We start from the raw sequence: 109,781 nt of genomic DNA on the forward strand, positions 1-109,781 counted from the left end.
TTGGTCGATGTAAGAGCCGTCTGTAGAGGCAAAAAACTTTTGCTCATTGATCATAAACAGTTGCGAGTTCACGAAGCGAATCCCTGCGCGCATGGCTTCGGCATTGACTTCAAGCAGGAGTTTGACTTTATCGGCAATCGGCACTTCGAAAGCATTCTTTTCGATGGGTGTTTTCCAAGTCTGTTCGCCTTGTGCGGCTTGTGGCGCAAGCTTGACAGGCTCTTTTTGCAGCCGCGAGTTCGCTTTAGCGATTGCAACTGCGCGTTCCGTCGCCTTTTTTATACCGTCTGCATTAACTGTATTGGTTGAGGCAAAGCCCCATGTGCCATTTGCAATCACGCGCACCCCAACTCCGAAAGACTGTGAGTTGACGATACCTTGCACCCGGTCTTCGCGTGTGAAAATAGCTTGATTCAGATTGCGACTAATCCGCACGTCGCAGTATGTTGCGCCTAGCGTTTTAGCGGTGTTCAATCCGATATCTGCAAGTCGTTTTTTGTCAGCAAAGTCCATTATGGGCGTGCGTGCTTCTTCTTCGCTGATGGGCATTGAGAAAGCAGGGAGTGGTATCAGCGCTGCGCCAATACCAAGACCTGTAAGTTTGAGAAAGTCGCGTCGTTGCATTGTGTTGTGGATAATTGTGAATTATTGCTTCATTTGCGCGGCAACTTGTGGGGCGTTGCACGGCACAAGAATTTATGAAGGTTGCGAAGTGAAATGCAAAAGTTTCTGGTGCAGGTAATTTATCAATTTAGCAAGGCGTGTAGTGCACGCTGCGCAATGCCGTAGCGCAATCCCTGCACACTTACAGTAATAGCTTTTGTTGCAAAGAGCCGCATAAATTGACGCAAAATCAGTGAGCCTGCCAAGATAACATCAGCTCTGCCAGGCTCAACCCCAAGTTCAATTATCTCCTTTACAGTCGAGCGTGCAAAGACCTCACTCAAACGCTGCACCTCTTGATAGTGCAGCGTAAAGCCATGCAACTCTGCCGAAAATCGTGGCAATCCCTTGGCAAGTTGTCCAAGTGTAACAATTGTCCCTGCCACGCCAAACACACACTCGCGTCCTTCAATAAGGAGGGCAAGCTCATTTGCGATTTTTTCAGTAATCCATTGTGTTGCCGCATTGAGTTCATCTACTGTGGGCGGCGCTGCTGAAAAAAAGCGCTCACTGACACGCACGGCGCCAATATCTAAACTTACACGCGCCTCTATGCCACCTGCCGACCCTAAGACCAGTTCCGTGCTGCCGCCGCCAATGTCAATCACCATAAAGGGTGCAGGTAAATCATGCCAGCCTGCCACTGCACCGAGAAAGGTCAGTTCGGCTTCTTCTGCACCTGAAATGGTCTCAATGCAAATGCCTGTTTCTTTAGCTACACGCTCAATGACTTCATTTCGATTGTTCGCATCACGCAGCGCACTTGTGCCAACCGCCACAATCTGCTGCACGCCATATTGTTCAATCAGCTGCAGATATTTTTTTAGGCACTCGATAAGCCGCGCTACCGCATCAGCATTGATATTTCCAGCGGCATCGACACCTTTGCCCAAACGCACGATTTCTTGTGCATTGAGAATTGTCGTGAGGGTTTTTGTTGCCGTATCCAAATCGGCGATAAGTAGCAGGGTAGTGTTTGTACCAATATCAAGCGTGGCGATTCGTTTCATTTGTGTTTTTGGTTCGAGTTACAATAGCGATGCCTGTTTGTTTGACTGCGCCGCAAGGGCACACAGCCACTCGCCTTCACTACTCAGAGAGAGCATATTGTAATGCAGTTGGCAAAGCCGTTGGTCCAGCCAATCACGGTCGTATTTCAAAATCCCTGAGAGCATCACCTTAGCTTGAGGGACGTGTGATGCTAACTGCGGCAGAAGTCTTTCGAGTACATTGCGATTTAAGTTTGCCAAAATCAATGTCCACGGCTGCAGCGCAAGCACACGCTCAAGGTCGCTTAGCGCATCAAGTTGCTCGACCTCTATGTCTTCGCATTGGTTTGCTGCAATGTTTTCCAAAGCGTTTTTTTACCGACCATTCATCATTGTCGAGTGCAAGAATCGGATTGCGGTTGCCCAATTTGCGTGCAGCTATTGCCAGCACACCTGTACCCGTGCCGATATCAAGCACAAAGTCCGTCGGCTGCATTGTCATCTCAAGCGTGCGAATCATCAGGCGTGTGGTTTCATGGTAACCTGTTCCAAAAGACATCTTCGGGTTAATCTCAAGTGTGAGGCGACCCTCAAGGTTAGGTACAGTTTTTCCAGACTGCACAATCACAATGCGTGAGGAGACCTCTATTGGGACAAGTGTTTTTTCCCATTCGGCATTCCAATTGCGCTCCTCAAGAAAGGTAACATGCATAGCAACTGACCTTCCTAACGCTTCGGTTAAAGCCGCCTGCGTGGCACATTCTCGCGCAGCGTTCCACATGGCTGCTGACATATAGGCTCGGAGTGTATCGCCATCTTCCCAGAATGCCTCATAGCCAATCTGACTTAGCAGCGCAATAGCCACATCGAAGTATTCTGCGCCGATGGACAGGGAGATTTCTACATAGGCTTTTTTTTCCATAGCAAAAGCTAAAGTATATTTTTGTGTCAAAAAAGTTTGGTAACTCAACCCAGAGCATCCTTTGTCGAAAAAATCAGCGTCCGAAAAGTTACCTCGAACATCGTCTAAGATGACTCGCGCTTCATCTCAATCAAAGCGTACGTCATCAACTGCGAAAACATCGAGCAAAACACGTGCGCAAGGTAGTAAAACTGGCTCGCGTGCTAAGACGGCGCACCTTGAGTTGCAACCTTCGCCTGCCGTTGTTGAAATCAGTGAATCAGAACGCTTGGCGCGGCGCATCGCTGAATTTGCCCTCAGCAAAAAGGGCTACGACATTACGCTCCTCGATGTGCACACACTCTCCGATTCTATAGACTTTTTTGTGATTTGCTCAGCAGATTCAGATCGACAAGTGAAAGCGATTACCGATGCCATTTACGACGGCTTGCTTGAAGAGGGTCAAAAACCTGCACACCGTGAAATTCGCGAACAGACTTGGATGGTACTCGATTACATTACAGTCATTGTGCATGTCTTTCTCAAAGAGCGACGCGCCTTTTACGGTCTTGAAAAACTCTGGGGTGATGCACGCTTTATCTACATCAACAGCGAAAAAGACCTAATCCCCACAGCTTAGCTGAGGCAATTTTAGGAAAGTGCTGTCTTCGCTTTCCCACACTAACACACAACCTTGCTTACATTGATTGTTTGGACGCAGACACCTACCTTGCCTCTCCCGCCTCAGCGCTGTCAATTACTTCGCATGTGCTTCTTCAAAATGAAATAGTCTCTGCCTGCGTTTAGAGCACAAATTTCACAGTGCAAATTTTAATTTCAATTGCCATGTTGATTTTGCCGCTTGGCAACGCCCTCTCTGCAGTTTTACCTATTGGCAACAAAGCACGCCTTCTCGATCTTGCGCGCCATGCGGCACTGCCTGTCCCCAAAGGCATTATTCTTACGCACGAATTTTACACACTTGCTTTGCAAAAGCGTGCTATCACGCTTGAGACTGCACAAGTTATCTGTCCCAACCCCTACCGTTTGCTTGCACTTGCTCCTATCCCTGCATTTAGGAGGCGTGTTGCGGTGCGTTCCGCATTTTCAGCTGAAGATCGTACTAACGAGAGCTTAGCCGGCTTTTTTGAGTCGCGCTTGTTTGTCCATCGTGCTGACCCTGCAGCGTTCGTAGAGGCATTGTGCACAGTGTGGTCGTCTGCTTTGCGCCATTCTGGTGATTTTCGGCGCGATGTGCTCATTATGGAAATGATCGACGCCCAAGTCTCAGGTATCGCATTTACGGAGCGCGAGTACGAAGATGACCTTGTCAATTACACCAGCGGCACAGCCGAGCAATTAGTATCAGGTAAGGTCGAGGGCAATGTGCTGCTTCTGCCAAAACTCAATTGGTATGAAACACACCTTGCTTGCGAGCCCTTGCCACTGTGGGCAGAGCGCTTGCAGACCTTACTGCGTAAAGTACGGCGTATCTTCGGACAAAACGACTGGGATCTTGAGTGGGCAGATGATGGCAAGCAGTGCTGGCTTATTCAGCTTCGCTCAGTGACACGCCCGACACGCCGCAACGATGCATTCACCATTGCAAATCACAAAGAAATTTTGCCGCCTTTACCCTCACGCCTGATGACAAGCCTTATTGCCTCGTGCGCCCACAAGCTCTTTGCTTACTACCGACAATTTGATGCGTCGCTACCTGCACAGCGACGTTTTATCGAGGTCTTTATTGGTCGACCGTTTATCAACCTTTCGCTGATGAGTGAGATGATGCGCCACTGGGGTTTGCCCACACGACTTGTTACAGATAACATTGGCGGCGAAGCTGGTCGTACCTTTGGAATCAATTGGCGGCGACTCTTCTTTCATCTGCCTGTTTTGCTTCGTCAAGGGCTTGCACAACTGCGCTCACCACAGCAGGCTCAAGCCACCGCTGCACGTCTTCTTTCAGCATCTGAGAGCCGTGCGCACACCTTTGCCGAAGCCATCACTGCCATGCAACAGCATTACATTGCACTTGTTACTGAAATGTTTTCGCTGACGGCTGCAATGAGCTTGCCATTGATGATACTACGCAAACTCAATAGGCTTGCAGAGCACAGCGCACGCTTGCGCACAATTTCCACTGAACTTTATACCGATCTTGAGCCGCTGCGCCTGATGGTCTTGCAGCATCCACCCCTTGCTACAGCCTTGCAGCAAGGCAAATTGCCCGACGACCCTGCTTTTCAATCGCTCTGGCAGGCGTATTTGCAAAAGCATGGACATCGTGGGATTTATGAAAGCGATATTTCTCGCCCACGCTTTTCGGAAGAGCCACAACCGCTTCTTGCGGCACTTCTGCAGTCACCACCGCATCATGCTCTACCTCAGCGCACACTCTTGGGCATACTTACCTTTCCCATTTGGCAAGCTGCTGCTCGCCCAATCCGTGCTCGCGAACAGTTGAGATACACTGCGATGCGCGCCTTTCAACATCGCCGCGCAGACTTTTTACGACTTGCCGCACAGGCTGAAGCCAGAGGACAACTTCCCAAAGCTGAATGGCTATGGCACCTTACCCTTGAAGAAGCCCTCGCTCTCGATGAGGGCGCAACCTATTCATCAGAATTTTTTGAGCAACGCAGCGTCGAACTAAAGCGCCTAGAAACCTTCTCTGTCCCCGACTTCTTTCACCGTTTCGATGATTTGGAAACCTTCAGTGCCGCAGTCAATGAACGTCCTTCATGCTTGGCAGGCATCAGTCTCACCGATGGTGAAGTTACTGGTAGAGCGTGGGTCTTACAGGTACCAGAGACACGTTTGCCTGAGGGTTATGAGACTTCGCGCACGATTTTGGTTGCACGCTCGGTGGATGCTGGTTGGATTCCTACCTTTGCTTTGGTTGCAGGCGTCGTTGTAGAAACAGGTGGCGACCTTTCACACGGCTCCATTATTTTGCGTGAGATTGGCTTGCCTGCTATCACAAATGTCAGATACGCCACACAGCTGATTCAAACAGGTGATGCCTTGCGCCTTCGCGCCGCACAAGGTATCGTGGAGCTTGCACCACAACGCTCATGAATCATTGCGTTATTGCATGCCCAACAGCGATTTTGTTTGGTATTTGGCAAAATTTGATGTAGTTATTAGCTTATGCTTTCCTTACTGGTAGATGACGAACCTTTACCAATTCAATAAGCGTATGCTCTATCGCGCCTTCTTTTTTTGTGTTATTCTCCTCTTAACCTTTGCTATGAGCGATGTGTTTTCGCAAGGTGCAACGGGTTACAAGATGCCACCCAAGGCAATTGCAGACTTGATTGATGCACCTCCGACACCTGCTGTCAGTTTTTCCCCAAGCAGCGATGCGATGCTAATTATGGAGCGCCCGAGCCTACCGCCCATTTCGGAGCTTGCTGCACCTGAAGCTCGCCTTGCAGGCCTGCGCTTGAACCCACGCACAAACGGTCGCAGTCGAGCCGAATACTTCACAAAACTCATTGTCAAATCCCTTCGCGATGGCAAAGAGAGCACCATTGCAGGTCTGCCAAATGATGCGCGTATTGGTCGACCGCGCTGGTCACCTGACGGCAAGTACATTGCCTTCACACTCACGCGCGAAGATGGAATTGAACTCTGGCTTGCCGACCTCTCCAAAGCAAGCGCACGAAAACTGCTCGATGCCAAACTTAGCGATGCTTACGGCACAACCTTCGTCTGGCTGCCTGATAGCAAAGGACTGATTGCAAAACTCATCTCCGACAAGCGCGGCGCCAAACCTGCTGAACCCACCGTGCCTTCAGGTCCAGTTATTCAAGAGACTACAGGCAAAACCGCCGCAGCTCCGACCTTTCAAGACCTGCTAAAAAATGCGTACGATGAAGCTCTGTTTGAGTATTTCCTTTCAGCCCGATTGGTGCGTGTCTTGCTCTCAGGTGAGATAAAAGTGCTTGCCAAAGAAGGCTTGATTTCTACAATTCAGCCTTCGCCTAACGGCAAATATCTACTTGTAGAGTCCTTGCACAGACCATTTTCGTATCTCGTGCCTGCCATGCGTTTCCCCAAAAAATTGAAGTGCTTGATATGACAGGCAAGGTGATTAAAGAACTTGCCGACTTGCCCCTTGCTGAAGACATTCCCCTCGGTCGTGATGCAGTACGTAAAGGCATTCATAACTGCCAATGGCGAGCAGATGCCCCTGCTACACTTTATTGGTCAGAAGCACAAGACGAGGGAAACCCCAAAGCCAAAGCTGAAGTGCGTGATAAACTCTTCACACTCAGCGAGCCTTTTACTGACAAGCCACGAGAACTTCTTGCGCTGAACTATCGCTACCAAAATGTCATGTGGAGCGACAAAGGTTTTGCACTTGTCAATGAAGCATGGTGGGCGACACGAAAAATTCGGACTTGGAAAATTAACACCACCGCAGCACAAGCTAAACCCGAGTTGCTCTTCGAGCGCTCCTTCGAAGACCGCTATTCTGACCCCGGCACGCCAGCAATGAAACCCCTGCCAAATGGCATGATGGTCTTACATCTGACTGACAATGGCAATGCACTGTTTCTCATCGGCGACGGCGCTTCACCTGAGGGCGATAAGCCTTTTCTCGATAAGTTCGTGCTCTCGACAAAGCAGTCGCAGCGCCTTTGGCAATCGGCAGCACCTTATTACGAATACCCCGTAGAAATTCTCGATGAAAAAGACTTGCTTCTTGTTACAAGCCGCGAATCTCAAACTGAACAACCGAATTATTTCCTTCGCAATCTTGCTCAAAATACACTCTCACAACTGACAACCTTTCCACACCCTGCACCTGCGCTTGCTAAAGTTCAGAAAGAACTAATTAAGTACAAGCGTGAGGATGGCGTAGAGCTTTCTGCTACGCTTTACTTGCCCGAAGGCTATACCCCAGACAAAGGACCTCTGCCGATGCTGATGTGGGCGTATCCGCGTGAGTTCAAAAGTGCCCAGGCCGCAAGTCAAGTGGTTGGCTCACCCTATCGCTTCACGCGTATCAACTGGGGCTCGCCTCTGTTCTGGCTCACACAAGGCTACGCCATTCTCGATGGTCCAACGATGCCCATCGTCGGTGAAGCCGGCAAAGAACCTAATGATACTTACATACCGCAACTTGTCGCCAGTGCCAAAGCTGCAGTCGATGAAGTCGTACGGCGCGGTGTAGCCGATAAGAATCGCATTGCAATCGGTGGGCACTCCTATGGCGCATTCATGACGGCGAACCTTCTTGCGCACTCCGACCTTTTCCGTGCTGGCATTGCACGCAGCGGTGCTTACAACCGCACACTCACACCATTTGGTTTCCAAAACGAAGAACGCACCCTTTGGCAAGCCCCTGAGACCTATATCGCCATGTCTCCATTTATGAACGCAGAGAAAATCAATGAGCCCATCTTGCTCATTCATGGTGAAGCCGATAACAATCAAGGTACCTTTCCGCTGCAAAGCGAACGCTTGTTTAATGCTCTGAAAGGACTTGGTAAAACTGCACGGCTTGTTTTGCTTCCGCATGAATCACATGGCTATCAAGCTCGCGAATCGGTGATGCACATGCTCTATGAAATGCACGAATGGCTAGAAAAGTATGTCAAACACGCTGATGCAAAAACATCACAAGCGAACTAAGGCATGGGCTTTTCCTATAAGAAATGAACAGCACAAAGATTCATCAGAGCCTACTGCACACTCCGCTGAATCTTCGTAAGAAAAACGATATCGTCAGCAACTGCGTTGCCTCGTCAAGTTTTCTGTAACTCTATTCCGTTTCTCGTTACATTTATGACCAATACGCAACTTAGCCCCCGTTGGGCACGCCTGCAGAAGGTTGAGGAGATTGAGACCGACCGCTACTTTATTGACGTCTATGTCTGTCCAATCGCTACAGAAGAATTGCGCGAAAAATACCTTTATGAGCCCCCTGTGCTTTACGCGTTTGCTATCTTTGATAAAGACAATACATACCTTCTAAGCTATGGGCTCGAAATGCGTGAAGCCGTTCGTATTAGAGAAGATGACACGGAAGAAACTTACATCGGTTATTTTCTTGAAGCCTTTTGTGAGCATCAGCACTTTACCTGCAAAAACTTTAAGGAAATTGAACCTGACTTGGAAATGGTGCGGGCCACCGTGATTTCCTTTGTCGTAGAGTATAACGCTGTAGAAAAGATGTTGGAATACGACCGAGAATCCTCGCGGAGCGAAAGTGAAGTAAATAAGACAAGTGATGAATAAGTTACAGCTCGACTTGATTAGAGCCTAAAAAAAACCTGCGTACATGATTGTCAATGACTTCAATATCTACGGGCTTTGAGAGCAGGTAGGCATTGTATAATCGGATTTTTTTATACTCGTCCTCTGAGATGAGCTTGCCTGTCATCATTATCTTTGGCACTCGGATGTTTTTCTCGTGCAACCAATGCAAAAACTCCATACCATTCATCTCTGGCATGTCATAGTCGGTAATGATGACCTTAATCTTATCCTGAAGCTGCTCAAACTGCAGGCATCCTTCTTTGCCGTTTTTTGCAACAACTACCTCGTAGTTTTCACTAAGGTACTCTGCAAGTGTTTCTCTTATGATGTCATCGTCTTCAATCAAGAGAAGCATACGAAAACTTATGCAAGATTTTTATGCAGAAATGCAGAAAGGTTCTCTCTATAGAGAAAAATAAGTTTTTTTTTCGTTAAAGATGGGTAAGTTTTTCGCTAAAGAGAAAATTTAGTATTATGCAAAGTTTCGCAGAAGAGACAGAAAAAAAAGGACTCAAAACAGTATCTCTTGTTCAGGACATCGGTGTGCGCTTGAAAGAAGCACGCTTATCAATGCATTATAGCCAGCAGCATTTTGCGAATCGCCTCAACACTTCGACTGGATTTATCAGCGAAATTGAGAGCGGTAAGAAACTACCCGGTGTACAGTTGCTGCATTCGCTATGGCGAAACTTTAACATCAATACAAACTGGCTACTTACGGGAAAGGGCTCTATGTTCAACACCAACTCAGATGCACATCACATTCATCAACATCAAGGGGATCAAGTTGAAGACACTCTCTTTCAGCAGCAAATTGCTACACTGATTGAGGAAAACGAGAAACTGCGTGAAAAAATCTTGCAGTTGGAAGCACAAGTTGCGCTGCTTTCAGATTTAATTATCCGAATCAAAAAAGAGACCTAGCGTTCTTGCGCCAAGCAATAGGGTTTGTTGCGTACGATGCTGCATGGTCAGTTGCAGTTGTGTTACAAATCACACAATGTTTTACTTGCCCCGAAGTTTTTCAAGCAGTTCTGCGGCTTCTTTTTTGCGTTCCTCATCTCCGTACTCTTGTGCTTTAAGCGTGGGAATTTTTTCAAGTTGTGCGCGGGCTTCTGCAAACTTATCGTCTTTTTCTAAGGCGCGCGCATAATCCAAGCGAAACATCACGAAATCGTTGCGCAGCTCAACGGCTTTTGCAAGATGTTTGATAGCATCATCGAGGTTGCCCCATGCAAGGCCAAGCGGAATGCGCATCACTTCGGGTGTTTCAGAGAGTTTGAGGTGTGTTCTGCCTAAAATGTAGTGGGCAGTTGCCAAGACTTGGTCGCCTGAGCTATTGAGTTGAATGGCTTTTTCTGCGTCTGCTCGCGTTTGTTTAACCAAATCTTTCACGCTGAGCACGCCCCTGAAGAGCGCGACTTTTCCGTTTGCTACAGCACGACGCACATAAGCAACGGAGGATTGCGGGTTGAGTGAGACGGCTTTGTCGGCAAACTCTTTGGCTTTGACGTAAATTTTTTCCTGTTCGCTCTTGGGCTGTGTGTCGCCAAAGACCACATAGACACGCGAGGCGCGCCACATCACCTCAAAATCATTCGGGAACTTATCTAATGCTTCATCGACTTTAGCTTTCGCTTCAGCTATTTTGATTTGCTCCATTAGCCGATCAATCTCCTCACACACTGCTTTCGCGTCTTGCGCTTTTGCAGAGGCGCTTAAGAGTAGCCCCATGCAGAGCAGCAGAGTAGCAAGGCAAAATTTTGCAGGTTGTTGCATAGTAACTTAGTTATGTTTTTGAATGGCAGTGCGTGAAAATACAACCTGACCTCCTTCCAAGCAATTTTCATCATTTTTTGGATTTACCTGAATGCTTGTAATTTCAGCGGCTATTTCAAAAACTGTATCAACGAAACTCTACTGCGATGAGACTTTTCAGACGATTTTTTCCCCTTTTCATTTGCTTTATTTTTTTGCGACACTGCCACTTTACGCACAACGCGAACAAATTGGAATTCGCTATGAGCAATTTGGCGCGGCGAATTTAGACAAAGCCGAGCCTGCGTTTCTTTCTAGCAATACACTTAGCGCGTTTGCGCTTACAGCTAATGCGTCCTTCAAGGTGTTTTTGGATAAGCGCGGTGCGTCCAGTCTGACGCTTGGTGCACAGTATCGCTATGTGCGGCTTGGTCAGGATATTGCTGTCTCTTCCAGCCCGCCTGCTATCTTTGCACCACGCGAAGCGCACTTTGTCTTTCTTGACCTTGTCTGGCAACAACGGCTTTCTACTGACTTCACCTTGTTTGTAGCAGCACGTCCGGGCGTCTTTTCTGACTTTCGTGATGTGGTTTTCGATCACGCACGCTTGGAAGGCGCAGCGTTTGTAGATTGGCGCATCAGCGATGAACTTACACTGGGTTTGGGCGCCGCACGCACCAGCAATTTCGGTCGCGTCCTCATTGTGCCTATTGCACACATGATTTACTTCGGTGGCGAATCATTTATGATTGACGCCATTATTCCACGCAACCTTGACTTTATTTTCTATCCGTCCAAAGAATGGGAACTGGGCGTAAGTTTCTTGCTCAACGGCAGCGAGTATCGTGTGGGAGATGCGGCACTAAACAGTCTGAATATGAATCAATTCGGCTTTGCTAATCTCACAGCGGGACCGATTATTCGCTATCAATTCCTCGAGAAAACCTATCTCTCGCTCGAGGGCGGTTACACGTTGCTGCGCCGCACAGAACTTGCTGACAACCGTCTCTCTGGCGATGCACGCTTTCTGCGGCAGTTTAACCCTGCAAACACTTGGTTTTTCCGAACCGGTATTCAACTCATGTATTGAGAGACTGTCGAGCTTTGTAGGGTTTTCACAACACGCCTGCCTAAAACCAACGGAGTTGTTTTTGCTATGCGCGTCTTTTTATTCCGAGCGATACACGATTGACTTGCCCGATGGACACCGTTTTCCGATGGAAAAATATCGCTTGATTCGTTTGGCACTTTTGCGTGAGGGTGTGGTGCGCGATTCAGAACTCTTGGAACCTCCGCTTGCCACTCACGACCAACTGCTGCTGGCGCATTCGCCTGACTATGTAGATGCGATTTGCAGCGGCTCAGCCTCACCTGATGTTATTCGTCGCATTGGATTTCCTTGGAGTGAAGGGTTAGTTCTGCGTTCACTTGCCACAGTTGGTGGGGCACTTGCTGCAGCCGAGGCTGCGCTGCAAGATGGCGTCTCTGGCAACCTCGCAGGTGGGACGCATCATGCCTTGCGCAATTCTGGTGAAGGCTATTGCGTCTTTAATGATCTTGCTGTAGTTGCGCTGTGGCTCTTGGGGCGGAAACAGGTGCGTCGTGTTGCCATCATTGATTTGGATGTGCATCAAGGTAATGGCAATTCTGAGATTTTAGGCGGACATGAAGATGTCTTTATTTTCAGCATGCATGGAGCAAAGAATTATCCTTTCCGCAAAGTGCCCTCCACGCTTGATGTTGCGCTGCCTGACCACACCAGCGATGCCGAGTTTCTTGACGCACTGGCTTTGCACTTGCCTAAAGTCTTTGACTTTCAGCCCGATATCGTGCTCTATCAAGCAGGTGTTGACCCGCTCAAAGAGGACGCCTTGGGACGACTTGCCTTGACGCATCAGGGTTTGATGGAGCGCGACAGAATGGTGCTTACTGCGTGCAAACGTCTTGGTATTCCCGTCTCGCTTGCTTTAGGCGGCGGATATGCTAAGCCGATTGAACTGACCGTTGAGGCGCATGTCGGCACATACAAAGTTGTACGCGAGATATTCTAATGCACGCATGCACTTAATCTTTTGCTGCGATGCGAAATGCGGCTCTGCCTAAGAAGCGCGCTTCACTGCCGAGTTGCTCCTCGATACGCAGCAGTTCGTTGTACTTTGCAATGCGGTCAGTGCGCGACATACTGCCCGTTTTGATTTGTCCCGCGTTGGTTGCCACTGCAAGTTGTGCAATCGTGGCGTCTTCAGTCTCACCGCTGCGATGTGAAATTATGCAGGTGTAGCCATTGCGCGTTGCCATATCGACAGCTTCCAGTGTCTCGGTCAGCGTGCCAATTTGATTGACCTTAATAAGAATAGAATTTGCAACACCCATCTCGATGCCGCGCGCAAGTATTTTTGTGTTCGTCACGAAAAGATCATCACCTACGAGTTGGACCCTATCGCCAAGCTGCTTGCTAATCATCGACCAACCATCCCAATCATTTTCTGCCATACCATCTTCCAGCGAAATAATCGGATAGGTCTTGACCCAGTTTGCCCAGTACTCCACCATTTTCTCAGACGAGAGTTCTTGCTTGGTTGATTTTTTGAAGACATACTTTTTCTTGTTCGGGTCATAGAACTCGGAGCTGGCTGGATCGAGAGCAATCATGACATTGCCTGCAGCTGCAGGTGCGCTGCTTGCTTTCTTTGACTTTGTAGCTGTTGGGGCAGCTTCACCTGCTTTGTAGCCTGCTTTACCAATCGCTTCAATGACCAGCTCTATGGCTTCTTCATTGGATTTAAGATTTGGTGCAAAGCCACCTTCATCACCGACCGCTGTACTGTATCCTTTTGATTTGAGCAAGGCTTTCAGCGCGTGGAAAATTTCTGCGCCGCATTGCAGGGCTTCACTAAATGAAGTAAAGCCGAGCGGCACAATCATGAACTCTTGAAAATCGACGTTGTTATCGGCATGCGCGCCGCCGTTGAGCACATTCATCATCGGTACAGGGAGTGTTCTTGCAAGAGTGCCCCCGATGTAGCGATAGAGCGGCAAACCCGCAAAATCTGCACCTGCTTTCGCACAAGCCAGCGAGACGCCCAAAATCGCATTTGCGCCAAGTTTGGATTTATTTTCTGTGCCATCGAGCTCAATGAGTTTACGGTCGATCGCCGTTTGCTCTGTGATAATCATACCTGCAAGAGCATCGTTGATAACCGTATTGACATTCTTCACGGCTTTGAGCACGCCTTTGCCGAGATATTTTTTCTTATCACCATCGCGCAGTTCAACGGCTTCATGTTCGCCAGTGCTTGCACCACTTGGCACAGCGGCACGTCCAAACGCGGTTTCAGTATAGACATCGACTTCAATTGTTGGATTGCCGCGTGAATCCAGAATTTGTCGGGCAGTGATTTTTTGGATGAGTGGCATACTTCGATTGGATAAGTTTCAAGTTGACGATGTACATCAAAAGGGCAAGACAAATATACACTGAAAGGGAGATTTACAGCAGCACTAAGATGCACATGCAAGAGTTTTTTCTAGCTTGTTGCACACGCAGCACAGCGAGCAACTGGGGACATGATTTTTCTTTCAATGTGCGTTCAGAAACACAGTGCTGCCGCGCCCATCACACCTGCACGGTTGCCGAGTTTTGCTTGCAAGATCTCCAAACCTTCGTGCATTGATTTGAGCGTATAGCGATAAAGTGCTTCACGCGCAGGCTTGAGAATGAAGTCACCTGCACCAGAGACTCCTCCGCCAACGACAAACTTGCGAATGTCCAGCACGGAGACAATTGTGCCTAATCCGGCGCCGAGGGCCTCGCCTACAAAGCGCCATGTCTCGAGGGCAATGCTATCGCCACGCTGTGCAGCCTCGCTGAGCAATCTGGCATCTAAGCGAGATAAATCCCCATCGCATAGTTCATGGAGAATCTTGGATGGTGCATCTGCCATCAAAGATTTGGCATAGTCGACAATGCGCTGCTGACCAATGAGTCCTTCCAGTGAGCCACGAATTCCAGCATGTATGCGCTCACTACGGTAGTCAATCGTCATGTGTCCTAGCTCGCCAGCGGCTCCTGTAACACCGCGATAAATTTTGTTGTTGATAATAATGCCACCGCCCACGCCTGTACCTAACGTAATCATCACAAAGTCGCTAAACTGGCGTCCCGCACCGAACGTTGATTCGCCAAGCGCGGCGACATTTGCATCATTTTCAACAAAAATAGGTAGCATGAGTTTCTTGCGTCGTTCAAGTTCTGTGCGCAGAATGTCGCCGAGCCTGACCACGGTCCAACCAGGCAAGTTCGGCGGATAACTAATTGTGCCACCGTCTAAACTCACCACGCCCGGTACACCTATACCGACACCTGACAGCAAATCCCGTGCGTGCATTTTGAGTGTCTCATTAAGCACTGTGCAAATTCCCGCAAGTATATTCTCAATCACAGTCTCTGGACCTTTTGCGGCTTCAGTCGGGAGTTTGTGTTCAAGAAGAATGTTACCACTAACAGAGACGGAGGCCACTTTAATTGCCGTGCCTCCTAAATCCACGCCGATTGCGAAGTGCTCCATACTGCTTGGTTTTTTATATTGAGCGCGATGCTAACGTGATTCAAGAAAATCCAGCGCGACCTGCAACATTGCTTTAAGTCCAGACTGCAGCGCTGATTCATCGACAAAAAATCTTGGGGAGTGATTGGCATCAGCGGTTTTGAGTTCACTCTTAGGCGTAACGCCAACAAAGAAGAAAAATCCCGGTATTTTCTTTTGGTAAAACGAAAAGTCTTCTGCACCCGTGATTTTGCTCATGGTCATCACATTTTCTTTGCCAACGGCACGCTCTAAGCTGGGCAACATTTTTGCAGTCAAGGCTTCGTCGTTATGCGTTACAGGGTAAAGTTTTCTGATGGTTACGCGTGCTCGCGCGCCTGCGCTTTTTGCAATCTGTTCAGAGGTGTTTTGAATGCGCGCATGAATATCGTTTTGCATCTCTTCGTTGAAGGTGCGAATCGTGCCCAGCAGATGCACACTATCGGGAATGATATTGTGTCGCACGCCACCATGAATGCTGCCAACCGTGATGATAGAGGGCTCTGCGGTTACATCGACTTGACGACTCACAATCGTTTGCAAGCCTAAGATAACTTGTGAAGCAACGACAATCGGGTCAACGCCTGCCCAGGGTTTTGCGCCGTGTGTTTGCCTGCCTTTAATTGTGATTTCAAGGTTGTCGACCGCTGCCATTGTTGGACCCGGTCGATAGGCGATTTTCCCAGATTCTAATCCTGCAAAGACATGCAAACCGAAAATGGCATCAGGTTTTGGATTTTCAAGCACGCCTTGCTTAATCATCAACTCTGCACCGCCTTCTTCACCCGGTGGGGCACCTTCTTCAGCAGGCTGAAAGATAAACTTGACTGCGCCGCGCAACTCTTGTTTCATTGAAGCAAGAATTTCGGCTACGCCCATGAGAATTGCGGTATGACAATCATGCCCACACGCATGCATCACACCGACTTCTTGACCATTGTATGTGGTTTTGACTTTGGACGCAAACGGCAATCCGGTTTCTTCTGTAACAGGTAGCGCGTCCATATCGGCACGCAGCGCGACCACTTTGCCCGGCAAGGCGCCTTTCAGCACTGCCACCACGCCAGTATGTGCCACACCGGTTTGTACTTCTAACCCTAAACTTTTCAGATGGTCAGCCACCACCTTTGCTGTGCGAAATTCGCGGTTCGACAGTTCTGGATGCTGATGCAAGTCGCGCCGCCAAGCAATCACCTTTGATTCAATCGCTGCGACTTTCTCAGCAAGAAGGCGCTGCAACCGCTCGGCGCGCGACGGCGTCTCAATCCACTCTGAAGACAAGGTTACAAGTTGTGCTGCCGCATGTTGATACTGCGCTGAACCCAGCAGCATGGTCAGCAAAAAGATAAGGACAGTACGTGTACGCATCATGCTTTGCAGAAGGAATTGGTTAGAGATTGCCTTAGAGAAATTAGCGTTTGAGCAATTTGAATGCAATTTCTCCGCCCATCTGTTGTTTGAAGGCAAGGTTTAGAAAGAGCAGTGTCATGGTCTCCAAGTGTCGCGCTTGTTGGAGTGTCCCGCAATCAACTGGTTCAAAACCACTATCGCGAATCAGTGTAGCAACTTTTTCTTTTGCTTCTGTGTGATTGCCGCAGTAAAAGCCTGTTGCCGGAATGCCGTCGTAGAGCGGATTAGCGAGGACTTTCGCCCCAATTGTGTTATAGGCTTTGACCACATGCGTCTCTGGTAACCATGATTGGATGAGTTCAGCAGCAGAAGTATCGTGCGGTATAACAAGTGAGGCAAAGTCTGGTGCAAGGGCATTCGTGCAATCAATCAGTGTTTTGCTGCGCAAGTCTTTTGCAAGTGCTCGCACAGTTTCTTCTGCGGCGCTCCATGGGACACCTAAGAAAATCACTTCACCAAATTGTGCAGCATCTTGATACGACCCTGCTTGTGCTTTTGCTTGTGTTTCTGCAACAAGTTGCGCCGCTTTTTCAACAGAGCGCGTACCGAAAAAACCTGATGATCCTTGTTCAGCCAGACTCTGCCAAGTCTGCTGCTCATATTACCTGTGCCGAGAATGCCTATCTTCATTGATTGTGCACTTTGAGTTATACAATGGGGAAATATGGGTCGAAGAATTGCTCCAAGGTGGCTTGCTGCAAATCGTGATGATTAAGATGCTGTGTGCGCTCATACATCAAATCAGCAAGGTAATCCATATTCGCATAGTCCTTAGCTTGCATATCTTGCTCGATAAGAGCGCCTAAGAACATCATTTGTTCTGGCGAGAGGGTATTGAGAAACTTCTCAAAGTTGGGTCTGTATGCTGGCTTCATTTGTGTGTTTGCTCTGCTAATTGTTCAAAGTTACAACGCTTTAAGCCACTGTGAAAAGTGCAGCCATAGTTTTTCTTTGCACCAAGACTTTCTGCATCTTTAAGCATTCTTTGTTCCCTGTGTGTTCTGATCTTTGAGCAAAAGAAATTGTGCAAAAAACTATCTTTGCCGTTACTCATACATGTATCTTTTTCTTTTGCAGTTCCTGCAAACTCATGACTTGTTATGAGAACACTCGAAGAGAAATGGGCAGCAATTGTCTTCGACATCGTTGATTACGCCTTTCAGCCCATCATCAATGTGCATACAGGAGCAGTGTTTGGCTTTGAGGCGTTGTTACGCAACTATGAGTTAGTTGGATTTGAGACAGCTCAAGAATTTTTCGATGCTGCCTACCGCGAAGGTGTGCTCTTCAAGGTTGAGCTTTTCCTAAGAGAAAAAGCAATTCAAAAATTTATTGCAACCGGCGCATATGAGAAAAGTAAACTGTTCTTTAATGTCGATAGCCGCATCATAGATATGCCCGACTACCAGCAAGGGTACACTGCAAAGATTCTTGCTCGCTACGGTCTGACACCGCACAGTATTTCATTTGAGATTACGGAGCGTCATCGATTCAGCAACCTTACGCGAGCCTTGCAACTCTTGAAAGTTACACATGCACAGTCTTACAAAATTACTATTGATGATTTTGGTGTCGGTTATTCTGGTATGCAGCTACTCTACAGCATTGAGCCTGATTTCATCAAAATCGACCGTTTTTTTATTTCCGACATCACTAAAGATTCCAAGAAGCGATTTTTTGTAACCAATATTGTCAATATGGCGCATTTGTTGGGCATCTTGACTGTTGCAGAAGGCATTGAAACTGAACAAGAGTTCTATGTCTGCCGCGACCTCGGCTGCGATTTCGTCCAAGGCTACCTCTTTCAGGCGCCTACCACCGATGTCTCACAATTGAAGTTGAAATACGATTATGTCGAGCAGCTCTCGCGTGCTGACCGACGTAAAACCTCAAACGATCAACAACTTATTTACAGCAAAGTTGAGTTCATTCCGCAGCTTTCGAGCGATGCTAGCGTAGAAGAAGTGTTTAATTACTTTCTCGAAAACAAAAATAGCAGTTTCTGTCCTGTAACCACACCTCGCAATGAGCCTCTGGGTATTGTGCGTGAGCGCGACCTCAAATCCTTTGCCTATTCGCCCTACGGTCGTGAGCTATTGAAGTCCAGCGGCAAAACACTCAAAGATTTTCTTGTGCGGTGCCCTATCGTCGACATCAATACCAAAGCTGAACAAATGATTGAGATTTTCTCAAGAGAAAACGACGATAGTGAAGGGATTATCCTCGTAGAGGACATGCAGTACATAGGCTTTCTTAGTGCAAGGTCGCTTCTGAGCATCATCAACGAAAAAAATCTCATTATTGCACGCGATCAAAACCCGCTTACCAAATTACCCGGCAATACACTTATCCACACCTATGTCTCGGAAGGTCTTGCTGCAGGTGTCGACCACTATTCGCTCATTTACTACGATTTTGACAATTTCAAACCCTATAACGACAAATACGGATTTCGCCGCGGTGATAAAGCGATTTTGCTTTTTGCAGACATTCTCAAACGACACTTCGATAGAGATGATCACGCCATGATTGGGCACATCGGCGGTGATGACTTTTTCCTCGGCTTCAAAAATGTGGAGTTTGAAGATGCCTACCGAGCTGCGCGTGAAGTCATCGTGGAATTTACAGAAAGTGTCAAAGCACTTTATGATGAAAAAGATCGCCTTAATGGCTACCTGACAGCCAAAGATCGCGACGGAAATCTTAGACAATTTCCACTCCTCACGGTCAGTGCTGCTATGCTGGAAATCGTTGGTGAAAAAAGTTTCTGCTCTATGGAAGAAGTTAGCATGATACTGGCAGAGCTGAAGAAAATGTCGAAATCAAACAATGAAAAAATCACGCCTGCAACTGTACTGCGGCGCACCACTATCACGACCATCAGCGAAGCTGTGGAAGCACCGCTTCCACAGATGAATGCTTAAGTTCCTACGCCTACCCTTCAATCAGCACCGTTAAGTGCTCGACGCAAGGCTGACTCTAACTCTTCTTTGCCTGCCATAATGTCAAATTCAATTTCAAGGTAAAAACAGGGTGCATTGCGCAGCGCGTTAAAGAGTTCCTCTTTAGCTTTGAGTCGATAGTAATCTTTTTCTGTGGTTACAATTATATTCGTACCGTGGCGAACCACCTCACTCAAAATGAAATCAATGTCTTCGGCTGTGTAATCGTGATGGTCAGGGAAATGTTTGGCATGCTCAACAATTAGCCCTGCGCACTGAAGTGTCTCCATAAAGTTTTTGGGGTCGCCAATGCCTGAAAATGCAAATGCCCAGGTGTAGAGAAAAGGTTGTGTGCCCAGTGGCACAAGTTCAGCGGAAAAGAAACTGCGCAGCCCTACAATGCGCACACTCGTTTGCACTACAGGCTTTTGAAAAGGCGCCAGTGCCTTGCACAGTGGCATAAGCTCAAGATACTTAGTTACTTTGGAGAGCACAATCAAATCAGCACGCGCAATACCTTGAACGGACTCACGCAATCGCCCCAGCGGCAAAAGCGCCTCCGAAAACACATTTTGCTCAGCGTGCATGACCAAGATGTTCAGGCTGCGCTGCATCTGTCGATGCTGAAATGCGTCGTCGAGGATAATCACGTCGGGCAAGTGATGTGCAAAATGCTGTTCAATGAATCGTGCTCCAGCGATGCGTTGTTCAGCCACGACCACAATGGCTTGCGGATTACGCCGCGCCAGCATCAGCGGCTCATCGCCAGCTTCAGCGGCACTGACACGCACGAATTCACCATCGCACACTAGCACGACGCCTTTGCTCTTGCGCTTGTAGCCCCGCGAAATAATCGCTACACGCTTACCCTCTCGCTGATAGAACTTTACAATCCAATCCACCATTGGCGTCTTGCCAGCCCCGCCCACCGTTAGATTACCTACTGCCACAACTGGGATGCGCGATGCCGAAACGTTCAGAGTGCCCCAATCAAAAAGTGCATTGCGCACCGCCATGACCATACCATAGAGACGTGAGGCGATATAAAGGAAAATTTTCAAGTGAATCGTTTGATAAGTTTGGCTAAATTTTAGGTGCGACCAATTTGCAAAAAACTCTATTCACCAATCGTTCTATGATGAAAGTTTTATTTTTCATTGCAGCATTCTTGTCTTACGCAACACTGCATGCACAAATCAAATTTTCGGTTACCTTCCCCAAAAGCCTTGAAAATCAAGCCCTTGATGGGCGACTGCTCCTGATGCTTACAACCGACAGCACCAGCGAACCGCGCTACCAAATTCGTGATGAAGTTACTACTGCACAAGTCTTCGGCATTGATGTCGAAAATTGGCAACCCGATAAGCCTGCTACTATTGACGCCAGTGTTCTAGGTTACCCGATTCGCAGCCTTTCAGGTCTCAAAGCAGGACGATACTATGTCCAAGCGCTTCTACATCGCTACGAAACTTTCAAACTCAAGGATGGACGTGTCTTAAAACTGCCCATGGATAGAGGTGAAGGACAAAATTTTCGCACGGCGCCCGGTAACTTGGTTAGCGACGTCGTTGTGATGAATATTGACCCCAAGAAAACATCAACCTTTATTCTTTTGCTGACCAAAAAGAACCCACCCCTACCCGAACCGAAGGACACCAAGTATATCAAACACATCAAGATGCAAAGTAAATTGCTCTCGGAGTTTTGGGGACGCCCCATGTATCTGGGCGCCCATGTGCTTTTGCCCGAAGGTTTCGAAGAGCATCCCGAAGCACGCTATCCGCTCTGCATCTTTCACGGACATTTCCCTGCTGATTTCTCAGGTTTCAGCGAAACGCCACCTCCTGCCGATATGGACACCAGCGATTACAACGAGCGCTTCAAAATCTATGGCTACAAAAAAATTCAAGCACAGGAAGCCTATAACTTCTACAAAACTTGGACAAGCAAAGATTTTCCACGCTTCCTTATCGTCGAAATTCAACATGCCAATCCCTACTACGATGATTCCTACGCGGTCAATTCAGCAAACTTAGGTCCTTATGGTGATGCAATCACTTATGAACTGATTCCGTTCATCGAAAAACAATTTCGCGGTATTGGTCAAGGCTGGGCAAGATTTCTCTACGGCGGTTCAACTGGCGGCTGGGAAGCGCTTGCAGCACAAATTTTCTATCCTGACGAATACAACGGCTGCTTTGCTGCATGTCCTGACCCCATTGATTTTCGTGCCTACACTGTGGTCAATATCTATGAAGACAAAAACGCATACTACCAAGAGGGACAGTTTCGTCGCACGCCCCGTCCGGGCAAACGCGATTATTTGGGACATATCAGCGCCCTGCTGGAAGATATGAACATCAAAGAGTTGGTCTTAGGCACAAAGTCTCGCTCTGGCGATCAATGGGACATTTGGGAAGCGGTGTATTCACCTGTTGGCGCAGATGGTTACCCCAAACGCATTTGGAATAAACTCACGGGTGAGATTGATCACTCTGTTGCAGCCTACTGGCGTGAAAATTACGACCTGCAGCATATCATCAAGCGCGATTGGCCAAAGATTGGTGAAAAACTTAAAGGCAAGATTCATATCTACTGTGGGGATATGGATAACTACTACCTTAACAATGCCGTCTATCTGATGGAAGAAACCCTCAAAAGCCTTGATAATCCTAAAGCTGACGCTGAAGTCAAATATGGCGACCGCTTTGAGCACTGCTGGAATGGTGATCCTACATTGCCTAACTACATCACTCGTCTGCGCTACAATACCATGTATGTGCCGAAGATTTTAGAGCGCATTGAAAAAACGGCGCCTAAAGGTGCAGACCTCAAGAGTTGGCGTTACTAAGACCTTTTGTGCATGTCTCGATTACTGCGCTTCAGCTTTGCTCAACCGCTCTCTGGCTTGGGGTTGAGAGCCTAAGCGGTCTGGCAAAAGGGACTGTTCTTGCAACACACGATAAACGGCATTTTGACCTGACAGACATACGCCTGCAGTGCCTTGTCCGGGATAGACCGTGTCACCAGCAAGATACAGTCCTTTGAACGGTGTCGTTGCGCCTTGCAAGTCGAAGACGGAGCGATCTAGCGTGTTAGGAATGCCGCCTACACGTCCGTGCTTGCGATAGACCCATTCCTGCCACGACTTTGGCGTAGAGAGCGTCTTGAACAAAATTTTCTGCGTGGAAAAACCGGGCAAATGTTGCTCGAGTTGTTTCAAGATAAAGTTTTCTACATCTGCTTTCTTTTCAGCATAGCCATCGGGCGTAAGCCATACATGTGGCTCTGTATGCGTGGAAATCGCCAGTACGCGTGTACCGTCAGGCTGGCGTGCGTAGTCATCAGGCATAGAGAGAGAGATGAAAAATGAATCTGACTTGCAGTGCGGAATTTTTTCATCCAGAATTATTTGATGATGCAGCGTGAGATTGTCAGGTAAAGTATTCTCTATTGCAAGACTCATTGTAACGGCGCCCCAAGCAAACGAAAATTGCTTTGCGCGCCTCTCAAAAAAAGGTTTGAGTTTGCCCTGTGCAATTTCTGCCATATCCCACAGCGTGGCGTTACTTACCACTTGCCTTGCTGTGTAGCGTTCGCCTCTTTCGGTGTAGAGGCGATATTGCCCGTAGCGATCTTGCTCGAGTGCAATGACGCGCTCACGATAACGAATCTCGCCGCCTAGTTCTTGATATTTTCGCACCAGTGTTTCAGCAAGTGCAAGCATACCGCCGTAAGCGTAGTAGTTTGAGCTGTTCGTGTAAGAGAGGCAGGGCGCAGCATAGAGTAAGGCAACTTGTTCAGCAGTAGTCTGTGCTGTAATCATCAATTGCTCATTGCAGAAGCGGATGAAATCTTGGCTCACATCTAAGCCAAAGGACTTGATGGTCTCGAGCGTGGATTGAAAGAGATAGCGCAGTTTGGGAAAATCGCTGATTGGGTTGCATTTGTAAAGTTCCCAGATGTCGCGCAGCGAGGTTGGTGGAAATGCACGATTGCGTTCTGAGACAAGCCAGACAAAATCGTTAAGCTCAAAGATAAGTTGCCAGAAGTCTCTTACCTGCTCAAAACTGCAAGAGGTCTCTGCAAAGAATTTTTGGTAGCATTCTTCTGCCCATTTGAGTTTATCCTTGTAGCGCACAACATGCTTACCGCTGATATGGACGGTCATGGAAGGATTGATTTCCACCACAGGAAATGAAATGCCGAGCGCGTCAGCTAAATTTTTAAGTGGTTGATGCGCATCGAGCCCAACGATGGTTGTAGCGCCTGCTTCGAAGAGAAACTTCTTACCATTGCGTTTGATAAGGTAAGATGAGGCGCATCCGCCGGGCACAGCTGCCGCTTCTAAGATAAGCGTACGAAACCCATGCTTGGCTAAAAGACTGGCGGCACTCAAACCACCAAAGCCAGACCCAATGACAATAAAATCATACAGCATAGCCTAACTGCTGGATTTAAGTTTTCTTAGTCGTTCTCGTGCTTGACGCAAGTGAAAACTGCGTGGATAGTCGCGCAAGAGCCGCTCGTAGCACTCAATGGCTTTTGCTGGCTCTTTGCGTTCATTTTCATAGAGTTCGCCTAAACTAAAGAGCGCTTTATCAGCATAAAAAACTTTTGGGATAGAGTTGCAAAAGTCTTTCATAGCTTTCGGCAGCGGCTTGTGGCGCCGTTAAGCGCAAAATCATTGCGCGTTCATAGAGCGCATTATCAGCCAGAGGAGATGAGGCATATTTGCTTAGCCAATCTCCAAATCGAGAAGCTGCTTCATCATATTTTTTTTGAGCTAGTGCCCGTTTAGCCGCAGCGTAATCTTTGAGGGCATCAATGGCTTGTGGATTTCTTGCAGTGTCAGCAAGTGCTTCGTTCAGGAGCAGACGTAGCTCGAGTCCATCGTTTGCAGCATCATAGCGTGTATCAATTTTCTCGAGCGTCTGAAGTGCTGCGCTGTATTTGCCTTCGAGAAACTGCACAAAGGCTAAAAGGTATGTGGCTTCGGCACGCACTTCACTTGCGGCGTTTGGATGTAAAGCCGATTTCTGCAACGCAGCTTCAAGCCCTGTGAACTCACCTTGTGCCAATTGAATTTTGGCAAGCAAAACTTCTGCTGACCGTGCTGGCTGTGTTTCATAAAAACGCAATAAGAGTTTTTTGGCAACCTGTGCTGCGGCGTTCAGGTTCTCGAGTGCAGCGTATTCCAAATTCGCCCAAGACAGATACACATCGGGCAAATTTTGTGCGGAGGGATAAGCCTGTTCATATTCGCGATACGCAGCCAGCGCTTCTTCGAGTTTAGCGCGCCGCGCTGCACCACTAAGCATCTCGGCTTCTTTTTCTAAGACGGACACTAATCCAATTTTAGCGCGCTGTACAAAGGTTGCATCCGCATTATCAGCGATAATAGTTTGAAACGCCTTGCGCGCTGTGGCAAACTGTCGCTTTTGCAACATTTGATTGGCAAAACTATAGAGCTGCGCGCCACGCATGCGTGTTACGCCATCTCGGTACATCGCTTCGCTCAGAGCACCGTCATAATTCTCTGCTTCAATGTAGAGTTGCATCAACAGTTGTGATAGCAATTGTCGCGCCAGTGATGCTGCAGGAAACTTGCTGCGCGCTTTTTCCAAAACTTCAAGTGTTTCATTCAGTGCCGCTGGGCTAGACTTAGACGCATAACTCATCACTTGCGCCTGCACTTTGCCATAGTTTGGGAAATCTTCATGCAAGAGTTTGAGATATTCTTCAGTTGCTGCGCGATAATTGCCAAGAAAGACATAGGCGTCTGCGGCTTCTTCTGCAAACAGTGATTCTCTGCCGAACTTGCTGCGTGCCTCGTGCACAAGGTTTAGCATCGGCTCAAAGAATCTGGCAAGACGCAGTTCTTGAACCGCCAGTGTGTAGTCACTTTGTGTGGTGAGCAAATCCGAAATTGAGCGCAGGGTTTCGCTGGCTTTGGCATTATCTTGTTTGTCGATGTAGCATTGTGCAAGATGCACTTTGAGCGGAATTGCACTTTGCGCTGCTCTCTGACGCGCCACTTCCTTTTGCAGAAAAGGAATGAGCTTGTCGTATAGACGCAGTTCGCTCCAACACTCACGCAGTCGCTCTATGTAGAATAGCGAATTTGGATCGCGCTGATAAAGTTTTTCGTAAAGTTCAGCGGCTTTGTCGTAATTGCCTGCTTGATAGAGTGCTTCAGCAAGTTGCACATCGCTCTGCTGCGCTGAGAGCGACTCTGCAAGCAAGACCAAGAGTGTAAAGAGCCAGCTGACTTTCATCGGACGCATTGTATGCAATCTGTATGTTTGAATAGGCATAGCGACTGAAGTAAATTTGAAAACGCTTTTTACGCCTAAAAATTTCGGTAGTGCTTGCGCACAAATCCAAACGTGCTTACCGCACAGGAAGCAAAGGCGCACCGCATCTACACAAGAGATATGAAAATAGACTTCACCAAAATGTCAGGCGCTGGTAACGACTTTATTGTCATTGACAACCGCAGCGGCGCCATCGCACTCTCAGAATCTGACATTCGTCGCTTATGCGCCCGCCGCACTGGTATTGGCGCTGACGGGCTGATGCTGATGGAACACTCCGCGCAGCACGATTTTGCTATGCGCTATTTCAATGCCGATGGCAAACCGAGCTCAATGTGCGGCAACGGCGGTCGGTGCATCACGCGTTTTGCTTACCTTTCTGGTATAGAAAAAACACACTTTTCTTTTGAAGCAAACGGTGAAACCTACTTCTCTGAAATTTTGGATTCAGGGCGCGTCAAACTCAAAATGCAACCGCCTAAAGCCTTTCGCGATGCTTTTGAAGTAGAAGGCGTCAAAAGTTTTTTTATCGACACAGGCTCACCGCACGCTGTGGTTTATGCCAATGATGTGGCATCGCTTAATGTGCTCGAACTAGGTCGAAGAATTCGGCACAATCGTGAGCATTTTCCTGCGGGCACGAATGTCAATTTCGTTGAGCTGCTCTCAGAAAACCGCTTGCGCATTCGCACCTTCGAGCGCGGCGTAGAAGATGAAACGCTAGCGTGCGGCACTGGCTGTGTTGCTGCAGCGGTCGTGAGCTACAAACTTGGTAAAGTGCACACGCACCACATCTTGCTCACCGTGCAAAGCGGTGAAACCATTGAGGTTGAACTCGATGACGCACTCCAAAATGTTTATCTCATCGGCTCAGCAGATGTTGTCTTTACTGGAACAGTATGGGTATAACAAGCATCCTTGCTTTCTGACAGACTTCTCTCTTTGATTCTGCTCTTGTCTACGCACACCGCTTACTTTGCAATGACTTCTTGCGAGATAGGATTACCGTTGATGCGGTAGTATGTTTTGAGCGGCAAACTGTAAATCTTGATAAAGCCAATGCTGGCTTTGTGGTCAAAAGTATCTTCTTCGGTGTAAGTTGCAAGGCTCGTGTCGTAGAGCGAATTTGGCGACCAGCGTCCCAGCAGTTCTACGTTGCCTTTGTAGAGTTTGAGTTTGACTGTGCCGTTCACCACCTTTTGTGTCTCTTCCACGAAAGCATCCAGTGCAAAGCGCAGCGGTGAATACCAAAGTCCGTTGTAAATCAAATCAGCGTAGTCATGTGCAAGTTTCGCTTTGTAGTGCATGGTGTCTTTATCGAGCGTGAGTCGTTCAAGTTCGCGATGCGCAAAGTGTAAGATTGTAGCAGCAGGCGCTTCGTAGAGCTCACGCGATTTGATGCCGACCAATCGGTTCTCTACCAAATCCAAGCGACCGACAGCATTTTTGCCGCCAATTTCGTTTAGCGTCATAATCAGCTCGACGGGGTTCATCTTTTTGCCACCAAGTGCAACGGGCACACCGCGCTCAAATTCAATCTCAACTGCTGTTGGCACATCGGGTGCTTCTTCTGGCGAGACAGTGCGCTGATACGCATCTGCTGGTGGCGGCACGCGTGGGTCTTCGAGCGCCCCGCATTCAATCGACGTGCCCCACATATTTTCATCAATTGAGTAGGGGCTTTCTTTCGTGGCTTTAACAGGAATGCCATGCCGCTGACAATACTCGATTTCTTCTTCGCGTGAGCGGAATTCCCACTCACGCAGTGGCGCATACACCTTGAGTTCTGGGGCAAGCGCTGCAATTGCAGCCTCAAAGCGCACTTGATCGTTGCCTTTACCTGTGCAACCGTGCGCTACAGCCGTGCAGCCCTCTGCTTTTGCTACTTCCACAAGTGCTTTGGCAATAAGCGGTCTGCCAAGCGAGGTTGCCATGGGATAGGTCCATTCGTAGAGTGCACCTGCTTTCAGTGCTGGGAAAATGAAGTCCGTCGCAAACTCTTCTTGCAAATCCAGCACAATCGCTTTCTTTGCACCTGTCTTGTAGGCTTTTTCCTCAATGCCGACAAGCTCTTTCTGCTGACCCAAGTTGACCGACAGCGTAATCACATCAGCGTTATACTTTTCTTGAAGCCACTTTGCAATCACTGATGTATCTAATCCACCAGAGTAAGCCACGACAATTTTTTCTTTTGACATGCTTTGCGTGTTTTGTGTTAGTGTTATCTTTGATTTATTCTGCTTGAAAAATTGCTTCCTTGAGGCGCCGCACAATTGCAGAAATTTTCTTTGTTGAAATTGGCGCAATGAAAATCGTGTCGTCTCCAGCAATCGTGCCGAGAATATCGGGGATGTCCAAGCGGTCCAAGATTTCGGCAACGCCTGAGGCACGTCCGCGCAAAGTTTTAATGACAATCAAACTCTCGTTTGCGTGAATCGACTCAATTTCATAACTGATAAGTGCGCGCAAACGATGCGCTTCATTTTCAGGCTGAAGTTGATACCACACCCCTTCAGGTGTGGAGACTTTGGCAATGCCCAGTTCTTTCAAATCTCGCGAGAGTGTGGCTTGATTGACTTCAAAGCCACGACGTGCAAGTTCCTTTGCAAGTTCTTCTTGATTAGAAATTTCTTTTTCTGTGATAATCTGCTTAATCAAAAGTTGCCGCTGCGCTTTATCCATTACCCCATAGTTTTAGACGCATTTCAATTTCGTGATGTGCACAGATGGCATAATTTACTCGATTGGCGCAAGTCTCTTGCGTTTGCCAGATGATTTCTGTGGGGAAGATTTCGGCGCACTTTTTTGCAACAGTTTGACGAGAATGGCTTTCTGCGCATGCAAGCGGTTTTCGGCTTGGTCAAAGACCACTGATTGCTTGCCATCCAGCACTTCATCGGTGATTTCCTCACCACGATTAGCTGGCAAGCAGTGCATCACAATAGCGTCAGGTTTTGCAAGTGAGAGCAGTTTTAGATTGACTTGATACGGACGAAACGCTTTGCGTCGTTCCTCTGCTTCAGCTTCTTGACCCATACTTGTCCACACATCGGTGTAAATTACATCGGCATTTTGCACAGCGCTTTCAGGATCTTCTAACACTTCAATTTTGCTTACAGCTGCCTTCATTGCCGCTTTGAGCGTGGCAATGTGTGGATTGTATGCTGCCGGCGCTGCCAGCACAAAGTGCATCGGATAGAGCATCGACATCTCGAGCCATGAATTGACGACATTGTTTCCATCGCCGACAAACACTACCTTGACGCCTTCAAAGAGCTTGCCGTGTTGGCGCATCGTGTAAAGGTCTGCAAAGACTTGACACGGATGTGAGTGATTGGTCAGGGCATTGATGACAGGCACGCTTGCATATTCAGCCAGTTCCAAGAGAATGCTATGCTCAAAGAGTCGCGCAATAATCAAGTCGTTGTAACGCGAAAGCACACGTGCGACATCAGCGACACTTTCACGCTGACATAAGCCGACTGACTCTTGACCTAAGTAAATCGGGTAGCCACCGAGTTGCACTACGCCCACTTCAAACGAGACACGCGTACGCAGTGAAGGCTTCTGAAACAAGAGTGCAACTGTTTTGCCTGCAAGCGACTTGATGTCTGGATTGGCTTTGAGTGTATCGCAAAGTTTGAACAGCTCAGCAAGCTCGTCTCGACTTTCAATATCTTGCAAAGAAAGAAAATCGCTTTTCATTTTGCTGCTCCCTCCAAAATGCGTTGCACACGACGGCGCTGCGAGGCTGCAGTCGTAGGTGCGTCTTCATTGATGATTTCTGTGCCAATACCTTCGTTAGTGAAGATTTCAAGCAACAGCGCATGCTTCACTCCACCATTGATAAAGTGCACTTTATTGACACCGCCCTCAATAGCTTCAAACGCCGAGTTAACCTTCGGTATCATTCCGCCATAAATTTTGCCCTGCTCAATCCATTCTTGCGCTTCACTTTTAGCAAGCGTTGGCACAAGTGCCCCATCGACAATCACGCCATCTGTATCGGAAAGATAGACGAGTTTTTCAGCCTTGAGCGCCACAGCAATTTCCGTTGCTGCAACATCGGCATTGATGTTGTAAAGCTCGCCCTGTTCGCCTAAGCCAATTGGTGCTACAACAGGGATCATTTCATTTTGCATCAGAAGTTTGAGAAACGCTGTATTGACTTGCACGATATCACCCACAAGACCTAAGTCTATTTCGCCCTGCAATTTTTTAGCGCGCAAGAGTGCATTATCGACACCGCAAAGACCAACGGCATTTCCGCCATGCTTTGTGATGAGACCAGCAATTTCTTTGTTGAGTGCACCTGCCAGCACCATTATCACTACATCAATCATTTTTTCATCGGTGTAGCGCACTCCATTCACAAAGCGTGATTCAACGCCCAGCTTCTGTGCCATCTCAGTAATGTCCTTACCTCCGCCATGCACCACAATGATGTTGATGCCAATTTTTTTGAGCAGCGTTACATCTTGCGCAAAGGTCTGCTTGAGTGCATCATTGTTCATCACAGCACCACCGTATTTGATGACAAAAGTCTTGTTTTCGTAGCTTGTAATGTAAGGCAGTGCTTCAATCAAGATTTCTTCTTTGGTTTTATTGTCTCGCATCGCTTGAAAAATTTGGGTTACTTTATTTGCTGTGCATGTCAATGCAGGTGCGGCAACACTGGGTTTGAATTTCTCACTGTGCCTTGCGTTGCCCAAAGTCTAAACATCTTCATTTTAGCTGCTCTACTTTTTCTCCCTTAATCAGTGCCGTGAGCGTTGCTTCTTTTTCGTAGAGGTTTGGGATGAAAATCTCCATGAACTTTTCAGGGTGAGCAGGTGCAGAGAAGCCAAACTTTTCATATAGCCCGTGCGCATAGGTTGTAACCAGCAGCCACCGCCGCAGCCCTTGCAAATCGGGGTGATTCATAATTTTTTCCAACAGTACTATAGCCAAATCCTGACCACGATACTCTTCGAGAATGAAGACATCGGAGAGATACGCAAAAGTTGTATAGTCAGAAATGACGCGTGCAAAGCCTGCTTGCTTTCGTGCACCGCTCGGCAAGATTTCATAAACACCGAAGCAGAGCGAATGCTCAATAGAGCGCACAACCAACTGGCGTGAAATTCCTCTTGCCCAGTGGCAATTTGTCAGAAAGCCGTGAATGGTGTCTACATCGAGCAGCGCCTTGTCGGTGCTGACAATATACCTTGATGCAGGCGTGTCTGTCATTTCTCTAATGCGATAAAGATTGATGAACTGATGAAGTATGCCAATGCATAATTATGCAACTTGCTTTCTGCGATACTACGAGCGATAGCTCCCATTGATTTCTACATACTTTGCAGAAAGATCACAGGTCCAAAATCTCACTTCACTTTCACCTTGATGAAGATGCACATGCAGCACAACTTCGGGTTTGCTTAGCACAGCTTTTGCCTTTGCTTCATCAAGCTCAAGTTGGAAATTAGGTTTGAGGACAGCGACATCGCCAAACGAGATTTCTACCCTTTCAGGTTCGAATGCAATGCCTGAGTAACCAATGGCTGCCATGATTCGTCCCCAGTTTGCGTCAGCGCCGTGCAATGCGGTTTTAACCAGCAGCGAATTGGCAATACTGCGCGCAGCTTGTTCGGCTTCGCTTTCGCTGCGAGCTCCGCTTATATGAATCTCAATGAGTTTTGTTGCACCTTCACCGTCTTTTACAATCATTTTGGCAAGGCGCGTCATCACGACTTGAAGGGCATCTGCAAACGTGCGGTAGTCATTTGAATCGGCTTGCTCAATGCGCGGATTTTCTGCCAGCGCGTTTGCTAAGAGGAATACGGCATCATTTGTACTGCAATCACCATCGACGCTAATGCGGTTAAAAGAGTGTGCATTGGCTTCAGAGAGTGCGCGTTGCAAAAGCTCAGGTGAAATCGCAGCGTCTGTGGTGATGAAAGCAAGCATGGTTGCCATCTGCGGTGCAATCATTCCAGAGCCTTTGGCAATTGCACCAATGTGAATCTTTTTTTCACCCAGCATCACTTGCACAGCCAGTTCTTTTGGGAAAGTGTCGGTTGTCATAATAGCTTCCGCTGCATCACGACTTGCCTGCGCACTTTGCGCCAGTTGAGCTGTGGCACAGCGAATTCCTTCTGCGACATGCTCCATCGGCAGATGCTGCCCAATCACACCAGTTGATGCCACTAAGACGGATTCTGCAGGCAGGCTCAATGCTGAAGCGGTCTCATGCACCATTTGCCACGCGTCGGCAAGACCGCGCTCACCTGTGCAGGCATTGGCATTGCCACTATTGACAACGATAGCTGAGCACGTTCTGCTTTTTTGAAGTTGCGCTTTGCACACTGCAATCGGTGCGGCTGCCGCTTTATTTGTCGTAAAGACCGCTGCTACTGCGGCGGGGATATCAGAAACAATGAGCGCAATATCTTTCTTTGGCTTGCGAATACGCGCTTCAACGCCAGCTGCTTTGAAGCCTTTCGGTGCACAGATTCCGCCTGCCATATCTTGAAAAGTGTGGTTCATTGCAGTCCCTCCGTTTCATCAAAGCCAAACATCAGGTTAAAATTTTGCACGGCTTGACCTGCCGCACCTTTTAGTAAGTTGTCAATTGCGGAGAGCACAATCAGCTGATTTGTTTCCTTTCGAATCTTGAAGCCAATGTCGATAAAGTTGGTATGCGCCACACCTTTGATTTGTGGCATCAGTGATTTGCTTATGCGCACAAAAGGTTCGTTTGCGTAGTGCTGAGCGTAGATTTGTTCGATTTCTTCTTCACTTGTCTTTGCAGCTAGCATTGCATGAATTGTAGTGTAAATACCTCGTGTGATTGGAATCAAATGTGGCACAAATGAAACTGAAACACTCACTCCGCTAAACTCTGCCAAGGCTTGCTCGATTTCAGGCAAGTGTTGATGCTCGCCCACTTTGTAGGCTTTGACACTTTCATTGACTTCGCAGAAATGCAAGTCCAGCGATGCACTGCGTCCTGCCCCTGAAACGCCTGACATTGAGGTTATCGTAATGCGCTCTGGCTCAATGAGTCCTGCTTTCAGCAAGGGAACAAGCGGCAAAATGATGCTGGTCGGATAGCAGCCCGGATTAGCCAGCAGTGTTGCACTTTTGATTGCTGTACGGTTCAGTTCCGTTAGTCCATAGACAGCTGTTGAGAGCAGATTAGGCGCATGATGTGTGTGTTTGTAGAAGCGTTCGTACTGCGCAGAATTTTTCAGGCGAAAATCACCTCCAAGATCAATAACCTTTTTGCCCCTTGAAAGCAACTCGGGCACAAGGTGCATGGCTTCACCTGATGGGAGAGCAAGAAATACGCACTGGCTCTGACATGCGGCATCTATGGAGTAAGTTTCAAGTGTGTTTTCTACTTGCTGGCGAAAGCGTGGGTAGAGTTCAGCAAAACTTTTTCCAGCTGATGCGTTTGCAAAGAGCCTATCAATGCGCACGCCTGAGTGGCGCTGAAAAATCTCAACAAGTTGTGCACCAGAATACCCCGATGCTCCAACGATAGAAATACTGACGGCGTTGCTCAATAGTGTGATGCTACTTTAGAGTTTTTTGTTTGAGCTTAGCTCTCAAGACAAATTGCATAATTATACGAGAGTTTGCATAATTATGCAAGAAGATTTTATGAGATTTTCTTGCACGCAATGCTGCACCTTTAAGACAAGTGTAGTGAGATTTTATTTTCAAATCTTCACCTTATTTGACTAAGCCAAACTGCATTTGCATGGCTATCCATTCTTGAATTGCGTCTTCAAGCAAATTGAGTTTGCCTGTAAAAAAGTGATCAGCCTCATCAATGACGCGCAAGGCTTTTGGTTCGCTTATGGCGGCGTATTGCTGTTGGAAGTGTGTAAATGTAGCAATGCTATCGGCTGCACCATGAATAAAGAGTTTAGGTTTTGTGCTGGTTGCAAACGTCATCGTCTCAAACAAGCGCGTTGGCAAGCCTATACTGATAAGGTGGGTGACTCGTGCATCACTGGCGCCATAACTAAGCCCAACCCATGCACCAAAAGAAAACCCTGCAATTACAATTGGCACATGCTGTGCAGCATACCACGTTTGTAGAAAATCCACAGCCGCTTTGACATCGCGTTGCTCACCAATTCCTTCTGAGTACTTTCCTTCACTTGCCATCACGCCGCGAAAATTAAAGCGGAGCACAGCGCCGCCTAGCTCATGCAAAGTTCGTGCTGCCGTTACCACGACTTTATTGTGCATGGTGCCCTGATAGAGTGGGTGAGGATGACAAACTACTGCCAAAAACTTTGGCGCATCAAGCGGATTCAATATGGCTTCTAACTTTCCTGCTTCACTCTTAATGAACAACATTTTCGAAAACGCCATAGCAAGTGCCGATTATTTTCGTGCAATATAGAGAATCGCTGTCTGAAGTGAGAGCCTATGCTGTGAGGCAGATTGGAAGCGTGCCCGACCTAATTTTTCCAAGAAGGCTTCACCTTGTGGGAAACTCTCAACGGAGAGTGGTAAATATCGATAGGCTACTTCTGGTGCTCCGAAAAAGCAAGCAATCTTTGGCAGAATATGTTTGAAGTATGCAAGGTAAGGCTTCCTAATCCATGTGCGTTGCGGAATCATGGGCTCAAGAAATACTGCAATGCCTTCTGGTTTCAAAACGCGGTGAATTTCCAACAAGCCTTTTTCTACATCTTGAAAATTTCGTGCCCCGAAGCCTACAGTAACAAGGTCAAACGACGATTTTGCAAAAGGTAAGTCTTCTGCAGCTGCTCGCTCAAAGTGTGCATTCGGCACCTTCTGACGTGCATAACGCAGCATCACTTCAGAAAGATCAATACCGATTACCCTTGCATTTGGCAATGTCGTTAGGATTTGTGCAAAATCACCTGTGCCTGTTGCCACATCAAGTGCGCTGAGCGTGCGTGTTGGGTTCAGTATACTGTAAGCCATCCTAACGGCTGCTCGTCGCCAGTGCTGGTCTAATCCTAAACTCAATACTCGATTGAGAAAATCATATACGGGCGCAATCTCATCAAACATTGACTCAATCTGCGTGTGCGTCTTTGCTTGCACCATTGCTTTGGCTTTTGTCATTGCCGTCGACATCGTATCAAGTTCTGCTTGAGTTGTCGAAAAATTTGCTGCAGCCTGGCAGTTAGGTCTTAATTTTGCCGTAGGTTGTTTCTGCATCAAAGACGAGGCGATCGCAAATTTCCATTTTGCCATCTTCTGTAACACGGCGATAAAAGCATGATTCATAGCCTGTATGGCATGCGCCACCCTTCTGCGTGATTTTTAGCACAATCGCATCGCCATCGCAATCAAGTAGAATTTCCTTTACTTCTTGTGTATGCCCTGATGTTGCGCCTTTGCGCCAAAGCTCTTTGCGACTTCGGCTCCAGTAACACGCCTTTTTTTCTGCCAGTGTAATTTGCAGGCTTTCACGATTCATGTAAGCCAGCATCAACACTTTACCTGTTACGGCATCTTGCGCAATGACAGGGACGAGCCCATCTTTATCAAACTTAACCGCTGAGAGAAAATCACGGTCTGTCGTGTTCGAGGTCATGGCTTAGGTTTTCTTTTTTGTGCATGTTTGAAGGCTTGAATCATTTCTTGCGCACTTTTATCGCTTGCAATTTTTGGCGAGAGCGCAATGCGTTCATTGTGCGCAGCAACTCTCTCACGACCCTTGAAAATTAGCATTAGTCTGCCAATGTATTCGCCATCGGGTCCTGCTGAGAGTGCAAGGCAGTGTCCAAACTGTGTCGGTGTCTTGGTTATCAAGTCTTCGGAGTTTGAGACAATCACGGACAGCTGCGGGAATTTTTCTGCTAAGAATTTCTCGTAGTGAATATCTTGCGTGCGTAGCAGCAATATGATTATATCTGGCTCTTCACGCAAAAGTGCATCGAGTGCATGCGAGAGTGCATCAAGTGGTGCAATCAACCTTACTTGTCGTTGTGCTGTTTCCGTTGCGCTGCTAAGTGCACTTTCAGTTAGCAGTCCTAAAATCCCTACACGCCAGTGTCCTGCTTGCACTACACGATAGGGCACAGTCAATGCTGTTCCAGCAGTGTCGCAGAGGTTAGCAGAGACCGTTGGCAGTTCAGCAAATGCTGTGCGTGTAAAATGTGCGCCGTATGTAAAGTCATTTTCGGCAAGGTTGCAAGCATCGTAGCGCATTTGGCTCATCAGTTTCGTGATGAGCATTGCCTCAGCTGTAGATTTTGGATATGCCGAAAACTGATTGCCTGCATCGACCAGCACGACCTTTTCACCGAATGTTGCACGCGTCTGATTGACTACACTAACTCGACGGGCAAGTCCACCTAAATTTTCTTTAGAGCATGGACATGCTTCAAGATAGCCATAGGCGCCACCTGTGTAGAGCACAACAAGTGTATCTAACGTCTGTGCTCTTGTTGTTGTACAAAGTAAAAGAAGCAGTATGCCAAGCCACGCACGCACACCAAGCTTTTGCATCAGCACGGAGAATTATGCATTTGAGGGCGAAAGTTCGGCTTGTACTGCAGGCTTTGCAGGCGCCACACTTTTGACGAACTCGGGATAAATGATACGCTCTAGGTTCACGCACTTACCTGTTTCAGGGTCAAGTTGAATGAGCATTGCACAGAGTCTGACATCACTTGTTGCACATTCGTACTTATGCGGTGTTTGGTAGATGAACCGCTCAATTGCAGATTTGGTTACCATCCCGATGACAGAGTCGTATGGACCTGTCATACCAATGTCGGTGCAGTAGCCTGTGCCTTTTGGGAAGATGCGTTCATCTGCGGTTGGCACATGTGAATGCGAGCCCATCACTGCAGAGACTCGCCCGTCCAGATACCAGCCCATAGCGACCTTCTCAGCTGTTGCTTCTGCGTGCATATCCACAATAATGTACTTGACATCCTTCATCTTTTCCAGCGCCCAATCTGCCGTGCGGAATGGACAGTCAATCGTGTACATAAATGTTCGACCTTGCAAGTTCAATACACCGATTTTTCCGAGTCCTTTCGGCAGTGTGTAGATTCCCATTCCTGTGCCCCAAGTGCCTTTTGGGTAATTCATTGGACGCAGCACATGCGGGTCGCGCTTGAGGACCTCATGAAATTTGAAGTTATCCCAAATGTGATTACCGCCTGAAATGACATCTACACCGACAGTCCGCAATTGATGCATAATTTCAAGACTCATGCCTTTACCATTGTAGGCATTTTCACCATTGCAAATCGTAAAATGCACATCGTATTTCTGGATATAGCCTTTGAGCAGTTTGACTACGATATCTACGCCGGGTTGCCCGACGATATCTGCCATGAAAAACACATTGATAGTCTTTGACATAGTGCATCGTTTTACTTGAAAAGAAAAATGAATTTACAACAAACTGCTTCCCACACCAAGTTACATGCTGTTACACAATCTGATTTCGAATGCTGCCCAAGCACTCAATGTGCATTTCAACCACATCGCCAATCTCAAGGTAGGGAAATTGTGTGTTATCAAGTTCTAACAAGCAGCCCGTGCCTACTGTGCCACTGCCAATTACATCGCCTGCATAGAGCATGGCATCGCGTGAGGCACGCTCAATCATTTCAGCAAACGAGAAATGAATCTGCTTGAAATTACCCCCTCCATATCGCTTGCCGTTGACGCGCACCTCCATCTCTAAGTCGAGCCGATTGCCCACCTTTCTTTCTTCCAGTTCATCTTTGGTTACCAGAAATGCTCCGAGTGTTGTTGCAAAATCTTTCGCTTTTGCAGGACCTAAGCCCACTTTCACTTCACGCATTTGTTCATCGCGTGCTGACCAATCATTCATGATGCAGTAGCCAGCAATGTGTGCTTCAGCATCCTCTCGTGAGATATTGATTCCGTCTTTGCCAATCACACATGCAAGTTCCAACTCATAATCTAACATGCTCGTCGAACGTGGTTTCTTGACTGGTGCATACGGGGCAACAATTGCATGATGATTAGAAAAATAAAACACTGGAAAGTCGTACCACTCTGGTGGCACATCAAGTCCGCGCTTTTTACGCGCATTTCTTACATGCTCTTCGAATGCATAAAAATCACGCAAAGACTTTGGGCGTGGCACACACGCTAAAAGCTCGACTTCATTTAAGTTGAAGGAAGGTGTGCGCCGCTCGAGCATTGAAAAGTCATTTTGGCATGTCTCCAACAGTGTGGTCATAGAATCAAACTGCGTTGGGAACACCTCTTCACCGGCGACGATACCGACCCGTTCAGTTGGCATGGTCGGATGACGAAATGTGCAGAGCTTCATCAGTAGGGATTAGAATTTGAATGCAAAGTTTAGCCTTTTTACAACGGGCATTGCTGAAATTGCTAGAAAAATAAAAGCGCCTCAAGAGAGATGAGACGCTTTGAACTTGACCGTCTTCACAGGTTCTATGGCTCAGTTGAGCGCTCTTTTGATAGCATCCTCGAAGGTTGCTTTATTGCGCGCACCCACGAAGGCATCAATAATCTCACCTTTGCGGTTAATGACGAACGAGGTAGGGATGCCGCGAATTTGTCCACCTTCAACGAACTTACCATAATCGGCGGCAACTTTTTCGTTGCCCATCACCACAGGATAGTTAACGCCTTTCTCTTTGACAAATGCCGCTACTTTTTCTGGCTTGTCGCTAACGGCAATGCCAATGAACGAGAATTTATTGGCATAGACTTTTTGCAGCTCAATCATATCTGGAATTTCAGCGCGGCAAGGCGGACACCATGTCGCCCAGAAGTTGATAATGACGCCTTTACCCTTAAAATCGGAGAGACTAACCTTTTTGCCATCGGTGGTCTCCAGCGTAAAGGCTGGTGCTAAAGCAGTTTCTGCCAGCGTTTCAGGCTTGGATAGTTGTGCCACTTGTGGCTTGCTGGCAAAGCTCAGCCCCATCAGGAGCAGTGATAACAAGAGAATTGGAGTAGCAGTACGCAGTAATGACATTGTGGTTTTACCGTGGTTTTGTGTTTGAAATTTATCGTAAATGTTCTTACAAATTTCCACGTGCAGCTTGGTCGCGTTCAATTGCCTCGAACAGCGCTTTGAAATTGCCTTTGCCAAAACTCTTTGAGCCTCGACGCTGGATAATTTCATAGAACAGCGTTGGGCGATCTTGCACAGGCTTTGTAAAGATTTGAAGCATGTAGCCATGTTCATCTTTATCGACCAAAATATGCTGCGTTTTCAGTTCAGCAATTGGTTCGCGCACTTCTGGTACGCGCTCCAGCAGCACATCGTAGTAGGTATCTGGCACGGTGATAAACTCCACGCCGTTTGCACGCAGTGTTTTGACTGTCTGTAAAATGTCATCCGTCAGCAGCGCGATATGTTGCACGCCCGGTCCGCGATAAAACTGGATATACTCCTCAATTTGCGATTTCTTCTTTCCTTGTGCTGGTTCATTGATGGGCATTTTGATACGCTCGCTGGCATTAGTCATCACCTTTGAGCGCAGCGCTGAAAACTCGGTAGAGATATCTTTGTCATCAAAGCTCTGGAATTGGCGGAAATCAAACATACGTTCATAAAACTTGACCCATGTCTCCATCTGATTCCAGTCCACATTGCCGACGATATGGTCAATTGCTCTCAAGCCCGCTGATTGCGGCGGCTCGACGGTGCGCGCCACAAAGCCGGGTAGAAAGGCTTTGTATGATTTGCGCTCAATGAAACTGTGAATAGTATCGCCGAAGGTTGCAACGGCGGCACGAATCAGTGTACCATGTTCATCGGAGAGTGTTGTAGGTGCTTGCACACTGCGTGCACCGCGTGCTACAACGGTCTCATAGACGGCGGCAGCATCATCTACCTCAAAGGCGATATCTCGGACGCCATCACCATGCTGCTTGATATGCTCTGCAATTTCAGAGTCGGGTGAGAGTGGTGAGGTTAGCACAAAGCGAACCTTGCCTTGCTCCACAAGATACGAGGCTTTTTCGCGCACGCCTGTTTCAGGACCAGAGTAGGCTGTGATTTTAAATCCAAACACAGTGCGGTAGAACTGTGCAGCTTGTTTGGCATTGCCGACATAGAACTCAACATGATCAAAATCGTTGAGCCGCAGGGCGGTGGATGTAGAAAGTGTATCGATTTGCTCGAGAACTTGCATGGTGCACGCAGAATTAGGTTGCAAGATGACGACAGCAAGCGAAATTTAGAAAATTTCAGTCAATCCTAATTGTACGAATGAGACTTGTTTTTGGATGCCTCCTTTTGCTGTGTATGCCGAGGTAATTTAATTCGGAAGGTCGTGCCTTTGCCCACGGTGCTTTCTTTGAGCAAGAGTTTGCCGCCATGGTAATCTTCTACGATGCGTCGCGCCAGTGTGAGCCCAAGTCCCCATCCGCGCGGCTTTGTGCTAAAGCCAGGTCGAAAAACCTCTGCGCGGTGCTGTGGCTCGATGCCTTTGCCTGTATCACTTAGGTCAATAATCACATAGCGTGGGTCGACTGTGATGTTTGCACGAATTTCGCCCGTCTTTCGTTCAATGGCATCGATGCCATTTTTAGTAAGGTTTTCGAACACCCATTCCATCAATTCACGGTTTATTTGCACGCGGGCGCCAGTCGTGTCATTGACTTCCAGCAAGATATTTTTGCCCATCTGCGGCAACCGCATGCGGTAGTAGTCGAAGACGCCTTCAATTACTTCAGCCACACATTCTAGCGATACTGCCACTTTTGAGCCAATCTTCGAAAAGCGCGAAGCCACACGGTTCAAGCGATTGATATCGGTTTGCATCTCAAAAATAATTTGAGCTTGTCGTTCAGGATTATCGCTTGCGCTTTTGAGCAGCTCAATCCAGCCCATGAGTGAGGAAATCGGTGTACCGAGCTGATGCGCTGTTTCCTTTGCCATACCGACCCAGATGTTGGAGGTCTCTGTGCGTCGAATGTAACTGAATGTCAGGTAGGCAATCAAGATGAAGACTCCAACCCCTGCGCCTAAGAGCACGGGTGCGATTTGCAAGGCTTTGACCAAGTCGGAGTCGCCGTAGTGAATATATTGGACGGTTGAGGGGTCGAGGCGCACTTCAACGGGTTTATAGACGGCGTCCATTTCCTCAATGTGCGCTTTCAAGTAGGCGATTTGTGCCTCGCGCGAGAGTGTGGAATCGATTTTAATGTTGCGCCAAGTCAGCGGGGTCTTAGCACTGTCAGAAAGAATCGCTGGGAAATCAATTACGCTAATAATCTCTGTGAAGAGAAAAGAAATTTCGCTGGTGTTCTCTGTATCGACCAGCATTTTAATTGCCTTTACCCAGAGCTCAACCTTTTGACGTTGCTGTTCGCGGACTTTGCCAATGAGTTGCTGCGTGAATACAAAGACGGTCAGTGCCCCAATCACAGCTAGCAGAATCAATCCGCCTTTGAGCGTCGTAGTATTCATAATCGGTTGTTCTGCTTGATTATGCCTTGCCGTTTTTCACTTTGCTAACGAAGGTTGTGAGCGTATCGTATCCTGAAATTCCAATGCGACAAATTTCATACATATCGCTGAGCGGCAGGCGATTTGCCGTACCTTTGATGCGTGCGGCACAAAGAAATCCATGTTGGTGCAGCAGTGTTTTAACATACTGGCGCAGTGCGGGATTTTTTGGCACACCGCCGTAGGGATAGGCAAAGACTGGTGAGTAGGGGAACCCACTTTCTGTAACGGCGGCGTGAGCGCACGCAATGTCTGTTGCAATTTCCTCTGCGGTGAGCAGACGATAGTCTTTATGGGCATGCGAGTGCACCCCAAACTCCACCACGTCGGTCATCTGACGCATGGTATCATAGGACATGAGCGGCTCTGTGCCGTTATCCCACACATTAGTTTTGCCCACATAAGCTACGGGTACAAAAATAGTTGCCTTAAAGCCAAACTGTTTGAGCAGTGGATAGGCGAACACAAAGTTGTTGTGGTAACTGTCATCAAAACTAATGATAATAGGCTTTTGAGGTAAGTTTGCTCGGCGAGCATGATACTGCACAAGTTCTGTAAATGAAATGGTTACATAGCCATTCTCTGCAAGCCAACGCAGTTGCGCAGCAAAATCGCTCTGTCTTAGCGTCAGTTCATCGTGTGTTGTGTCAGAAATTTTGTGATACATTAGCACAGTGAGGGTTGCCTTGCTTTGACTGTGCACGCGCTTAATCCATGATGAGCTTAAGCTAAATGCTGCAAGGCTTGCAGCGACAAGCGTAAGTGCAAGCGTGGTGACTGCATCCATCAGTCGAGCGCTGAGAGTTCTTCTTCCAAGAGTTGTTTGCGATACAGCGAGGTGTAGAGTCCATCTTTTGCTAGCAGTTCATCATGCGTACCGTGCTCCACGATTTCGCCCTCATCCAGCACGATAATTTGGTCAGCCTGTTTGACTGTAGAGATACGGTGGCTAATGAGAATCACCGTCATTGCTGCTGTTGCATTTTGCAGATGGCGAAGAATCGTGTCTTCAGTTTGAGTATCTACTGCAGAGAGCGCGTCATCTAAAATCAAAATTTTAGGCTTGCATAGGAGCGCGCGTGCAATTGCCGTGCGTTGCTTTTGTCCACCCGAGAGTGTAATGCCACGCTCGCCGATGAATGTATCGTAGCCATCAGGAAAGCGCGAGATATCATCATCAATTGCCGCAGCCACAGCTGCAGATTTTACATTGTCAAAGCTGGCTTCAGGTGTGCCAAAAGCAATGTTGTTACGAATTGTGTCGGAGAAAAGAAAATAATCCTGTGGGACGAAGCCTATGGCACTCCGCAAGACTTTCAGTGGAAAGGCGTGAATCGGCTTACCATCAATTAGAATCTCGCCTTCGGTGGGCTCAATAAGGCGTGGCAAGAGATTGACCAGCGTGGATTTGCCCGACCCTGTTGCGCCGACAATTGCAAAGCGACTGCCCTTCGGAATTTTGAAGGAAAGATTTTTCAAAACCATGTGCTTGGGCTGTGCGGGATACGCAAACGAGACGTTACGAAATTCAATTTCACCTTCGATGCTTGTCAGCGCATAATCGGTTGTCGCTGCATCGGTGATGTCGGGCGGGGTGAGCATCACTTCATCGAGGCGCAACTGTGCGGCGGCGGCGCGTTGCAAAATGTTCGTTACCCAGCCAATCGAGATAAGTGGCCAAGCCAGCGAGACGATATACATCAGAAACTGTGTTAATTGTCCGAGCGTTATTGCGCCATCGATGATGAACTTGCCGCCAATCCAGAGAATCAACATCACGGAGAGTCCAAGCAGCGCAGACATGCCTGGATAAAACAGCGCTTGCAAGCGTGCTAACTTCAAATTTTGCTCGTAATACTCGTGGTTGAGTTTTGCAAAGGCGGCAATATCGCTCTCTTCGCGCACATACGCCTTCACGACACGAATGCCCGCAAGATTTTCTTGCACTTTCGTTGACAGCTCGCCATACTTAGCTTGTAAGTCTTGACTATGCTCATGAATGGCTTTGCCGATTTTGTAGACAAGATAACTCAAAAGTGGCGCAGGCAAGAGAGCAATGACGGTGAGCATTGGCGAGACGGTGAGCATAGCCGAGAGCGCAAAGATGAGCCGAAACACTGTGTTTAGCGAGTACATAATGCCCGGTCCGAGATAATTGCGCACAGCGTTAAGGTCGTTGGTGGCACGAGACATCAAGTCACCGGTGTTGCTCTGCCGAAAAAATCGTTGCGAGAGTTTCTGCAGGTGTGCGTAAAAATCATTTTTGAGGTCATACTCGATCTTACGTGAGGCAACGATAATAAACTGCCGCACAAGAAACATAAATAAGCCTGCCAAAAATGAGCATAGCAGCGCAAGCAAGACATACTGCACGACCTCTTGCGTAGTAAACTCGCCACTCATGGTGTCAATTGCGCGTCCAACAAATTTTGGTGCAGTCATCATGAAGAGATTGGTGAGGAGCACGCACCCTACGCCTAGCACAAGTTCTTTGCGATAGCGCCAAAGATAGGGATTTAAGCGAAGCAGACTTTTCATATCACGCTACGATGAGGCTGTTGGAGATGCAGCAGAGTTTTTTTGTCCTGACGCTGGACGCAAGCCCTGTACAAGTTTTTCATATTCACTTTTGCCTATTATTCGCTCAATTTCAGCTAGATGTCTTTTGACAATCTCACGGTAGGGGTTGTCGAATCGTTCAAAGATATTTTTTGCTGCAAAGTAATATTTGGTGGCTTCTTTGTATAGTGCGCGTTCAGCATAGACTTCTCCAGCATGGAGCAGCGCCAAGCCCATTCCTCGAGAATTATTCTTCTGTCGAAAAAGTTCAAAGGCTTCACGGTAATGCTCTACGGCTTTAATGTGCAAGCCAATTTCTTCATACACCAAGCCCAGATTGAGCAGCGTACCTGCAGACGCATCAGAATTTTTCAGTTCACGATTATGTGCAATGCTGCGCGAGTAGTAGTCAATTGCTTTTTCGAACTCTCCCAAGTCTTGATAGAGTAGCCCGATTTGATGCAGCAGCTCGGCTGTTGCCGCAATGTCATCTGCTTTGATACGCAAGGCAAGGCTATCACGGTAGTGCTGCAAGGCTTTTTCATAATACCCCCACAGATGCAGAATTGTGCCTAAGCGATGCAGCACCAAGGCACGGTTAGCTAAATCTTCTGGTGCGCTCAGCAGCAAAAGCAAATCATTGTAGACTTCAAAGGACTTTTCATACTGTCGATCATCAAAATAAGCCTGTGCTAAGAGCAACATCGTTGGAATTTGGTCCTGTGGTGTAGCTCTGTAGCGTTGGCGGATTTCAGCAAGTTGATTCTCGAGCAATTGCAAGCGTTTTGCGCGTGCTTCGGGCGGCTCTGCAACTAAAGGTATAAAACCATAGTCTAACTCTTTCGGCAACTCAGATTCTAACTTCAAATCAATGATATGCGTACTGACTGCGCGCCAAAAATTCGGCGCTTTGCGGTATGCCAGATCCAAGAGAAACGCAGGCAAGCAGAACACGGTCGTGTAGGTTAAGCCTATGCGGGTTGTGCGCGCAAATGCCTCTAAAATCTGACAGATTTGTTCCTCGCTTGGTGCATCCTTAGCAGAGGACACATATCCATTGATGATGATACAGTCGATGTGGCGTGGCGGTTTTGCAAGCTCTCTATCAATTTGTTGAAAGATTGTGGGTTGTATGGCTAAGCTTACTTCCCGCGCGACCAGTTTAGCCTGTTCTGCCGCTTGAAGGAACTGCCCAACGATTTTGACGCGCTGCACTGGTGAATTTACTTTCACAGCCCATATCTTACTCTCATTTGGGCGTGCTGGCGACTTTGCATCCGCAAAAATTCGATTAAGATGTTCTTTCGTTAAGAGTTGTCTCACGCCTTATCACTTATTTTTCTGACTTGAATTTATGCTCCAATGTGCTTTTCCACCAGCCGAAAAAAAATGCACGCAAAACACGTGCATTGAGAAGATACCTTTTTTTGATAAAAACCTTGCATCCTTTCTCCAGTAGCTTGCGCTACATCTCGCATCCACGCATCAGTCTCACCTGCATCTCACACCGACTATTTCGTGCATGCTCACCATCATAACAATGTGCGTGGTCGTACGAAATAACAAAACACACGGGTTGTATCCAACTTGCCTTTTCCAAAAAGAGAATGCACACGAAGCCTGTGTGCATTCGAAAGGGACTTCGCTTATCTATGCTTATGCGCGACCACGGTCACGATTCTCGTTATTGAGCTTCGAGACCACGAGACCTAGACCCACAATCAGTAGCCCTGCCAAAACCAGTGTTACACGCAGAACCGTCTCGCGCGTGGCGACCAGTTGCTCCGTCTTATGCACCAGTGCTTTGACCGAATCCTTTACGACGAAGCCTTCCGCCATTTTTTCTTCAAATAGTCCTGCGCGCACCACATGGTGATTGCCCCCTGATGCATCGGCTTGACGCTTAAGCTCTTCAAGGTAAGTCAGTTCTTCGCTTACGGGAACAGCTTCTTTTTCTCGTGCTTCAAAGAATTCGAGTGCTTCTTTGTAGGTGTGTTCAAAATCGGTCAGATAGGCATGCAGTTTGGCAGCACTTCCCATGGCGCGCAGGTTCGCTTGATACTTGCGGTAGCTATTTGCGTAATCGGCAACTTCAATCGCTAAAGCCAGTGAATCATCAGCCGTTTTTAGCTCACTTAACTTGGCTTCATCTTTGACAAACTTCAGCAGCGTAGGCACAAGTTTGCGCGCATTGATTGAATCTTGTTTGCTATCGAGCGCAATACTGAAGCGGTCGATTTCGAAAAACTTCCACGCAATTTTGAGCGAATCTTCAAGTGATTTGAGCGGCGCAGCATAGTATTTTGCACGCGTGTAAAGTCCACGCGAATTCGCATAGCGCACGGAATCTACAGCAGATTTGAGCTCGCCTGCTATGAGACGTGTGGCATTAAACTCTGCCATCAATTCATCGAGTGCAACCTTGTAGCTCGGTGCTTCGGGCAGATTGGCGTTGTGGCAATTCAGGCACTGCGCCCCTTCTTGAATACCGACTTTTTCATGCCCCCAGTTTGCAATGCGATGCCCATTCGGTGAGCCATGACAACTGATACATCCATTATTGCCCGCCGCCAAATATGCCGCCGCATGCGGTCCTTCAGAATAAGCAGAGGCAATAGAAGCATGGCAAGAATTACACGCATGTGTTACATCAGCAACTTCTTCAGGGTGATTGCCGTGCTTGCCGTGACAGTCATTGCATGTCGGTGAGGTCAGGTCATTTTTGACATACATGGCTTTGGCATGCACGCTCTCCATGTAGGCTTCAATGTGGTTTTCAAAACTCTTACCTTTCTTTTCAAGTGAGGCTGCCATGTATGTTTCGCTGGCATGGCATGTGCCGCACATATTGGCGATATTCTTCGGATAGGTCAGCGATAGCACATCATCGGATTTCATTGCACCGTGCGCTCCATGGCAGCTGACGCAACTTGCTGAGGCCGCATTTCCTTCCTTGAGCGCTGCCACACCATGCGAGCTTGCCGCATAAACGGCATTGATGTTTAGGTCAAGTTTGTCGACAGGCTTGGAGAGTTTGTAGGTTTGCATCTTCTCTGCACTTTCATGGCATGAGCCACACCACTGCATCTGTGTCTTAGCATCGCCACGTGCAATAAACGGCGTGATTACTTTGCCTTTGGCATCTTTGATATCTTGATGCGCCTCTTTGAAATTTGCCATCGTGATATCCCTGCTTGGATTTCCACCATGACAGCCGACGCAACTGATACCAGCGTTGTGGTGCGTATCGCGCTCCCAAATTGCTGCACTTATACCCGCTTTGCCCGAAAGTTGCGTGTGGCAAGAAACGCAACCGCTTTCATCTTTTGGTGGTGCTGTTTCTGCGACCGTTTTGCCTTGGGCGGCTGTGCTATTCTCATCAGTAAGGTTGACTGCATCTCGGAACAAAAATCCGTAGGACAGCGCTGCCACGAAACTCACAGTGGCAAGTATCAATACCTTTGTGTGAAGATTGTTCATTGGTGTTGCCTTTTGCGGCGATGTGCTTGTTTTCGAGATTGCTCAAAGAGAAATAGAACCATGAAACCAGTGCTACTAACGCTTGTTAAAGCGGTATTCGTTTCAAGTTCCAGTTTAAGGTCTTGGAAAACATACTTTTGCTGCAAACCTAGAGAAACTCTCGGAAATCTCAAACCTCTTTCAGCATCTCTCAAAACCTGAAACATGCGCTTAGGACTGCAAATGAGGCGAAACAAAAAGGGGGCTTGTGCGCCCCCTTTGCAACTTAAACAGCACTTTTACTTGACAAGCATCATCTTCTTTGTCTCTACGAAATTACCTGCTTGCAAACGATAGAAGTAGAGACCACTTGCAAGATTGGTCGCATTGAACATGATTTGGTAGCGTCCCGCTTCTTGGCGCGCATTGACTAATGTTGCGACCTCGCGCCCGAGCATATCATAGACTTTCAGCATTACATTGCTTGCTACTGGCAATTGATAGCTGATGGCTGTGCTTGGGTTGAACGGGTTAGGATAGTTTTGCGCTAACTCAAAGTTGCGTGGCACGCCAGCGTCGACTTCAATGATAGGACTGTACTCGAATGTTCCGTCAAAGTCAATTTGCTTCAAGCGGTATTGCACCATGCCTGACGCTGTTCTATCGACGAAACTGTAAGACTGGGCTTCAGTTGTTGTGCCTTTGCCTTTGACGAAGCCAACTTTTTCCCAGTTTGTTGCGCTTTGACCATTGCGCCCAAGCAGTCGCTCAATCTCAAAGCCTGCATTATTCTTTTCTGAAGCTGTGCTCCATTCGAGCTTTACTCCGCGTGCTTCTGGTACAGCATTGAACGACGCCAGTTCTACAGGCAGTGAATTTGCCAGATCGCGGCTACCGATTGCCAGTTCAAAGAAGTCATTGACAGGCACTGTGCTCACAAAGTTGCCATTGACAACAGCGCCACCGAGGTCTTGCCAGTCTCCATTTGGCGTGGTGCGTCCAAGCCAGCGAATTGAGGCGCTGTTGAGCACGCCCTGCAGTGCCGTTAGCGGTACACTCACGGTTGCATTTTGCAGCGTTGCGCCACCATTGAGCACACGCCAGTAATACTGACTAAGCACTACAATATCAGCTGGCAATGCGCCACCATTCGGCGTTGCCTGAATGTACTCTACCATAATCGGAGCAGCTGCAAGCACATTTGCGCGAATGGAGAGATTCGTGCCATCAAAGACCAGCGTACTGGACGCGGTATGATTCACCACTGGCACCAGACGCGCACTGGCTACAGTTCCGATGATAGAAGAAGTAAAGCGATAAATGGTACCACTCGCTGGGAAGGTGGACGATGAGCGGTTGCTTACGCCCACCGTGGTCGACCCCGTTACGCCATCCATGAAGTCGCCCGTACCGCCCACCTGACCTTTGATTCCAATTGAGGCAGTCGAGCTTGGACTTGCCGCTGCAGCGTTGTTTGGACCGTAAACGAACTCTATGATATTGCTGGTCTCGTAGAGCCGAATCTGGAAATTCAGCCGTCGCACTGCTCCAGTAAAGTAGTCTGGCATATTTTCAAACTGGATGGTGAACACTCGATTGGGTGCCGTGCCACTTACGTTCGTACGAACAGCAGCCGTGGCATCCACATTCAGGTCGTCCCACCATGGCGCCAGCACATTAAATGGTAAAGAGGTCGTGAAAAGGTTAGCATTGGCAAATGCAGTAGAGGGCGTTCCGAAGTTTGCAAATCCGTTTGTGCAGATATTGATGCTTGTGTAGGACGCGCCTAAGTAATTGAATGAGAAAGGCAGCGTGACTGTGATGAAATTATCATCGCCCGTGAGAGAGGTCGGCGTGGTAGTAATTGGCGTATAGGTTATAGGCGCAGGGATAGAGTGTGTATACACACTGGAAACAGAACCTATGAAGTTTAGTGTCGGGCTTGTTGCAGATGACAGCGCTGGAGCACTTGCCAGCAGCGAAGCGGGACCAGCTTGGTTATAGGTAATACCGGAAATCGTCACGGTTGTTTGACCTGCTGGAATTGTACCTGTTAGGGTTCCGCCAAAGGTACCTGTGCCTGTTGCACGTGAGAGCGTAACGGCAACAGGGGTATTGGAGACAGTCGGATTATTGCTGTTGTCTCGCAGTTCGACACTTACACTGAATGGCGCGTTGACTGCAATTGCAGTTGTCGGCACCGCTCTAAACGCTAACTGTGTAGGTGGAAGCGGCACTGCCGTAGCAATGTTATCTATGAACAGGTTATTACCAAAGTCATTGACACCGATAAACGCAATACGCACGGTGCGTCCGGCAAACGCGCTCAGGTTAATCCATTCCGTGCGCCATTCTGCAGCTGTGGGCGTAAATACTCCTGTGCGTGGCGGCACAGTCGCTAAGTCGTCTCCACCTTTATAGTAAATCACGTTCGGATAAGTTTGACCGCCATCTGTTGACACACGAATTTCCAGCGTATCTGCATAGCCCGGGTATCTTGCATAAGCCACATCAAAGCGCAGGTAAGCACCTGAGGGGACTCGGAAAGGTGAACTGATAAGCGCATCGAACTGCCCTGCACTGCTATACGAGTAGAAATTCATAAATGCTGATCCCGGATTCGTACTTCCTGTAGCATTACGCACCCATGTGATATTGTTGTCAGGGTTAAAGATTTGCCAGCCGCTGGGTGGAAACTCAAGCGGTACAAAATCCACATTTGCAAGACCCACAGGCGGTGCAACGACATTAAACGGCGCGCTTATTGCACTTAAGCCCAGTGCTGTTGCACGGATGCGCACGCCATTTTCAACGCGGTTATAGCGCAGACCTGCAACGGTGCCCGAGCGTTGCCCAGTCGGTATGGTTGCTGTGCGCGTGCCACTAATCTGACCTGTACCTGAAGCCGGGTTTTGGTCTACTGTGACGGTTACTGGTGCAGGCGCCGCTTGTGCTACACCGAAGGCATCGCGCAGTTCAATTGTAGCAATAAAATCGACATCCACGATAGGTGAGGCTGGAGCGATACTTGTAATTGCCAATTGTGTAATCGGTCGCCGCGGTATAAAGCGGTAGGTGATGCCTGGGGTAGGTAGCACGTTATTACGGTGATTGAAGGTAGAAAGTGAACCCGTGCCACGTCGGAATAAAGGTGCGCTCCACGCTGAAGCTGAAAGTTTTCGAGCAATTGTAGTTTGGATAGTTGAAGGATCTAATCCCTTGATGCCCACGCCAAAGGCTTTATAGGCAGCAGGATTTGAAGAGGCGCTAAAGACGCCGTAGGTGAATTCTATCACGCCATTCTCGTGCAAGCGAATCTGGAAGTTCATGTTGTTGTACTGTGGAGGGCGAACATTATTTGAAAGTGTAGAGAACTTTGCTTTATCTCGCACGTTTTTGAACTGGATAATGCAGACGCGGTTTGGCGCTGTGCCCGTCACATGCACACGATATTCAGCAGGCAGTGTTCCCGCCTCCAAGTCATGATTCATCACAGAGATGATGTTGATGTCTGCTGGGTGTGTGCTTGTTAGCGCCCCGCCAACGCCATCCTCATCAAGTGGATCTGTGATAAAGAGGTTTGCTCGGGAGGGTGCCCTATTGCCAAGTTTAATAAACCCGTTGGTGTTGAGGATGAACTGCGTAAAGGTCTCTCCATTGAAGTTGAAGGGGAAACCGATGCTCTGTGGAGCAGAGTTGGCATCGTCGGTATTGGCAACATTAATCACTCTGCCATTGCTACCCAAGTCGGTGTACGGACTAGAGACGACCTGTACGTTTTCAGGGATGTATTGGGAGATAGATCGCACTAGCGAGAAGGGTCGGCTTATTTCTGAGACTGTGCCCGTACGGATGCGGATAGCATAGTCGTTTCCATCAGGCAAAGAAGCCGGCGGCGTAAAAGTAAAACTGCGTGTCGAAGCAGGAAGGTTGCTTGCAATCGTCAGTACATCAAAGCGACCGCGCATCAGGTCAATGTTGATGGGTGTATCGACATTGCCAAACACCGACCAGCGAATTGTGGTAGGCTCTCCTTTTACTATTGCTCCAGCTGGCTCAGTGATATTGATTAAAAATCCAAGGGCAGCTAAGACCGCTTTTCGGGCATTTACTCTGCCGTAGCCCATCTCTTCGTTCCATGTGCCGAGAGGACGATTGGGCACATTCGTATAGCTATAGGGTCCAGCTTTATCTGTTGTAGATTGCAAAAGTGTCTCGAGTTGTTCTACCCTCATGCTTGGGCGCACCGAAGCCATCATTGCAACGACGCTGGCTGCCACTGGACACGATGCTGAGGTGCCTCCGAAGAACGTTACATCTCCCGCATCGTAGCCGTCTGCACCTCTGCGGTCAATCGTCAAGATTCCAATAACAGGTGAGGCATAGTCACCGGGTGCTACCACATCTAGGTCATTACCATATTGTGAATATGAGGCACGATTGTCAGTATGAGTAGAAGAGCCAACCGCTATCATATTAGCTGCTCTTGCAGGATAGCCTACAGCAGAGGCGCCACTATTTCCTGCGGAGAAGAGCACCACGGCACCCAGACCGCTGCGAGATTGTGAGCGTACAGCGTTAAAGCTAGCTTCCTGTGCGGCACTTGGTGTTCCACCGCCCCAGCTATTAGAAACCGCTGCTACTCCGGGTGTCGTAATGATGCGTGTAGCCATACGTGTGATATCGAGCTGCGTAAAGTTAAACGAGCCACCAGAGGGCGCGGTTGAGGCAATATCAATGAGCAGCAAGCGCACATTGGGTGCACCGCTCGCCACCAACAATCCATTGTCGGTGCGTGCGCCAATAATCCCCGCACACGGCGTGCCGTGATTGGAGTCCGCGTTTCTTGGTGTAGCTGGATTAGGCTCATCAAAGGTACGATAGGAACCTACAATCTTTCCTTGCAATTCTGGGTGATCAAGATCATAGCCACCAGCGTCTGTAATCGCAACCACTATACCTGAGTTTCCAAATGTTACAGCGTATGCACCCAAAGCATTGATGTCTGCACCGACTACGCCATCAGTCTGTCCAGTATTGTGTAACCACCATTGCTGTGAAAACAGTGGATCGCTAACACGCATCAAGTTCGCATAATCTGGACGCGGTTCAACATACGCTTTTGCTTTGCGTCCCTTCTGACCCGACCATTCAGGCGTATTTACATCTGGTGTCTGAGTCTCGTCAGGCACAGTGCTCATGATGCCTTCCATTGCTTCCTTGCGCAACTCATCGGAAAAGGGCAGTCGGGTTCGATCGTGTATCACTGCTGCTTTAGAGCCATTCCCATGGACCTGAATACCAGCCTGACGCAGCATCTCGGTCTTCAAGCGAATTCGCTCCTCTGGACTCAGATCCTTTGTGCGCTCTTGCAAGAGTGTGGCAGGGTCGTGCTTTTCAGGCAACTTCTGCTTTGGGGCATCTTGATGGACATAGCCACGAAAAGTAAAGTTTGGCTCAGCGTAGTTGAACAGTTGACTTTCTTGCAACTGACTGGCGATATCAAAGACATTTGCATCTGGAGAAATTTTAGCATAGAGTTGTTCATGATCCCCCAGCTCATAGCGGGCAAAGACGGAGACACCCAGTTTGTCTAGCAATGCTTGTGCGCGTGGATTATTCGCCGTCTTTGGTGAGAACACAATTTCATTGGTTACCCACACCGTATCGCCAGATGCCGTTCGATAGGCCGGATAGACGGATTCTACATCGGGATTGCGCTTGAGTTCTGCAATGACTTCTTCCATCGTGCGCTGACTTCTTGCATTTACCTGCAATGTGTAACGCACAGTATTGTAGGCAGAAATGTCTGTCTCTTTCGGCTCCATCAGCACAGATGCTAAACGGCGCGACATACGCATGACTTGCGCCTTTTTGATTAGCTGGCACCGTCTCGCGGTATTTCACCATTACCTCAGAGGGCAACGGTGAAAGAAACATTTTCTGTCCGTTATAGTAGTAATAGGGATTTTCTTGAGCTTGAGCACTCATGAAAGTAAATAACAGCAGCGGCAGCAAGAATACACGAAGGTGTTTCATGGTCAGGCAGTTTTGTTGTTTGTTATCTTTGTTGATGATTGTGGCAGAGCCCACAGTTTCATAAAGATAAAGTGCAAACCTCATCTCACAAAATTCTGAGTAGCAGGGAAATTTGTCTCTTGTGGACCTGCATTTTTGCATTGACTTTGAGCCGCTATTTCTTTATATTTGCGACCTTTTTATTAAATCACTTGTTGGGACGCTATTCTTTCAAATTCTCAAACTTTGAAGGACGCTTCGCTGCGTCGTTCTTTGAACTACTTCAATGAAAAATAACGGCTTTCGCATCGGGCTTACTATTGTTTTCATTCTCCTCTCGGGGTGGTTTCTTTACCCCACAGTTCAAGATTATCTTTACAGCAAAAAATTGCGCGAATTTTCTTCACCAGAAGACAGTTTGGCATTTGTGAAGGAAAATCGCAAGAGCATTGATGCGGCGCAGGAAAAGCGCCTCAAGCTCGGTCTGGATTTGCAAGGCGGCATGCATGTTGTCTTGGAGGTAGATGTGCTCGATCTGCTTGAGCTTAAGGCGCGCAACCGTGATGCAGTATTTGACTCTGTTGTTGCAGCTGTGCGCGAGCGCGCCGAACGCGAGAACGAGAGAGTCCCGGTGCTGCTTGCCAAAGAGTTCAAACAGAGGGGGATTCGCCTTAGCCGATATTTCTATGACTTGCGCGATTCTGACGATGAGATTGTCGAGAAACTCAACCGTGAAGCCGAAGAGGCTGTAAATCGCGCAAAAGAAATTATCCGCAATCGTGTCGATCAGTTTGGTGTTGCCGAACCCACGATTCTTGTTAAAGGCGGTCGGCGCATCATTGTTGAACTGCCGGGCGTGAGCGACAAAGAGCGTGTACGGAAGTTGCTCAAGGGCACAGCGAAGTTGGAGTTCAAACTGGTGCGCGATCCAGATATTGCTATCAAGACCCTAAGCGACATCAACAAATATCTTGCGCGTCAAAAGCGGTTGAGCGATACAACGCTTGCCAACGATTCGCTGGCGCTTGCCAGAGCCGATTCGCTAGCAGCCTTACCTGATTCACTCAAATCGCAAGAGCAGCTGAAGGCAGAAAATCCACTTTTTGCAGTTGCCGACACGGACGATGGTATTATCATTGATCCACGCTCTGGTGCACTCTTTGTTACAGAGACCGCCAAACCCAAAGTGCTTGCGACACTGAACCGTCCTGATATACGCGAGCGCTTTACAGGTGATTTGGAATTTTTGCCCGATGCTCGCGCCTTCCAGAATGATGCCGGTGAAAAATGTCTATCGGCTCTACGCTCTCAAGCGCGAACCTGAGCTTGAAGGCGGTGTCATCGTTGAAGCGCGCGCAACATTCAGCATTGATGGTACGCGCCCTGAAGTCAACATGCGCATGAATGATGAAGGCACACGCAAATGGGCGCGCGTTACAGGCGCCAATATTGATAAGCAAATTGCAATTGTGCTCGATGGTGTTGTCTTTTCTGCGCCTGTGGTTAAATCCAAGATTCCTAATGGTAGTTCGGTCATCAATGGCCTAGCTTCTGCAGAAGAAGCGCGTGACTTAGAAATTGTGCTGAAAGCAGGTGCACTCCCTGCGCCTGTACGCATCGTCGAAGAGCGTACCGTTGGTGCATCGCTGGGCGAGGATTCTATCCGTGCAGGACTTTATTCCGTGCTTGCCGGCTTTCTTGTGGTTGCAATCTTCATGATTTTCTATTACCGCATAGCTGGCTTTATTGCCGATTTTGCGTTGCTTTTCAATGTGCTTTTCGTGATTGCCTTCCTTGCTGGATTCAGTGCTACCCTGACTTTGCCCGGTATCGCTGGCTTGGTGCTAACAATCGGTATGGCCATCGATGCCAATGTGCTCATCTTTGAGCGCGTGCGTGAAGAAAGTGCTAAAGGCAAACTACTTAAACTTGCTATTGAGATCGGCTACGATAAAGCGTTCTCCGCCATTCTGGATTCACATGTTACCACATTTGGTGCCGCTGCGCTGCTCTATGCGTTTGGGATCGGACCGATTCAAGGTTTTGCGGTTACACTGATGATTGGCATTGCCGCCAGTCTTTTCACTGCCGTTGTCATTACCAAAATCTCGTTTGATTGGATGCTTGAGCGCGATAAAGTTAGCATTGTCAGTTTTGGTTAATCCAAATTTATTCTCTTTCATCAACAGCTATGCGTTTCTTAGAAAAGGCAAATTTTGACTTCATTGGCAAGCGTAAAGCGGCCTACTACATCTCACTGGGGTTTCTGGTCATTGGTCTGGCCTCGATCCTCGTGCGCGGCTTTCAACTCGGCATTGACTTCAAGGGAGGCACAGAAGTCGTGGTTGGCTTTACTAATCCGGTCGACATCGGTCAGATTCGCAAAACCATTTATGCTGAAGGTATCAGTGGGCAAATCAAAGAATACGGCTCGCCACGCGAGATTATCTTAACTACGGACTTTCAGGGCGAACTCAACGATTTGCAAAGCACGCTGACACGCATCCTCACACGTGACTTCAAGGATAATCCACACGAGATTTTGCGCATTGATTCCGTCGGTCCTAGCATTGCTGACGATTTGCGCGGCTCTGCTATCAGCGCCATTCTGGGTGCACTTGCCATCATTCTAATTTACGTTGGCATTCGCTTTGAGTTTAAGTTCGCTGCTGCTGGTGTACTTGCGATTTTTCACGACGTACTCGTGGTTGCCAGCCTATTTAGCTTGCTCGGCGGACTCTTTAACGCCATGCCTCTTGAAGTCGACCAAAGTACCATTGCGGCATTTCTCACAATTGTGGGCTACTCGATTACAGATACTGTCGTTGTCTATGACCGCATTCGTGAGAACATTAAAATTCGCCGCAATGAACCTTATGAGAAAATTTTTAACGATAGCCTTAACGAAACGCTCAGCCGTACGATTATTACCTCAACGACTACGCTACTCACGGTAATTGTCTTGTTTATCTTTGCTGGTCCTACCATTCGCAGTTTTGCTTTTGCAATTGGAATGGGTATTTTGATTGGCACCTATTCATCGGTATTTGTGGCTGCGCCACTTGTTCTGGATTGGCAACTGCGCACAGGTGGCAAACTCAAACTCCGTGGCTAACCTTCACGGAGGCCTAGAGGTAAGACATTAGCTCCAGTTAGGCTTTTTTGCGTGTAGCTTGGTGTCTGGTGTGTCATAGCACTCCACCACTTACACGGCTGGCAGTAGCATCACAACTTAGCTTTTTTCATCATGAAATTTTCAGAAAAAGTGATTGGCTCGACGGTCGTCATTTCCCTCGAAGGCGATGTACTGGGCGGACCAGGCGCTAACGAACTGCTCAATCGCCTGCGCGAACTTATCGCCTCTGGCAAAAAACATCTCATTATCGACCTTGCTAAAGTCGAGTACATGAATTCGTCAGGCTTGGGCATGATGACTTCCGCATTGACCACCGTGCGCAATGCTGGCGGCGACTTGCGCCTTGCCAATCCCGCAGAGCGAATCAAAAGCCTGCTTGTGATTACCAAACTCGTTCAAGTCTTCCAGACTTTTGACTCGCTTGATGCCGCTGTAGCCAGCTTCAGCTAAGCACAGCTCGCACACTTGTATCAAGCGTTTTTTGACCGTGCTTCTTTGTGTTTTTGCCACGCCTTCACCATACGAACGCAGAGATAGCGCCACGCAAGCCGAACTCAAACTCGTTGCTCAATCCCCTTCTATAGGCTTTGCAACGCACTCTTGCACAAGATAAAACCAAACCAAAGCCAGCGCTATTTTCGATCAGCACCTAGCTTTGTTGAGTTAAAGCTGCATTACGGACGCTGCGGTTCTTGTGTTTTAATATCAAGACCGACAAGTTTCCACTCGCCATCTCGAAACACATAATCCAGCGAAAAGAGCACATCAACAGGTGCAACTTTCGAGGCTATCGCACCTTGCGTTTTGAGTACACCATTTTCATCAAGGCGTGCAGGCGCGCTGAATGCAATAGGCGCATCCTGTATCAGCATCCCCACATCGACTTTTTTCTCTATAAACTGAGAGAATACCGTCTTTAACCTCTCAGGTGAAAACTCACGCTGAAACTCTGGCGCCATCAGCGCGTGAAATAGCGTGAAGTCCTCGTTGACCACAGCATTACCGAAGTTTCTGAGTGATTTGTAGCTCAATTCCCTGAGTTCTGCATCTGATGGCAGGCTTGCAGGCGAAGTCCGACTTGGAGTGGAAGTTGTGCTGGGCGACTCTAGCGCAAAGCCTCCTACGCGCCGAAAAACCATGCCGTTGAGTTTCATTTCATTGCCGCTTGGCGCTTGGTCAATACGAAATGTCTCGCTGATGCCCAATAAACTAATCTCAAATGAATTCATCTTGGGCATGTATTCTACTGTGCCACCTTCGACGCTCTTGCCGCCAATTTTGAAGGCACCTTTACCATTGGCAAAAATTTGCAGACGCGAGCCATCTTGCGCCTGCCACTCCCCATAGAACTCTGATGGAATTGGCTTGAGCTCGTCAGGATTTTTCTTGCTCGCACAACTTGATACAAGCACTATGCTAACCATAGCAAGCAGCAGGACGAACGCGGTGATGAGGTTGTTTTTCATAGCTGTGTAATTTTTGATTTGACAAACTACTTGGCGCCTACTTCTCCCTGTAAGCTCTTGAAGTTCGGCAATACTCGCCAATCGTCTTGTGAGGCAAGTCTAAGGAATTTGCCAGATTTTGTCGTATCATTTCACCCCGCTGAAGTTCAAGCATTTTTAACAAATTGCAAGAGAGACATTTATGGCAAAAGTCATTCTGGATTTTGAAAAACCTATTGCAGAACTTGAGGCCAAACTCAACGAAATGCGCCAGTTTGCTTTGCAAAATGGGAATGGCAAAACGGAGGAATTAGCGCGCGACATTGAGCAACTCGAAGCTAAAGTTCAAGATTTGCGCATCTCGGTCTACAAAAACCTTACGCGCTGGCAACGTGTACAACTGGCTCGCCATCCCGAGCGCCCCTATACGCTGGATTACATTTACATGATGACACAAGACTTTATGGAACTCTCTGGCGACCGTGCCTTCGGTGATGATAAAGCAATTGTTGGCGGTCTGGCACGCATGGTCGATGACGATCATCACTTTTCGCAAACGGTGATGATTATCGGTCATCAAAAAGGGCGTGATACCAAATCGAATATCTTTCGCAATTTTGGCATGGCGAATCCCGAGGGCTATCGTAAAGCGTTGCGTCTGATGAAACTTGCCGAAAAGTTCAAGAAGCCTGTCATTACGCTTATCGATACGCCGGGTGCATTTCCGGGCATTGAAGCTGAGGAGCGTGGACAAGCAGAAGCGATTGCTCGCAATCTCTTTGAAATGGCACGCCTGCGTACTCCTATTATTGCTGTGATTATCGGCGAGGGGGCTTCAGGTGGTGCTATCGGCATTGGTGTCGGCAACCGCGTCTTGATGCTTGAGAATGCTTGGTATTCGGTCATCTCACCTGAAAGTTGCTCTTCCATTCTCTGGCGCAGTTGGTCGTTCAAAGAGCAAGCGGCTGAAGCGCTCAAACTCACGGCAGCTGACCTTATTGAGTACGGTATTATCGACCGTATCGTGCCCGAACCCATTGGCGGTGCACATCACAATCCTGAACAAGTTGCAGCAACCCTAAAACGCATCCTGATTGAAGAATTGCAGGAACTGATGAAGAAATCGCCTGAGCAGCTTGTCAATGAGCGTATTGAGAAGTTTGCGAAGATGGGCGTATGGAGAGAGGAGTAATGTTGCGCTCGCCACGCCATGTTTTTACTTACACATTGCGCGTGATTTATGCGCACACTGATCAGATGCAAGTTGTCTACTACGCGCGTTATTTTGAATTTCTGGAAGCCGCGCGCAACGAGTTGCTCCGCAGTTGTGGCTTTGCCTACAAAGCGTTGGAAGCGTACGGGGTGCGGCTCCCCGTTGTCTCTGCCCACTTAGACTATCTTGCTCCAGCACGCTACGATGATGAACTTCTTATCGAAACCCACATCTCAAAGCTCGAAAATGTGCGCGTTACGCTCTCGTACCAAGGCTTTGAGCAGCAGACACGTCAAAAACTCTTTGAAGGCTATACCATTCACGCTTTTGTCAATCAAGCTGGCAAACTGACTCGAGCACCACAAGCGTTTTTTAGAGGCGTTAAAACCTTATGTCGACTAAACTGAACATGCAACGCGCATGCCCTGTGCCGCAATTTCTTTGCGCTTGTGCAAGCTTATGCTTTCAAAGTGTGAATGTATAAAAGAAATTCAATAGAATAACGTGCTCCACACGCACCGGCAATGGTGCTATGCGGTTGATCACGCGATTTTGATACAGCACATCGACGATAATGCCCGGCTGCCGATAGCGCAGACCTGTCTGAAACCGATTTTGATTCCACGCAGGGGCTTCGAGTGTAAAGAACCATTCATTGTTGATGAGCCATGAGTAATTTCCACCTAGTGGAATGGCTACTTCAGGGCGAAGACGAAATCGCCATGAGCGAATCACTTCAAAAAAGACATCTTGTGGGGAGTGCCACGCAAGACTTTCCGCACGCACGCGCAATACTGCAGGGACTTCACCTATCTTAAAATCATGCCATACTTGAAATGAGAAAATATCCAGCACGCGGTTGTTGATCGGCGTAAGAAAAATGTAGCCTGCACCGACGGCTGTCGATGGCACAACACGGTAGAGTCCATAGAGCAAAAATACGACCGTCTGAAATTGCGAGAGATTTTTAATCATTCGGTTCTGCACGAAAAACTGTACAGACCAAGGACTTTCTCCAATTCGTGCAGTTACCATTGCACTTGACCAATTGACAAGGTCGTGCTCGACAGTCTGCGCACGTGCTGGTAGAGGAAGCCCAAAAAAAGAAAGTGCGAGAATAAGGTAGCGTCGCATAGCGCAATGACTTTAGCCTGAATAATGTTGAGTTTTCTAACTTCAAATTGTGTAGGTTAGGCAGAAACTTCAAATCCAGAAGATGAGCCTTTCAACACGACTCACCTTGCTAGCTGCTGCGCTTGGCTTTGCGGCAATTGCTATAGCGGTTGCCGTGTATGTTATCTTTGTTAAAGCGCCAACTGACCTTGCAGAAAATGCTGCAGAAGGATTTAGACGCACATTTCACTTTACACCTGAGGTGCGCATCAACGAAACCGTTGTAGTGCAACAATCTTCGCCAATTTTAGAGCTGGCAACGCTCTCGCGACAACTGCTTGTAGAAGACACCTACACACACACATTTTTAGGGAGCACGAAAACTCTGGTGGTGCGTGGTGTCTTCGTTGCTAAAGCTGGTTACAACTTGCAGCAGAAATTTTTGCTGACCGTTAGAACCAATCCGACAAAAATTATTGCCGAGTTGCCTGAACCAGAGTTACTTTCACTTGAGATGACACGCTATGAAATTGTGCGTGATGAAAGTGGCTGGTGGAACTTCATCACACGAGAAGAGCGCGAGGCTGCAGTAAGTCGCTTGCAAGAACACGCACGCCGACAAGCCTTGTTCTCCGGTTTGCTCAGAGAAGCCGACACAGCGATGCGCCAGCAACTTCAAACCTTGCTTGGTCAGACCAGCGTCCCTGTGGAGGTTGTCATCAAACAGCGCGACTAGCAAATTGCTATGCCTAAGGTATCGCGTGGCATCAACTTTCTTTTTGCGCTCACATAAACTCTTCGAGCTGGCGACGTTTCAGAGCATCAACAACCGTTTTCACTTCTTGCGAACGACCGCGTTTGCAAATGAGCAGTGCATCTTTGGTATCAATCACAAACACATCATCAATGCCGACCACTGCAATGCTTTTACCTTTGGGGCGAATTGCAAGCACATTCTGCGCTTCATTGAGCACAATCGAGTCATCTATAATATGCTCGTGGGAGAGATAGCGGAAAATCTCGTCCCAGCTACCAGCATCTGACCAGCCAAAATCTCCTTCCAGCACATAGACCGATTGTGCTTTTTCCATGATGCCATAATCAATCGAAATTGGATGTACCCAGCTATAGAAATTTTCAATTGTTTTGCGTTCTTTACGCGTCCCGATGGCTTGCATAATCGCTTGCATATCCAAATAGAGCTGCGGCAAGCATCGCTCAAATTCTTTGAGAATGCTATTGATGTGCCAGACAAAGACACCGCTATTCCATAGAAAGTCGCCGCTTGCTAGAAAGCCCTTTGCGGTTTCAAGGTCGGGTTTTTCTGCAAAGGTTTTGACTTTATGCGCGCTAATACCGAAGCGCACTTTGATGGAGGTAGTCAGGTCAGTATGCTCTTGATTAGCTTGAATGTAGCCATAGCCTGTTTCTGGTCGGTCGGGTTTGATGCCAATTGTTACGAGCGCATCGGTCTTTGCTGCGATTTCAACCGCCGCACGCAAGGTTTGCTGAAAGAGTTTCACATCGGAAATCAGGTGGTCGGCAGGCAAGACACAGACAATTGCATCAGGGTCGCGTTTCTTAATGTAAGCTGATGCCAGTGCAATACATGGCGCTGTGTTACGACCTATCGGTTCGACAATGATGTTGCGCGTTGGAATATGTGGCAGTTGTTTTTTAGCTAAAGTTTTGCCTGCTTTGTTAGTGATAATGAGAGTGTTTTCGGTCTTCACGATGCCCTGCAGTCGCGCAACCGTTTTTGCAATCATCGTGCCATCGCCGAAAAAATCTAAAAACTGTTTTGGCATCTTCTTGCGCGAAAGCGGCCACAACCGTGAGCCCACACCGCCCGCCATAATGATGGCATAAATGTGTTCGTTTTGGGATAGGGTATGCGGAACTGAATTCTGACCTATCATCATGCTGCTTGGTTTTATTGCGCTGACAAATCAAGTTAAGTATCTTAGCATAATTTCTCAATGGCAAAATCTGCGCTAGCCCTTGACCCGAGCTGAACTTGAGCGTATCGTAACGCAGCTATCTGGCACGCTCCCTCTTTCGCACATGCAGCAAGAGCAGCTTTGGCGATATGCTGAACTTTTACTGGCGTGGAATAAAAAGGTGAATCTTATCAGTCGGAAAGACGAATCTGGTGTGCTTTCTAAACATATTCTTCATTCGCTTTCGATTACATTTTTTCATCAATTCAAGAAAGGTGAGCGTGTCTTGGATTTGGGCACGGGTGGTGGCTTGCCCGGCATTCCACTTGCGATTGCCTTTCCTGATACACTCTTTTTGCTCATTGATGCTATTGGCAAAAAATCACAGCCTGCCAAGATATGATTGTTCAACTTGGACTGAAGAACGTGGTGGCGCAAAAGAAACGCAGCGATGAGCTCAAAGGCGTGAAGTTCGATGCTATTGTTAGCCGTCAAGTTGCCACTATGCTCGAGCTTTGCAAGTGGTCTGAGCCCTTGCTCAAAAAAGGCGGTAAGCTCATCTGCCTTAAAGGCGGTGATTTGGAGACGGAGATAGGCGAGGCACTCATCTACGGTGCAGAGCATCTGTCGTTTCCCGAGCGCATTGCGCAACATCCGATTGATTTTTTGGGCGAAAAATTTTCTGAAAAAGTTGTTGTCATTGCCGAATAATCCATCATGTCATCACCCAGTCGTCTTTTCAAAGAACTCTCTAAATTGCTCACAGAGCAGCAAAATCCAAATACACTTCACATTGATGAATGCTCTGCTTTGGAGATTGCACAGCTCATCAATGAGGAAGACAAAAAAGTGCCGCTGGCTGTCGAGCGCTGTTTGCCTGAGATTGCTGCAGCAATTGAACTTGTTGCGACTACCTTTCGTCATGGCGGTCGGCTTATTTACATCGGCGCTGGCACCTCAGGACGTTTAGGCATTTTAGATGCTTCAGAGTGTCCGCCTACTTTTGGCGTTAAGCCCAGCCAAGTGCAGGCTATTATTGCGGGCGGACGTCGTGCCGTATTTCGAAGTGTAGAAGGCGCCGAAGATGATATGGATGCTGCTATAGAGGCGCTTAAAGCCATCAATTTCTCTAAACACGATGTGCTATGCGGCATCAGTGCCAGTAAGCGCACGCCGTTTGTCATTGCTGCTCTGCGCTATGCGCGCTCGCTGCGTGCTAAGACTATCTTCCTTACTTCGAATCCTGATGTCAAAGAAAAAGCGACTGTGGTGATTCGCACGCTGGTGGGACCCGAAGTTATCATGGGCTCGACGCGCATGAAAGCTGGCACGTCGCACAAAATGGTTTTGAATATGATTTCGACCGGGGCGATGATTCTTTCAGGAAAAACCTTTGGGAATTTGATGGTGGATTTGCAGCAAACCAATAACAAACTGCGTGAGCGCACCAAGCGTATTTTCATGCTGGCAACAGGTGAAGATTACCCAACGGCAGAACACTACTTGCGCGCTGCTAAAGGGAACTTGAAACTTGCTCTGATGATGAAACTCTCTGGACTCAACTATGCTGAGGCTAAAGCTGCCTTAGAGGCAGCCGATGGTTTTATCAAACGTGCGCTGCGTCATGTTGGTAAATTGTGAAACTCTGCGTGTTGTCGCATCTTTGCAAGATGATAGCAGTCACTTTTGAGGAAAGAGCCTGTGAAAACAGAACTGTGTTTGAAATTTGAGTTTTGTGCCTCGCATTCACTTTCTGTGCGTGAAGAGCCGCACGAGCATCTCTGGCGCGTCAGCGTCAGTCTTTCTGGCGAGATACAGCACGGCATGATTGTCAATTTGCCTGATGTGCGTCAGGCGTTTGAAGCCGTGCTTGCACCGCTGCGCCATTCATTTCTCAACGAAAATCCGATTTTGCCCTCTGATGCACAAGCCACACCGACCTGCGAGACGCTCAGTGCCTTTCTTTTCAATGCTTTTGATGAATGCTTGACCAAAGCGTTCAAACCTCAGAATCCGACAGTGCAACTTGGCTCGGTCGAGGTCGCTATTTGTGAGCCGACAGGCTTTGAGTGGGGCTCGGTTAAACGCACGCGCGCATAGCCAACTGCCAGAGGGTTCTTCTTACTAAGCACAGGCAGAATACACAGGTACATTTTTTCTAAACTACGACAACGCACAGGCCTGCTGTCGCTCATCGTGCTTGGCGATAGCAGAGTTGCTCTTTAGGTGTTCGCCTTTCAGGTTTAGTCCATAATTTTCCGCAGAAAAGCAGGTGTATCCGAGTTTGTTTTTCGGATGCGGTCTTGCTCTGGCGTCAGATTAGGCTTTTCAGGGTGCGACTCTGCCTCATTGGACTTAGCATTTTCAAGCGGCTCAGGTGAAGTCATGCCCAAACGAATGAAGGTAGGTGTATCATCGCGCTTTTCTGGCCTTTCATACATTTCGGTATTCATTCGGCTGAGTTTGCTTTCGACATTAGGATTGACAGACTTCGCTAAATCTTCTCGGCGCACGACGCGCAGTTGCTCAGCGGCGGTTGAAGGTTTTTTCTTGTTGAACCCGGTTGCAATTACTGTGACGTTGATTTCACCGGGCACGGCGTCATCTTCAACAATGCCATGAATGATCGTGGCATCACTGCCAGCTTGCTCGTAGATGTAGTTCATGGCTTCTTGCGCATCGCGGATTTTGATATCGCCTGTCAGATTGACCAGCACACGCGATGAGCCCTTGATAGAAACACCATCGAGCAATGGGCTTGAGATAGCTTCCATTGCGGCTTTGAGTGCACGATTCTCACCTGAGGCAGTTGCAGAGCCCATCACAGCATCGCCTGCATCCGACATAATATTGCGCACATCCGCAAAGTCGACATTGACATGACCATGCTTGGTAATGATTTCTGAAATGCCTTTTGCTGCACGGTAGAGCACATCGTTAGCCAGATTGTAGGCTTCTTTGATGCCTAAATCGCCATTGGCAAAACTTAGAATCTTTTCATTTTGTACGACAATGAGCGTATCGACTTGTTTGCGCAGTTCTTCAATACCGCGTTCTGCGGTTTCCATTGTGCGTCTGCCTTCGTATTCAAACGGTTTTGTTACGATGCCAATGGTCAGGATGCCCAAATTCTTTGCAATCCCTGCGATGACAGGCGCTGCACCTGTGCCTGTGCCTTTGCCCATTCCTGCGGTAATGAACAGCATATCGGTGCCGCGCAGAAGCTCGGAAATCTGCTCTCGGTCTTCTTCAGCGGCTTTCTTACCAATTTCCGGATTGAACCCTGCACCAAGTCCTTTGGTCGTCGCTTTACCAATCTGAAAGCGCTGTGCTAAAGAATTGTTCAGGGCTTGCTGGTCTGTATTGAATGTGATAAACTCGACGCCAGTGATGCCGCGCTCAATCATATTATTGACCGCATTACCACCGCAGCCGCCAATGCCAACAATTTTGATGCTTGCCCCAACCAGTGATTGAGACCTATCGAACTCAAATGGCATAATTTCCCTCCTTTATCCGTCTATTGACTGTCAAGTTGCTGCTCTTGCGCAAGTTGCGCATCGGGCACCGTTGAAATGTAGATTTCTATCAATTCTCTTGTTGAAAGCATAAGCATTTTAGATTTGGTCGAACCAATTTCTCAGTTTTCCAAACAGATTCAGGCGATTTTCCTTTTCAGGCTCGCCTTCAGTCACAGGCTCGTTTAGCGGCGTCTCCTCTTTCGGTGGCGCTTGCTGCATGGATGCCGTAAATTGCTCTTGCTGCTCAAGGTCCTTGATAGCACGTAAGACTAACCCGACAGCGGTCGCATAAATCGGTGAATGCAGTTCTCCTACCATGCCGCCTGTGATGCCTTCGGGCTGACCAATTCGGACATCGAGTCCTAACACTTCTTGCGCCAATGCTTGATTGCCATTGATTAAGCTGCCGCCACCCGTGATGATAGCGCCTGCGTTGAGATAGTTGTAATAGCCAGAGCGTTTGAGAGCTGCACGCACATACTCAAAAATTTCGGTCATGCGCGCCTCAATGATGTTCGTAAGTGTGCTGCGCATAAAGGTCTTTGGCGCACGTCCCTCAATACCCTGCACCAAAATTTCTTCATCTTTGATAAGATCACGTGAATAGGCGCAGCCGTGGCGAATCTTTAAGTCTTCAGCAACTTCATGCAGCGTTTTGAGCCCAATCGCTACATCATTTGTGACATCAATCGCTGCCCACTTAATGACCTCGGAATGTCGAATCACACCTTTGGTGTAAATCGCTACATCGGTAGTGCCGCCGCCAATATCAATGATTGCGACGCCCGACTTGCGCTCGGAATCTTTCATGACCGCCATGCCTGAGGCAATCGGCTCAAAGGTCATTCCGTTAATCGTTAAGCCTGCTTTTTCCACGCACTGCTGAATGTTTCGCACTTTGGTCTTCATGCCTAAGACCACATAGACCGACCCTTTCATCGTTGTGCCAATAATGCCAATCGGGTCTAAGACACCTTCTTGGTCATCGACAATAAATTCTTGCGGAATTGCATGAATGATTTCTCGCTCTACATCCAGATGTTTCAAATTTGCTTTAGCTTTTTCGACAAAGCGCATCACGTCGCTGTAATTGACAATGCCACTTTGGTTGATACTCACTTCTGCATGAGACCTAATGCACTGCACATGCTCACCAGAAATGCCAACATTGACACCTTTGATACGAATCGAGGATGTATGCTCAGCTTCTTTTACAGCCTGACGAATCGCATCAACGGTTTTGTTGATATTGACCACGGCAGCGCGAGACAGCCCTTCTGAATGCGCTCGCCCAACGCCTAACACATTGATTTTGCCAAATTCATCTTTTTGGGCAACTACGGCGCACACCTTTGTGGTGCCGATGTCAAGCCCGACCACAATTTTTTCTTTTGCCATCCTGTACCGTCCTTTTCTCGTTTGGCGTCATTGCCGCTTGTTTTCAAAATTGGGTTTCAAATTCTGGACAGATTTTGCAAACACACATCGATCGTAGCGCAAATCCACGTACTCGAATTGCTGCACACCTTTTTTGACAATCACTTGTCTCCAAAATGCCTCGAAGGCACGCAGCTTGCGCTCGTACTCGCCATCACTGCCAAACACAAAGCGCGTGTCTGCCTCGTTTGAGAATGCAACAAGTTCTTTTGGTGTCAGGCGCACTTCTGCTATTAGTGTTCGGCAGAGTTCACGCCGCCGCAAGGCTGCAAGTAACTCCAGTGCACTTTTCGCCTCTGCCGAATCCAGCGCCAAAAAGCCCTGACGATTGTGATGCACTTTCTCAAATCCCGATAGCCACGGCAAGCGCATTTTGCCTAAGAACTCTGGCTCTGCATCTGCTAAGACTCCATCTTCTCCGACCACTTTCAAACGCCCCCCAACTGCAGTGAAAGCCACAAACTGCCGCTCCTCAATTCTTAGGTGAATGGTGCTTGGAAATTCTTTTGTCGCTACCACTTTCTTTATCAGCGGCAGCGTGCAGAGCGTATCTTCAATTTGGGCTAAATGCACCTCTCGCATGGTTTTGCCTAGCAAAAAGTTGATGCGCTCTGTTATCGCTTCCGTGCGCGCCAAATGATTACCCGTAATGACAAACTCTTTGAGCGACACCTGCTGCGCCCACACACCTGCCAGTGCACCTAACACCACCAGTCCACTGACCACGCCCATCACGACAAGGGTTTTCGGTTGCTTTACCCCTTTTTCATTCTGCGCGCCTTTGAATGTGTGGCGTTCTTGGCTTAGCGCTGGTTGTGGCTCAATGCTACCATTCTCTTCTTCGTCAATTTTGTGTGGCGCACTCACTTCTTCTTGCGGCTTTTCGTGCTGCACTTTCTCAGCATAGTTGCCTGCCGCAGTTGGCACATTTGCACTGACTTTTGGCTCACGCTCAAACTCCACGAAGCCGTTATCAACTTTTTCTCTTTCTTCGCTCATAGCATCACACCTTCTTTTTTCACTTCAAAGCCAATAAGTTTGATTTCAAGTTCAAGCCCAATGCCGAACTTGTCTTTGACGGCGCACTGTGCCAGACGAATCAGCGCAAGCACATCGCTGGCTTTTGCACCGCCGAGATTGACAATGAAGTTGGCATGCTTTTCTGAAATTTGTGCGTTGCCGTGTCTTGCACCTTTCAGACCGCAGGCTTCAATGAGTGCACCTGCATAACGTGGCTTACCTGTTTCATCATGCGGCGGATTTTTGAAAATGCTACCTGCATTCGGCAAGTTGAGCGGCTGTGTAGCACGACGTTTGTCCATCCACTCCTTGCGACGCTGCATTGCTGCCTTTTGCTCGTGTGGTGTTAGTTTTTTTAGCCGCATCTCGGTTGCAAGAATCACATCGTTTTGCAAATCTGTGTCGCGATATGTGTAACGAATCTCAGATTTATGCAGACGCATAATTTTTCCATCGCGCACAACTTCTACCCATTCAATCACTTCAAAAATTTCTTTACCATAGGCGCCAGCGTTCATTAAAATTGCGCCGCCAAGGCTACCCGGAATGCCTGAAAGATTTTCCAATCCGCCCAACCCTTGCTTCAGCGTTTGCATAGCCAGCGCGGGCAAATCGGCACCAGCTTCGGCATAGACGCGCTCGCCTTCAATGACCACATGCTCCAAGTTTTCTCGCAATGAAATCACTGCACCGCGCACACCTTCATCACTAATGAGAATGTTGCTGCCGCGCCCTAAAATGATGTAAGGCATATTTGCTTGGTGAAAGAACGCTACTGCACTTACCACATCGTCTTTGTCGCACGGGCGCACGAAGAAGTCGGCGTTGCCTCCAATTTTGAAACTAGAGTATGACGCCAGATTTTCGTTGAGCACAATCTTGCCACGCACAGCTGCTCTTAAATCTTGCAGTTTGATCATTTCAGGCTCAGTGTTCGTGTTGCATAATCAATTGTCAGTTTGCGCCCTCTGAAAAATGGAAAGCCAAGAATCATTTCTACCTTTCGTTTCTGCGAGATACCGACCAAATTGAACTGATTGTGAATCATGGACATATCCATCACCGCTACACGCAGGCGTTTTGCTACAGCTTCATCTAAGCGAATTTCATTTGCGCGCACAAATTCAATTGAGATTGCACCACCAATGCCATGTGCGCTTTTCTCTTCATTTGGCACTTCAATGTGCGCAAACTCCATTTCCTTTGCCAGACTTTCTGTAATCACACAGCCCGTTGCCCCTGTATCAATGATTGCAGTTACCAGCCGAGAAGCAGTTTTGCCTACCAGTTCAGCTTTCACCAAAATGAGCGGCAGCGCTTTTGATGCCAATTGAAATCGAATCGCCATTAGTGGCTAACAATGTGTTGTCGAAGTTCCTCTGCGAGCTTATCTGCAAATTTCGTGATGTCGCCTGCGCCCATTACAATTACCATATCGCCACTGCGCACGCGGCTCAGCACACCAGCCAGCAAGAGTGTTTTATCGGCAATGAAAGACACACTCGTGTAGCTGCGCCTGCGCATCTCTTGCTCAATTATACTGCCCGACACATCAGGAAACTCTTCTTTTTTTTCTCGTGAGCCATAGACCTCTGTAATAAAAACCTCATCGGCAAGCATCAGAGCATCAGCAAACTCTCTGACGAAATCTCTCGTGCGCGAGTACAGATGCGGCTGAAAGACGGCTATCACGCGACGCTCTTTCCAGCCTTCTCGTGCCGCATTGAGCGTTGCACGTATTTCCGTTGGATGATGCGCATAATCATCTACTACCATGACAGGACTTGACGGCAGCGACTTGATTTGAAAACGCCGTCGCACAGGATAAAACTTTAAGAGTGCTCGGCGAATATCCTCAAACTCTAAGCCGATTTCTTCGGCTACCGCCACCGCCGCCAGCGCATTCTTGACATTATGCACCCCTGCTGCATGTAAGCCTATTGCGCCTAACTCCTTTCCACGGTAACGCACTTTGAACTTTGTCGCAGCATGATGCGATTCAATATCGTAGGCGATATAATCACAATTTTCTGCTGTGCCGTATGTGATCACCTTCTGCTCAAAGAGGTGCGCAATTTCCATGATGTTGAATTCATCGCCACAGCAGACCACGGCGCCGTAAAACGGGGCTTTGTTAGCAAACTCCACGAATGCCATTCGCAAATCGTTAAGATCTTTGTAAGTATCCAAATGTTCTGCTTCCAGCGTGGTGATGACAGCAATCGTTGGCGTCAGTTTCAAGAACGTGCGGTCAAATTCATCGGCTTCGACCACCATAAATTCACTCTCACCGACAATTGCACTGCCTTGCATCTGCGTGAGATTCTGGAAGTAATCCGAAATGCCGCCAATCATCACGGTTGGACTCAACCCGCATTCTTGCAAAACCACACCAATCATGGTGGTTGTGGTTGTTTTGCCATGCGTGCCAGCCACGCAGATACCAATCTTGTGGCGCATCAATTCGCCGAGTAATTCATCGCGCTTGATAACAGGAATGCCTCGCAGCTTGGCTTCCACTGTCTCAGAATTCGTCTCTGGGTTGACCGCCGACGAGTGAGCGACAACATCAGCACCTTCAATTACATTTTTGTTATGCCCGATGCAGATGATGGCGCCCATGGATTTGAGCCTTTCGGTAATCTCGCTTTGCTGTTGGTCAGAGCCGCTGACTTCAAAGCCACGTTTGAGCAAGACCTCGGCAATGGCACTCATTCCAGCACCACCAATACCCACCAGATGCACACGCTTTGTGCGTCCTAATGAGTTGTATTTAATCTTGCTATTCTTCACTTGTCTCTGTTTGATACGCTTTTGCTAATCGAATGACCCGTTTTGCAATGTTCAATGCCGCATTTGGCTTTGCGCGTTTTTTTGCTTTTGCTCTCATTGCTGAAAGTTTTTCATCATTTTGTATCAAGTCAAAAATCTTCTCTTTGGCACGCTGGCTACTGATGTCTTTGTCCAAAATCATTTCGGCAGCACTGCTCTCTGCCATGGCTTCAGCATTGTGCACTTGATGATTTGCTGCTGCAAAGGGATACGGCACTAAGACCGCCGCCACGCCCATGTTGCACAGTTCAGCCAGTGTTGAGGCACCTGCACGGCAGAGTGCCAAATCTGCTGCAGAGTAGGCATAATCCATTCGGTCAATGAACGCACCGAGCCAGAGATTTTTCTTTTTGCCCACGCGCGCGGCAATACTCTCGAAATCTACCTTTCCTGTCTGCCAGATGACATTAAACTTTCGTAATGCTTCCTCAAGCCAACTTTCTACTGCACGGTTCAGTGAGCGCGCTCCTAAGCTGCCACCGAAGACCAGCAGCGTTTTGCGGTCGCTATCCAGACCGAAGAAGTCGCAGGCTTCGTCTTTCGGATGCACTTCAAAGCTGCGTGTCGGATTGCCTGTTACGAAAACCTCATCGCGATCGAAGTAGTCGAGCGACTCTAAGAACGACAGATGCACTTCATCGGCGCGATAGGCTAAGATGCGCGTCGCCAAGCCCGGCTTTGCATTTTGCTCTTGAATCAGCGTTGGAATTTCCCATGACTGTGCTTGCCAGACCACCGGTGCACTGACAAAACCGCCGGTGCCGACTACGACATCAGGCTCTTCTTGAAAAAACAGTCGCTTGCACTCGTTCAGGCTTCTATAGAGCTGAAACGGAAATTTCAAATTTTCAAAGAGCGTCTTTGGCGAAAATCCTCGCTTCACGCCAATTGCTGAAATCAAATGCAGTGCAAACCCGAGTTTCGGCACCTGGGTTGCTTCAATGCCCCTTTCTGTACCGACAAACGAAATCACAGCACTGGGTTCTAACTTCAACACTTGCTCTGCAATCGCCACCGCTGGATAAAGATGCCCACCTGTACCACCGCCCGCAAAGATAATTCTCATTGCTCTTCATGCTTGATCGGTTTCATTTAGTCTTGCTTAGGCATAGCGCTGGCTACATTTGCTTGTGCATCTTTCTTTGCTGATATCTTTGCCGATGCGAGCCGCTTTCTTTCACGCGAAATGCTAATCAGCACACCTATGCCAAAGGCATTAAAGAGCATGGCACTGCCTCCAAAACTCACAAATGGCATTGGCAAGCCTGTCGTCGGCAAAAGATGACATGCAACACCGGCATTGATGAACGCATACAACCCAATTGCTAAAGTGATGCCATAGGCTAAGAACTTGCCAAAATCGTCTAATGCACTTTGTGCAATGAGTACGCCGCAGACGATAATCCCACCAAACACAAGCAGCAAAACGATTGCTCCGATAAAGCCATACTCTTCACCAAAAATGGCAAAGATGAAATCGTTGTAAGATGCTGGCAAAAAGAGTTCGCGTTGTTTGCTTGCACCAATCCCAAGTCCTGTCAAGCCCCCATTACCAAGTCCAATCAAGGCTTGTTCGATCTGATAACTTGCTTTTTGACTTCCTGTACCGATGAACGACATTAAGCGCTCCATACGATAACTTGCCGATACTGCAAAAATGGCGGCAAGCACACCTACTGGCAAAAGCGTGAGCACCAGATGCTTGAGGCTTGCCCCGCCAATGAAGAGCATGGTAAAACCAATCACCATCAAAACAGACGCGGTGCTAAAATTTGGCTCTAATGCTACCAGCGATCCGATAGCAATAATGACGGTCAGCATTGGATAATAAGCCCGCTCCAAATCCTTGATGTAGCGCTGTTTTTCTGCTAACATCGTTGCCATATGAATGATCAGTGCATATTTGGCTAAGTCAGAGGCTTGAAACTTCAATCGTCCGTAGCCAATCCAACGCGCCGCGCCATGGATGACCCCCAGACTTTTGAGCACTAGCAGCATTGCAAGCAACACGAGGCTAATTATCAAAATTGCTTTGCTCCACTTCTTCAGCAGTTTGTAATCCATGCCACCCACGATGAAAATCACAAGTAGCCCCAGCAAGGCATATCCTGCTTGTCTCCAAAGAAAGTAGGCATCGTTATCGAATTTTGTAGCCGCCCAGCCAGCACCGCTGCTATAGACAGCAAGTATGCCGATACACATCAGAATCACGACCAAGAGCAAGAGCAATTTGCCTGCAAGACTCTCAAAAGTCTTTTCTGGAATGAGATTGCCATGCATCATTTGCCCTAAGGCACTTTGCGCGCGCTCTTGCGTCTCGCGCTGCCCCCTACCCGACAGAAGGTATATGGTCGACAAGGATAGACACGAGTTCTTTTTCGTTCTTAAAACTTTCTTTTTCAATTGCGTGTGCCCTTCATACCTCAGCCGTAGAGCAGTCTCCGAAGAGACCGCTCTCGACTGAAGTTGCATCACAATTTGAAGGCTATCAAAGAACAGAACTACAAACTTGAAACCAATCTTTTGAAGACTTCACCGCGCTCTTCGAAGCCACTGAACATGTCGAAACTTGCACAGGCTGGCGAGAGCAGTACCGTATCACCTGCCTTTGCCTCTTTGTATGCAATCTTCACGGCGTCATCCATCGTCTCTGCTTTCACAACTTTGACCTTGTCTTTGAAGGTCTCGTAGATTTTCTCTTTGGATTCACCAAGAGCGACTATGCATCGCACTTTTTGCTCAATGAGCGGCACGACTTTCGTGTAGTCGTTGCCTTTATCGCGTCCACCGATAATGAGCACAATTGAGGGTTGAATGGTATCGAGCGCGTACCACAGTGCATTGACGCTTGTAGCCTTCGAATCGTTAATGAACTGCACACCATCTAACTCTCTGACAAATTCAATGCGATGCTCGACGCCTTGAAAACTCATGATGCTCTCACGAATGGTCTCTTTGCGTACTTCCATTGCACGCGCTGCTACTGCTGAGGCTAGCGAGTTATAGACATTATGTCGACCGCGAAAGTTGATGTTGCTCAAAATTTCCTCCTCTTTCATTAGAATTTCCTTTCGTCCGCCAACCTTCAGAATCAAGTGCCCATCTTTGAGATAGCCACATTCTGCATAGCGTCGGCTCAGGTCGCGCTCGAGACTAATTGGAATGAAGCGCATTCTTAGTTTTTCTTGCACTGCTTTTTTGCTAAAGTGTGTCGCTAGCGTCTCGTCATCTAAGTTTGCAATCAGCACATCGGTTTTAGTCTGTCTTTGATAGATGCGATATTTTGCCGCAGCGTATTCTTCAAACGTGGCATAGCGATCCAAATGGTTCGGCGTGATGTTTGTCAGAATCGCAACCTTTGGTTTGTACGTGAAACAATACTCTAACTGAAAACTACTTGTCTCAACAACTGCCACGTCTTTCTTGTCCATTTCACTGACATAGTCTGAAAACGGTTGCCCGATATTGCCTACTGCAAAGGCTTTGTAGCCTTTTTCTTTGCCCTCGTGCTCAAAGATGGCTTTTGTGAGCAATGTGGTCGTGGTTTTGCCATTTGTGCCCGTTATGGCAATAATTCTTGCTGCACAAAACCAACTTGCCATTTCGATTTCACTGAAAAGTTTAATCTTGGCTTTCTCTAACTGCTGCACCACTGGCGCGTTTGACGGCACACCTGGACTGATGACTGCAAAATCTGCATTGAAGATTTTTTCTGTATGTCCCTCGAACTCATACTTGATTTTTAGTTTCTGCAACTCTTGTTCTAAGGCACTATCCATCAACGGTGCTCGCTCGCTCAAAAAAAACTTTTGCACCGTGCTTCTTTAGCAATCGTGCTGCGGCAAGACCGCTGCGTTTGCCGCCAATAATCACCACATGCTTGCCTCTGACTTGACTTGCTTTCATCTGAGTTTGAGCGTAATTAAACTTGTTAGCGCAAGCAGAATCGTAATAATCCAAAATCGGATGACCACTTTTTCTTCGGGCCAGCCCAAAAGTTGAAAGTGATGATGCAGCGGCGCCATTTTGAAGACACGCCGACCTTCGCCATACTTTTTTTTCGTGTATTTGAACCACGTGCGCTGAATAATCACAGAGAGCGTTTCAACAAAGAAGATGCCCGCCAAGACTGGCAAGAGCAATTCTTTTTTGATGAGCAGCGCAATGACCGCAATTGCACCGCCAAGCGCCAGCGATCCTGTATCGCCCATAAAGACTTCTGCCGGATGTGAATTGAACCACAAAAACCCTATGCACGCAGCTGCAATAGCTAAGGCTAAAATTGTTACTTCTCCTGCACCTTCGATGTAGGTGATGTTGAGGTAGCTTGCAAACTTGACATTACCTGTCAGATACGCAAAGCCTGCAAGCGTCAAGACCACAATCGCTGCGCAGCCAGCGGCAAGTCCATCTAATCCATCCGTGAGATTCACTGCATTTGAAACCGCCGTAATGATGAACACGCACACTGGGATATAAAACCCGTTGTAATCAATCACCCAATTTTTGAAGAATGGAACTTCTGTCTGCGAAAGCAAGACACTAAACTTTGGCACGATGTAGGTATAGACTGCAACGAATACCCCCAGCGCGATTTGTCCTGCAAGTTTATACCGCTCGGCTAAGCCACCTTTAACTTTCTTTACCACTTTGAGATAATCATCATAGAACCCAACAGCACCCATCCAGACTACCGAGAGCAAAATCAGCCAGCTAAATGAATCCGTTACCTTCGTCCATAGCAATCCTGCGATGACAATAGAGAGAATCATCACCGTACCGCCCATGGTCGGAATTCCAACTTTTTGCGGTGTGCCTCTGGCGCTTCGAGCTTGATTGGCTCAATTACTTTTGTTTTCAAATACATGATGATTCTTGGACCTGCTATCATGGATACGAGAAACGCCGTTACAGCAGCCGCTCCCGCTCGAAACGTGATGTAATTGATGACACCGAGACCAGGGATGTCATACATATCATTCAAATATTTGAGCAGGTAGTACAGCATGGTTTTTTGCGTTAGTGTCTTGCACAACTTTTGTTTTTCTGACGCCTCTCATTGCGGCGTTTTTTGATGATTTTACATTCACGGTATCCTATTGCCTGCTCATCATCTCTATTACTTCTTCCATTTTCATGCCCCTTGAGCCTTTGAAGAGAATCGCATCGCCGGGCTGCGCTGTCGCTTTTAGTGTTTGCGCAAGCTGCGCTTTGCTCTCAAAGTGCTGTTTTGTGCTGACACAAGCGACTTTGCATGTGGTCTTCATAGCATTTCCCCAAACAAAGAGCACATCGATTCCTTGCTCCGAGATAAATTCACCTAATGCTCTGTGTTCGCTTTCAGCCAGTGCGCCAAGCTCCAGCATATCACCTAACACTGCAATTTTTTTTCCACTTACTTTCATTGCGCTCAGCGTTTCTAATCCTCTGCGCATTGATTCAGGGTTAGCGTTGTAAGTGTCATTGATGATGATCATGCCATCTTGCTCATAGACAGCCATACGCTTGAGCAATGGGTTAATTTCAAATTGTTCCAGTGCCGTCTTGATGCGCAAGAGCGGAACACCGAAGTTGAGTCCAACTGCTGCTGCCGCTAAAGCATTGGTAACATTGTGCCAACCTGCGATGCGCAATTGCACGCTCTCTTCGGCTTCTTGTGTTGCTAACCTGAACTTTGCACGCCCGCGCTCATCGAGCTCAATTTCTTCAGCGTAGATATCTAATCGCTCACGGCGCATCGGATTTGCTGATGTAATGACGCCATAGAGTATTTTTTGCATGACCTTTTCAGACACTTGCATCACAAGCGCATCATCTGCATTGACAAATGCACTGCCGTTGCCTTTGCCAAGCCACTCAAAGAGTTCGCCTTCGGCTTCAGCAATTGCTTCCAGCGAGCCAAAAAACTCGATGTGTGCTTTGCCAATGTTCGTAATCAGTCCATGCGTCGGCTCAGCAATCTCACACAGTTGCTGCATCTCACCTTTGTGATTCATCCCCATTTCCACGACGGCAATTTCCGTTGTCTTGCGTAGCCCAAAGAGCGTAATCGGCAAGCCAATGTGATTATTGAGGTTACCTTCAGTTGCTAAGGTGTCGTAGGTTGTGCGCAACACTGCTGCCATCATCTCTTTTGTGGTTGTCTTGCCGCTCCCGCCACCAATGGCTACGAGTGGCACAGAAAACTTGCGTCGATAAAGCCGCGCCAGACGTTGCAAAGCCTGCAGGACATCGGGCACCACGAGCAATTTGTCAAAGAACTTTTCTTTGCTGTCTTTGTACCATGCTTCACTGACAACACACAGGCGCGCGCCTCGCTGAAGTGCTTCGCCTACAAATTCGTGTCCATCAACACGTTCACCTTTGAGTGCAAAGAAGATCTCACCACCTGTGATTTTGCGCGAATCAATTGCGACTCTAGGCTCAGCGATTGGCTCTACTGCCCCAACTATGCGACCCACTTCGCACAGATCTTGCTCCGTAATTGCTTGCACAGTCCTTAGCCTGATGCTTTGAAAAATTTTTCTATGAGCTCTCGATCATCAAAATGGTACTTGACACCTTGAATGTCTTGATAAGTCTCATGACCTTTTCCTGCTACAAGCAACACATCACCTTGTTGCAGCAGCTCAATACCTTTCTTAATGGCTTCTTGACGCTCAGCAATGCGATAATGCGTTTTGCTTTTGCTCATCCCTGCCTCAATGTCATCCAAAATTGTTTCTGGATCTTCACCGCGTGGATTGTCGGATGTCAGTATGACTATATCCGACAGCTGCTCTGCAAGTCTTCCCATTTGCGGACGCTTGCCTTTATCGCGCTCACCGCCGCAGCCAAAGACCGTAATGAGTTTTCCCTCCTTTGGCATCACCTCACGAATGGCACGCATGACATTTTCCAACGCATCAGGCGAATGCGCATAATCGACAATCGCACAGCGATGGTCCTTCGACCAGATTTGTTCCATTCGTCCACGCACCCCTTTACACTTTGAGATGCCATGCACGATGGCATTGTGAGACAGTCCCAACGCCGCTGTGGCACCGTAGGCCGCCAAAATGTTGTAGAGATTGAACTTGCCAATTAGCCCGAAGGCATGAATGTGTGTTTCACCTCTTACAGAGAGCATCACAGAGGTTGCACCCAGTTCGTAGTTCAAAACTTTCGCACAGAGTGTTGTCTCATCGCCATGTGATGGCGTGCCATGTGGTTCTTCGCCACTGACACTGTAGCTTATTATGGCAGCGCGACAGTCGCTGACTATGCGTTTGCCATAAGGGTCATCCCAATTCGTTACCGCTGTAGCTTGCGCATCAAGACCATCGAAGAGGATTTTCTTAGCGTTGAAATAGTTTTCCATGGCGCCATGAAAATCCAAGTGATCGCGCGAGAGATTTGTAAAGACGCCTACTTGAAAGCAAATGCCATCGGTGCGATGCAGTGCCAGCGAGTGTGAGGAGACTTCCATCACACAATGCGTACAGCCTGCGTTTATCATCTTGTCAAAGAACTCGTGTAGTTCCAGCGCCTCAGGTGTCGTGCGTTCGGCTTCAATGACTTCGTTTCCGATTTGGTATTCAATCGTGCCAATGAGTCCCGATTTGATGCCATTTGCATCAAGAATAGATTTAATGAGAAATGTTGTCGTTGTCTTGCCATTCGTGCCTGTTACACCAATGATGGTCAGTTTGTCGCTAGCATCACCATAAAATGCTTTTGCAAGTCTTGCCAGCGCCCTGCGCGACGACTCGACTCTGAGATAGACACACTCGGCTGCGCGCTGCATGGGCAGTTCTTCACAGACCACGACACTTGCGCCGCTTTGTACAGCTTTGTCAATAAACAAATGCCCATCAGTTTTGAAGCCTTTGATGGCAACGAATAGTGTACCGTTTTTTACCTTGCGCGAGTCATACGCTACCGATTCAATCTTCATCATGCCGTGCTGTGCAACCTGCTCTGGCGTTGCCATTTCCACAGGCACAAGCAACTCGATGACATCATTCAAAGTCATACTACTGCATGGTTATCACACAGACTTGTCCTTCTTTGACACGCTCACCTGCTTTTGGCAATTGTGCCACTACTTTTCCACTCTTACCAGCAATCTCAAGCCGCAAACCTAATCGCCCTGCTTCACAGAGTGCTCTATCGGCGCGCAATCCAATCAGCAAGGGCATGTGTTGTGCCCCGTCTTTTGTCTCAGCATCAGAAAATGTGAGCGGCACTTTTGACCATATCGGCACGCGTTTGCCTGCTTCCACACCTTGCGCAATCACGATTTGCTTTGCTGCGTCAATGAGTTCATTTTCACGCTTGAAATCGAGTTTATGTATGCGCAGCAAGGCTTTCGCTTCTTCAGCACAGAGTCCACGCACATTCGGCACCACAACACTTTGCACCGTATCCAAAAAGAGTTTTTCTTTTGAGGGCGCAAGATTGCGTGCAATTTTTGCGCGATAAGCCTCGCCGAGCGTAGAGAGCATTCGCCTGCCAATGTTTGCAAACACTGGCGCTGCAGCCATGCTGCCATAGTAGCCATTTGTGGGATTGATCATCATCACCAAGATGGCAAATTCAGGCTGCTCACTTGGAAAGAAACCGACAAACGATGCCACGTATTTTCCTGTATGATAGTTACCAGCATCAAGTTGCTGCGCTGTGCCAGTTTTACCTGCCACACTGACGCCTTCAATGCGCGCCGGCTTACCTGTGCCGCTATCGACTACAGCTTTGAAATAACTCTTCACCACATCTGCCACTTCGCGCTTCATGACTTGACGCCGCACTACAGGCGATTGACGCGCCAACACTTCACCATCTGGCGACACAATTCGCTGCACGACAAAGGGTTTCATGAGCCTACCACCATTTGCCAGTGCCGCATAAGCCGTAATAAGTTGAATCGGCGTAACCATCACTTCATAGCCTTGTGCCATCCACGGTAGCGAAATGGCTGACCATTCGCGCGTCGGTTTGAGCGCACCTGCAATTTCTCCCGGCACATCAATGCTTGTTTTTTCACCGAAGCCAAAGGCTTTTGCTGTTGCATAGAAATTTTCTTTACCGACTTTGAGCGCAGTTTTTGCTGCAACAATGTTGCTCGAGTGTGCAATGGCTTGTCGAAACGTGATTACTCCAAGCCTTTCATGGTCTGTAATTGTGCGCCTTTGAATCACATATCGCCCATTTTGGGCATCTACCTTTTCATCTGGTTGCACCACGCCATACTGTGTTGCTGCAGTGGCTATCACGAGCTTAAACGTCGAACCCGGCTCGAAGGCATCAGTTACAGCTCGGTTGCGCGTCGCTTCAGGTTTATAGGTTACTGCATTGTTCATATCAAAGTTAGGTTCATTCGCCATAGCGAGAATCTCGCCCGTGTGCACATTCATGACAATGCCAATACCTGCGCTTGCAGCGCAATTTGCTACCCCATTTTGCAGCTCATCTTCGACAATGGCTTGCACATCAGCATCAATGGTCAGTTCTACACGGCAGCCCGGTACCGCCTCTTGTCTTGGTGCACCAATAGCTGGAAACGCTCTGCCCGTTGCGGTGCGCTGCATGGTTAAAAATCCATCTTTGCCACGTAGATACGGCTCCAACTGTTTTTCTAGACCACTAATCCCAGTGTTGTCAGCATTGACAAAGCCAATGAGTTGCGATGCCAAGTTCTCATACTGACGATGAATTTCCTTGCGAATGATCAATCCATCTATGTCTAAGGCTAATAGCGGCGCTGCACTGGATTGAGACTGATTGCGTTCGAGCCAGACAAAACGTGTTTTTTCATTTAATTTTCTGAGGTAGTGTTCCTTCGGCTTTCCAAATACCTTTTCGCATAGTGCCGCTAAGGTATCTTTGTGCTGCACAAGTTTCGGGTCTGCTGCAAACGAGACATTCATCAGACTTGTCGCTAAGCGTTTGCCGTTGCGGTCAAGGATATCGCCGCGTGGTGCCGCAATTTTTTCTCGGTACTCATACTGCCGCTGCGCTTTGCGTTGATATTCTTCTGCGTTGAGAATTTGCACCCACACCAATCGAGCAATGACACCCAGGGCAAGCAACGCAAGTCCACCAAAGACCAGCACAAGACGCACCTGCCGTTCTCCCCGCCACAGCGCCGCTTTATCTTTACTTGGGTTTTCGCTCATCGTGTTTCTTTTTTGCATCTGCAAGGCATTCGTCAGGCAAAGAAGTGTCTCTATGTCGGCTTTAGAGTGCGCTTCCTTGCCGTCGGATGTTACTTCTCAACACTTAACTCAATTGGCGGCTCGGTTTTGTAGCGCAATCCTAATTTCTTGTAGGCTTCAGCACTGACATGTTCCACGCGCTGCAGGGCACGCAATTTGCTCTCCAACTCCACATTCAAACTGTGCGCATCTTCTAATTGCTTTCTAAGCGATTCCGTCTCACCCGAAAGCCGATTGATCGAGATAACATTAGAGATGTAGAACGCTAGCAATGCCGTTGTTACTGCCACCAACAAGAAAGTGCGCAGGTTCAAAATCGATTCGACTTTCTCTTGCGTGCGCTCACGCAGTTTTTTCATAGGTGGTGCTGCAGTTTCCGATGCAGGCTGCAGCTCTGACACCCTTTCCTTTTCAGCAAAAACCTTTGCATTGCTTCGGGGCAACTCTGCGCCGAAGTCGACCGCCGCTGGCAGCGGTTCGGGGTTTGGTGTATCAAAGACAGGCACATCGGCGTAGTCAGTTTCCACCTTCACGCTGCTAAATAGCGTGTCGGGTATCTGCTCCTTTGCCATTCTGATTCTCCTTTTTCATTTTTTTCTATTTTGCTCTTGTCTTTTTTAAATCTTTTCTGCAATGCGCAATTTGGCGCTGCGTGCGCGTGGATTGCGCTGAATTTCATCTTCACTTGGTGTAATCGGCTTCTTTGTAATTAGCCGCAGCGTCGCCTTGCGCAGTGGCTCTTTGAGCGGCAAGCCCCTCTCCCCCCAGTCGTCGCGTACTTTCTCGCGCATAAAGGTCTTGACCAGTCGATCTTCAAGCGAGTGATACGCAATCACCACCAACCGCCCTCCGCTGGCTAAGAGACTTTCTGCTTGCACGAGCGCTTTTTTTAAGACCTCTAACTCTTGATTGACCTCAATGCGAATCGCTTGAAATACTCTTGCAAGCGATTTTATCTGCTCTTTTGTCTGATGTGGCAAGTAGCACTTGCGCACAAGTTCCGCCAAGTCGCCCGTTGTCTCAATTGGCTTGATTTTACGCGCTTGTGCGATGCGCCTTGCAATCTGACGTGCACGTTTTTTCTTCGCCGTAGTTGTGCAGCACTTGCGCAAGCACTGCTTCATCGTAGCCATTCACCACATCTTTTGCTGTGAGTGTCGTGCGCTGCGACATTCGCATATCCAGCGGCGCAGATTTCTGAAAACTAAATCCGCGCTTTGCCTCATCGAGCTGCGCCGAAGAGACGCCCAAATCCAACAGAATGCCTTGCACCTTTGCATCCTGACCGGCGATGCGCCTTAGCACATGCTTCATCTCTGCAAAGTTTCCCTCGACGATATGACACACTTTGGCGTAACGTGGTAAAAGCCGTCTTGCCGCTGCATCCAACGCCAATTGGTCTTGGTCGATGCCGATTACCAAAGAACGCTCGAGCCAATTCTTTGCCTCGAGTGTGCGCAGAAGTCCCTCGCTATGTCCGCCGCCGCCCAGCGTACCATCGATGTAAATGCCCGCTGTTGTCACTAAGCCGTCAATAGCTTCGCTCAGCAAAACCGGCGTATGCGCAAATTCCATCTTGCGTGCATCTTCGCTATCCTAACACGCGCTGTGTCAGTGTCTCAAATTCTTCTGGTGGTCGATTCAAAAACTCTCTCAATCGCTCCGGATTCCACAGCTCAATTTTGTTTTCTGCACCCACGAGTGTGACTTCTTTCGTGATACCACATTCTTCCAAAAATCTTTTCGGCAACCCTATGCGTCCGCTTTTGTCGAGCTCAACTTCATCGAGATTGGCATAGATAAACGTCTTCAGTCGTCTATCCTCCGGATTGAAATCAGAGAGCTGGTCCAGTTTTTTTTGTTGTTCTCTCCAACTCTCTTGCTCATAGAGTTCCATATTGCCGCGTGGCGTTTTGACCAATACCAGCAGTGTGCCCGGCTTATCGCTCACCATTTTTTTGCGAAATCGCGCAGGTATCATCAGCCGACCTTTGTCGTCAAGATTATACTGCTCTGTGCCTCTGAATTCTGGCATTGGCGCGCCTCACGGGTTAAGAGCGACTCAAACTTTGCTTGCACTTTCGCTTGTTTCCAAAATTTCCCATTTTTTCCCACACAGGCAATTTACTAAAAAGGAAAGGCAATTGTCAAAGAATTTTTTCGTTTTTTATTGATTTTTCAAGCCTTTTTACGCTATTTAGAATATGCATAGCATGCCTTACTGCAGCGCTAAACTCAGTGTATACCCTGAAATTTTATAGAGTTATCTCAAAATACTGAACAGTTTGTTCAGTATTCAAGAAAATCGCACTGAACAGTTTGTTCAGTATTGTTTTCAAACTAACTTTGGCTCAAAACCTGCCTGTGCGGATTGCTCAGAGAGAGAGTCGATGGCAAATATTGTGAGACTGCAGCGCAGCATCGAACACAGTGAAGGGCAGCGTATGCTAATTGTGAAATGACTCAAATTTGCAATCCTGCCAGCATACGGTGAGAGTTGAGAATGAGAAAGATACAAGCAATAAGATGCCAGCAACGCTAACCGAAGCACAAAACCGCTGCTTTAATTTTATTGTGAAATATGTGGCAGAGTATCGCCGTCCGCCCAGTGTGCGCGAGATTGCTAAAGCCTTAGGCTATGCTTCAACAAATGCCGTTGCACAAACTTTAGATGCGCTTGAAGCTAAGGGCTATATCCAGCGTGGAAGTGGTGCGCGCGCCATTGAGATTCTCTACCGTGATGAATTCTCTGCGTTCTCAAACGGTCTTGCTGAGCCTGCGCGCCCTATCCCGGTCATGAAGCTCGAGTTCGTACGCGCTTCACTGCAACTTGTACCACGCGGCGTCCTGCATCTGGACACCGCTCAACTTGGCAACGGCGATTTCTTTATCTCGATTGCTGATGATGACGGCATGGATAAAGCTGGCATTCTCAAAGGCGATTGGGTCGTGGTGGAGCGTCGCCCCATTCATGAGTCAGAAAAAGGGGTCACGGTCGGTGTAGCCGATAAAGACACATTCATCGTACGGCGGCACTATGTCGCCAACTCACGCATTCAACTTCTTGCGGCAAACCGTTCATACAGTGAGCGTTTTATTACCCCTTCTGACCGCACTGTACAAATTTTAGGTGCAGTTAAAATGATTTTGCGTAAGTTTTCTTACAACACTAATGCCTTGCCGAACACTCGTGCATTATGAACACACTTACTGTATCACTGGCAAAGTTAGAGACGCTGATAGATGGTTTTCTCTCCGAGTTTTTGAAGGGGAAAAGCGACGAGACACAAGGCACCTATCAACGCGCCTTGCGTGAGTTTCAGCGTTATTTTGCAGTTGCACGTGATTGGTTTCAATTTCGCCCTGAAGACATTGAGCAATACAAACACTACTTGATGCAAGAGCGCAAGCTCAGTCAGGTTTCAGTTTCTACTTACCTGACTTCACTGCGACGCTTGCTGGATTACTTTGTTGCACAAGGCTTGCTCGATGAAAATCCTGCACGTCAAGTGAAAGGCAATCGTCGCCCTGTGCATCACACTGCAGGTACGCTCACCGAAGCTGAGGTAAAGAAATTGCTTTCGCTGGTTCCTACTGAAAAGTTGCAAGATCATCGTGATTATATCACCATTCGCTTGATGATTGAATCTGCTGTGTCGGAACATGAACTTGTCAAAGCGAATGTTGAGGATTTGAAAAATTCTCATCGCACTATGTGCTCTATGTGCAAGGCAAGGGCAAAAAGACGAAAGATGGTACTGTCGATGTCCCGCTCTCACTGGGTCTTGAAATTGAGCGGTATCTGGAACGGCGAGCGCATCTTACCCCGCTTTCACCTTTGCTTGCAAGCCATAGCCGCCGCATTAGCGAAGCGCGTATGACCACACGTGCACTTAATTACCGGCTCAATCACTGGCTTGAAGTTGCTGGTATCACACGCGATAACATCACACCGCATAGCCTGCGCCATACAGCTGCTAAGCTCTGGCTTGAGCGCGATGGGCTTTCCATTGAGGAAGTGCGCCGTCGAATGCGCCACGGCATGCTGGCTACCACGAAAATCTATACCCTACCGCCTGATGCCGTGCAAGTGTAATTGCTCTATAGCTTTCCTTAGCTACACGTGCTATCGCTTTTTAATGTAACGCGTGCGCGCTTGCAAAAGCGTGCTTCACTGCTGCTGCAAGCTACACTCGGGCTGCTCTGTTTTCTCTTCGTTATCCAGCTTTTTCAACTCTCTACGCTCGACATCCAACCCTATGATGAAGGCTATTATGCCTTGCGTGCCAAAGCCATCGCACGGTTTGACTGCTGGTTCAATCAAGCTGACTATGCCATCGGCGGTTTTTATTCTGCTTCACATCCACCGCTGCATATCTGGCTCATGACAATTTGCACCATGCTCTTTGGCTTGAGCGAATTTGCCTTACGCTTGCCTTCACTTTTGATGTTTGCACTGTTTCTTTTCGCAATTACACGCAGTGCAGCATATTCGCCTCTAGCCCATACACCGCTCTGCGCCCTTCTTGTGTGCGGATTTCTGCCCATCTTGCTGTGGTATGCTCGCCTAGCCCATCTTGATATGGCGCTCATGCTGTTTTCTCTCTTAGAAGCACATTTTTATCTGCGCTACCTTGACACACGCCATCGCTTGTTTGTTCTGCTCTCTGGTGTGATGCTCGGTGCTGCGCTACTCTCAAAAGTTCTCGTTGGCATTTTTCCTGCCCTTGCTATTGCACTGCTTGAACTTTACCGCATGCTTACACGTCGCACCACTTGCAAAGACGCACTTGCTACTCTTTCACTCTTTTTCGGCATGGGGCTTACACTGGGACTTTCTTGGTTTGCTTGGATGTGCATCTCTAACGATGGCTATCTTCAACGCTATCTCGACTTATTTATTTTTGATCGTGTCCAGCGCAATCAAACTTTTTCGCAATACCGCACAGGCGCATTTTATTATCTCAATGTTATTTTGACACGCTTCCCTCTTTCAACAATCAGTATTCTGTGGCTATGGAGTTTCTGGCGCAATCCCGAGTTTCGCACACCTTACCGCATGCTCTGGCTGATTTGGTTTGCGCTCACTTTTCTCATTCTCTCGGTTGCACAGACTAAGCTGCTCTGGTACGCTTTACTTTTTCTACCTCCACTTGCCCTGATAACAGCTGAAGCATTTGCGATGCTGCAGATAGCTCTGCAAGAGACTGTGCCAAGTAGAAGTGTGCAACTCACCTTAGGGGGCTTGCTTATTGCAAGTGCATGGTCGCTGACACAGTTCTTGCATCGTGATCTTGTGGGAGCAATTCTATCGCATCAATGGTCTGAGTTAGCTTTCGGTTTAGCAATTTTGATGAGCATCGTCAGTTTGAGCATGCTGGGCTGGTGGTTCTTTTGGCGATTGCCCTTGCGTGGAACGCTGCTACTCACTGCTATTCTCGTTCTTAGTTTCGTCTTTGCTCTGAATACTGCCCTTCATGGCTTAGCTTTTGTGCAGACCTACACTGGCGGCAAAGCTGTTGGAGCGTATGTTCAACAGCATGAACCTCGTTATCTTATTCATCTTGTGCCTCAAAAGAGGTTTGATGAAAAGAGTTTCAATCCGCAATTGAGTTACTACCTTAGCGGTCTTGATGTTGATGCCTTGCGTTGGGGTTTGCAGACGCGCTATGTGTACTTGCCGTTTTCTGATACTACGCGTCTCATGGCTGTACTTCGCACTTCACATGATGCACTACTCGTTGTCGAGAAAACGGCGCAAACCTGTCCAAGACTTGTCATTGAACTCATCAACGACTTTGCGCCTACCGCACAGCGCCTTGGTGCACGGCTGGTTTTAGATACACCAAACTATGCGGTTTATGCATGGTATCTTGCAACGGATAGCACCACATCCTGTGTTTCCGTGTCTGGGGCATTAGCAACTTCAGTGTCCTTTGCGCCCAAAGAAAATGCCATCCATGAATCGATGGCTAAGGTATCCAGCCACGGCAGCAAGGTAATACGGGAGTCCGGCTTTCCACCCTGATTTTGCAAACCAGATTGGGACCAGAAGAAATGGCAGCGGAATGATGAGCGCTGCCCAGAAGGAGTGTGTCCAGCCACGATGTTCGGTCAGCAGCGGCAGCATGGCAAAGAGTCCGAGAAACGCCGCTTCGCGCCAGTGGTTTGTTACAATTAGCACAAGGTCTACGCAGAAAAATATCAGGTAAAAAATACGTTGTCCTTTGCTTTTGATGTCAATGTCAGGAAAGAGCGCAAACAGCAGTGTAATGCCAAGCAGAATGGCAACCTGAGCCAGAAGCATCGGCAAAGGCTGTTTGTAGAGCTCAAAGAAGAAAACTAGCACAATGATGAGGGGCACAAAAAACAGCAATCCGCCCCAAACATGTCCACGATATGACGCCATTTTACTTATCTTTGTTTTACGACTATTTTACTCTCTCTTTTTACAAGATATCTGCGAGAACATCCTGTGAGACACGTTACTACTGCTCTAAGCACTGTACTGCTGTTTTTTAGCTTTGCAAGCTGCCGCATTGAGCGACCGCTAACGCCTGTGTGGGATATTTCTGGCACTTTTCCTCTGCTGAACGCAACCTATACGGCGCGTTCGCTGATTGGCAAACTCAACAATCCACCACTTGAAATTACACCTTCGGGCGACATTCAGTTCGTCTATGACACCACCTACCGCAGTGTCTTTGACATTGGCGATTCGCTCTCGCTTACGGTGTCAGATACAGCACGCACACTTGCGGTGCGTCGACTTCGCATTCCAAAGTTTGATGTTGCTTCATCTCAATCTTTGGGCGCAATTGCTTCTGAGTCAGGTATTTCGCTGCCAAGTGGCAATACAACGCTCCCGCGCTTTGAGAACTTGCGCTCGGCACCTTACAACTTTAGTCTCGAGGAAAATATCCGTTTTGTTAGTGTCATAGAAGGTGGTATTCGTCTCGTGATCAGCAACAACACTGGCGTGCGCTTCGAAAACTTACGCTTTGAACTGCGAGACTCGAATCAAGACGTCTCGCTTGGCATTACGACCCTTTCGAGCCTGAATCCGGGACAAACCGTGCGCGATTCCGTTATGCTGCCTGACCGGATTTTTACTGGTCGACTTAGCGTGCAACTCATCGATGGCGTTATTCCTGCGCAATCAGCGACCCTGAACCTTTCTGCGCCGCTTACGATTCGCCTTCAGTCGACAGATACAATTGCCTACCGCGCGGCTGAAGTGCGCTATCAAGCACAAACATTGATTGAGGAAGGCACTGTACGTGCTACTGGCGGGGTTGTGGAAAAACTGCGCAGCGGTACTTTTCGACGTGGCAGCCTCATGATTCGTTTTATCAACCCACTGCCGCTGACCGGTCGCACCCGCCTTATTTTGCCCACCGTTGTACGCAATGGACAGATCTTCGACCGCGACACGCTCGTGCCTGCTCTGCAAACCGCTACGCTCGTCTTCGACGATTTTGAAAACTGGACCATCAACACGATTGGCGACACAGCAATTCCTTACCGTGTAATTACCAACGTTGATCCTGCACTGGTTTTCACTCGCGTTGATGCTAATGTAGCTTTCACGGCAATCTACCGCACCATGCGCATTGCTGCTGCACGCGCTGAAGGTGTTATCTGGCGCGTTGACGAAAACCGTCCACTCGATTTCAATTTCACACTCGATCCGCTGAATGTTGATCTTAGCTTAGTTGATACACTCAGTGGTCAGCTCTTTCCTGATGTGAGCGTGGATTTTGAAAGTTCAATCGGGTTTCTGATTCGCACAGAGCCGCGTTTTATCACCTACAGCGCACGCACCCGTGATTCACTTGAACTTTTGCAGAACAATCGCCCCATTACGCTTGATCTTTTGCCTAATGCCACCACCAGATTGCAACTGAACGCACAAAACAGTAACATCTCACCAGTTTTTACGAGCTTGCCCAACAGCATTGCCGTGCGCGGCTATGCTGTTGTGAATCCTAACCGCGTGTTTGGCTCAATTACCGATACAAGTCGAATTGGTGTGAGCCTGAAATTTCGGTTACCTTTCCGTTTCAACCTTGCAGCTTTTGGGCTGCGTGATACCATCACTTTTTCGCTGCCCAACCTTAACGATGTGCAGTCAGCAAAACTTACTTTGCAGATTCAATCAGGCTTGCCCATCAATACACGACTTCGTCTCGTTTTTGTAGATGCTAACCTTCGCCCGATTTTGGTTGATGGTACTTCATTGCAAGCTCTATCTTTGCCGCGCCGTGATTTTGCAACCATTAATGCCGCGCCAGTCAATACATCTGGTGAAAGTACAGCACTGACACGCAGTACCATTGAGCTTGAGTTAAACAATACTGAATTCAATGCGCTGCGTCGTGCGCAAGGTGCATTCATTGAAGTGCAAGCGGATACTCGGCAAGGTGCCCAGGCCGTACTTGCTCGCGTGCGTGCCTCTGACGTTTTGCAATTGCGCGCTATTGTGCAAGGCACTTATCGCATCGGACAATCAGACTAACTTTTCAAAACTCTTTTAAGTAGTAAAAAATGACCAAGAAAACACTTTCCGATATTGCCGTCTCTGGCAAACGCGTTTTAGTACGTGTGGATTTTAATGTGCCGCTCGACAAGTCAGGTCATGTTGAAGATGACACACGCATTCGCGAATCTTTGCCGACTATTCAAACCTTGATTAAAAATGGGGCTCGTGTGATTTTGATGTCGCACTTAGGGCGACCCAAAGGCAAGCGCGCTATGGAATTTTCTTTGCGCCCTGCTGCCGAACGGCTTTCACAACTTTTAGGTCAACCTGTGCTGATGGCAAACGATTGCATCGGCGCAGAAGTCGAGCAGCAAGCCCTGTCGCTCAAAGATGGCGAAGTGATGATGCTGGAAAACTTGCGTTTCTACAACGACGAAGAGGATAATAATCCGGAGTTTGCAAAGAAACTTGCGGCTCTGGGCGAAATCTACGTCAATGATGCGTTTGGCACAGCACATCGCGCACATGCCTCGACCGAAGGCATCACCAAGTTTCTTCCGATTGCCGTCGCTGGCTTTTTGATTGAAAAAGAGCTAAAGTATCTTGGTGAAGCGACGGAAAATCCGAAGCGTCCGTTTGTAGCCATTCTTGGCGGCTCAAAAATTTCAGGTAAAATCGATGTCTTGGAGCGCTTGCTCGATAAAGTTGATAAAATCTTGGTTGGCGGCGCGATGATTTTTACCTTCTTCAAGTCTAATGGCTTAGGCATTGGCAAGTCACTTGTAGAAGATGACAAACTCGAGGTTGCACAGTCCATTCAAGCTAAAGCTAAAGCGAAAGGTGTGCCGCTGATTTTGCCCGTCGATGTTGTCGTTGCGGATCGTTTCGAAGCAGATGCTGCCTCACAAGTCGTTGATGTGAACGCTATTCCAGAGGGCTGGATGGGTCTGGATATTGGTCCGAAAACAATTGCGCACTACCGCGAGGAAATTTTGAGCGCTAACACCATCGTTTGGAATGGTCCAATGGGCGTCTTTGAAATGGATAAATTTGCAACGGGTACCGTTGAAATTGCCAAAGCCTTAGCTGAAGCGACACAGCGCGGTGCCACTACGGTGATTGGCGGCGGTGATAGTGCTTCTGCAATTGTTAAAGCCGGTCTTGAAAAAGCTGTTACACATGTCTCAACAGGTGGCGGCGCTAGCTTGGAGTTTCTCGAAGGAAAAGTTCTGCCCGGTATCGCAGCACTTAATGACAAGTAACTTTTTTGCTCAACTCAGCGTTTTCTATGACCTATGTCAGACACAGCGTATATCCTGGTTATTGAAGATGATGTTTCACTTTCACAACTCTTGAAATTGCTCTTGCAGAAGCAAGGCTACCGCGTGGATGTTGCCTACGACGGCGCATCAGGCATACAATGCTGCCGGAGTACGCGTTATGATCTTGTTTTAGTAGACTACATTATGCCGGTGATGGATGGATTGGAAGTCTTGCGCTATGCGTCTATTCAATCTGATATGCCACCCATGATTTTGATGACCGGTAGCGGTAGCGAAAGCGTTGCTGTAGAAGCAATGAAATTAGGTGCCATAGACTACATTGTGAAGGGCACGGGTCAGGTCTTTGTAGATACTGTCGTTGACACTGTCAGAGATGCCCTAACAAAGATTCAGCGGTGCAAACAAGCCTTGGCATCAGCTAAACAGCCCTTAATGGCATCAGACTCACACTCCTCTACAAGCTCTACAGATTCAGATTCATCGAGCGCCATGGACATAATCACAATATGTGCTTGGACTGGTGAAGTTTTCTATAACGGGGAGTGGATGAGGGTTGAAGACTTCTTAAGAAAACGCTTTGGTCTTCAAATCAGTCATGGCATTTCGCCGAAGGCAATAGCCCGTTATGGTCCTTTCTTTAGACCGCCCACCTGACCAATGTATTACTTGATTAGCCTTGTTCTCAAATAGCTTGAAGACAGCTTACCTAATCGGCACTACCTCAACCATGTGAGATGAAACTGCCATCACTTAATTTTGCAACGAAACTTGCAATTGCGCTCTCGCTCTTTGCTGTTCTCCCGCTTACCTTAGTCGGATATTCAATTTCTGTTCTCAACCTTAACACACTCAAAAATCTTTCGCGTGAGTTATATCTTGCTGTCGCTAAGAATGTTGTCTTGCGCCTTGAACAGCGCGCGCAGGATGCTGCAAAACTGCTCTTCGATACCGCTCAAATACTCGATAACCGCTCTCTTTCCCCAAGTGATGTTGTACACATGATTTCAACTTCAATGGCAAATTATCCCGATATCCATACTATTGGGGTCTATGATGAACAAGGGCAGTTTATTGATGCTTTTGTCAAGTCATCTCCTGCACCACTACCGAAAGTTTTTCCTCAGCCGCTGCGTGCTGGATTAGACTCTTTGCCGAGTGTTTTGCATGTGGCAGATGAGTTTCAAGTTGCAACCAAGTGGATGATCGACAAAAATTTGCAGGCTATCTGCTCACACAGCTCGAGCATCGTGCCCTAGCAAGCTGGATTGGTGAGATTTCTGCACAGACCTTTTCAGGCGCGCGCGACCGTATCTATTTGCTTGATGCCCACCTGCGCCTTTTTGCTCATACCGATACAGTTTTAGCTGCACAGCACCTCTCACTTTTAGGCAAGGGCTTGTTTGAAGGCTTTCAGCAGCCAGAGGACGTACTACGTGCAAAAGCTGTTGGGGTCTCACGCGAGTATATCGGTGTACATGGCGAAGCCATGCTTGGCACTTGGCTTGCTGTGCCTAGTCTTCAAGTTGTTATCGTTGTCGAGGAACCTCAACGCATTGCTTATTTTTCTGTGCATGAGATGCAGCGGCGCGTACTATATGGTTCGCTTGCTGGTATTGTGCTCTCAATTGGAGTAAGTGTCTTCTTGGCGCACTGGCTTAACACTCCGATCAAGCAACTCGTGAGCGCCGCACAACGCTTCATTGATCAGGATTTTAGTTTTCGTTTGCCTATACAGCGCCAAGATGAATTCGCCCCTGTTTTTCGCGCTTATAATGATGCTGCTGAAACACTTGAGCGCTATCAAAAAATCAATATCGATCGAATCATTGCAGAACGCAATAAACTTGATGCCGCCCTTCGTCAAGCCAGTGACGGGATGATTGTCCTTGATGCCTCGCGCCACGTGATCTTAGTCAATCATCTGTTTGCCCAATGGTTTTCATTGCCGGAGCAAGATCTTAGTGCCTCACCCGAACCTTTTGAGCATTACCTCACGCATGAGTCGCTACGTCATCATATTGAATCTGTATATGCCTGTTCCAATACCGTTGTGCCTGCAGAATTTCGTGTGCAGATGGTTGGTGAAGTGCGTGAGATTGTGCTGCGAGGGGCTTTCGTGCGCGTCCTGCATGCTGGGGAACTTGTTGCCGTACTTGGCGCTTTGCGCAATGTTACCAAAGAAGTTGAAATTGACCGCATGAAGACCGAGCTTGTCTCACTCGTAGCGCATGAACTGCGCTCACCTCTTGCAACCATTAGCGGATTTAGCTCGTTCATCGTAGAAAATCCAGCTTTACCTAGCGACACGCGTGAAATTGCCACCATCATCTACAAAGAATCTGAACGCTTAGGCAACATTGTTACCAAGTTTCTTGATCTCAACCGCATTGAATCAGGACGCACTGAAATACAGCGCATTGCCTTTAAGTTGCATGATGTTATTCGAACCGTTGTGGAAATCAACCGTCCACTTGCAGATGCCAAACACATTCGCGTAGAACTTGCCCTGCCTTCTGCAAGCACGACTATTGCAGGTGATCCTGAACTCATTGGTCAAGTTGTGCTTAATCTTTTCTCAAATGCAGTTAAGTATTCTCCACCGAACACGACCGTACGCATTCAGATGCTTGAACATCAGCATGAAATGGAGGTGTCGGTTCAAGACGAAGGTTATGGGATTTCAGCATCTGCAAAAGAAAAGCTGTTCTCCAAGTTCTTTCGTGCTGTGGATGATGAACGCGTGCGCAGTGTTACTGGCACTGGCTTAGGACTTGCCTTTGTCAAAGAAGTCGTCGAAAAGCATGGTGGCAAAGTGGGTGTTGAGAGCGAACTCTACAAAGGCTCTCGCTTTTGGTTTACCTTGCCAAAATAAAAATCAGATTAAGTATGAGACTTCTTTCTGCTACAAGTCTTCTCTTTCTTCTTTTTTCGAGTGCTTCTGCACAGGACTCGATGCAAAGCATTGATTTGAGTCCGGGCAAAAAGTTAGTGCTGAAAGATGTTACATTTGCAGGCGGCAGTTCCTCGATTCAACCAGCCAGTTACGTCATACTTGAAAAATTAGCCGCCTATCTTGCAGCGCGCCCTGATATGGATATTGAGATTAGCGGTCATGCAGATAACCGCGGCAATGCTAAGCGAAACCTTGCACTCTCGAGCGCACGTGCGAATGCTGTTAAACAGTTTTTGGTTCAGCGTGGCATTGCACCGGCTCGCATTTTCACACGTGGCTATGGCGACACTTATCCGATTGCTGACAACACTACAGAAGAGGGTCGCTCACAAAACCGCCGTGTTGAAGTGGTTGGCATCAGCCCGCGCACCACACGCACGCTCACTATGCCCGACAATTCACCTATTTTGCCTGACGGCAAAATCACAGCCATTCAGCGCGATGTGCGTGAGCGCGCACCTTGGAATCTTGATTGGCGCCCTGCCTTTTTGCAGCAGCCCGTCTATGAACATCACAAAATCAATACTGGTGCAAACTCTCGCTCCACTGTTACATTTAATGACCAAAGTCAACTTCAGATTGGTGAAAATGCGCTCGTGGTGATTTATGGCAGTGCACCGACTGAAAAAACAGACCGCCCAGCACAAAATGTTGCGCTGCTCTCTGGCGATCTTTACGCAAAACTTACATCAGCACGTCTGCAAAATCGGCTCTCAATACGCACACGCGCTGCTGATATCGCAATGGGTAATAGCGCCGGAAAAATTGGCATAGATTCCCGTGGTCGCTCGCTTGTCTCTGTGCACCGTGGTGAAGCAAAAGTGCGTGGGATGCGCAGTGCGCCCACTTTTGAAGAAGCTCAACCCTTAGCAAGTCCAGTTGTCGATGTCCCTGATGACTTCGGCACACGCATTGCAGAAAATACACCGCCTGAGGCACCTCGTCCCTTGCCGCCCGCTCCAAAGCTACTTGCTCCCACATCGCTCACTAAAAGCCCTGTTCAATTTCAGTGGCAACGCACTACGGAACAGACGCGCTTTGATATCTCACACACTGATACCTTCGATAGCCTTGTTTTCACTACAGTCAGTAATGCAGAATCGGTAACCACATCCCTTGCAGTTGGAACTTACTTTGTTCGTCTTACTGCTATTGACTCCATCGGTCTTGAGAGCAAACCTTTTGTCAGATCGCTGTCTGTGGTCGAGCGTTTGCCGCGCCAGTTACCGCTATCGCTTCGCTTACGCACGCTTGAAAGCGGCACACTCACGTCGCGCGAAGATTTCATTCTGCTCATTACGACAGAACCTCGTGCTACAATTTTCGTCAATGGCGATAGTCTCACACGTGCTGATGAAAGCGGTGCAGCAAAAGTAATGCTCAAACTGCGTGATCGATACAACAGCTTTGAAGTTGTTGCGCGCGATGAGTTTAATTACTCCGCGCGACAAGTCTTCAGCGTTGAGTATTTGCCGATGAAGCGTTGGTATGGTTTCTTCGGCTTGAGCGTTTCACCGATTTTCTCTTCGCAGTATCCTCGAGGTATTGGATTTCGTGCCGGTGCAGAGTATCACATCGATAAGCATTTTTCGCTCCATGCAGAAGCGCAAGCTGGTCGCTTATTTGGTGCCATTCCGCAACCTGACCTTTCATGGTATGGCGGTGCGGCGGGTGCACAAGCCTTCATTCACCTCGATTGGGGCTCACCCTTTCTTGAAGCACGATTGGGCGTTGCCACTATTGAGAACACAGGCTTTACTTTTTTGCCATCATTTGGTGCAGGCGTTCGTTTCAAGGCAGAAATTTTGGAGTTTGTCTTGTTCGGTCGTTATCAGTTTATCACAGGCGATAGCTTTCAAGAGCGAACAGGTGCTCGCAATGCGCTCGATATCGGTGTCAATCTTGCCTTCTAAACTACAGAGCAGTTCTTGACAAGCCGAAAAATTATTAGCATCTTTGAAGTGTTCCTTCTGAGGCAACTAGCAACATCAATTTTTTGGATTCCAGAGATATGGGTTACTATGATGAGTATCGCCCAGGTGGGTTTTCAATCATGCCGCCTGCAATTAAGTTGATTATTACTATCAATGTTGTTGTGTTTCTACTTCAATTCTTTACACCAATGCGGGGTCTTCTGACGGAGTTTGGCGCGCTTTGGACTTGGGAATCTGGACGATTTGAGATATGGCAACTTATTACTTATCTCTTTCTGCATGGCGGTTTCTTGCACATTCTCTTTAATATGTTTGCGCTGTGGATGTTTGGTGCAGAAATTGAGAACTACTGGGGCACACAGCAATTTACCATCTACTACTTTACCTGCGGCATTGGCGCTGGCATCATCAATCTTCTGCTCACCAGTGGCATGTATCCGACTGTTGGGGCATCGGGCGCTGTCTATGGCGTGCTGCTTGCTTTCGGTATGATGTTCCCTGAACGCTACATCTATATCTATTTTCTCTTGCCTATTAAAGCCAAGTATCTGGTTATTCTGTACGCTGTGCTGGAATTTATTGCAAGCTTTGATCAAGCTGCAAGTGGCGTGGCACACTTTGCGCATCTTGGCGGTATGGCCGTCGGGTATATCTACATCAAAGTTATGCAGCGCGAATTCCCACTTCAATCATGGTTTGAAAAGACTTTTGCGACCAGCGAATCGCGTGCGCAGTCCTCTCGTTCAACATCTTCACGCCGTATCACACAAGACCGCATCGATGAAATTCTCGACAAAATTTCGCGCTCTGGCTATGAATCGCTAACTAGTGAAGAAAAGCGTATACTACTTGAAGCCAGCAGAGATGACAAATAACGGTCTTGTGCAGTGCACTACTCACTTGGTATTTTCGGGCTTACAGCAGTAAGCCCTTTTCATTTTACTTGAATCTATGCGACGCATCTTTCTTGTTTCCTTGCTTCTGCTCTTTTCTCTGTTGCTTCGCTCTGCCTTTGCGCAAACTGGTCTCACCTTTCTGCAACTGGGCGTAACCGCTCGAGAGCAAGCGATGGCTAATGTCGGCGTGGCTTCCGCAACTGGCGCTGCTGCCAACTACTACAATCCCGCCTTGCTCAATTCTGGAGAAAAATCCGTCATTCTCTTCTCACAGAGTTTATGGCTTCTGGATACCTACTCAAGCTATGCTGCCACTGCATTCAACTATGGGCAGAGCGCACTGGGTTTCTCCCTTACTTGGCTTACCATCAATGACATTCCCATTCGCACGCGCCCAACGGAATCACCTGAAGGCACATTTGCCGCACAAAATCTGGCACTTAGCGCCTCTTACGCCTACTCATTTAGCAATCGCTTCACACTTGCCTTGACAAGTAAATTTCTCTATGAACGCATTTTTATTGATGATGCAACAGGCGTCGCTTTTGACTTGTCAGGTCTATATGCCCTCTCCTCTAACTTTCGACTGGCAGCAGCACTGCAAAACCTTGGCGGTATGAATGCACTTTCAAGCGAATCTTCACGCTTACCCACACTGCTTCGTGCAGGCGCAGCCTATTCGCTTGCTTTTTCTTCTCTTGAAAGTCGCGTTTTGCTTGAAGCCAACGCAATTGTCGTGTTTTCCGACGCTACTGTGTTCAACCTTGGTGCAGAGTTCGAGTTTCGTGATCTCTTTTGGGCACGTGCTGGGCTTACACTCGGTCAAGCCTCACGGAATCTTTCAGCAGGCATTGGCATCAAGTGGAGCAGCTTTAAGCTCGACTATGCCTTCGTGCCCTTCTCCGACCAATTAGGGTCAGCAAACATCTTCACAGTGCAGTTTCAATACTGACCTACATCTGAGACAGAATCGCAATAACACCTTCTCGCAACTTGTTCCAGTCTCCTGCTAGAGTTTTGCTTACGGTCAGGAAGTTATTCATGTAAAAGACAGAAGTCACTTCGCCAAGTTCGAAGATTGCTTTGGCGAGCGCATCGTTCTCAGCTTCTTTGTGCGACATAAAGGCATGTGAACCAGGTGGGAAGGTGCCAGCTATGATGAACTTCAAAGCGTTAGGGTTTGGTGTTGGTTGTGTCTCTATGACTTGCATAGCTTCTCTCATGTTGGTTAGATTGAGCGTTAGGTTAGCTAAATTTACAACGTTGTACATCACTTTGCTTCATCACCGTGGAATTAAGTTTCCCAGACTTCATGTTTTAGTTAGCATAACAATAAACTGCCTTACTTGAGATGAAAGAAAATGAGATTGACCTTTCCAAGATTGATTTGGAACGCATGAAAGACAAAACGGCGTCATCGCCTGGGCTTCTGCCTTACGCACACACTTCTGGTAGCGCCCTTGTTAAACCAGAAGATATGGGCAAAGCCAAAGGCAGAGCGGTTGCAGCAATGCATCAGCAAACCGATATGCAAATGGCGCAGCTCTACGAGCAGATGAAACTTTTAGCCGAGCAAGCCAACGCTATCAAAAAACGCGTGGAAATTTCGGAGCGTATTTATGCTGCAAAAATGTCTTTTGAGCCACTGATTTCGCATGTCTATTACCTTTATCGCCGTCCCGATGGTGAGGATTTCCTTTCGCTTGTTGCCCCACACGAATGGGGGCGCAGCCAAAAGTCGTTTGAGTTTGTCGCTAAAGTCAAATTACTGGCGGACCACACTTGGGAAGTTTTGGAGCACAGCGATGCACTCTCAAGTTAATTTTGAGCTCCTGCTGCAGCAGACATAGCTCATCCATCAACTGCACTCTCTCACGTTGATTTTGTTCAGCACTTACTCGGTTGTTTCTTTTTTGGAAACCTGCTGCTCAATGAGAATGTTTTTATAGCCATCAACTCTTTATACTTTTATGCCGCTCGATTCACTGTACTGGGTTATTACACACAACTGCAACGACCGCTGCGATCACTGCTACAACAGTTCTCGACCTAAAGCAGTTGAACTCACCACGGATGAAGCTGCTGCAGTTATCACACACTTTCCTGCCCCAGACGATGCTCCGCTACGCATCATTCTCTCTGGTGGCGAACCTTTGGTCAATCGTAAGTTGCTTTACTTCTGCTTAGATACACTGTATCAAAAGTATGGCAATCAAGTGCAGTACATGCTGCAAACCAACGGCGATTTGCTTACACCCGAGATTTTAGATGAGATTCTTGCGCATCATGTCACGCGCATTGACATTGCTTCACTTGACCGCTTTCATAAACACAAGGGCGCACGAGCTGAGCTTTTGAAATCCATGATGGAAGCGCGCGGCATGATTTTTGACAATGAAGGTGCACTGGTTTCCAAAACACGCCTCACGACACCCGAACTGACATTTTCAATGTGGGGCGCTAATGAAGACTTCTGGATTGGTGGCAACTGGGCACGTGGTAGAGCCATTCAAAAAAATGTGATGCTGCACAATCCGCTTCATAACTTCTGCGCGATTCCTTCAGGTGCAAAAGGCTTTGCTGGTGGCAAAGAAGGCGTGATGCAAGAAATTGCAGTCCAACTCTACAACCTCTACCCCTGCTGCCCTGGCACACGCATGCCCATTGCGGACTTGCGTTATGAAGATTTGAACATGGCCATTGCACGTGTCATTCAACATCCAATGTGGCAAGCCCTCAATGACGGTGAGCCTTTCAAAATGGGTCTCTACAAAGGTATTTCTGAAGAACTTGCGCGCTCACGCACCCAAGCGCTTGGCAACATCTGTCTCTGGTGCGACGAATTTTTTGAAAAGTACTACGAAGACTACAAGCCGAACACCTCTCCGCCACACCTTAATCTGCACACGTTTCCATCAGAACACTTTGTGCAAATTCAGTTGCCCAATCCAGCCCCGAACAGCCCATGACTCCGAGGCGTGCCATACTTCTTTTTACACGCAGCATCGCAAGTGAAATCAAAGCCAAGCGCTTCAGCGGACTGTCTTATGCGCAGTGCCAGCAGGTTTATCGGTGGCTTATCCAAACAGCTATTGCCGTCTCACAGCAAACACATGCGGCACTTGTCATCGCAACAGATAAACCTGCGCCTGAGTTTATCGGCGCAACACATTTCCTTATCCAACGTGGCACAACCTTCCATGATCGACTTTGTGCAGCAGTTGAAGATACCCTCGCTATCGGCTATGAAGAAGTGGTGATCATCGGCAACGACTCGCCTGACCTTACTGCCGATACCTTAGAACAAGCATTTGACGCTCTTGAAACTCAACCTATTGCTCTCGGTGCGGCGCTTGACGGCGGCTTGTATTTGATTGGCTTACAGCGAACTTCACTACCTTTGCTCAACACGCTCCTTGCCTCTTGTCGCTGGCAAACTCAATTTGTGCAAGAAGATCTTCGATGCTGCCTGCACGCCCTAAAGCAAACCGCAGCATGGCTTCCTCCACTTGTCGATATTGACGACTCGACATCGCTGCTGCATTATGCTCTGGTGTCCCACCTTGACCTACTGTGCAAACTTGCAACACTTCTCTCTCAAACACAGCTCAACAAGGACTACTATTCTTATCAAACTCTTCCTTCCGTCTTGATTCCGCGCTTACGCCATCAAAAAGCTCCGCCGCGCCTCTTCATCTGATTTCTGCTGCCCGACACTTCATTTGGCTGAATCATCACTGCACGATGCGCACACTGCCGTCGTGCTAAGTGCTTTTTTTCGAACTAAACCTTTTGTCTGTCTATGAAAAACTTAACTTTGCTTTCAATTTTGATTGCTCTACTTTGCCCATCTTCCCTTTATGCACAAGGCACCGCCACGATTGAAGGAGTCGTGCGTGATACACAAGGCGAAGCCCTTGTAGGGGCTACGCTCACTCTCACGAATGTCAAAACAGGTGCTACTCAAAGCACCGTGAGCAGCGTAGATGGCACCTTTCGCTTTGTCTCACTTTCTACGGCAGGCAGTTATACACTCCAAGCACAAGCCTCTGGCTTTAGAAAGGCTGTGGTCACTGATATTGTCCTGCGTGCTGATGAACGGCGTTTTTATCACGCTTGATCTCAAAGCATATGCATCCGATGAAGTTACTGTCGCCGCAGAGCGTGCACCGCAAATCAATCGCTCTAATGGTGAGGTTTCATCGTTTGTCAGTGAGTTTCAAATTCAAACGATTCCCACCGACGGTCGTAAAGTCTCCAACCAACTTTACTTCTTGCCTGGTGTTGCACCAGCCACAGGCTACTTTCCTGAAGCCCCAAATGTGAGCATCAACGGACAAAATTCACTCTACGCTAACTACTTGATTGATGGATTCGATAACAACGAGCGTTTCTTGGGCGGACAGAAGTTCGATACCCCAATTGGCATTGCACAAAATGTTGCTGTGCTGACCAATTCATACAGTGCGGAGTTTGGTCGTACAGCCAACGGCATTGTGAATATCACGACCAAGAGCGGCACGAATGATTTCAAAGGGGAAGTCTTTTATTACTCCCGTCCCGGAGCTGCGCTCGATGCCCCAAATGCTTTTTCACCGCTTGACGATAATGGCAATCCCATTCGCAATGGCTTCAACCGCAATCAAGGTGGTCTTTCGCTCTCTGGTCCTATTGTGCCAAATCAAACTTTCTTTTTCTTTAATGCGGAACTGACGCAAGATGGCGTTGACCAAATCATTCGTACGCCTGCAACGAATGCCGTCGTGCGTGCCCGCAATGAAAGCTACCTTTTCACAGGTAAAATTGATCACACCTGGAGTCCTAAACACTATACGTCGTTGCGCGCAAATGTGGGGCTTGTTGCACTCGATAATCCCGGTGGTGGCGCTGTGCAACCGAGTGCTGGCAGCATTCAAGACCGCAATGCTCTCCTCATTGCTGCAAAACACACTTGGCTACTTTCATCAAATCTCTTTAGCGAGACACGTGCACAGTACAGTCAGTTTTACTGGAACTATGGTCGTCCCAAAGAGGGCGCACAACCGCAGGTTACCGTCTTTTCCGATACACTTGATGGTGGCTTTGGTCGAAATGAACTGCTTGGCATTGTCGGACATCCAGGCTTTACCTTCGATCAGTTTGAACAAACCTGGCAAGTTGCCAGCACACTTACTGCGGCACTCGATCAACACACGCTTCGAGCAGGAATTGACATTCTTACCTCTTCACATCGACTTTTCGGTGGCGGCAATCCGAGCGGAAATTATGTTGTTAGGCTCCGTAATGATGCTGCTTTCGCTGCAAACCGCTCTAGCTTTTCACTCTCCGATATTCCACGCAATGTCGATGTGCTGTCGTACAGTGTAGAAGTCCGACCCGAAAGTTTCGGGGCAACACAGTTTCTATTTGCCGCATTTGTTGAAGATAGCTACAAAGTCTCTCCACGTCTTACGCTGAACCTTGGGCTACGCTGGGATTTTGATAATCTCTCCAAAGCTGGAAGCAACACTTATGATTGGAACAATCTTGCGCCCCGCCTCTCTTTCAACTGGCTCTTAACCGAAGATGGACTTACTGTGCTGCGCGGTGGGTATGGCATTTTCTACGAGCGCATTCTTTATGCCATTCAAAGCGATGCCCTGCAATTTTCAAGCCGCTCACCCGCTTTCTTACAACAACTTCGCGTGCTGCAGCAGCAGGGCATTATTCCTGCTGATGCCGATCTTGATCGATTGACATTTGATGGCAATGTTACAGCGACCTTCATCGGTCCTGACGCTCCGCCATTTCTTCAAGGTCGCACCAGCGATGACCTTCGTAGAAACATAGAATCACTACCTGCACGTGAGCTGCGCATACAAAATCCAAATGGACTTCAAAATCCATTTAGCCATCAACTCTCACTTGGTCTGCAACGCCAACTTACCGACGACCTTGCGCTGTCCGTTGATGCCGTCCTACTGCTGGGGTTCAATTTGGTGCGCCTGCGCGATCTTAATGCACCCACACCGTATGCTTCAACGCCCTTTGCAGCAACCTCTTCACCGCGTCCTGTTGCTGATGCTGACGCCTCTCGTCCTGCTGGTGTTGTCGCCGGTGGGGCTCGCCAAATTACAATGAGTGAGACCGAAGGTCGAAGCGAATACTACGGCATTACCTTAAATCTTAAAAAAGCTTTCTCACAAAATTATGCCTTCAATCTCGCTTACACGCTGTCTTGGAATTTGAATAACACAGACGACATCAACTTCCGTGCAATGGATGCGAACGAGTTTCAAAATGAGTGGGGTTTTGCGGTCAATGATCGTCGCCATGTGCTAGCGCTCACTGGCGCCTATCGCTTTGAGTTTGGCACAACCATTTCGCTCAACCTGCTGCTTCAATCTGGACAGCCGATTAACCGCACTGTGGCGCTTAGCAATGCCGTAGCACCACCTGGTGTGAGCAATCCACAAGATTATGCCGGATTTTATGGACATGGTCCGCAGTACGGCGATGGTTTTGCTGGTAACTTGGATCGTTTTCCAGGCGTAGCACGCAACGGTGAGCGACTGCCCGGCTTTGCACAACTTGACCTTAGCGCTTCACATTTTCTTAGTTTTGGCAACTTTGGTCTTGAATTGCGTGCAGACATCTTTAATGTCTTTAATGCAATCAATTACAGTGGCTACTTTGCAAATGCTACGCAGACGAACCGTGCACAAGTTGGACGCCCCGGCGATCCAATTCAGTTTCGCTCAGCTGGGATTCCCACGCAGTATCAATTCTCAACACGTCTTACTTTTTAACTATACAGCAATATGCTAATACCGTTATGAGCTAGAAGGGGACTTCCTCTTCTAGCTCCGAGGTATGGCGGCATGGAATTTCTTTGATGAGCTCGATCCCCTCTGGCGAGAATGTAAAGAGCCCACCTGCTGAGAAGATTCGGCTGAAATCACCGGGTTTGAAGAAGTCGCGGAATTTTTCCGCAAATTCATCGAGGCGTTTGAGGTAGAAGTCGATATTTTGGTCAGGCTTCTCGGGATCCCATTCGCTAGCAAGCTTACCCCGTTCAGCATAATTGCCAAGCAATCCTGAGCCTGCCACATAGTACGTAATTCGATCGCCTTTGCTGACCGATAGTTTATTTCTGATGGCAATTTCATATGTGATCGCTTTATTGCGCTTACCCGCTTTGACTTCGGCTTGATAATCTTCCAGACTGCTCTTCAGGTTTTCTGTACGGCTAAATTCTGAAACGTGCATCTCTTTGTTCAGGATACGCTCGTAGGTCTGCACATAGAGTTCATGTAGCCCCACAATATCTTCATTGAGCAAGCATTCAAAGCCTTTTCTGACAAACTCGCGTCCAAACTTCTCTGTGCTTCGGCTTACGAGTGAAGACCCTTTGACTTTGATTTTTCCATCGTAGCTTTGCAACAGATAGTTTTTCTTCATGTACGACACCATTTTCTTAAAGCGACCATCGTAGGCAATTGAAATCCCTTCAGGCATTGTTGCAGAGACTTCTTTGACCAGTGCTTCTTCTTCAGCTTCGGTGCGGACATGCGGCGGCGGAATAAAGTAGATTCCATCGGTATCGACTTCTACGATACGGCAACCGCGTTTTTCAAATTCTGCGATCATTTTTCGTGCAATGGATTGTCCTGTGGTGGTAACGCGGTCAGCTTCATTGTAGTCGTTGAAGATTCCTGCACGGAAGCCCAAGTAGCCATACATCGCGTTAATCAGAATCTTGAAGGAATTTTGCATGGCATCGTAGAGATCCACGCTGGTTTGGTCGCCGTTCTTTTTTGCCTCTTTCATCCGTCCTTTGGCAGCAAGCCGTAGGCTTTTGAGATCAGCCAGAATTTTCGGAAACAGTTTAAGTTCATCACTGCTCGGGCAGATATTGTAAGTGAGCATGATGCTTGGATAGAGCGACTCGACATCAGCATAGACAATTGGACCCAAGATACCTTTGAGGAAAATTTCTGTGTAACCGCCGCTTTCTTGTTGACCATGCTGCGGGCGTGGAATCGCTTGTTTTCTACGCAAGTATTCTCGGACGAAGAGCGCCTCGATTTTTGCAGCTGGACCCATGCGTGAGACCTGTGCGTAACTAAATGGCATCATCTGCGTCATGTAGAAATTGCTGCCAGAGAGCAATTCCGAGAGTTTATTTGTCTCACGTACATCATCAAGGGCATACGCAATGAGTTTATCGGGGGTTTTATCCCACGCTTCTGCAATATCTTTGTGGTCAATGTAGGTACGTGTGTCTGCTGCAAAACCAAAATACTTCGCACATTCTTTTAGACTGTAGCTTGCCATAGCACGTTTAGCGACATCAAACCACTGCACCAGAAACAGTGTATCGACTACATGTCGCCCTGCAATTTCACAGTATGGGTATTGAATGGTGCGTTCTGCAAAACGAATGCTGGCGGGATAACTGTGTGGCGTGCTACCATCTCGTCCTACAGCAAACCTTACGCCATTGATTTCACAGCGGCGCTGAATGTAGGGCAAATCAAAACTGAAAATGTTATGACCTTCAATTACATCCGGGTCGCGCTCTTGAATGATCTGCACCAGCTGTTCTAACATCGCTTTTTCTGACTGCTGCTTGATGTGGAGCACTTCTTCCCAGCCTGTTGAATCCGATAGGGAGATGATGATAATTTTATCGCGTCCGATTTGGATGCCAGAAAGTTGCTGCGAATCTTTGTCGTAGTAGGTCTCAATATCGATCTGCATGCGATGCAAGTCGCGGAAGGTCATCCCCTTGAACAGCGTCTTCCCGGTCTGAAAAAGATACTGCGCGACGGCGTCGCCTTTAGAATAAATTTCCTCAATGCGACGCTCATCGTCATCATCACTCGTGTAATTATTTTCGTTGCGTGAGAGTTTGCGTTTGGTGTTTGCTGCAAAGTCTAAAGCAGCACGATAGTCTTTCCAACTTTTGAAGATAGCAAGGTGCTTGTAGTAATTATTTCCTTCTAATTCCTTGAGCCAGAATCCGCCGCCTACTTCTGCTTTGAATCCACTAAGAAAGCCCGGATTTGCTAAGAAAAAAATGGATAGAACGGTTCATCACGGAATGTTACTCTTCCTGCCTCGCGCTTGTAGAGTCGAATCTGCGTATCCGAAATTTGGTGCGCCGCAATGAGATTTTCTTCACGGTCTTTACCATAGAGCAGTTCATTAGCGAGGACACTTTGCACCAACGATTCAGCGTCTTGTCTTGTGTTTTTTTCTTGGTCAGTGGTCTCTTCAGGCATTTTTCTGGATACTAGTTTTGAGTTACAATTTGCGACGTCCTCACACTCTAAAGCTTGCACGTTCAGCGCCTTCATCGTGCAGTTCCCTCTCGCTTTGCTTACCTGTTCGGCAAACCGAGATGTTTCACGTGAAACATCTTATCGCCCTAAGTGTACCATCAGCACAGACACATCGGCGGGTGTTACACCTGAAATGCGCGAGGCTTGACCTAAGGTTGTCGGTCTGACTTTCTTGAGCTTTTCACGCCCCTCTGCCGAGAGCCCTCTCACTCGCTCAAAGTCGTACGACGGCGGAATATACACTTCTTCAAGTCGCGAAAGTTTCTCTGCGTTCTGCAACTCGCGCCGAATGTATCCCTCATATTTCACATCAATTTCCACTTGCTCATAGACACGTGGATTTACAGAGATGCGTTCCACCTTTTCGCGCAATAGCGGCAAGGCTTGCATCAGTGTCGTCCAATTTATTTCCTGTCGACGCAGCACATCGATAGCTCGTTCATTCTTTCGGAAAGGTGCACCGCCTAACTGCTCAATCACAGGATTGATGTCTGCAGCTAAAACCACTTCTTCACGTAAGAGCTGCTCGACTTGCTCAATCTCTCGTTTTTTCTGCAAAAACTTCTGATAGCATGCTTCAGAAATGAGTCCTAACTTGTAGCCTTTTTCACGCAAGCGACGGTCGGCGTTGTCTTGGCGCAGAATGATGCGATACTCGGCACGCGAGGTAAACATTCGATACGGCTCATCGGTGCTTTTTGTGATGAGGTCGTCAATCAAGACACCGATGTAGGCTTCATCGCGCCGCAAGGTAAATTCTTCGTTCTCACCGCGTGCCCGCAGGGCTGCATTGATGCCCGCAATGAGCCCTTGTGCTGCCGCTTCTTCATAGCCTGAGGTCCCATTGATTTGCCCTGCAAAGAAAAGTCCCTCGACGCGTTTCGTTTCCAGTGTAGGCTTCAACTGGTGTGGATGAAAATAGTCATACTCAATCGCGTAGCCCGGGCGAATCATCTTGACTTTTTCTAAGCCCGCAATCGTACGCAAACCTTTAAGCTGAATTTCTTCTGGCAAAGATGTAGAAAAGCCATTTACATACATTTCGTTGGTGTCGAACCCTTCTGGCTCAAGGAAAATCTGATGCCGATCTTTATCACGAAAACGGTTGATTTTGTCTTCAATTGAGGGACAATATCTTGGACCAACACCATCGATCAATCCGCGAAACATTGGCGATTGATCGAAGCCAGATTCTAAAACGCGATGTGTTTCTTCATTCGTGTAGGTGATATAGCACGAAAGTTGCCGTTTTTTTGAAAGTCGAGTTCATCCGTATCAAACGAAAACGGCTCAATGTGTTCATCGGGCGGTTGCACTTCAACTTTGCTGTAATCCACACTGCGGGCATCAATGCGTGGTGGCGTGCCAGTCTTTAAGCGTCCTGAAGTAAAACCTAACTCGACGAGACATTCTGTTAGCCCTACAGCAGCAGGTTCAGCCATTGTGCGTCCGCCAGAATAGTTTTTTAAGCCCACATGAATTTTACCATTGAGAAATGTGCCATTGGTCAGCACCACCGCTTTAGCTGTAATTTCTTGATTGCCACGAATGATGACAGACTTAATTTTACCGCGTTCTACCCGCACGCCCAGCACGGAATCTTGTCGCAAGTCAATGAGGGGTTCTTTCTCAATGAGTTTGCGCATCTCTATGGAGTATTGCACGCGGTCGCATTGCGCACGTGGTGAAAACATTGCCGGTCCCTTACTGCGGTTCAGCATCCGAAATTGAATGCCTGCAGCGTCAGTTACTTTACCCATTGCGCCACCCAGCGCATCAATTTCGCGCACCATTTGTCCTTTGGCAATGCCGCCGATGGCTGGATTACAAGACATTCGCGCAATCGCCATTAAATCCATCGTAATCAGCAAACACCGCTGTCCCATTTTCGCCGCTGCTAGTACAGCTTCACAGCCGGCATGTCCTGCCCCCACTACAATGACATCGTAATCCGTCATTTGTCATTTACCATGAAGTTTAGTTAGCCTAATGTTTCACGTGGAACATTTTTTGCACCTTTTTCTTTCCGAACGCTCCTTCTTTGTCGTTCTCACTTTGAGCACGAGCTCAACATCCACCTCTTAACCTTTCCTACCAATGAAAAAAATTTTTGAGTCTAATCATATGTTTCACGTGAAACGTTTTCCACAAATTTTTCCACAATGTGCAAAACGCTTGAAACCAATTTACAAACTATTGCTGCACGTGCGCGCCAACTTGACCAAGAAAATCAGGACTTTAAAGCCTTTCTGCGCCGCATCCCCTCGCACAGGCTCGACACACTTGTTGAAACACTCAATGCCGAAGTCGAAGCTCAGATTGATTGCACCACCTGCGGCAATTGCTGCAAACACCTGCACGCTGCTGCCCTCGAGACCGAACTGCCTGCACTTGCTGCATACCAGAAACTCTCCGTTGAGGAGTTCAAAACCAAATTTCTTACCCCATACAAAGAGGCTTTTTATTTCAGCACAACCCCTTGCCCTATGTTGCAGTCCGATAACCACTGTAGCATCTATGAACAGCGTCCACTCAGTTGCCGCACTTTCCCAAACCTCACCGCACCACACTTCAAATACCGCTTTCACTCGGTCATGGAAAAATATCCGATTTGCCCAATTGTCTTCAACGTAGTAGAAAAACTAAAAAGCGCTCTTGGGTTCAAGAACGCTGCGCAGGATTCGGGAGCTGAGCGGGCGACGGGACTCGAACCCGCAACTTCAACTTTGGGAAAGTTGCACTCTACCAATTGAGTTACGCCCGCATAAACTTGCATCAACTCATTTCTATTTCGTCAAACTAATCTACAAACTTTTACGCTGTTTTCAAACTGACAAACTCTGAGAACTACACTCTATCATCAAACATCCTTTCAAACTTTAGACTAAATATGAGCCGCTTTTAGTAACTTGCCAAACTTAACCATAAACCATTATTCACATGAAATGGCATTTCTTTTTTCTCGCTAGCTTGTGGTTTGTCACCTTTTCGCTCGACACAGTTGCCAACACACAGACGGGGCTCTTGCCCAGCAAAGGTCCCGTGAAAATTGTCAACGATACCAAGCAAGATATTCGCATCTACACAGGTACAGGGCATGTAATGCTCTATCACGGTGGTGGCTCGACCTCAGTTTCTTGCGACAACAACAAAGAAATTTGCTTGAGTCACAACGGCAAGAAAGGCGCTGTCATCTTCAAAATTGATGCGTCCATGTGCGGCAAGACCGTCAAATTGTCGTCATATCTGAAATAATCAGCGCTGGTTGTTCGTTGCTCTTGGGGGAGAGCACCCTGCCAGAAACTGCAAGACGCTTTTTTGTTGTGAACATTTCTTAGAGAGTGTGATGTGCAACTCAATTGCTATTCATTGTTCGCTAGCGTATAGTCCTCGTTAAAGACTTCATCCCACGACAGCGATTGGATTGCTGACTTTTTTTGCATTTCGATTTCAGCTTCTTTTTGCGCTTGCTTAAAGGCTCGCTCCCACAGTGCTCGAATCACATCGTCTGTAATGCTCGGCTCATACTCTTGCGTTTCCAAAATTTCATAGCGCGCGTTAGCAATAGAGACCGCCCAACTGACCGAACGCCGCTCTGGTTGTGATTTCCATTTGATGATGTGTTTCATCAAGCGAATGAGTTGGCTTTGGGTGGCGCGCCGCTCTTGCTTCGACATAGATTGAAGCAACGCTTCTAATCCTTCTTCGGCTTCTTCCAC

Annotated in this window: 91 protein-coding genes, 1 tRNA gene and 9 pseudogenes; 38 read left to right on the forward strand and 63 right to left on the reverse strand. The window is 47.9% G+C overall.

Translation table 11 applies throughout. The features are described from left to right. The 4 genes from CMR00_03100 to CMR00_03115 form a co-directional block, all read right to left on the reverse strand. Positions 1-624 (reverse strand): TldD protein (locus tag CMR00_03100; GenBank protein PIO48668.1); only part of this gene is annotated, 624 nt, incomplete at its 3' end. A gap of 122 nt (positions 625-746) precedes the next feature. Further along, positions 747-1,673: a phosphatase gene (locus tag CMR00_03105; protein PIO48669.1), complete on the reverse strand. Its 927-nt coding sequence runs from the start codon at positions 1,671-1,673 to the stop codon at positions 747-749. An 18-nt stretch (positions 1,674-1,691) separates the two neighbouring features. Further along, positions 1,692-2,018, reverse strand: coding sequence for a hypothetical protein (locus tag CMR00_03110; protein PIO48670.1), 327 nt, complete (start codon positions 2,016-2,018; stop codon positions 1,692-1,694). Continuing rightward, entirely contained in the window at positions 1,966-2,574 is a 609-nt protein-coding gene (locus CMR00_03115; GenBank protein ID PIO48671.1) for a 50S ribosomal protein L11 methyltransferase, read from the reverse strand. The genes CMR00_03110 and CMR00_03115 overlap by 53 nt, the downstream gene beginning before the upstream one ends. Before the next feature lie 109 nt (positions 2,575-2,683). On the opposite strand from CMR00_03115, the gene rsfS reads away from it, so the two are divergent. The 4 genes and pseudogenes from rsfS to CMR00_03135 all read left to right on the forward strand — a co-directional run bounded on the left by rsfS (position 2,684) and on the right by CMR00_03135 (position 8,805). Further along, a complete protein-coding gene (rsfS, locus tag CMR00_03120) occupies positions 2,684-3,193 on the forward strand; it encodes a ribosome silencing factor (protein PIO48672.1) in 510 nt (169 codons plus the stop codon). 206 nt (positions 3,194-3,399) lie between these two features. Further along, positions 3,400-5,634, forward strand: coding sequence for a hypothetical protein (locus CMR00_03125; GenBank protein PIO48673.1), 2,235 nt, complete (start codon positions 3,400-3,402; stop codon positions 5,632-5,634). Positions 5,635-5,755: 121 nt separating this feature from the next. Further along, positions 5,756-8,199 (forward strand): annotated as a pseudogene (locus CMR00_03130) (S9 family peptidase). A 153-nt stretch (positions 8,200-8,352) separates the two neighbouring features. Next, positions 8,353-8,805, forward strand: coding sequence for a hypothetical protein (locus tag CMR00_03135; protein ID PIO48674.1), 453 nt, complete (start codon positions 8,353-8,355; stop codon positions 8,803-8,805). Position 8,806: 1 nt separating this feature from the next. Here CMR00_03135 and CMR00_03140 read toward each other — a convergent pair whose 3' ends face one another. Beyond that, positions 8,807-9,181: a hypothetical protein gene (locus CMR00_03140; GenBank protein PIO48675.1), complete on the reverse strand. Its 375-nt coding sequence runs from the start codon at positions 9,179-9,181 to the stop codon at positions 8,807-8,809. Between the two features lie 119 nt (positions 9,182-9,300). Between CMR00_03140 and CMR00_03145 the strand changes: the two genes are divergently transcribed. Beyond that, positions 9,301-9,750 carry a hypothetical protein gene (locus CMR00_03145; GenBank protein ID PIO48676.1) on the forward strand — a complete coding sequence of 150 codons (450 nt, stop codon included), beginning with the start codon at positions 9,301-9,303 and terminating at the stop codon, positions 9,748-9,750. An 81-nt stretch (positions 9,751-9,831) separates the two neighbouring features. Here CMR00_03145 and CMR00_03150 read toward each other — a convergent pair whose 3' ends face one another. Then, positions 9,832-10,605 carry a hypothetical protein gene (locus CMR00_03150; GenBank protein ID PIO48677.1) on the reverse strand — a complete coding sequence of 258 codons (774 nt, stop codon included), beginning with the start codon at positions 10,603-10,605 and terminating at the stop codon, positions 9,832-9,834. A 91-nt stretch (positions 10,606-10,696) separates the two neighbouring features. Between CMR00_03150 and CMR00_03155 the strand changes: the two genes are divergently transcribed. Then, entirely contained in the window at positions 10,697-11,674 is a 978-nt protein-coding gene (locus tag CMR00_03155) for a hypothetical protein (protein PIO48678.1), read from the forward strand. Positions 11,675-11,801: 127 nt separating this feature from the next. Beyond that, on the forward strand, positions 11,802-12,635 hold the full coding sequence (locus CMR00_03160; GenBank protein PIO48751.1) for a histone deacetylase: 834 nt from the start codon (positions 11,802-11,804) through the stop codon (positions 12,633-12,635). Positions 12,636-12,648: 13 nt separating this feature from the next. Here CMR00_03160 and CMR00_03165 read toward each other — a convergent pair whose 3' ends face one another. The 6 genes from CMR00_03165 to CMR00_03190 form a co-directional block, all read right to left on the reverse strand. After that, complete coding sequence (locus CMR00_03165; protein PIO48679.1) at positions 12,649-14,001, reverse strand: phosphopyruvate hydratase; 1,353 nt, start codon at positions 13,999-14,001, stop codon at positions 12,649-12,651. Between the two features lie 173 nt (positions 14,002-14,174). Then, the gene (locus CMR00_03170) at positions 14,175-15,152 is read right to left on the reverse strand and encodes a sugar kinase (GenBank protein ID PIO48680.1); all 978 of its coding nucleotides are present in this window, start codon (positions 15,150-15,152) and stop codon (positions 14,175-14,177) included. Positions 15,153-15,182: 30 nt separating this feature from the next. Further along, a complete protein-coding gene (locus CMR00_03175; GenBank protein PIO48752.1) occupies positions 15,183-16,538 on the reverse strand; it encodes an N-acyl-L-amino acid amidohydrolase in 1,356 nt (451 codons plus the stop codon). Positions 16,539-16,581: 43 nt separating this feature from the next. After that, positions 16,582-17,157, reverse strand: a complete 576-nt coding sequence (locus CMR00_03180) for a F420-dependent NADP oxidoreductase (protein ID PIO48681.1) — start codon at positions 17,155-17,157, stop codon at positions 16,582-16,584. 70 nt (positions 17,158-17,227) lie between these two features. Beyond that, complete coding sequence (locus CMR00_03185; protein ID PIO48682.1) at positions 17,228-17,455, reverse strand: hypothetical protein; 228 nt, start codon at positions 17,453-17,455, stop codon at positions 17,228-17,230. Further along, entirely contained in the window at positions 17,452-17,634 is a 183-nt protein-coding gene (locus CMR00_03190; GenBank protein ID PIO48683.1) for a hypothetical protein, read from the reverse strand. Before CMR00_03190 ends, CMR00_03185 begins: the two co-directional genes overlap by 4 nt. Positions 17,635-17,680: 46 nt before the next feature. Here CMR00_03190 and CMR00_03195 point away from each other — a divergent pair, with 46 nt between their 5' ends. After that, positions 17,681-19,504 carry a GGDEF domain-containing protein gene (locus CMR00_03195; GenBank protein PIO48684.1) on the forward strand — a complete coding sequence of 608 codons (1,824 nt, stop codon included), beginning with the start codon at positions 17,681-17,683 and terminating at the stop codon, positions 19,502-19,504. Positions 19,505-19,521: 17 nt separating this feature from the next. On the opposite strand, the gene lpxK is transcribed toward CMR00_03195, so the two are convergent. After that, positions 19,522-20,544 (reverse strand): tetraacyldisaccharide 4'-kinase, encoded by a 1,023-nt coding sequence (gene lpxK, locus CMR00_03200; protein ID PIO48685.1) that lies wholly within the window; start codon positions 20,542-20,544, stop codon positions 19,522-19,524. Positions 20,545-20,657: 113 nt separating this feature from the next. Between lpxK and CMR00_03205 the strand changes: the two genes are divergently transcribed. Next, a complete protein-coding gene (locus CMR00_03205) occupies positions 20,658-22,373 on the forward strand; it encodes a hypothetical protein (GenBank protein PIO48686.1) in 1,716 nt (571 codons plus the stop codon). 21 nt (positions 22,374-22,394) lie between these two features. On the opposite strand, the gene CMR00_03210 is transcribed toward CMR00_03205, so the two are convergent. Genes CMR00_03210 through CMR00_03220 form a run of 3 tightly spaced genes read right to left on the reverse strand, consistent with a single transcriptional unit; the run spans position 22,395 to position 25,839 of the window. Then, positions 22,395-23,963, reverse strand: coding sequence for a hypothetical protein (locus CMR00_03210; protein PIO48687.1), 1,569 nt, complete (start codon positions 23,961-23,963; stop codon positions 22,395-22,397). A 3-nt stretch (positions 23,964-23,966) separates the two neighbouring features. Beyond that, entirely contained in the window at positions 23,967-24,167 is a 201-nt protein-coding gene (locus tag CMR00_03215; protein ID PIO48688.1) for a hypothetical protein, read from the reverse strand. Beyond that, positions 24,124-25,839: a hypothetical protein gene (locus tag CMR00_03220; GenBank protein PIO48753.1), complete on the reverse strand. Its 1,716-nt coding sequence runs from the start codon at positions 25,837-25,839 to the stop codon at positions 24,124-24,126. The genes CMR00_03215 and CMR00_03220 overlap by 44 nt, the downstream gene beginning before the upstream one ends. 120 nt (positions 25,840-25,959) lie before the next feature. Here CMR00_03220 and CMR00_03225 point away from each other — a divergent pair, with 120 nt between their 5' ends. After that, positions 25,960-26,748 carry a diaminopimelate epimerase gene (locus CMR00_03225; GenBank protein PIO48754.1) on the forward strand — a complete coding sequence of 263 codons (789 nt, stop codon included), beginning with the start codon at positions 25,960-25,962 and terminating at the stop codon, positions 26,746-26,748. A 62-nt stretch (positions 26,749-26,810) separates the two neighbouring features. Here the strand turns inward: CMR00_03225 and CMR00_03230 are convergent, their stop codons facing one another. The 22 genes from CMR00_03230 to CMR00_03335 form a co-directional block, all read right to left on the reverse strand. Further along, complete coding sequence (locus CMR00_03230) at positions 26,811-28,037, reverse strand: argininosuccinate synthase (GenBank protein ID PIO48689.1); 1,227 nt, start codon at positions 28,035-28,037, stop codon at positions 26,811-26,813. Between the two features lie 34 nt (positions 28,038-28,071). Further along, a complete protein-coding gene (argR, locus tag CMR00_03235; protein ID PIO48690.1) occupies positions 28,072-28,521 on the reverse strand; it encodes an arginine repressor in 450 nt (149 codons plus the stop codon). 54 nt (positions 28,522-28,575) lie between these two features. Then, positions 28,576-29,544, reverse strand: coding sequence for an ornithine carbamoyltransferase (gene argF, locus CMR00_03240; protein ID PIO48691.1), 969 nt, complete (start codon positions 29,542-29,544; stop codon positions 28,576-28,578). After that, entirely contained in the window at positions 29,541-30,455 is a 915-nt protein-coding gene (argB, locus tag CMR00_03245) for an acetylglutamate kinase (GenBank protein ID PIO48755.1), read from the reverse strand. The genes argF and argB overlap by 4 nt, the downstream gene beginning before the upstream one ends. 109 nt (positions 30,456-30,564) lie before the next feature. Then, a complete protein-coding gene (locus tag CMR00_03250) occupies positions 30,565-31,068 on the reverse strand; it encodes a GNAT family N-acetyltransferase (protein PIO48692.1) in 504 nt (167 codons plus the stop codon). 75 nt (positions 31,069-31,143) lie between these two features. Next, positions 31,144-32,367 carry a bifunctional ornithine acetyltransferase/N-acetylglutamate synthase gene (locus CMR00_03255; GenBank protein ID PIO48693.1) on the reverse strand — a complete coding sequence of 408 codons (1,224 nt, stop codon included), beginning with the start codon at positions 32,365-32,367 and terminating at the stop codon, positions 31,144-31,146. Beyond that, positions 32,364-33,389, reverse strand: a complete 1,026-nt coding sequence (locus tag CMR00_03260) for an N-acetyl-gamma-glutamyl-phosphate reductase (GenBank protein ID PIO48694.1) — start codon at positions 33,387-33,389, stop codon at positions 32,364-32,366. The genes CMR00_03255 and CMR00_03260 overlap by 4 nt, the downstream gene beginning before the upstream one ends. A gap of 169 nt (positions 33,390-33,558) precedes the next feature. After that, on the reverse strand, positions 33,559-34,209 hold the full coding sequence (locus CMR00_03265) for a hypothetical protein (GenBank protein PIO48695.1): 651 nt from the start codon (positions 34,207-34,209) through the stop codon (positions 33,559-33,561). 12 nt (positions 34,210-34,221) lie between these two features. Next, positions 34,222-34,947, reverse strand: coding sequence for a dimethylmenaquinone methyltransferase (locus tag CMR00_03270; protein ID PIO48696.1), 726 nt, complete (start codon positions 34,945-34,947; stop codon positions 34,222-34,224). 49 nt (positions 34,948-34,996) lie between these two features. Beyond that, positions 34,997-35,410, reverse strand: coding sequence for a phosphoribosyl-AMP cyclohydrolase (locus CMR00_03275; GenBank protein PIO48697.1), 414 nt, complete (start codon positions 35,408-35,410; stop codon positions 34,997-34,999). Next, positions 35,407-36,327: a hypothetical protein gene (locus tag CMR00_03280; GenBank protein ID PIO48698.1), complete on the reverse strand. Its 921-nt coding sequence runs from the start codon at positions 36,325-36,327 to the stop codon at positions 35,407-35,409. The genes CMR00_03275 and CMR00_03280 overlap by 4 nt, the downstream gene beginning before the upstream one ends. 12 nt (positions 36,328-36,339) lie before the next feature. After that, on the reverse strand, positions 36,340-37,194 hold the full coding sequence (locus tag CMR00_03285; GenBank protein ID PIO48699.1) for a TIGR00282 family metallophosphoesterase: 855 nt from the start codon (positions 37,192-37,194) through the stop codon (positions 36,340-36,342). A gap of 70 nt (positions 37,195-37,264) precedes the next feature. Then, positions 37,265-38,140, reverse strand: a complete 876-nt coding sequence (locus CMR00_03290) for a fumarylacetoacetase (protein PIO48700.1) — start codon at positions 38,138-38,140, stop codon at positions 37,265-37,267. Between the two features lie 132 nt (positions 38,141-38,272). Further along, a complete protein-coding gene (locus tag CMR00_03295) occupies positions 38,273-38,815 on the reverse strand; it encodes a redoxin (protein ID PIO48701.1) in 543 nt (180 codons plus the stop codon). A gap of 46 nt (positions 38,816-38,861) precedes the next feature. Next, positions 38,862-39,980: a 4-hydroxyphenylpyruvate dioxygenase gene (gene hppD / locus CMR00_03300; protein ID PIO48702.1), complete on the reverse strand. Its 1,119-nt coding sequence runs from the start codon at positions 39,978-39,980 to the stop codon at positions 38,862-38,864. A gap of 65 nt (positions 39,981-40,045) precedes the next feature. Further along, entirely contained in the window at positions 40,046-41,260 is a 1,215-nt protein-coding gene (locus tag CMR00_03305; protein ID PIO48703.1) for a two-component sensor histidine kinase, read from the reverse strand. Positions 41,261-41,279: 19 nt separating this feature from the next. After that, positions 41,280-42,086: a hypothetical protein gene (locus CMR00_03310; protein PIO48704.1), complete on the reverse strand. Its 807-nt coding sequence runs from the start codon at positions 42,084-42,086 to the stop codon at positions 41,280-41,282. Then, a complete protein-coding gene (locus CMR00_03315) occupies positions 42,086-43,837 on the reverse strand; it encodes an ABC transporter (GenBank protein PIO48705.1) in 1,752 nt (583 codons plus the stop codon). Before CMR00_03315 ends, CMR00_03310 begins: the two co-directional genes overlap by 1 nt. A 6-nt stretch (positions 43,838-43,843) precedes the next feature. After that, complete coding sequence (locus CMR00_03320; protein ID PIO48706.1) at positions 43,844-45,181, reverse strand: hypothetical protein; 1,338 nt, start codon at positions 45,179-45,181, stop codon at positions 43,844-43,846. A gap of 333 nt (positions 45,182-45,514) precedes the next feature. Continuing rightward, a complete protein-coding gene (locus tag CMR00_03325; GenBank protein PIO48707.1) occupies positions 45,515-47,338 on the reverse strand; it encodes a hypothetical protein in 1,824 nt (607 codons plus the stop codon). Continuing rightward, a complete protein-coding gene (locus tag CMR00_03330; GenBank protein PIO48708.1) occupies positions 47,335-47,574 on the reverse strand; it encodes a hypothetical protein in 240 nt (79 codons plus the stop codon). Before CMR00_03330 ends, CMR00_03325 begins: the two co-directional genes overlap by 4 nt. Positions 47,575-47,616: 42 nt before the next feature. Then, positions 47,617-53,178, reverse strand: coding sequence for a hypothetical protein (locus tag CMR00_03335; protein ID PIO48709.1), 5,562 nt, complete (start codon positions 53,176-53,178; stop codon positions 47,617-47,619). Between the two features lie 443 nt (positions 53,179-53,621). On the opposite strand from CMR00_03335, the pseudogene secD reads away from it, so the two are divergent. The 3 genes and pseudogenes from secD to CMR00_03350 all read left to right on the forward strand — a co-directional run bounded on the left by secD (position 53,622) and on the right by CMR00_03350 (position 56,921). Beyond that, positions 53,622-55,497: pseudogene (gene secD / locus CMR00_03340) on the forward strand (protein translocase subunit SecD). Positions 55,498-55,526: 29 nt separating this feature from the next. Further along, positions 55,527-56,450, forward strand: coding sequence for a protein translocase subunit SecF (gene secF / locus CMR00_03345; protein PIO48710.1), 924 nt, complete (start codon positions 55,527-55,529; stop codon positions 56,448-56,450). A 132-nt stretch (positions 56,451-56,582) separates the two neighbouring features. Then, positions 56,583-56,921 carry an anti-anti-sigma factor gene (locus CMR00_03350; GenBank protein ID PIO48711.1) on the forward strand — a complete coding sequence of 113 codons (339 nt, stop codon included), beginning with the start codon at positions 56,583-56,585 and terminating at the stop codon, positions 56,919-56,921. 224 nt (positions 56,922-57,145) lie between these two features. On the opposite strand, the gene CMR00_03355 is transcribed toward CMR00_03350, so the two are convergent. Beyond that, positions 57,146-57,937: a hypothetical protein gene (locus CMR00_03355; GenBank protein PIO48712.1), complete on the reverse strand. Its 792-nt coding sequence runs from the start codon at positions 57,935-57,937 to the stop codon at positions 57,146-57,148. Positions 57,938-58,118: 181 nt separating this feature from the next. On the opposite strand from CMR00_03355, the gene CMR00_03360 reads away from it, so the two are divergent. Together CMR00_03360 and CMR00_03365 are read left to right on the forward strand one after the other, a co-directional pair. Continuing rightward, on the forward strand, positions 58,119-59,108 hold the full coding sequence (locus tag CMR00_03360) for an acetyl-CoA carboxylase carboxyl transferase subunit alpha (GenBank protein ID PIO48713.1): 990 nt from the start codon (positions 58,119-58,121) through the stop codon (positions 59,106-59,108). Next, a complete protein-coding gene (locus CMR00_03365) occupies positions 59,093-59,536 on the forward strand; it encodes a thioesterase (GenBank protein ID PIO48714.1) in 444 nt (147 codons plus the stop codon). Before CMR00_03360 ends, CMR00_03365 begins: the two co-directional genes overlap by 16 nt. Positions 59,537-59,594: 58 nt before the next feature. Here CMR00_03365 and CMR00_03370 read toward each other — a convergent pair whose 3' ends face one another. Beyond that, on the reverse strand, positions 59,595-60,263 hold the full coding sequence (locus tag CMR00_03370) for a hypothetical protein (protein PIO48715.1): 669 nt from the start codon (positions 60,261-60,263) through the stop codon (positions 59,595-59,597). Between the two features lie 82 nt (positions 60,264-60,345). On the opposite strand from CMR00_03370, the gene CMR00_03375 reads away from it, so the two are divergent. Continuing rightward, the gene (locus CMR00_03375) at positions 60,346-60,978 is read left to right on the forward strand and encodes a hypothetical protein (protein PIO48716.1); all 633 of its coding nucleotides are present in this window, start codon (positions 60,346-60,348) and stop codon (positions 60,976-60,978) included. A gap of 49 nt (positions 60,979-61,027) precedes the next feature. Here CMR00_03375 and CMR00_03380 read toward each other — a convergent pair whose 3' ends face one another. Beyond that, the gene (locus CMR00_03380; protein PIO48756.1) at positions 61,028-62,161 is read right to left on the reverse strand and encodes a mannose-1-phosphate guanyltransferase; all 1,134 of its coding nucleotides are present in this window, start codon (positions 62,159-62,161) and stop codon (positions 61,028-61,030) included. A gap of 145 nt (positions 62,162-62,306) precedes the next feature. Between CMR00_03380 and CMR00_03385 the strand changes: the two are divergent. The 3 genes and pseudogenes from CMR00_03385 (at position 62,307) to CMR00_03395 (ending at position 64,282) form a co-directional block, all read left to right on the forward strand. Further along, a pseudogene (locus CMR00_03385) lies at positions 62,307-62,893 on the forward strand (16S rRNA (guanine(527)-N(7))-methyltransferase RsmG). Positions 62,894-62,899: 6 nt separating this feature from the next. Beyond that, the gene (gene murQ / locus CMR00_03390) at positions 62,900-63,823 is read left to right on the forward strand and encodes an N-acetylmuramic acid 6-phosphate etherase (GenBank protein ID PIO48717.1); all 924 of its coding nucleotides are present in this window, start codon (positions 62,900-62,902) and stop codon (positions 63,821-63,823) included. Between the two features lie 45 nt (positions 63,824-63,868). Then, complete coding sequence (locus tag CMR00_03395) at positions 63,869-64,282, forward strand: hypothetical protein (GenBank protein ID PIO48718.1); 414 nt, start codon at positions 63,869-63,871, stop codon at positions 64,280-64,282. Between the two features lie 143 nt (positions 64,283-64,425). Here CMR00_03395 and CMR00_03400 read toward each other — a convergent pair whose 3' ends face one another. The 16 genes and pseudogenes from CMR00_03400 to mraZ all read right to left on the reverse strand — a co-directional run bounded on the left by CMR00_03400 (position 64,426) and on the right by mraZ (position 83,223). Then, on the reverse strand, positions 64,426-65,682 hold the full coding sequence (locus tag CMR00_03400; protein PIO48719.1) for a cell division protein FtsZ: 1,257 nt from the start codon (positions 65,680-65,682) through the stop codon (positions 64,426-64,428). A 117-nt stretch (positions 65,683-65,799) separates the two neighbouring features. Beyond that, on the reverse strand, positions 65,800-67,101 hold the full coding sequence (ftsA, locus tag CMR00_03405) for a cell division protein FtsA (GenBank protein PIO48720.1): 1,302 nt from the start codon (positions 67,099-67,101) through the stop codon (positions 65,800-65,802). A 27-nt stretch (positions 67,102-67,128) separates the two neighbouring features. Next, positions 67,129-68,139, reverse strand: a complete 1,011-nt coding sequence (locus CMR00_03410) for a hypothetical protein (GenBank protein ID PIO48721.1) — start codon at positions 68,137-68,139, stop codon at positions 67,129-67,131. After that, positions 68,136-69,080 (reverse strand): UDP-N-acetylenolpyruvoylglucosamine reductase, encoded by a 945-nt coding sequence (locus CMR00_03415; protein PIO48722.1) that lies wholly within the window; start codon positions 69,078-69,080, stop codon positions 68,136-68,138. Before CMR00_03415 ends, CMR00_03410 begins: the two co-directional genes overlap by 4 nt. Next, the gene (locus CMR00_03420; GenBank protein ID PIO48723.1) at positions 69,077-69,508 is read right to left on the reverse strand and encodes a hypothetical protein; all 432 of its coding nucleotides are present in this window, start codon (positions 69,506-69,508) and stop codon (positions 69,077-69,079) included. The genes CMR00_03415 and CMR00_03420 overlap by 4 nt, the downstream gene beginning before the upstream one ends. After that, the gene (locus tag CMR00_03425; protein ID PIO48757.1) at positions 69,508-70,938 is read right to left on the reverse strand and encodes a UDP-N-acetylmuramate--L-alanine ligase; all 1,431 of its coding nucleotides are present in this window, start codon (positions 70,936-70,938) and stop codon (positions 69,508-69,510) included. Before CMR00_03425 ends, CMR00_03420 begins: the two co-directional genes overlap by 1 nt. 4 nt (positions 70,939-70,942) lie before the next feature. Next, positions 70,943-72,058: an undecaprenyldiphospho-muramoylpentapeptide beta-N-acetylglucosaminyltransferase gene (murG, locus tag CMR00_03430; protein ID PIO48724.1), complete on the reverse strand. Its 1,116-nt coding sequence runs from the start codon at positions 72,056-72,058 to the stop codon at positions 70,943-70,945. A gap of 26 nt (positions 72,059-72,084) precedes the next feature. Further along, positions 72,085-73,272, reverse strand: coding sequence for a cell cycle protein (locus tag CMR00_03435; GenBank protein ID PIO48758.1), 1,188 nt, complete (start codon positions 73,270-73,272; stop codon positions 72,085-72,087). A 221-nt stretch (positions 73,273-73,493) separates the two neighbouring features. Continuing rightward, positions 73,494-74,898: pseudogene (locus CMR00_03440) on the reverse strand (UDP-N-acetylmuramoyl-L-alanine--D-glutamate ligase). Beyond that, positions 74,895-76,000, reverse strand: a pseudogene (locus CMR00_03445) (phospho-N-acetylmuramoyl-pentapeptide-transferase). Before CMR00_03445 ends, CMR00_03440 begins: the two co-directional pseudogenes overlap by 4 nt. An 88-nt stretch (positions 76,001-76,088) precedes the next feature. Next, entirely contained in the window at positions 76,089-77,513 is a 1,425-nt protein-coding gene (locus CMR00_03450) for a UDP-N-acetylmuramoyl-tripeptide--D-alanyl-D-alanine ligase (GenBank protein PIO48725.1), read from the reverse strand. After that, positions 77,492-79,006, reverse strand: coding sequence for a UDP-N-acetylmuramoyl-L-alanyl-D-glutamate--2,6-diaminopimelate ligase (locus tag CMR00_03455; protein ID PIO48726.1), 1,515 nt, complete (start codon positions 79,004-79,006; stop codon positions 77,492-77,494). Before CMR00_03455 ends, CMR00_03450 begins: the two co-directional genes overlap by 22 nt. A gap of 1 nt (position 79,007) precedes the next feature. Next, positions 79,008-81,167, reverse strand: coding sequence for a peptidoglycan glycosyltransferase (locus CMR00_03460; protein ID PIO48727.1), 2,160 nt, complete (start codon positions 81,165-81,167; stop codon positions 79,008-79,010). 71 nt (positions 81,168-81,238) lie between these two features. After that, positions 81,239-81,760, reverse strand: coding sequence for a hypothetical protein (locus tag CMR00_03465; GenBank protein PIO48728.1), 522 nt, complete (start codon positions 81,758-81,760; stop codon positions 81,239-81,241). Positions 81,761-81,805: 45 nt separating this feature from the next. After that, a pseudogene (locus CMR00_03470) lies at positions 81,806-82,763 on the reverse strand (ribosomal RNA small subunit methyltransferase H). 16 nt (positions 82,764-82,779) lie between these two features. Next, the gene (mraZ, locus tag CMR00_03475) at positions 82,780-83,223 is read right to left on the reverse strand and encodes a division/cell wall cluster transcriptional repressor MraZ (protein PIO48729.1); all 444 of its coding nucleotides are present in this window, start codon (positions 83,221-83,223) and stop codon (positions 82,780-82,782) included. A 455-nt stretch (positions 83,224-83,678) separates the two neighbouring features. On the opposite strand from mraZ, the gene CMR00_03480 reads away from it, so the two are divergent. Genes CMR00_03480 through CMR00_03495 form a run of 4 tightly spaced genes read left to right on the forward strand, consistent with a single transcriptional unit; the run spans position 83,679 to position 87,216 of the window. Next, positions 83,679-84,389, forward strand: coding sequence for a hypothetical protein (locus CMR00_03480; protein ID PIO48730.1), 711 nt, complete (start codon positions 83,679-83,681; stop codon positions 84,387-84,389). Then, the gene (locus CMR00_03485) at positions 84,386-85,069 is read left to right on the forward strand and encodes a hypothetical protein (protein ID PIO48731.1); all 684 of its coding nucleotides are present in this window, start codon (positions 84,386-84,388) and stop codon (positions 85,067-85,069) included. Before CMR00_03480 ends, CMR00_03485 begins: the two co-directional genes overlap by 4 nt. Then, positions 84,904-85,284: a hypothetical protein gene (locus tag CMR00_03490; GenBank protein PIO48732.1), complete on the forward strand. Its 381-nt coding sequence runs from the start codon at positions 84,904-84,906 to the stop codon at positions 85,282-85,284. Before CMR00_03485 ends, CMR00_03490 begins: the two co-directional genes overlap by 166 nt. A 27-nt stretch (positions 85,285-85,311) precedes the next feature. After that, complete coding sequence (locus tag CMR00_03495) at positions 85,312-87,216, forward strand: hypothetical protein (protein PIO48733.1); 1,905 nt, start codon at positions 85,312-85,314, stop codon at positions 87,214-87,216. Here the strand turns inward: CMR00_03495 and CMR00_03500 are convergent. Next, complete coding sequence (locus CMR00_03500) at positions 87,115-87,597, reverse strand: metal-dependent hydrolase (protein ID PIO48734.1); 483 nt, start codon at positions 87,595-87,597, stop codon at positions 87,115-87,117. The two genes, CMR00_03495 and CMR00_03500, sit on opposite strands and share 102 nt — an antisense overlap. A 150-nt stretch (positions 87,598-87,747) precedes the next feature. On the opposite strand from CMR00_03500, the gene CMR00_03505 reads away from it, so the two are divergent. The 8 genes from CMR00_03505 to CMR00_03540 all read left to right on the forward strand — a co-directional run bounded on the left by CMR00_03505 (position 87,748) and on the right by CMR00_03540 (position 97,688). Further along, complete coding sequence (locus tag CMR00_03505; GenBank protein PIO48735.1) at positions 87,748-89,706, forward strand: hypothetical protein; 1,959 nt, start codon at positions 87,748-87,750, stop codon at positions 89,704-89,706. Between the two features lie 29 nt (positions 89,707-89,735). After that, complete coding sequence (gene pgk / locus CMR00_03510; GenBank protein ID PIO48736.1) at positions 89,736-90,932, forward strand: phosphoglycerate kinase; 1,197 nt, start codon at positions 89,736-89,738, stop codon at positions 90,930-90,932. A gap of 33 nt (positions 90,933-90,965) precedes the next feature. Further along, positions 90,966-91,607, forward strand: a complete 642-nt coding sequence (locus CMR00_03515; GenBank protein PIO48737.1) for a hypothetical protein — start codon at positions 90,966-90,968, stop codon at positions 91,605-91,607. An 80-nt stretch (positions 91,608-91,687) separates the two neighbouring features. Next, positions 91,688-92,209 carry a hypothetical protein gene (locus CMR00_03520; protein PIO48738.1) on the forward strand — a complete coding sequence of 174 codons (522 nt, stop codon included), beginning with the start codon at positions 91,688-91,690 and terminating at the stop codon, positions 92,207-92,209. Further along, positions 92,149-93,825 carry a hypothetical protein gene (locus CMR00_03525; GenBank protein ID PIO48739.1) on the forward strand — a complete coding sequence of 559 codons (1,677 nt, stop codon included), beginning with the start codon at positions 92,149-92,151 and terminating at the stop codon, positions 93,823-93,825. The genes CMR00_03520 and CMR00_03525 overlap by 61 nt, the downstream gene beginning before the upstream one ends. 14 nt (positions 93,826-93,839) lie before the next feature. Continuing rightward, on the forward strand, positions 93,840-95,819 hold the full coding sequence (locus CMR00_03530; GenBank protein PIO48740.1) for a hypothetical protein: 1,980 nt from the start codon (positions 93,840-93,842) through the stop codon (positions 95,817-95,819). 98 nt (positions 95,820-95,917) lie between these two features. Continuing rightward, positions 95,918-96,715 carry a rhomboid family intramembrane serine protease gene (locus CMR00_03535; protein ID PIO48741.1) on the forward strand — a complete coding sequence of 266 codons (798 nt, stop codon included), beginning with the start codon at positions 95,918-95,920 and terminating at the stop codon, positions 96,713-96,715. A 76-nt stretch (positions 96,716-96,791) separates the two neighbouring features. Beyond that, positions 96,792-97,688 (forward strand): hypothetical protein, encoded by an 897-nt coding sequence (locus tag CMR00_03540; protein ID PIO48742.1) that lies wholly within the window; start codon positions 96,792-96,794, stop codon positions 97,686-97,688. A 1-nt stretch (position 97,689) separates the two neighbouring features. Here the strand turns inward: CMR00_03540 and CMR00_03545 are convergent, their stop codons facing one another. Next, the gene (locus CMR00_03545; protein ID PIO48743.1) at positions 97,690-98,007 is read right to left on the reverse strand and encodes a hypothetical protein; all 318 of its coding nucleotides are present in this window, start codon (positions 98,005-98,007) and stop codon (positions 97,690-97,692) included. A gap of 80 nt (positions 98,008-98,087) precedes the next feature. On the opposite strand from CMR00_03545, the gene CMR00_03550 reads away from it, so the two are divergent. The 5 genes from CMR00_03550 to CMR00_03570 all read left to right on the forward strand — a co-directional run bounded on the left by CMR00_03550 (position 98,088) and on the right by CMR00_03570 (position 103,524). After that, a complete protein-coding gene (locus CMR00_03550) occupies positions 98,088-98,558 on the forward strand; it encodes a hypothetical protein (GenBank protein PIO48744.1) in 471 nt (156 codons plus the stop codon). A gap of 148 nt (positions 98,559-98,706) precedes the next feature. Further along, complete coding sequence (locus CMR00_03555) at positions 98,707-99,705, forward strand: radical SAM protein (GenBank protein PIO48745.1); 999 nt, start codon at positions 98,707-98,709, stop codon at positions 99,703-99,705. Continuing rightward, positions 99,702-100,436, forward strand: coding sequence for a hypothetical protein (locus CMR00_03560; protein PIO48746.1), 735 nt, complete (start codon positions 99,702-99,704; stop codon positions 100,434-100,436). Before CMR00_03555 ends, CMR00_03560 begins: the two co-directional genes overlap by 4 nt. A gap of 102 nt (positions 100,437-100,538) precedes the next feature. After that, complete coding sequence (locus tag CMR00_03565) at positions 100,539-100,856, forward strand: hypothetical protein (protein PIO48747.1); 318 nt, start codon at positions 100,539-100,541, stop codon at positions 100,854-100,856. Continuing rightward, positions 100,831-103,524 carry a TonB-dependent receptor gene (locus CMR00_03570; GenBank protein PIO48748.1) on the forward strand — a complete coding sequence of 898 codons (2,694 nt, stop codon included), beginning with the start codon at positions 100,831-100,833 and terminating at the stop codon, positions 103,522-103,524. Before CMR00_03565 ends, CMR00_03570 begins: the two co-directional genes overlap by 26 nt. A gap of 31 nt (positions 103,525-103,555) precedes the next feature. Here the strand turns inward: CMR00_03570 and CMR00_03575 are convergent. Together CMR00_03575 and CMR00_03580 are read right to left on the reverse strand one after the other, a co-directional pair. After that, positions 103,556-106,002: pseudogene (locus tag CMR00_03575) on the reverse strand (DNA polymerase). A 138-nt stretch (positions 106,003-106,140) separates the two neighbouring features. After that, a pseudogene (locus CMR00_03580) lies at positions 106,141-108,020 on the reverse strand (tRNA uridine-5-carboxymethylaminomethyl(34) synthesis enzyme MnmG). A gap of 204 nt (positions 108,021-108,224) precedes the next feature. Here CMR00_03580 and CMR00_03585 point away from each other — a divergent pair. Continuing rightward, positions 108,225-108,629: pseudogene (locus CMR00_03585) on the forward strand (hypothetical protein). A gap of 124 nt (positions 108,630-108,753) precedes the next feature. On the opposite strand, the gene CMR00_03590 reads toward CMR00_03585, so the two are convergent. Then, positions 108,754-108,826, reverse strand: a tRNA-Gly gene (locus CMR00_03590). A 176-nt stretch (positions 108,827-109,002) separates the two neighbouring features. Between CMR00_03590 and CMR00_03595 the strand changes: the two genes are divergently transcribed. Further along, entirely contained in the window at positions 109,003-109,317 is a 315-nt protein-coding gene (locus CMR00_03595; protein ID PIO48749.1) for a hypothetical protein, read from the forward strand. A 107-nt stretch (positions 109,318-109,424) separates the two neighbouring features. Here CMR00_03595 and CMR00_03600 read toward each other — a convergent pair whose 3' ends face one another. Beyond that, positions 109,425-109,781, reverse strand: coding sequence for a hypothetical protein (locus tag CMR00_03600; GenBank protein PIO48750.1), 357 nt, complete (start codon positions 109,779-109,781; stop codon positions 109,425-109,427).

The sequence above is a fragment of the [Chlorobium] sp. 445 genome (assembly GCA_002763895.1).
GTDB lineage: Bacteria > Bacteroidota > Chlorobiia > Chlorobiales > Thermochlorobacteraceae > Thermochlorobacter.

Bases quoted from the DNA above. Each gene is read 5' to 3' on its own strand.
- CMR00_03115 (PIO48671.1), bottom strand. From the start codon at position 2,574: ATGGAAAAAAAAGCCTATGTAGAAATCTCCCTGTCCATCGGCGCAGAA.
- CMR00_03315 (PIO48705.1), bottom strand. From the start codon at position 43,837: ATGAAAAGTCTGCTTCGCTTAAATCCCTATCTTTGGCGCTATCGCAAA.
- CMR00_03410 (PIO48721.1), bottom strand. From the start codon at position 68,139: ATGAGCGAAGAAAGAGAAAAAGTTGATAACGGCTTCGTGGAGTTTGAG.
- CMR00_03195 (PIO48684.1), top strand. From the start codon at position 17,681: ATGAGAACACTCGAAGAGAAATGGGCAGCAATTGTCTTCGACATCGTT.
- CMR00_03545 (PIO48743.1), bottom strand. From the start codon at position 98,007: ATGTACAACGTTGTAAATTTAGCTAACCTAACGCTCAATCTAACCAAC.
- CMR00_03190 (PIO48683.1), bottom strand. From the start codon at position 17,634: ATGAGTAACGGCAAAGATAGTTTTTTGCACAATTTCTTTTGCTCAAAG.
- CMR00_03140 (PIO48675.1), bottom strand. From the start codon at position 9,181: ATGCTTCTCTTGATTGAAGACGATGACATCATAAGAGAAACACTTGCA.
- CMR00_03380 (PIO48756.1), bottom strand. From the start codon at position 62,161: ATGATAGGTCAGAATTCAGTTCCGCATACCCTATCCCAAAACGAACAC.
- CMR00_03360 (PIO48713.1), top strand. From the start codon at position 58,119: ATGGCAAAAGTCATTCTGGATTTTGAAAAACCTATTGCAGAACTTGAG.
- CMR00_03135 (PIO48674.1), top strand. From the start codon at position 8,353: ATGACCAATACGCAACTTAGCCCCCGTTGGGCACGCCTGCAGAAGGTT.
- CMR00_03160 (PIO48751.1), top strand. From the start codon at position 11,802: ATGGAAAAATATCGCTTGATTCGTTTGGCACTTTTGCGTGAGGGTGTG.
- CMR00_03250 (PIO48692.1), bottom strand. From the start codon at position 31,068: ATGACAGACACGCCTGCATCAAGGTATATTGTCAGCACCGACAAGGCG.
- rsfS (PIO48672.1), top strand. From the start codon at position 2,684: ATGACTCGCGCTTCATCTCAATCAAAGCGTACGTCATCAACTGCGAAA.
- CMR00_03420 (PIO48723.1), bottom strand. From the start codon at position 69,508: ATGGCGATTCGATTTCAATTGGCATCAAAAGCGCTGCCGCTCATTTTG.
- CMR00_03310 (PIO48704.1), bottom strand. From the start codon at position 42,086: ATGGATGCAGTCACCACGCTTGCACTTACGCTTGTCGCTGCAAGCCTT.
- CMR00_03125 (PIO48673.1), top strand. From the start codon at position 3,400: ATGTTGATTTTGCCGCTTGGCAACGCCCTCTCTGCAGTTTTACCTATT.
- lpxK (PIO48685.1), bottom strand. From the start codon at position 20,544: ATGGTCATGGCGGTGCGCAATGCACTTTTTGATTGGGGCACTCTGAAC.
- CMR00_03225 (PIO48754.1), top strand. From the start codon at position 25,960: ATGAAAATAGACTTCACCAAAATGTCAGGCGCTGGTAACGACTTTATT.
- CMR00_03170 (PIO48680.1), bottom strand. From the start codon at position 15,152: ATGGAGCACTTCGCAATCGGCGTGGATTTAGGAGGCACGGCAATTAAA.
- CMR00_03255 (PIO48693.1), bottom strand. From the start codon at position 32,367: ATGAACCACACTTTTCAAGATATGGCAGGCGGAATCTGTGCACCGAAA.
- CMR00_03415 (PIO48722.1), bottom strand. From the start codon at position 69,080: ATGATCAAACTGCAAGATTTAAGAGCAGCTGTGCGTGGCAAGATTGTG.
- secF (PIO48710.1), top strand. From the start codon at position 55,527: ATGCGTTTCTTAGAAAAGGCAAATTTTGACTTCATTGGCAAGCGTAAA.
- CMR00_03265 (PIO48695.1), bottom strand. From the start codon at position 34,209: ATGGCGTTTTCGAAAATGTTGTTCATTAAGAGTGAAGCAGGAAAGTTA.
- CMR00_03295 (PIO48701.1), bottom strand. From the start codon at position 38,815: ATGTCATTACTGCGTACTGCTACTCCAATTCTCTTGTTATCACTGCTC.
- CMR00_03570 (PIO48748.1), top strand. From the start codon at position 100,831: ATGAACGGCGTTTTTATCACGCTTGATCTCAAAGCATATGCATCCGAT.
- CMR00_03520 (PIO48738.1), top strand. From the start codon at position 91,688: ATGAAACTGCCATCACTTAATTTTGCAACGAAACTTGCAATTGCGCTC.
- CMR00_03540 (PIO48742.1), top strand. From the start codon at position 96,792: ATGCGACGCATCTTTCTTGTTTCCTTGCTTCTGCTCTTTTCTCTGTTG.
- argF (PIO48691.1), bottom strand. From the start codon at position 29,544: ATGAAAAGCGATTTTCTTTCTTTGCAAGATATTGAAAGTCGAGACGAG.
- pgk (PIO48736.1), top strand. From the start codon at position 89,736: ATGACCAAGAAAACACTTTCCGATATTGCCGTCTCTGGCAAACGCGTT.
- CMR00_03175 (PIO48752.1), bottom strand. From the start codon at position 16,538: ATGCGTACACGTACTGTCCTTATCTTTTTGCTGACCATGCTGCTGGGT.
- CMR00_03435 (PIO48758.1), bottom strand. From the start codon at position 73,272: ATGCATGGCAATCTCATTCCAGAAAAGACTTTTGAGAGTCTTGCAGGC.
- CMR00_03210 (PIO48687.1), bottom strand. From the start codon at position 23,963: ATGCTGTATGATTTTATTGTCATTGGGTCTGGCTTTGGTGGTTTGAGT.
- CMR00_03550 (PIO48744.1), top strand. From the start codon at position 98,088: ATGAAAGAAAATGAGATTGACCTTTCCAAGATTGATTTGGAACGCATG.
- CMR00_03565 (PIO48747.1), top strand. From the start codon at position 100,539: ATGAAAAACTTAACTTTGCTTTCAATTTTGATTGCTCTACTTTGCCCA.
- murQ (PIO48717.1), top strand. From the start codon at position 62,900: ATGTCATCACCCAGTCGTCTTTTCAAAGAACTCTCTAAATTGCTCACA.
- CMR00_03270 (PIO48696.1), bottom strand. From the start codon at position 34,947: ATGTCGACGGCAATGACAAAAGCCAAAGCAATGGTGCAAGCAAAGACG.
- CMR00_03105 (PIO48669.1), bottom strand. From the start codon at position 1,673: ATGAAACGAATCGCCACGCTTGATATTGGTACAAACACTACCCTGCTA.
- CMR00_03400 (PIO48719.1), bottom strand. From the start codon at position 65,682: ATGCCATTTGAGTTCGATAGGTCTCAATCACTGGTTGGGGCAAGCATC.
- CMR00_03365 (PIO48714.1), top strand. From the start codon at position 59,093: ATGGAGAGAGGAGTAATGTTGCGCTCGCCACGCCATGTTTTTACTTAC.
- CMR00_03485 (PIO48731.1), top strand. From the start codon at position 84,386: ATGAACACACTTACTGTATCACTGGCAAAGTTAGAGACGCTGATAGAT.
- CMR00_03530 (PIO48740.1), top strand. From the start codon at position 93,840: ATGAGACTTCTTTCTGCTACAAGTCTTCTCTTTCTTCTTTTTTCGAGT.
- CMR00_03185 (PIO48682.1), bottom strand. From the start codon at position 17,455: ATGAAGCCAGCATACAGACCCAACTTTGAGAAGTTTCTCAATACCCTC.
- CMR00_03165 (PIO48679.1), bottom strand. From the start codon at position 14,001: ATGCCACTCATCCAAAAAATCACTGCCCGACAAATTCTGGATTCACGC.
- CMR00_03280 (PIO48698.1), bottom strand. From the start codon at position 36,327: ATGCAAAAGCTTGGTGTGCGTGCGTGGCTTGGCATACTGCTTCTTTTA.
- CMR00_03460 (PIO48727.1), bottom strand. From the start codon at position 81,167: ATGCAAAAAAGAAACACGATGAGCGAAAACCCAAGTAAAGATAAAGCG.
- CMR00_03350 (PIO48711.1), top strand. From the start codon at position 56,583: ATGAAATTTTCAGAAAAAGTGATTGGCTCGACGGTCGTCATTTCCCTC.
- CMR00_03150 (PIO48677.1), bottom strand. From the start codon at position 10,605: ATGCAACAACCTGCAAAATTTTGCCTTGCTACTCTGCTGCTCTGCATG.
- CMR00_03515 (PIO48737.1), top strand. From the start codon at position 90,966: ATGTCAGACACAGCGTATATCCTGGTTATTGAAGATGATGTTTCACTT.
- CMR00_03215 (PIO48688.1), bottom strand. From the start codon at position 24,167: ATGAAAGACTTTTGCAACTCTATCCCAAAAGTTTTTTATGCTGATAAA.
- CMR00_03375 (PIO48716.1), top strand. From the start codon at position 60,346: ATGAGCCTTTCAACACGACTCACCTTGCTAGCTGCTGCGCTTGGCTTT.
- CMR00_03230 (PIO48689.1), bottom strand. From the start codon at position 28,037: ATGTCAAAAGAAAAAATTGTCGTGGCTTACTCTGGTGGATTAGATACA.
- murG (PIO48724.1), bottom strand. From the start codon at position 72,058: ATGAGAATTATCTTTGCGGGCGGTGGTACAGGTGGGCATCTTTATCCA.
- ftsA (PIO48720.1), bottom strand. From the start codon at position 67,101: ATGGCAAAAGAAAAAATTGTGGTCGGGCTTGACATCGGCACCACAAAG.
- CMR00_03560 (PIO48746.1), top strand. From the start codon at position 99,702: ATGACTCCGAGGCGTGCCATACTTCTTTTTACACGCAGCATCGCAAGT.
- CMR00_03275 (PIO48697.1), bottom strand. From the start codon at position 35,410: ATGACCTCGAACACGACAGACCGTGATTTTCTCTCAGCGGTTAAGTTT.
- argB (PIO48755.1), bottom strand. From the start codon at position 30,455: ATGCGAGACAATAAAACCAAAGAAGAAATCTTGATTGAAGCACTGCCT.
- CMR00_03595 (PIO48749.1), top strand. From the start codon at position 109,003: ATGAAATGGCATTTCTTTTTTCTCGCTAGCTTGTGGTTTGTCACCTTT.
- CMR00_03500 (PIO48734.1), bottom strand. From the start codon at position 87,597: ATGGCGTCATATCGTGGACATGTTTGGGGCGGATTGCTGTTTTTTGTG.
- CMR00_03355 (PIO48712.1), bottom strand. From the start codon at position 57,937: ATGAAAAACAACCTCATCACCGCGTTCGTCCTGCTGCTTGCTATGGTT.
- argR (PIO48690.1), bottom strand. From the start codon at position 28,521: ATGGATAAAGCGCAGCGGCAACTTTTGATTAAGCAGATTATCACAGAA.
- CMR00_03285 (PIO48699.1), bottom strand. From the start codon at position 37,194: ATGTCAAAGACTATCAATGTGTTTTTCATGGCAGATATCGTCGGGCAA.
- CMR00_03555 (PIO48745.1), top strand. From the start codon at position 98,707: ATGCCGCTCGATTCACTGTACTGGGTTATTACACACAACTGCAACGAC.
- CMR00_03335 (PIO48709.1), bottom strand. From the start codon at position 53,178: ATGCGTATGTCGCGCCGTTTAGCATCTGTGCTGATGGAGCCGAAAGAG.
- CMR00_03205 (PIO48686.1), top strand. From the start codon at position 20,658: ATGATGAAAGTTTTATTTTTCATTGCAGCATTCTTGTCTTACGCAACA.
- CMR00_03305 (PIO48703.1), bottom strand. From the start codon at position 41,260: ATGAATACTACGACGCTCAAAGGCGGATTGATTCTGCTAGCTGTGATT.
- CMR00_03455 (PIO48726.1), bottom strand. From the start codon at position 79,006: ATGACTTTGAATGATGTCATCGAGTTGCTTGTGCCTGTGGAAATGGCA.
- CMR00_03465 (PIO48728.1), bottom strand. From the start codon at position 81,760: ATGGCAAAGGAGCAGATACCCGACACGCTATTTAGCAGCGTGAAGGTG.
- CMR00_03155 (PIO48678.1), top strand. From the start codon at position 10,697: ATGCTTGTAATTTCAGCGGCTATTTCAAAAACTGTATCAACGAAACTC.
- mraZ (PIO48729.1), bottom strand. From the start codon at position 83,223: ATGCCAGAATTCAGAGGCACAGAGCAGTATAATCTTGACGACAAAGGT.
- CMR00_03220 (PIO48753.1), bottom strand. From the start codon at position 25,839: ATGCCTATTCAAACATACAGATTGCATACAATGCGTCCGATGAAAGTC.
- CMR00_03290 (PIO48700.1), bottom strand. From the start codon at position 38,140: ATGAAGCTCTGCACATTTCGTCATCCGACCATGCCAACTGAACGGGTC.
- CMR00_03535 (PIO48741.1), top strand. From the start codon at position 95,918: ATGGGTTACTATGATGAGTATCGCCCAGGTGGGTTTTCAATCATGCCG.
- CMR00_03325 (PIO48707.1), bottom strand. From the start codon at position 47,338: ATGAACAATCTTCACACAAAGGTATTGATACTTGCCACTGTGAGTTTC.
- CMR00_03370 (PIO48715.1), bottom strand. From the start codon at position 60,263: ATGCGACGCTACCTTATTCTCGCACTTTCTTTTTTTGGGCTTCCTCTA.
- hppD (PIO48702.1), bottom strand. From the start codon at position 39,980: ATGCAAGTTCTCGAGCAAATCGATACACTTTCTACATCCACCGCCCTG.
- CMR00_03145 (PIO48676.1), top strand. From the start codon at position 9,301: ATGCAAAGTTTCGCAGAAGAGACAGAAAAAAAAGGACTCAAAACAGTA.